The 113,204-nt window shown below is 72.2% G+C and carries 107 protein-coding genes, 2 tRNA genes and 1 riboswitch (2 of these 110 only partly in view); of the genes, 67 read left to right on the top strand and 42 right to left on the bottom strand.

All coding sequences use genetic code 11. The features are described 5' to 3' along the window. A protein-coding gene (locus L2K70_RS05225) for a DUF2142 domain-containing protein (RefSeq protein WP_236400020.1) crosses the window boundary here: on the bottom strand, positions 1-476 show its start. The gene continues 1,102 nt to the left of window position 1, outside the view; the window shows 476 of its 1,578 coding nt (coding positions 1-476); it begins with the start codon at positions 474-476; its stop codon lies beyond the left edge, outside the window. 47 nt (positions 477-523) lie between these two features. Beyond that, positions 524-1,606, bottom strand: coding sequence for a CDP-glucose 4,6-dehydratase (gene rfbG, locus L2K70_RS05230; RefSeq protein ID WP_236400022.1), 1,083 nt, complete (start codon positions 1,604-1,606; stop codon positions 524-526). Positions 1,607-1,708: 102 nt separating this feature from the next. Here rfbG and L2K70_RS05235 point away from each other — a divergent pair, with 102 nt between their 5' ends. Continuing rightward, positions 1,709-3,016 carry a lipopolysaccharide biosynthesis protein gene (locus L2K70_RS05235; RefSeq protein WP_236400025.1) on the top strand — a complete coding sequence of 436 codons (1,308 nt, stop codon included), beginning with the start codon at positions 1,709-1,711 and terminating at the stop codon, positions 3,014-3,016. A 72-nt stretch (positions 3,017-3,088) separates the two neighbouring features. On the opposite strand, the gene L2K70_RS05240 is transcribed toward L2K70_RS05235, so the two are convergent. The 6 genes from L2K70_RS05240 to L2K70_RS05265 are packed head-to-tail and all read right to left on the bottom strand — an operon-like array spanning position 3,089 to position 8,702. Next, a complete protein-coding gene (locus tag L2K70_RS05240) occupies positions 3,089-3,871 on the bottom strand; it encodes an NAD-dependent epimerase/dehydratase family protein (RefSeq protein WP_236400028.1) in 783 nt (260 codons plus the stop codon). Beyond that, positions 3,853-4,386: a dTDP-4-dehydrorhamnose 3,5-epimerase family protein gene (locus L2K70_RS05245; RefSeq protein WP_236400031.1), complete on the bottom strand. Its 534-nt coding sequence runs from the start codon at positions 4,384-4,386 to the stop codon at positions 3,853-3,855. Before L2K70_RS05245 ends, L2K70_RS05240 begins: the two co-directional genes overlap by 19 nt. Beyond that, positions 4,383-5,639 carry a class I SAM-dependent methyltransferase gene (locus L2K70_RS05250; protein WP_236400034.1) on the bottom strand — a complete coding sequence of 419 codons (1,257 nt, stop codon included), beginning with the start codon at positions 5,637-5,639 and terminating at the stop codon, positions 4,383-4,385. The genes L2K70_RS05245 and L2K70_RS05250 overlap by 4 nt, the downstream gene beginning before the upstream one ends. Beyond that, positions 5,636-6,403, bottom strand: coding sequence for a glucose-1-phosphate cytidylyltransferase (gene rfbF / locus L2K70_RS05255; protein WP_236400037.1), 768 nt, complete (start codon positions 6,401-6,403; stop codon positions 5,636-5,638). Before rfbF ends, L2K70_RS05250 begins: the two co-directional genes overlap by 4 nt. Beyond that, the gene (locus L2K70_RS05260; protein ID WP_236400040.1) at positions 6,400-7,347 is read right to left on the bottom strand and encodes a glycosyltransferase family 2 protein; all 948 of its coding nucleotides are present in this window, start codon (positions 7,345-7,347) and stop codon (positions 6,400-6,402) included. The genes rfbF and L2K70_RS05260 overlap by 4 nt, the downstream gene beginning before the upstream one ends. Before the next feature lie 35 nt (positions 7,348-7,382). Continuing rightward, positions 7,383-8,702, bottom strand: coding sequence for a hypothetical protein (locus L2K70_RS05265; protein WP_236400043.1), 1,320 nt, complete (start codon positions 8,700-8,702; stop codon positions 7,383-7,385). A gap of 177 nt (positions 8,703-8,879) precedes the next feature. Here L2K70_RS05265 and L2K70_RS05270 point away from each other — a divergent pair, with 177 nt between their 5' ends. Then, the gene (locus L2K70_RS05270) at positions 8,880-9,974 is read left to right on the top strand and encodes a glycosyltransferase family 4 protein (protein WP_236400046.1); all 1,095 of its coding nucleotides are present in this window, start codon (positions 8,880-8,882) and stop codon (positions 9,972-9,974) included. Positions 9,975-9,998: 24 nt separating this feature from the next. Here L2K70_RS05270 and L2K70_RS05275 read toward each other — a convergent pair whose 3' ends face one another. From L2K70_RS05275 to L2K70_RS05285, 3 genes are read right to left on the bottom strand one after another with little or no spacing between them, the layout of a single operon-like run. Further along, a complete protein-coding gene (locus L2K70_RS05275; protein WP_236400049.1) occupies positions 9,999-10,886 on the bottom strand; it encodes a glycosyltransferase family 2 protein in 888 nt (295 codons plus the stop codon). Beyond that, on the bottom strand, positions 10,879-11,277 hold the full coding sequence (locus L2K70_RS05280; RefSeq protein ID WP_236400051.1) for a DUF2304 domain-containing protein: 399 nt from the start codon (positions 11,275-11,277) through the stop codon (positions 10,879-10,881). The genes L2K70_RS05275 and L2K70_RS05280 overlap by 8 nt, the downstream gene beginning before the upstream one ends. Then, positions 11,274-11,951: a glycosyltransferase family 2 protein gene (locus tag L2K70_RS05285; protein ID WP_236400053.1), complete on the bottom strand. Its 678-nt coding sequence runs from the start codon at positions 11,949-11,951 to the stop codon at positions 11,274-11,276. The genes L2K70_RS05280 and L2K70_RS05285 overlap by 4 nt, the downstream gene beginning before the upstream one ends. Before the next feature lie 56 nt (positions 11,952-12,007). Between L2K70_RS05285 and L2K70_RS05290 the strand changes: the two genes are divergently transcribed. The 6 genes from L2K70_RS05290 (at position 12,008) to proB (ending at position 19,983) form a co-directional block, all read left to right on the top strand. Then, positions 12,008-12,742, top strand: a complete 735-nt coding sequence (locus L2K70_RS05290; protein WP_236400055.1) for a TIGR03936 family radical SAM-associated protein — start codon at positions 12,008-12,010, stop codon at positions 12,740-12,742. Positions 12,743-13,079: 337 nt separating this feature from the next. Further along, positions 13,080-16,388: an Rne/Rng family ribonuclease gene (locus L2K70_RS05295; protein ID WP_236400057.1), complete on the top strand. Its 3,309-nt coding sequence runs from the start codon at positions 13,080-13,082 to the stop codon at positions 16,386-16,388. A gap of 230 nt (positions 16,389-16,618) precedes the next feature. After that, positions 16,619-16,918, top strand: coding sequence for a 50S ribosomal protein L21 (gene rplU, locus L2K70_RS05300; RefSeq protein ID WP_236400058.1), 300 nt, complete (start codon positions 16,619-16,621; stop codon positions 16,916-16,918). Positions 16,919-16,957: 39 nt separating this feature from the next. Further along, positions 16,958-17,212, top strand: coding sequence for a 50S ribosomal protein L27 (rpmA, locus tag L2K70_RS05305; RefSeq protein ID WP_056602771.1), 255 nt, complete (start codon positions 16,958-16,960; stop codon positions 17,210-17,212). Positions 17,213-17,299: 87 nt separating this feature from the next. After that, on the top strand, positions 17,300-18,868 hold the full coding sequence (gene obgE, locus L2K70_RS05310; protein WP_236400060.1) for a GTPase ObgE: 1,569 nt from the start codon (positions 17,300-17,302) through the stop codon (positions 18,866-18,868). Continuing rightward, positions 18,865-19,983 (top strand): glutamate 5-kinase, encoded by a 1,119-nt coding sequence (gene proB / locus L2K70_RS05315; RefSeq protein WP_236400062.1) that lies wholly within the window; start codon positions 18,865-18,867, stop codon positions 19,981-19,983. Before obgE ends, proB begins: the two co-directional genes overlap by 4 nt. Positions 19,984-20,073: 90 nt before the next feature. Here the strand turns inward: proB and L2K70_RS21565 are convergent, their stop codons facing one another. Further along, positions 20,074-20,250 carry a MazG nucleotide pyrophosphohydrolase domain-containing protein gene (locus tag L2K70_RS21565; RefSeq protein WP_236400064.1) on the bottom strand — a complete coding sequence of 59 codons (177 nt, stop codon included), beginning with the start codon at positions 20,248-20,250 and terminating at the stop codon, positions 20,074-20,076. A 136-nt stretch (positions 20,251-20,386) separates the two neighbouring features. After that, a complete protein-coding gene (locus tag L2K70_RS05325) occupies positions 20,387-20,857 on the bottom strand; it encodes an HIT family protein (RefSeq protein ID WP_236400066.1) in 471 nt (156 codons plus the stop codon). A gap of 48 nt (positions 20,858-20,905) precedes the next feature. On the opposite strand from L2K70_RS05325, the gene L2K70_RS05330 reads away from it, so the two are divergent. Then, positions 20,906-21,562 (top strand): nucleotidyltransferase domain-containing protein, encoded by a 657-nt coding sequence (locus tag L2K70_RS05330; RefSeq protein WP_236400068.1) that lies wholly within the window; start codon positions 20,906-20,908, stop codon positions 21,560-21,562. A 1-nt stretch (position 21,563) separates the two neighbouring features. On the opposite strand, the gene L2K70_RS05335 is transcribed toward L2K70_RS05330, so the two are convergent. Next, positions 21,564-22,826, bottom strand: coding sequence for a hypothetical protein (locus L2K70_RS05335; protein WP_236400070.1), 1,263 nt, complete (start codon positions 22,824-22,826; stop codon positions 21,564-21,566). A gap of 73 nt (positions 22,827-22,899) precedes the next feature. Here L2K70_RS05335 and L2K70_RS05340 point away from each other — a divergent pair, with 73 nt between their 5' ends. Genes L2K70_RS05340 through L2K70_RS05350 form a run of 3 tightly spaced genes read left to right on the top strand, consistent with a single transcriptional unit; the run spans position 22,900 to position 26,193 of the window. After that, the gene (locus tag L2K70_RS05340) at positions 22,900-24,081 is read left to right on the top strand and encodes a cysteine desulfurase family protein (protein ID WP_236400072.1); all 1,182 of its coding nucleotides are present in this window, start codon (positions 22,900-22,902) and stop codon (positions 24,079-24,081) included. Between the two features lie 19 nt (positions 24,082-24,100). After that, complete coding sequence (gene mnmA, locus L2K70_RS05345) at positions 24,101-25,207, top strand: tRNA 2-thiouridine(34) synthase MnmA (protein WP_236400075.1); 1,107 nt, start codon at positions 24,101-24,103, stop codon at positions 25,205-25,207. Further along, the gene (locus tag L2K70_RS05350) at positions 25,204-26,193 is read left to right on the top strand and encodes a methionine synthase (RefSeq protein WP_236400078.1); all 990 of its coding nucleotides are present in this window, start codon (positions 25,204-25,206) and stop codon (positions 26,191-26,193) included. Before mnmA ends, L2K70_RS05350 begins: the two co-directional genes overlap by 4 nt. A gap of 24 nt (positions 26,194-26,217) precedes the next feature. Here L2K70_RS05350 and L2K70_RS05355 read toward each other — a convergent pair whose 3' ends face one another. The 3 genes from L2K70_RS05355 to L2K70_RS05365 form a co-directional block, all read right to left on the bottom strand. Further along, positions 26,218-26,850, bottom strand: coding sequence for an alpha/beta hydrolase (locus L2K70_RS05355; RefSeq protein ID WP_236400081.1), 633 nt, complete (start codon positions 26,848-26,850; stop codon positions 26,218-26,220). Between the two features lie 126 nt (positions 26,851-26,976). Beyond that, positions 26,977-28,584 (bottom strand): MFS transporter, encoded by a 1,608-nt coding sequence (locus tag L2K70_RS05360; RefSeq protein WP_236400084.1) that lies wholly within the window; start codon positions 28,582-28,584, stop codon positions 26,977-26,979. Between the two features lie 55 nt (positions 28,585-28,639). After that, a complete protein-coding gene (locus tag L2K70_RS05365) occupies positions 28,640-29,251 on the bottom strand; it encodes a TetR/AcrR family transcriptional regulator (protein WP_236400088.1) in 612 nt (203 codons plus the stop codon). Positions 29,252-29,440: 189 nt separating this feature from the next. On the opposite strand from L2K70_RS05365, the gene ligA reads away from it, so the two are divergent. Together ligA and L2K70_RS21000 are read left to right on the top strand one after the other, a co-directional pair. Further along, a complete protein-coding gene (gene ligA, locus L2K70_RS05370) occupies positions 29,441-31,573 on the top strand; it encodes an NAD-dependent DNA ligase LigA (protein ID WP_236400091.1) in 2,133 nt (710 codons plus the stop codon). A gap of 68 nt (positions 31,574-31,641) precedes the next feature. Next, positions 31,642-32,892 carry a calcium-binding protein gene (locus L2K70_RS21000; protein WP_268930175.1) on the top strand — a complete coding sequence of 417 codons (1,251 nt, stop codon included), beginning with the start codon at positions 31,642-31,644 and terminating at the stop codon, positions 32,890-32,892. Between the two features lie 31 nt (positions 32,893-32,923). Here the strand turns inward: L2K70_RS21000 and L2K70_RS05390 are convergent, their stop codons facing one another. Continuing rightward, positions 32,924-34,579, bottom strand: coding sequence for a peptidase M16 family protein (locus L2K70_RS05390; RefSeq protein ID WP_236400094.1), 1,656 nt, complete (start codon positions 34,577-34,579; stop codon positions 32,924-32,926). Positions 34,580-34,676: 97 nt separating this feature from the next. On the opposite strand from L2K70_RS05390, the gene L2K70_RS05395 reads away from it, so the two are divergent. The 10 genes from L2K70_RS05395 to L2K70_RS05440 all read left to right on the top strand — a co-directional run bounded on the left by L2K70_RS05395 (position 34,677) and on the right by L2K70_RS05440 (position 47,140). After that, positions 34,677-35,573, top strand: a complete 897-nt coding sequence (locus L2K70_RS05395) for a DMT family transporter (protein ID WP_236400097.1) — start codon at positions 34,677-34,679, stop codon at positions 35,571-35,573. 10 nt (positions 35,574-35,583) lie between these two features. Next, positions 35,584-35,883: an Asp-tRNA(Asn)/Glu-tRNA(Gln) amidotransferase subunit GatC gene (gatC, locus tag L2K70_RS05400; protein ID WP_236400099.1), complete on the top strand. Its 300-nt coding sequence runs from the start codon at positions 35,584-35,586 to the stop codon at positions 35,881-35,883. After that, entirely contained in the window at positions 35,883-37,412 is a 1,530-nt protein-coding gene (gatA, locus tag L2K70_RS05405; protein ID WP_303645851.1) for an Asp-tRNA(Asn)/Glu-tRNA(Gln) amidotransferase subunit GatA, read from the top strand. Before gatC ends, gatA begins: the two co-directional genes overlap by 1 nt. Continuing rightward, positions 37,409-38,917 carry an Asp-tRNA(Asn)/Glu-tRNA(Gln) amidotransferase subunit GatB gene (gene gatB / locus L2K70_RS05410; RefSeq protein ID WP_236400102.1) on the top strand — a complete coding sequence of 503 codons (1,509 nt, stop codon included), beginning with the start codon at positions 37,409-37,411 and terminating at the stop codon, positions 38,915-38,917. The genes gatA and gatB overlap by 4 nt, the downstream gene beginning before the upstream one ends. Positions 38,918-39,062: 145 nt before the next feature. Further along, positions 39,063-40,472, top strand: a complete 1,410-nt coding sequence (locus tag L2K70_RS05415; protein ID WP_236400104.1) for a prenyltransferase/squalene oxidase repeat-containing protein — start codon at positions 39,063-39,065, stop codon at positions 40,470-40,472. Positions 40,473-40,598: 126 nt separating this feature from the next. After that, a riboswitch (cobalamin riboswitch) is annotated at positions 40,599-40,716 on the top strand. A 76-nt stretch (positions 40,717-40,792) separates the two neighbouring features. Next, complete coding sequence (locus L2K70_RS05420) at positions 40,793-42,484, top strand: prenyltransferase/squalene oxidase repeat-containing protein (RefSeq protein WP_236400107.1); 1,692 nt, start codon at positions 40,793-40,795, stop codon at positions 42,482-42,484. 5 nt (positions 42,485-42,489) lie between these two features. Continuing rightward, positions 42,490-43,578: an MSCRAMM family adhesin SdrC gene (locus L2K70_RS05425; protein WP_236400110.1), complete on the top strand. Its 1,089-nt coding sequence runs from the start codon at positions 42,490-42,492 to the stop codon at positions 43,576-43,578. 6 nt (positions 43,579-43,584) lie between these two features. After that, positions 43,585-44,697, top strand: a complete 1,113-nt coding sequence (locus tag L2K70_RS05430) for an energy-coupling factor transporter transmembrane component T (RefSeq protein WP_236400113.1) — start codon at positions 43,585-43,587, stop codon at positions 44,695-44,697. Further along, positions 44,694-46,295, top strand: a complete 1,602-nt coding sequence (locus L2K70_RS05435) for an ABC transporter ATP-binding protein (protein WP_236400116.1) — start codon at positions 44,694-44,696, stop codon at positions 46,293-46,295. Before L2K70_RS05430 ends, L2K70_RS05435 begins: the two co-directional genes overlap by 4 nt. Further along, on the top strand, positions 46,292-47,140 hold the full coding sequence (locus tag L2K70_RS05440) for an ECF transporter S component (RefSeq protein WP_236400119.1): 849 nt from the start codon (positions 46,292-46,294) through the stop codon (positions 47,138-47,140). The genes L2K70_RS05435 and L2K70_RS05440 overlap by 4 nt, the downstream gene beginning before the upstream one ends. Here the strand turns inward: L2K70_RS05440 and L2K70_RS05445 are convergent. Genes L2K70_RS05445 through L2K70_RS05455 form a run of 3 tightly spaced genes read right to left on the bottom strand, consistent with a single transcriptional unit; the run spans position 47,121 to position 49,768 of the window. After that, positions 47,121-48,290, bottom strand: coding sequence for a PQQ-dependent sugar dehydrogenase (locus L2K70_RS05445; RefSeq protein ID WP_236400122.1), 1,170 nt, complete (start codon positions 48,288-48,290; stop codon positions 47,121-47,123). The two genes, L2K70_RS05440 and L2K70_RS05445, sit on opposite strands and share 20 nt — an antisense overlap. Next, positions 48,287-49,186, bottom strand: coding sequence for an EamA family transporter (locus L2K70_RS05450; protein ID WP_236400125.1), 900 nt, complete (start codon positions 49,184-49,186; stop codon positions 48,287-48,289). The genes L2K70_RS05445 and L2K70_RS05450 overlap by 4 nt, the downstream gene beginning before the upstream one ends. A 9-nt stretch (positions 49,187-49,195) precedes the next feature. After that, on the bottom strand, positions 49,196-49,768 hold the full coding sequence (locus tag L2K70_RS05455) for a PadR family transcriptional regulator (protein WP_236400128.1): 573 nt from the start codon (positions 49,766-49,768) through the stop codon (positions 49,196-49,198). A 57-nt stretch (positions 49,769-49,825) separates the two neighbouring features. Here L2K70_RS05455 and L2K70_RS05460 point away from each other — a divergent pair, with 57 nt between their 5' ends. From L2K70_RS05460 to L2K70_RS05505, 10 genes are all read left to right on the top strand, one after another. Further along, positions 49,826-50,845: an ATP-binding cassette domain-containing protein gene (locus L2K70_RS05460; protein ID WP_236400131.1), complete on the top strand. Its 1,020-nt coding sequence runs from the start codon at positions 49,826-49,828 to the stop codon at positions 50,843-50,845. Beyond that, positions 50,842-51,681, top strand: a complete 840-nt coding sequence (locus L2K70_RS05465) for an ABC transporter permease (protein ID WP_236400134.1) — start codon at positions 50,842-50,844, stop codon at positions 51,679-51,681. Before L2K70_RS05460 ends, L2K70_RS05465 begins: the two co-directional genes overlap by 4 nt. A gap of 40 nt (positions 51,682-51,721) precedes the next feature. Continuing rightward, the gene (locus L2K70_RS05470; RefSeq protein ID WP_236400136.1) at positions 51,722-52,825 is read left to right on the top strand and encodes a WD40/YVTN/BNR-like repeat-containing protein; all 1,104 of its coding nucleotides are present in this window, start codon (positions 51,722-51,724) and stop codon (positions 52,823-52,825) included. Positions 52,826-52,885: 60 nt separating this feature from the next. Then, on the top strand, positions 52,886-53,353 hold the full coding sequence (locus L2K70_RS05475) for an SRPBCC family protein (protein WP_236400139.1): 468 nt from the start codon (positions 52,886-52,888) through the stop codon (positions 53,351-53,353). 465 nt (positions 53,354-53,818) lie between these two features. After that, positions 53,819-54,589 carry a helix-turn-helix domain-containing protein gene (locus tag L2K70_RS05480; RefSeq protein WP_236400142.1) on the top strand — a complete coding sequence of 257 codons (771 nt, stop codon included), beginning with the start codon at positions 53,819-53,821 and terminating at the stop codon, positions 54,587-54,589. Positions 54,590-54,632: 43 nt separating this feature from the next. Next, a complete protein-coding gene (gene ilvD, locus L2K70_RS05485) occupies positions 54,633-56,324 on the top strand; it encodes a dihydroxy-acid dehydratase (protein ID WP_236400145.1) in 1,692 nt (563 codons plus the stop codon). Between the two features lie 43 nt (positions 56,325-56,367). Beyond that, positions 56,368-57,582, top strand: a complete 1,215-nt coding sequence (gene kynU, locus L2K70_RS05490) for a kynureninase (RefSeq protein WP_236400148.1) — start codon at positions 56,368-56,370, stop codon at positions 57,580-57,582. Beyond that, positions 57,579-58,343, top strand: coding sequence for a GNAT family N-acetyltransferase (locus L2K70_RS05495; protein WP_236400151.1), 765 nt, complete (start codon positions 57,579-57,581; stop codon positions 58,341-58,343). Before kynU ends, L2K70_RS05495 begins: the two co-directional genes overlap by 4 nt. A 2-nt stretch (positions 58,344-58,345) precedes the next feature. Continuing rightward, the gene (locus L2K70_RS05500; protein ID WP_236400154.1) at positions 58,346-58,762 is read left to right on the top strand and encodes a VOC family protein; all 417 of its coding nucleotides are present in this window, start codon (positions 58,346-58,348) and stop codon (positions 58,760-58,762) included. Further along, complete coding sequence (locus L2K70_RS05505) at positions 58,759-59,205, top strand: deoxycytidylate deaminase (RefSeq protein ID WP_236400157.1); 447 nt, start codon at positions 58,759-58,761, stop codon at positions 59,203-59,205. The genes L2K70_RS05500 and L2K70_RS05505 overlap by 4 nt, the downstream gene beginning before the upstream one ends. Here the strand turns inward: L2K70_RS05505 and L2K70_RS05510 are convergent. Continuing rightward, positions 59,202-59,642 carry a DUF6973 domain-containing protein gene (locus L2K70_RS05510; protein WP_236400160.1) on the bottom strand — a complete coding sequence of 147 codons (441 nt, stop codon included), beginning with the start codon at positions 59,640-59,642 and terminating at the stop codon, positions 59,202-59,204. The two genes, L2K70_RS05505 and L2K70_RS05510, sit on opposite strands and share 4 nt — an antisense overlap. 25 nt (positions 59,643-59,667) lie before the next feature. On the opposite strand from L2K70_RS05510, the gene L2K70_RS05515 reads away from it, so the two are divergent. From L2K70_RS05515 to L2K70_RS05555, 9 genes are all read left to right on the top strand, one after another. Next, on the top strand, positions 59,668-60,693 hold the full coding sequence (locus L2K70_RS05515) for a S66 family peptidase (RefSeq protein ID WP_236400163.1): 1,026 nt from the start codon (positions 59,668-59,670) through the stop codon (positions 60,691-60,693). A gap of 52 nt (positions 60,694-60,745) precedes the next feature. After that, positions 60,746-61,441 carry a 4a-hydroxytetrahydrobiopterin dehydratase gene (locus L2K70_RS05520; RefSeq protein WP_236400167.1) on the top strand — a complete coding sequence of 232 codons (696 nt, stop codon included), beginning with the start codon at positions 60,746-60,748 and terminating at the stop codon, positions 61,439-61,441. A 236-nt stretch (positions 61,442-61,677) separates the two neighbouring features. Then, positions 61,678-63,453: an acetolactate synthase large subunit gene (locus L2K70_RS05525; RefSeq protein ID WP_236400168.1), complete on the top strand. Its 1,776-nt coding sequence runs from the start codon at positions 61,678-61,680 to the stop codon at positions 63,451-63,453. Further along, entirely contained in the window at positions 63,450-64,025 is a 576-nt protein-coding gene (ilvN, locus tag L2K70_RS05530) for an acetolactate synthase small subunit (protein WP_236400170.1), read from the top strand. The genes L2K70_RS05525 and ilvN overlap by 4 nt, the downstream gene beginning before the upstream one ends. A gap of 70 nt (positions 64,026-64,095) precedes the next feature. Then, a complete protein-coding gene (gene ilvC / locus L2K70_RS05535) occupies positions 64,096-65,124 on the top strand; it encodes a ketol-acid reductoisomerase (protein WP_308195738.1) in 1,029 nt (342 codons plus the stop codon). A 37-nt stretch (positions 65,125-65,161) separates the two neighbouring features. Next, positions 65,162-65,953, top strand: a complete 792-nt coding sequence (locus L2K70_RS05540) for a class I SAM-dependent methyltransferase (RefSeq protein ID WP_236400171.1) — start codon at positions 65,162-65,164, stop codon at positions 65,951-65,953. A gap of 22 nt (positions 65,954-65,975) precedes the next feature. After that, positions 65,976-66,980 carry a heparan-alpha-glucosaminide N-acetyltransferase domain-containing protein gene (locus L2K70_RS05545; RefSeq protein WP_236400172.1) on the top strand — a complete coding sequence of 335 codons (1,005 nt, stop codon included), beginning with the start codon at positions 65,976-65,978 and terminating at the stop codon, positions 66,978-66,980. Then, positions 66,977-68,446: a purine-cytosine permease family protein gene (locus tag L2K70_RS05550; protein WP_236400173.1), complete on the top strand. Its 1,470-nt coding sequence runs from the start codon at positions 66,977-66,979 to the stop codon at positions 68,444-68,446. Before L2K70_RS05545 ends, L2K70_RS05550 begins: the two co-directional genes overlap by 4 nt. A 44-nt stretch (positions 68,447-68,490) precedes the next feature. Next, positions 68,491-69,198: a DsbA family oxidoreductase gene (locus tag L2K70_RS05555; RefSeq protein ID WP_236400176.1), complete on the top strand. Its 708-nt coding sequence runs from the start codon at positions 68,491-68,493 to the stop codon at positions 69,196-69,198. Between the two features lie 13 nt (positions 69,199-69,211). On the opposite strand, the gene L2K70_RS05560 is transcribed toward L2K70_RS05555, so the two are convergent. Continuing rightward, a complete protein-coding gene (locus L2K70_RS05560; protein WP_236400177.1) occupies positions 69,212-69,787 on the bottom strand; it encodes a YdeI/OmpD-associated family protein in 576 nt (191 codons plus the stop codon). 178 nt (positions 69,788-69,965) lie between these two features. Between L2K70_RS05560 and serA the strand changes: the two genes are divergently transcribed. Together serA and L2K70_RS05570 are read left to right on the top strand one after the other, a co-directional pair. Further along, positions 69,966-71,573 (top strand): phosphoglycerate dehydrogenase, encoded by a 1,608-nt coding sequence (gene serA / locus L2K70_RS05565; RefSeq protein ID WP_236400188.1) that lies wholly within the window; start codon positions 69,966-69,968, stop codon positions 71,571-71,573. A 203-nt stretch (positions 71,574-71,776) separates the two neighbouring features. After that, positions 71,777-74,287, top strand: a complete 2,511-nt coding sequence (locus L2K70_RS05570) for an immune inhibitor A domain-containing protein (RefSeq protein WP_236400189.1) — start codon at positions 71,777-71,779, stop codon at positions 74,285-74,287. Positions 74,288-74,315: 28 nt separating this feature from the next. Here L2K70_RS05570 and yczR read toward each other — a convergent pair whose 3' ends face one another. Then, entirely contained in the window at positions 74,316-75,782 is a 1,467-nt protein-coding gene (gene yczR, locus L2K70_RS05575) for a MocR-like transcription factor YczR (protein WP_236400191.1), read from the bottom strand. Between the two features lie 61 nt (positions 75,783-75,843). Here yczR and yczE point away from each other — a divergent pair, with 61 nt between their 5' ends. After that, on the top strand, positions 75,844-76,578 hold the full coding sequence (gene yczE / locus L2K70_RS05580) for a membrane protein YczE (RefSeq protein WP_236400193.1): 735 nt from the start codon (positions 75,844-75,846) through the stop codon (positions 76,576-76,578). Here yczE and L2K70_RS05585 read toward each other — a convergent pair. Genes L2K70_RS05585 through L2K70_RS05600 form a run of 4 tightly spaced genes read right to left on the bottom strand, consistent with a single transcriptional unit; the run spans position 76,551 to position 80,793 of the window. Continuing rightward, positions 76,551-78,026 (bottom strand): DUF6297 family protein, encoded by a 1,476-nt coding sequence (locus L2K70_RS05585; protein ID WP_236400196.1) that lies wholly within the window; start codon positions 78,024-78,026, stop codon positions 76,551-76,553. The genes yczE and L2K70_RS05585 overlap by 28 nt on opposite strands. Continuing rightward, positions 78,019-78,687: an ABC transporter ATP-binding protein gene (locus L2K70_RS05590; RefSeq protein WP_236400199.1), complete on the bottom strand. Its 669-nt coding sequence runs from the start codon at positions 78,685-78,687 to the stop codon at positions 78,019-78,021. The genes L2K70_RS05585 and L2K70_RS05590 overlap by 8 nt, the downstream gene beginning before the upstream one ends. Positions 78,688-78,692: 5 nt before the next feature. Then, the gene (locus tag L2K70_RS05595; protein WP_236400201.1) at positions 78,693-80,180 is read right to left on the bottom strand and encodes a gamma-glutamyltransferase; all 1,488 of its coding nucleotides are present in this window, start codon (positions 80,178-80,180) and stop codon (positions 78,693-78,695) included. Between the two features lie 46 nt (positions 80,181-80,226). Beyond that, positions 80,227-80,793, bottom strand: a complete 567-nt coding sequence (locus tag L2K70_RS05600; protein ID WP_236400203.1) for an O-methyltransferase — start codon at positions 80,791-80,793, stop codon at positions 80,227-80,229. A gap of 415 nt (positions 80,794-81,208) precedes the next feature. Between L2K70_RS05600 and L2K70_RS05605 the strand changes: the two genes are divergently transcribed. From L2K70_RS05605 to L2K70_RS05625, 5 genes are all read left to right on the top strand, one after another. Next, a complete protein-coding gene (locus tag L2K70_RS05605; RefSeq protein ID WP_236400205.1) occupies positions 81,209-81,349 on the top strand; it encodes a hypothetical protein in 141 nt (46 codons plus the stop codon). 10 nt (positions 81,350-81,359) lie between these two features. Beyond that, positions 81,360-82,430, top strand: a complete 1,071-nt coding sequence (locus tag L2K70_RS05610; RefSeq protein WP_236400206.1) for a 3-isopropylmalate dehydrogenase — start codon at positions 81,360-81,362, stop codon at positions 82,428-82,430. Positions 82,431-82,465: 35 nt separating this feature from the next. Next, complete coding sequence (locus L2K70_RS05615) at positions 82,466-83,551, top strand: branched-chain amino acid aminotransferase (protein ID WP_236400208.1); 1,086 nt, start codon at positions 82,466-82,468, stop codon at positions 83,549-83,551. An 86-nt stretch (positions 83,552-83,637) separates the two neighbouring features. Next, positions 83,638-85,533: a Na+/H+ antiporter NhaA gene (gene nhaA / locus L2K70_RS05620; protein WP_236400210.1), complete on the top strand. Its 1,896-nt coding sequence runs from the start codon at positions 83,638-83,640 to the stop codon at positions 85,531-85,533. A gap of 102 nt (positions 85,534-85,635) precedes the next feature. Beyond that, positions 85,636-86,352, top strand: coding sequence for a DUF2306 domain-containing protein (locus tag L2K70_RS05625; RefSeq protein ID WP_236400212.1), 717 nt, complete (start codon positions 85,636-85,638; stop codon positions 86,350-86,352). On the opposite strand, the gene L2K70_RS05630 is transcribed toward L2K70_RS05625, so the two are convergent. From L2K70_RS05630 to L2K70_RS05640, 3 genes are all read right to left on the bottom strand, one after another. Beyond that, the gene (locus tag L2K70_RS05630) at positions 86,272-87,066 is read right to left on the bottom strand and encodes a hypothetical protein (RefSeq protein WP_236400214.1); all 795 of its coding nucleotides are present in this window, start codon (positions 87,064-87,066) and stop codon (positions 86,272-86,274) included. The two genes, L2K70_RS05625 and L2K70_RS05630, sit on opposite strands and share 81 nt — an antisense overlap. Positions 87,067-87,112: 46 nt before the next feature. Further along, a complete protein-coding gene (locus L2K70_RS05635) occupies positions 87,113-88,426 on the bottom strand; it encodes an HNH endonuclease signature motif containing protein (protein ID WP_236400216.1) in 1,314 nt (437 codons plus the stop codon). 240 nt (positions 88,427-88,666) lie between these two features. Beyond that, the gene (locus L2K70_RS05640) at positions 88,667-89,020 is read right to left on the bottom strand and encodes a TraR/DksA family transcriptional regulator (protein WP_236400219.1); all 354 of its coding nucleotides are present in this window, start codon (positions 89,018-89,020) and stop codon (positions 88,667-88,669) included. A gap of 77 nt (positions 89,021-89,097) precedes the next feature. On the opposite strand from L2K70_RS05640, the gene L2K70_RS05645 reads away from it, so the two are divergent. The 3 genes from L2K70_RS05645 to L2K70_RS05655 all read left to right on the top strand — a co-directional run bounded on the left by L2K70_RS05645 (position 89,098) and on the right by L2K70_RS05655 (position 92,794). After that, positions 89,098-90,834, top strand: a complete 1,737-nt coding sequence (locus L2K70_RS05645; RefSeq protein WP_236400220.1) for a serine/threonine-protein kinase — start codon at positions 89,098-89,100, stop codon at positions 90,832-90,834. Between the two features lie 77 nt (positions 90,835-90,911). Beyond that, positions 90,912-91,550: a DUF5709 domain-containing protein gene (locus L2K70_RS05650; protein WP_236400222.1), complete on the top strand. Its 639-nt coding sequence runs from the start codon at positions 90,912-90,914 to the stop codon at positions 91,548-91,550. A gap of 134 nt (positions 91,551-91,684) precedes the next feature. Beyond that, complete coding sequence (locus tag L2K70_RS05655) at positions 91,685-92,794, top strand: neutral zinc metallopeptidase (RefSeq protein WP_236400223.1); 1,110 nt, start codon at positions 91,685-91,687, stop codon at positions 92,792-92,794. A gap of 40 nt (positions 92,795-92,834) precedes the next feature. On the opposite strand, the gene L2K70_RS05660 is transcribed toward L2K70_RS05655, so the two are convergent. Further along, positions 92,835-94,442 carry a RecQ family ATP-dependent DNA helicase gene (locus L2K70_RS05660; RefSeq protein WP_236400225.1) on the bottom strand — a complete coding sequence of 536 codons (1,608 nt, stop codon included), beginning with the start codon at positions 94,440-94,442 and terminating at the stop codon, positions 92,835-92,837. Positions 94,443-94,699: 257 nt separating this feature from the next. On the opposite strand from L2K70_RS05660, the gene cimA reads away from it, so the two are divergent. Both cimA and L2K70_RS05670 read left to right on the top strand, forming a co-directional pair. Further along, positions 94,700-96,280 carry a citramalate synthase gene (cimA, locus tag L2K70_RS05665; RefSeq protein WP_236400227.1) on the top strand — a complete coding sequence of 527 codons (1,581 nt, stop codon included), beginning with the start codon at positions 94,700-94,702 and terminating at the stop codon, positions 96,278-96,280. A gap of 21 nt (positions 96,281-96,301) precedes the next feature. Beyond that, complete coding sequence (locus L2K70_RS05670) at positions 96,302-96,664, top strand: hypothetical protein (protein WP_236400230.1); 363 nt, start codon at positions 96,302-96,304, stop codon at positions 96,662-96,664. Here the strand turns inward: L2K70_RS05670 and L2K70_RS05675 are convergent, their stop codons facing one another. Further along, complete coding sequence (locus L2K70_RS05675; RefSeq protein WP_236400232.1) at positions 96,665-97,255, bottom strand: TetR/AcrR family transcriptional regulator; 591 nt, start codon at positions 97,253-97,255, stop codon at positions 96,665-96,667. It abuts the gene before it with no gap. Positions 97,256-97,328: 73 nt separating this feature from the next. On the opposite strand from L2K70_RS05675, the gene L2K70_RS05680 reads away from it, so the two are divergent. Continuing rightward, positions 97,329-97,880 (top strand): NAD(P)H-dependent oxidoreductase, encoded by a 552-nt coding sequence (locus L2K70_RS05680; RefSeq protein ID WP_236400233.1) that lies wholly within the window; start codon positions 97,329-97,331, stop codon positions 97,878-97,880. A gap of 119 nt (positions 97,881-97,999) precedes the next feature. Continuing rightward, positions 98,000-99,394, top strand: a complete 1,395-nt coding sequence (locus L2K70_RS05685) for an amidase (RefSeq protein ID WP_236400234.1) — start codon at positions 98,000-98,002, stop codon at positions 99,392-99,394. Positions 99,395-99,528: 134 nt separating this feature from the next. Here the strand turns inward: L2K70_RS05685 and L2K70_RS05690 are convergent, their stop codons facing one another. The 3 genes from L2K70_RS05690 to L2K70_RS05700 are packed head-to-tail and all read right to left on the bottom strand — an operon-like array spanning position 99,529 to position 101,446. Then, on the bottom strand, positions 99,529-100,125 hold the full coding sequence (locus L2K70_RS05690; protein ID WP_236400236.1) for an energy-coupling factor transporter transmembrane component T family protein: 597 nt from the start codon (positions 100,123-100,125) through the stop codon (positions 99,529-99,531). Positions 100,126-100,133: 8 nt separating this feature from the next. After that, the gene (locus L2K70_RS05695; RefSeq protein ID WP_236400238.1) at positions 100,134-100,835 is read right to left on the bottom strand and encodes an energy-coupling factor ABC transporter ATP-binding protein; all 702 of its coding nucleotides are present in this window, start codon (positions 100,833-100,835) and stop codon (positions 100,134-100,136) included. Positions 100,836-100,837: 2 nt separating this feature from the next. Beyond that, a complete protein-coding gene (locus L2K70_RS05700; RefSeq protein WP_236400240.1) occupies positions 100,838-101,446 on the bottom strand; it encodes a biotin transporter BioY in 609 nt (202 codons plus the stop codon). Between the two features lie 92 nt (positions 101,447-101,538). Here L2K70_RS05700 and L2K70_RS05705 point away from each other — a divergent pair, with 92 nt between their 5' ends. Next, positions 101,539-102,105 carry a TetR family transcriptional regulator gene (locus tag L2K70_RS05705; protein ID WP_236400241.1) on the top strand — a complete coding sequence of 189 codons (567 nt, stop codon included), beginning with the start codon at positions 101,539-101,541 and terminating at the stop codon, positions 102,103-102,105. A gap of 72 nt (positions 102,106-102,177) precedes the next feature. Here L2K70_RS05705 and L2K70_RS05710 read toward each other — a convergent pair whose 3' ends face one another. Next, positions 102,178-102,786, bottom strand: coding sequence for a pentapeptide repeat-containing protein (locus tag L2K70_RS05710; RefSeq protein WP_236400243.1), 609 nt, complete (start codon positions 102,784-102,786; stop codon positions 102,178-102,180). Positions 102,787-102,839: 53 nt separating this feature from the next. On the opposite strand from L2K70_RS05710, the gene L2K70_RS05715 reads away from it, so the two are divergent. Then, entirely contained in the window at positions 102,840-103,481 is a 642-nt protein-coding gene (locus tag L2K70_RS05715) for a sulfotransferase family 2 domain-containing protein (protein WP_236400245.1), read from the top strand. Here L2K70_RS05715 and L2K70_RS05720 read toward each other — a convergent pair. After that, positions 103,469-104,389: a 3-methyladenine DNA glycosylase gene (locus tag L2K70_RS05720; RefSeq protein ID WP_236400247.1), complete on the bottom strand. Its 921-nt coding sequence runs from the start codon at positions 104,387-104,389 to the stop codon at positions 103,469-103,471. The two genes, L2K70_RS05715 and L2K70_RS05720, sit on opposite strands and share 13 nt — an antisense overlap. A gap of 46 nt (positions 104,390-104,435) precedes the next feature. On the opposite strand from L2K70_RS05720, the gene L2K70_RS05725 reads away from it, so the two are divergent. From L2K70_RS05725 to L2K70_RS05750, 6 genes are all read left to right on the top strand, one after another. After that, positions 104,436-105,800: a pyridoxal phosphate-dependent decarboxylase family protein gene (locus L2K70_RS05725; protein WP_236400249.1), complete on the top strand. Its 1,365-nt coding sequence runs from the start codon at positions 104,436-104,438 to the stop codon at positions 105,798-105,800. A gap of 9 nt (positions 105,801-105,809) precedes the next feature. Beyond that, entirely contained in the window at positions 105,810-106,637 is an 828-nt protein-coding gene (locus L2K70_RS05730) for a fumarylacetoacetate hydrolase family protein (RefSeq protein WP_236400250.1), read from the top strand. Positions 106,638-106,645: 8 nt separating this feature from the next. After that, entirely contained in the window at positions 106,646-108,112 is a 1,467-nt protein-coding gene (gene gltX / locus L2K70_RS05735) for a glutamate--tRNA ligase (RefSeq protein WP_236400253.1), read from the top strand. Between the two features lie 16 nt (positions 108,113-108,128). After that, positions 108,129-109,136 carry a CPBP family intramembrane glutamic endopeptidase gene (locus L2K70_RS05740; protein ID WP_236400254.1) on the top strand — a complete coding sequence of 336 codons (1,008 nt, stop codon included), beginning with the start codon at positions 108,129-108,131 and terminating at the stop codon, positions 109,134-109,136. A 71-nt stretch (positions 109,137-109,207) separates the two neighbouring features. Next, positions 109,208-109,279 (top strand) — tRNA-Gln (locus L2K70_RS05745). A gap of 97 nt (positions 109,280-109,376) precedes the next feature. Continuing rightward, positions 109,377-109,452, top strand: a tRNA-Glu gene (locus L2K70_RS05750). A gap of 57 nt (positions 109,453-109,509) precedes the next feature. On the opposite strand, the gene L2K70_RS05755 is transcribed toward L2K70_RS05750, so the two are convergent. The 4 genes from L2K70_RS05755 to L2K70_RS05770 are packed head-to-tail and all read right to left on the bottom strand — an operon-like array spanning position 109,510 to position 112,941. Further along, positions 109,510-109,905, bottom strand: a complete 396-nt coding sequence (locus tag L2K70_RS05755; RefSeq protein ID WP_236400257.1) for a universal stress protein — start codon at positions 109,903-109,905, stop codon at positions 109,510-109,512. After that, positions 109,902-111,455, bottom strand: a complete 1,554-nt coding sequence (locus L2K70_RS05760) for a tripartite tricarboxylate transporter permease (protein WP_236400259.1) — start codon at positions 111,453-111,455, stop codon at positions 109,902-109,904. The genes L2K70_RS05755 and L2K70_RS05760 overlap by 4 nt, the downstream gene beginning before the upstream one ends. Next, positions 111,455-111,985 carry a tripartite tricarboxylate transporter TctB family protein gene (locus L2K70_RS05765; protein ID WP_236400261.1) on the bottom strand — a complete coding sequence of 177 codons (531 nt, stop codon included), beginning with the start codon at positions 111,983-111,985 and terminating at the stop codon, positions 111,455-111,457. Before L2K70_RS05765 ends, L2K70_RS05760 begins: the two co-directional genes overlap by 1 nt. Further along, on the bottom strand, positions 111,982-112,941 hold the full coding sequence (locus L2K70_RS05770) for a Bug family tripartite tricarboxylate transporter substrate binding protein (RefSeq protein ID WP_236400263.1): 960 nt from the start codon (positions 112,939-112,941) through the stop codon (positions 111,982-111,984). Before L2K70_RS05770 ends, L2K70_RS05765 begins: the two co-directional genes overlap by 4 nt. A 171-nt stretch (positions 112,942-113,112) precedes the next feature. On the opposite strand from L2K70_RS05770, the gene L2K70_RS05775 reads away from it, so the two are divergent. Next, positions 113,113-113,204: the 5' end (the start) of a sensor histidine kinase gene (locus L2K70_RS05775; RefSeq protein WP_236400266.1), read on the top strand. It continues 1,561 nt past the right edge of the window; 92 of the gene's 1,653 nt are visible here — the first part of the coding sequence; it begins with the start codon at positions 113,113-113,115; its stop codon lies off the right edge, out of view.

Genomic DNA, 113,204 nt, shown 5'->3' on the forward strand with positions numbered 1-113,204 from the left:
AGACCGCCGTTGGCGATCCGCATGAGGACCACCGAGACCCGTACGTCGTCCAGGGTGAGGAAGGACAGGGTCTGGTAGAAGAGCGGCGGGTAGCTGCCTGTCCAGTTCCCGCGATCGGTCAGGGTGTCGGGGCCACGGTCCTTCAGGTCGTCCTGGCACCCGGCGCTCACCGCGGGGTCGCCGAAGTAGCAGATGGTGCCGCCGGAGGCGACGAGCGGGATGTACTTCTGGACCTCGTTCCCGTCCACGCTCTGGCAGTCGCGGGGCTTGTCGCCGCGGGCGCACCAGATGGAGGCCAGGTGGTAGTCGTCGTCCGGTGAGGCGCCGACCGGCGACGCGAGGCTCCAGGCCACCATCGTCACCAGGGCGGCGACGACGCCGGCGAGGGCGATGACCGCTCCGCCCTTCGCCCCGCTCGTACGGCGCGCCGCGGGGTCGGCACGCCGTGCTCGCTGCAGTCGAAGTCCCCCGCGCATGCGCGCGACCCTACTGCGCGGGGCGGGTTCGGGACGGATCGGCGCGGTCAGGGGGTCGGTGCCGACGATGACCGCACCTGCTCCACGTAGGCGGCGACCTGCTCGCGGACGAGGTCGGCGGGCCGCTCGCCGTCGGCGGCCCGGACGTACCACTGGAGCGACCGGTCGATGGCCTCCCGCCAGCCCCAGACGTTGCCCCAGCTGAGGACCTGCTGGGCCTGGCTCGCGTCGAGCGTCAGGTCGTGCGTCTCCTCCATCACCGGGTCGGGGTCGACCTCCCACGCCGGCTGCGAGCCGCCACTAAGCCCGGCCCACTGGCCGGCGGCGTGCTCGACCAGCGCCTGCACGGGGACGGCCTGCGCCGGGTCGGGGCCGAAGTTGAGGCTGCGCGGGACCTCGCGGCCCCCGGCCACGTCCTCGGCGTAGAGCAGGTAGCCCAGGAGCGGCTCGATGACGTGCTGCCACGGGCGTACGGCGAGCGGGCGGCGCAGCACCAGCGTCTCGTCCACCGTCCAGGCGCGCACGATGTCGGGGACGATGCGGTTGAGCGCGAAGTCGCCGCCGCCGATGACGTTGCCGGCACGCGCGGTCACCACGCGGTCCGAGAGGTGCGGCCACGACTGGGTGACGAGCTCGGCGCACGCCTTGCTCGCGGAGTAGGGGTCCTTGCCACCGAGGAAGTCGCCCTCCCTGAACGGCGTCGGCTGGCGCACGTCGTAGACCTTGTCGGTCGTCACCACGACCGCCGCCCGGAGGTCGGGCAGCCGGTCGACGAGCTCGAGCACGCGCACCGTGCCCATCACGTTGGTCTGGAAGGTGGTGGCCGGGTCGCGGTAGCCCTCGCTGACGAGGGACTGGGCGGCGAGGTGCAGCACCACCTCCGGCTCGAACGCGGCAGCGCCGTCGATCCACCCGGATCCCGCCACGTCGTCGCGGACGTCCTGGACGCCCTCGACCGCCAGCGCGTCCCACAGCGGCGTCTCATGGGCGTCGGCCGGCAGGGAGACGGCGTAGACCTCGGCACCCAGCTCGCGGAGCCAGCAGGTGAGCCACGCTCCCTTGAAGCCGGTGTGACCGGTGACGAGCACCCGGCGCCCGGACCACTGGGCGGGGTCGATCGTGCGGAGCATGGGGTCCCTTCGAGATCGTCGTGCGGGGTCGGCCAAGGGTACGCTGGCGCGCGCTCCTCGCTCCTCGCAGGTGCTGACCCTCGACGACAGGAGACCGCCCCAGTGTCGGACCAGCCGCCCGTCCCGGGACCGGTCCCGACCGGCACCCGGCGGACGACCCTCCTCACCGGCACCGTCGTGGTCGCCGTGGGGCTCGCGGTCACCGGCGTCGGGACGCTCGTGATGCTCGGTGTGGCCTCGCGCGCCATGCCCGGCGAGGAGTACGCCGACTTCGTGGTGTGGTGGACGGTCGCGACCCTGCTCGGCACCAGCTTCGGCGTCTTCGAGGTCTACCTCGCCCGGTTGCTCATCAGCGACTTCGCCCGCGGCCGCGCACCGGCCCGCTCGACCGGCGTGATGGTGGGGCGCGCAGCGATCATGGCCGGAGCCATCACGCTGGTGCTCGCGCTCTTGTCGCCCGTGATCGCGGACCGGCTGTTCAGCGGCGAGCTCGTGCTGGTGGGGCTGCTCGTGGTCTTCATGTCGTTGGTCGCCGCGCAGGCGCTGCAGCGTGGCGCCGCGACGGGGCGGCACAACATGGTCGCGATCGCCAGTCAGCTCTCGGTCGACGGCGTCATGCGCGGCGTGATCGTCGCGGTCCTCGCGCTGACGGACCACGACTCGGTGACGACGCTCGCCCTGGGGTGCTGCGCTTCGGTGGTGCTGAGCCTGCTCGCCGGCAGCTGGCGCATCGGGCCGTGGCTGGCCCGGCCGCGGCTCCACGCCGCCGCCGACGTGCCGCTCCGGCCGATCATCCTCCTGCTGGTGGGAACCGCCGGCCCGCTGCTCGCCAACAACGGCTCGGTCCCGTGGCTGAGGGCGACTGATGCCGTCAGCCCGCACGTCCTCGGGGCGTTCGCCGGGGCGGTGACCCTCAGCCGGATCCCGACGCAGTTCATCTCGGCGGTGATGAGCCCCCTGCTCGCGCACCTGTCCGAGAGCGTCGAGCACGGCGACGAGGCGGGCTTCCGCCGCGTGCTCGCGCGCACCGAGGTGCTGACCGCTGCCCTCGGGGTGGCGTACGTCGTCGCCTTCGCCGCGCTCGGTCAACTCGCGCTGCGCCTGATGCTCGGCCCGGACTTCTCCCTCGATGTCGCCAACCTGGCCGTCCTCGCCGCCGCCAGCAGCGGCATGTTCGTCGGCGTGGTCCAGCAGGCCGCGCTCGGCGCGCTCGGGCGGTGGCACCACATCGCGTGGGCTTGGGTGGCCGCCACCGTGACGTTCTGCTTGGTTCTCGTCGTTCCGGGCGACCCGCTCTGGCGGGCGACGTCAGCGCCGCTGGTGGGCGTGCTCACCGCCCTGCTGTCGATGTGGGCCTTCGGTCGCCGGCACTTCACCGCCGACGCAGGATCCCGTCCCGGAACTCCGTGACCAGGGTGTTGCCGCGATCGACCGTGTGTCCCTCGTCCTGCTCGCTGAGGTCTCTCGGGGAGGGTGTCAACATCAGCCTTGGGTGAAGAACCCCTCGGTTCGGGTGGGTGCCCAGCCGAGCGCGGCCAGGCGGGTGGTGTCTGCGGTGTGATCGGAGTGGGTCGGAGGCGGGTCCTGGTCGGCCTCGTCGGCCGACCAGGCGGCGCCGACGCGGGCGACGAGGTCGGAGACGGAGCGCAATGTTCCCGATCCGATCTGCACCTCGCCGGTCAACCCGCGCGACACGGCCGCGACGACCGCCCGCCCGACGTCGGAGGCGTGCACGAAGTCGTGGTGCTGGTGCGGGCTGCGCAGGTGGAGCGTCTCCCCCCGGTCGCGCGCCCCGGTGGCGAGGTCGACCAGGGCGGGGCGGCGGCGGGCCTCGTCGAAGACGTAGAAGGGGCGCAGCCACCCGATCGCCGACTCCTCCACGAGGGGGGCGAGCGCGGTCCGCAGGCGCGCCTTGGAGCGGGTGTAGGCGTCCTGGGCGTCCGTCGCGTCGTCGACGGCCGTCCCGGTCAGCCACACGGGGATGCCCGCCGCGCGCGCGGCCTCGACGAGCTCGAGCGTGGCGTCGGTCCAGCGCTCGTTGTCGTCCGAGGTGCGGTAGTCCGCGCTCCCACTGGCCGACCAGGCCAGGTGCACCACCCGCGCGGGCGTCGTACGACGCACGAGGTCGGCTGCGGCGCCCGGCGCGAGCAGGTCGACGTCGGCGTGCCGGACGGCCACCGGGGGCGGCGCGTCGCTGGGCCAGTGCTGCAGCACCCACGTGCCGATCAGCCCCGAACCGCCCGTGATCAGGGTGCCGGCGGCCACGCGTGCCCCTCACGGTCCTTCGCCGAGATCCGCGTCGGCGGCAGCGGCCACTCGATCGCGACCGTCGGGTCGTCCCACTGCAGCGTGCGGGCGTGCTCGGGGGAGTGGCCCGCGCTGATCAGGTAGGTGAGGCGGGTGTCGTCCTCGAGGGTCTGGTAGCCGTGGGCGATCCCGGCTGGCACGTGGAGCGCGACGTCGTCGTCCGCAGACAGCTCCACGGAGATCCATCGGCCGTAGGTCGGCTCCTCGGGGCGCAGGTCGACGAGGACGTCGAGGAGCGAGCCGTCGGTGACCCACAGCGTCTTGACCTCGGCCGCCGGGGCCACCTGGTAGTGCATGCCACGGATGGTGCCGGCGACCTCGTTGGCGGTCGACACCACCTCGGCGACGCGCGTGTCGAGGCCGTGCTCCTCCGCCTCGCGGGTGACCAGCACCTTGCGGAGGAAGCCTCGCTCGTCGTGGTGACGAGCGCCGCGGACCAGCGCGACCCCGCGCAGCCCGAGGTCCTCGATCACCCGATCGTCCTCATCTCGGGCACGGCGATCCAGCACTCGGCACCCGGGACGAGCTCGGCGACGAGCCGGCCGATCTCGGGTGCGATGTTCCACGGCAGGACGAGAACGTCGTCCGGTGCGACGCCGGCCAGCTCCGCAGGAGCCGCCACCGGGACGTGGCTGCCGGGCAGGAACTTGCCCTGCTTGGCCTCGCTGCCGTCGACGACGAGCACGAGGTCGTCGTGCTGCACGCCGGCGGCGTTCATGAGCGTGTTGCCCTTGGCGGCGGCGCCGTAGCCGGCGACCGTGCGTCCGGCGGCGTGGCGCTCGTCGAGCCAGGTCCGCAGGCCCTCGATCACCGCGTGGCTCCGGGCCGCGAAGTCCTCCCACAGCTCCGGGGTGAGCAGGCCGGCCGCGAGCTCCTGCTGGATCGTCTCGGCGACGCTCGGGTGCGCCTCGCGCGTGCCGGTGCGGGTCAGCCAGTAGCGGTTCGACCCGCCGTGGGTCGTGAGCCTCTCCACGCGGGTCAGCTCCAGCCCCGCGCCGGCGACGGCGGCCGCGACGGCGTGGGCGGAGAGGTAGCAGAAGTGCTCGTGGTAGATCGTGTCGAACTGCGTCTCGAGCATCTGGGTGACGAAGGACGGGTTCTCCACCGTGATGACCGTGTCGTCGTCGCAGAGGTGGCTGAGGCCGGCGATGAAGTCCTGCAGGTCAGGCACGTGCGCCATCACGTTGTTGGCCGCGATGAGGCGCGGGCGGCCGTAGGTCTCGGCGACCTGCTCGGCGACGGACAGGCCGAAGAAGTCGTTGACCGTCTCCACGCCGCGGCTGCGGGCGATCTCGGCGACCTTGCCCGCGGGCTCGATGCCGACGACCCGCATGCCGGCGTCACGCATCTGGGTCAGCAGGTAGCCGTCGTTGCTCGCGACCTCCATGACCAGGTCGCCCTCGGCGAGGCCGAGCTCCTCGGTCATGTGGCGGGTGTACTCGCCGGCGTGCGCCAGCCACGACGTGCTGACGGAGGAGAGGTAGGGGTACTCGGCGCCGAAGATGCGGTCGGGCAGGACGTACTCGCCGATCTGGCCCAGGCCGCAGGTCGGGCACACCCGCAGGTGCAGCGGGAACGTCGGGCTCGGCTCGTCGGTCGACAGCGACATCTCGTTGGAGAGCGGCTGCCGGCCGAGGTCGAGGACCGAGACCAGTCCCTCGGCGTTGCAGCCGCGGCAGGTGTGGACGCCCCGGGGCGTCAGCTCGTCGGTCGTCTGGTCGGTCATCGCGCGCTCACCCACGGTGCCTGCCCGGACTGCCAGATCCTGTTGAGCTCGTCGCGCTCGCGGACGGTGTCCATCGGCATCCAGAACCCCTCGTGCTGGTAGGCGCCGAGCCGGCCCTGATCGGCGAGCGTGGTGAGCGGTGCGGCCTCGAAGGACGTCGCGTCGCCCTCGATGAGGTCGAGCACCTCGGGCTCGACGACGAAGTAGCCGCCGTTGATCCAGTCGTGGGAGTCGCGAGGCTTCTCGCGGAAGTCCTCGACCAGGCCGTCGGCGAGGCCGAGCGAGCCGAAGCGCGGCGGCGGGTGGACGGCTGTCACCGTCGCCAGGGCGCCGACGGACTCGTGGTGGGCCACGACCGCGTCGATCGGCACGTCCGACAGGCCGTCGCCGTAGGTCAGCAGGAACCGCTCGTCGAGGATGTGCGAGAGCCGCTTGATCCGGCCGCCGGTCATGGAGTCGGCGCCGGTGTCGATGAGCGTGACCTTCCAGTCCACCTTGCTGCGCGACAGGTACTCGACCGAGCCGGTCGACAGGTCCACCGACATGTCGCAGGAGTGCATCAGCTGGTTGGCGAAGTACTCCTTGATCACGAAGCCCTTGTAGCCCAGGGCCACCACGAAGTCGGCGTACCCGTGGGCCGCGTAGTGCTGCATGATGTGCCACAGGATCGGGCGCTCCCCGATGCCGACCATCGGCTTGGGGATCGCGTGCGTCTCCTCAGCCAGTCGGGTCCCGCGGCCTCCGGCCAGGATCACCGTCTTCACGTCGTGCTCTTCCCCTCGTCGCCAGCGTTCGGACTCCGCCGAACCCTAACCAAGCGCTTCCGAGGCCATCGGACGAGGTCTCCCGCGACGAGGTAGAAGTCCCACACGATGTGCTTGATCCAGTACCGGTGCCAGAGCGCCCGCACCAGCTCGCGCCGGGCAGTGCGAGTCACCTGCCGGTCTACACCGTCCGCCGCGGCCTCGCGCCACAGGCTGCGCCACATGCGAGTCATGAGCCACCGTCGTCCCCCACTGCCAGGGATGAGTCCCTCTGCCGTGGCCTCGGCCGTCTTGACCGGATAGGTGCGGTACTCGACAAGGGGCTCGTCGAGCACGACGAAGGGGGCACGCAGGAGGAACCACCACTCGAGCAGGACGTCCGCGCCGTACTCCGGCTGGAACATGGGCGAGGTCAGCAGCACGTCGCGGCGGTAGAGGCAATAGGTCTCTGTCCAGCGTGGACGATTGAGGAACGAGCGGAGTCGAGTGCGCGCGTCGGCGGAGGCCAGCTCGGGGTCCCGCTGGACACCGAGGCGCGCACCGTCGGGGTCGAGGAACTGGATCGCCGTCAGGCAGGCCGCGGCGTCGGGATGGGTCTGGAGCGCGTGGAGGCACATCTCGACGAAGCGCGGCTCGAGCCTGTCGTCGGCCGCCAGCCAGGCGAAGTACGTGCCCGTCGCCTGCTCCACCGCCCGGTTGAAGTTCGCGACCGCACCGAGGTTGACCTCGCTGGTGCGTACGTGGTCAGCGCCGAGCGCGGAGGTGGCGATCTCCCGCGTGCGGTCCGTGGAGCAGTTGTCCATCACCAGGAACTCGTCGGGGGATCGGGTCTGCGCCGTCACCGACGCGATGGCCTCACCGACGTACTGCTCCCCGTTGTAGACGGGTATCGCCACCGAGACGGTCGCGTGGGAGAACTGGTCGGGCCCATCCGCTGTGCTCACCGGAGGAGCATAGGTGCCGCCGTCCCCGGCGCGGCTCAGGCGAAGGTGGCCAGCCGGTAGGCGGTGGCGGCCACGGCCAGCAGTGCGACGCCCCCGACGAGCGCGACGCCCGATCGCGAGCGGACCACGGACGCGGTCACGACGGCCATGGGTGCCACGAGGACGATCCCGTAGCGCGGTGGGAGCGGGAAGTAGGACCCCGACGACAGGTAGCCGACCGTCACGAGCACCAGTGCCCCGGCCAGCGCCGCGGCGGCCACGCTCCGCGCAAGGACGAGCTCGCGCGGGGGTGCGCCGGTGAAGAGCGCAGCCGCGAGCGTGCCGGCGAGCAGGAGCAGCGCGGCGACGGACGTCGAGAACCCCGTGAGGGGTGGCGAGCCCACGACCGCCCACGAGGAGGCGAGCGGCTGCAGGAGGCTGAGCGAGCTCTCGACCAGGCCGGTCCACGGGAAGGCGGGGGTCACGAACCTGGTGGCCATGTCCGGCAGGTCGTCGGCGGGGATCTGCGCGCGCGACGACACGAAGGCCATCCACGCGCCCGCGGCGAGCACGGCGGTCAGGCCCACCGCCGCCGCGGTGGCCAAGCGCACCCGCAGGTTGCGCGGCGGCTCGCCCGCACGGTCGTCGGTCGGGCGCAGCAGGAGGTAGAGGGCGACAGCGGCGACGCCGACCAGGTTGGTCATCTTGGCGAAGGAGACGACGAGGCCCACGACCGTCAGGAGGACGCCCCGCGCCGGTCCGGGCCGCTCCTCCCACCACGTGAGCGCGAGCAGGAGCGCCGCCCCCGCGGCCAGGCCGGACGCGTCGGGGGTGATGGTCGCACTCGGGAAGATCAGGGCCGGTGTCGCCACCAGCAGCAGCGACACGACCGTCATCGGCGCTGCGGGCACGCCGCGGCGGCGGCCCGCGACGAACGTCAGGACGAGGCCGAGCGCGAACCACAGGCCGCCCACCAGCCGGCCCGCAGTGACCAGGTCGTCGGCCGGCGTGACGGCCTCGACCACCTCTGCCGCCCCGCGCGTGACCGTGTAGTAGAAGGGGCTGTTCGCGGCCGCGGTGTTGTAGCCCTTCTCCTGGAAGGTGGTCGGGTCCAGCGTGCCGAACGGCCGGCACGGTCCGGGTCCGAAGCCGGGCGCGTCCACGCCCCGGCAGTCCTGCTCGTGCATGGCCTCCTGCCCGACGCGGTCGGCCGGGGCAGGGGGAGACGGCGCGCGGTAGAGGTAGTCGATGTGCTGCAGCTCGTCGATGGGGCTGAGCTTGGTGTAGCCGTGCACGTGCAGCGCGACGAAGACCATCGCCAGCCCCGCGAGCAGGGCGGCCGGGACCGCTGTGGCCCAGCGCGCTCGACGCAGCATCGGCAGCTCTCTTCCCTCGTGTGCCGCTGCGCGCACCTCCTCGGCAGCGCCGACAGTGTACGAGCGGGGGAGGCCGTGCCGGCCCTCGGGCGAGGGTCGGGATCGGGATCGGTGTCGGCTAGAGTCGCCGATCGCCCGTCCCGGCCCCACCCGGTCGAACCGTTGGGAAGGATCCTCGTGCCCCGTCCGCTCGTGCTGGTCGACATGCTCAGCTACACCGGCACCAAGGGCGGGATGGAGACCTACACGCGCGAGCTCTACCGCGAGATCCAGACGATGGACACGGGGTTCGACTTCGTCGCGCTGGCCAGCAAGGAGGGTGCGCGGCTCGACCTGTCGTGGTTCCCGGGCGAGGTGATCCGCTCGGGGATCAGCGGGGAGAACCGCTTCGTCTGGGCCGCCGGCGAGCTCGTCGCCTCGAGCCTGCACGCCCGGCGTCGGCGTGCCGACCTGGTCCACTGCCCGGCGACGCTGGGGCCGATGTGGACCTCGATGCCCACCGTCCTGACGGTCCACGACATGCTCTACTGGAGCCACCCGGAGTTCATGGTGACGCCGCTCTACACGCGGCCCGTGATGTGGATGGAGAAGCGCGCCTCGGCCAACGCGACGCGCATCATCACCGACAGCCAGGTCTCGGCCGACGAGATCCACAAGTACCTCGGCTTTCCGGTGGACCGCCTCCACGTCGTGCCGCTCGCCGCCCACGGGGCGTCGGACGTCCGGCGCGAGGGGATCGGCGAGAACCTCGTCCTCGCCAGCGGCCAGCGTCGTCCCTACAAGAACTGGGACGCGCTCGTGCGCGCCCTCCCGCTCGTCGAGGAGTCCGTCCGGCCGCGGCTGGTCATCACCGGCGCCGGCCCGGGCGAGGACCCTGTCGCGGACGTCGTACGGCGCACGGGGATGGGCGACTGGGTCGAGCTGAAGGGCTGGATCGGCAGCGAGGAGCTGCACGACCTGCGGACCCGGGCTCGCGCCATGGCCTACCCCACGCTGGCCGAGGGCTTCGGCCTGCCCGTGCTCGAGGCGATGTCGATCGGCCTGCCGGTGATGGCCTCCGACCTGCCCGTGCTGCGCGAGGTCGGGGGCGACGCCGCGCTGTGGTTCGACCCCCACGACGACACGTCGATCGCCGCGGCGATGACGACGCTGGCGACCCGGCCGGACGTCGCCCAGCGGCTCGCACGCGACGGCGTGGCGCAGGCGGCGAGGTTCAGCTGGCGCCGGGTCGCCGAGGACACGCTCGCCGTCTTCGAGCAGGTCCTGCGCTGAGGCTGCGGAGGCCTCGGAGGGGCGTCAGCGCCCGAACGCGTGCCGGCCGAGGGTGCGGACCGCACCCCACGCGCGTCCGGTGACGGCCTGCGGCAGCCGGCTGGCGGCGTACAGCCTCGAGGCCGCGTGCACCCGTGCGGCACGCGACGCGCGCGTCCAGCCGTGGGCGGCGCACCGCTCGGCGGCGATCTCGAAGTAGGTGCGCTCGCCCGCGAAGCGGCCGCCGTCGTCGACGGTCGCCGAGGACGCGCTCGCCGAGTGGCGGCGGTAGGCGAAGACGACGTCGGGCAGCACGAGCATCCGCGAGCCGCTCAGCGCCATGTCGACCATCAGCGCGAGGTCCTGGACGAGGGGCAGGCCGTCGAGGAAGTCGTGCCGGCGCACGGCCTCGGTGCGGAAGGCCAGCGACGGCCAGTAGGTCCAGTTGCCGCGCAGCAGCGACACCGCGAGCTCCTCGCCGCCCAGCACACGCGGTCCGTCGAGACGGGGCGCGAACAGGCGCCGCTTGACGCGGTCGACGAGCGGGTCGACCACGGTCGAGGTCTCGTCGACCACCTCGACGCCCGGCTGGACGATGTCGACGCCCTCGGGCGCGGTGGCGATGGCGGCGCGGACCGTGGCGAGGTACGACGGCCGCATCAGGTCGTCGCAGCCGAGGAACACCATCCACTCGTCGGTCGCGAGCTCGAGGCACCGGCGGTAGTTGTCGGTGATGCCGAGGTTGGTCTCGTTGACCAGGTAGGTCACGCGGTCGTCGTCGAGGGCGGCGAACCACGCGCCGACGCTGTCGTCGGGGTAGCAGTCGTCGACGACGGTCAGGCGCCAGTCGGGGTCCGTCTGGGCGCGCACGCTCTCGACCGCCTCGAACAGGAGCGACGGCTCGCCCCAGAAGGGGATGAAGATCTCAGGCATCGGCCTCGGGCGCCGGGGTGGTCTTCGCGGACTCCGCGACGCTCAGCCGCTCCATGCCGTAGCGCTCCTGCGCCTCGATGATCGCGATCCGCCGGGCGAGCTGGTGCAGCTGGTTGCGGGCCTCCTGGGCGTGGAGGTACTGGTTGACGACGTAGAAGGCGAACGTGACCGAGACCAGGTAGAGGACGAGGTCGGTGCCGCGGCCGACGCCGAGAGCCTGCGCGACCACGCCCACCAGGTTGGGGGCGAGCACCGCGACCACGAGGATCACCATCAGGACGGCGAACGCGATCTTCTTCCACGCGTTGACGCTGTGGGCGCTGCGACTGCGCAGCGCGACCACGAAGATCGCGGCGAAGGCCAGGATCAGGACGACCTGGATGAGGATCATCGGCTGACCTTCCGGAGCAGGGTGTCGACCGCGATGTTGACCGCGTTGACGGCGGGCTGGCCCTTGGCGACGGAGTAGTCGGAGTAGTCGATGGTCACCGCCACCTCGACGAACCGGTACTTGTTGCGGGCGATGAGCTCGATGATCTCGCTCGCGTGGGTCATGTCGGGCGCGGTGATGCGCAGCGTGTCCGCGACGTGGCGGTTGAAGACGCGCAGGCCGTTGTGGGCGTCGGTCAGCCGGATGCCGGACGTCATGTTGCTGAACCGGACGGCCGCCTTGAGCAGCAGCCGCTTGAAGCGGGTGGCGCCGATCGCCTCGCCGAGGAACCGCGAGCCGAGCACGATGTCGACGTCGGTGGTGTCGAGGACCCGCAGCATCCGCACGGCGTCCTCGACGCGGTGCTGGCCGTCGGCGTCGAAGGTGACGAAGCGGGTGACCCCGGGCAGCAGCCGGGCGAACTCGATCCCGGTCTGCAGGGCCGCGCCCTGACCCATGTTGATCGGGTGGTTCACCAGGTAGCCGCCGGCCTCGAGGATGCGGTCGGCGGAGGCGTCGGAGCTGCCGTCGTTGACGCAGACCACGTGGGGACAGGTCTCGAGGACACTCTCGATGACCGAGCCGATGACCGTCTCCTCGTTGTAGACAGGCACGACGAAGGCGACGTCTTCCACCTGCGGGAATATACCGCCCGAGGCGACCCGGACCTATCCGACCTAGGCTCTCGCCCGTGCGTGAACAACCCGAGCAGCAGGCTCCACCGGTGCAGCGACTGCGCGTGCGCTACGCCAAGCGCGGCCGGCTGCGCTTCACCAGCCACCGCGACTTCAGCCGCGCGTTCGAGCGTGCGGTGTTCCGGGCGCGGGTGCCGATGGCCTACTCGTCCGGCTTCAACCCGCACCCTCGCATCTCCTACGCCGGCGCGGCGCCGACCGGCTCGGCCAGCGAGGCGGAGTACCTCGAGCTCGCGCTGGCGGAGGTCGTCGTACCGGCCGACGTGCACGCGATGCTCGACGAGGCGCTCCCGCCGGGCCTCGACGTCCTGGAGGTCGTCGAGTCGCCGGGCGGCTCGCTGGCGGACCTGCTCGAGGGCAGCCGGTGGCGCATCGAGCTCGCCGTGGACCACGCGCAGGCGCTCGACGCGGTCGACCGCTTCCTCGCCGCCGAGGAGGCGCCGGTGGAGCGCATGACGAAGAAGGGCATGCGCGAGTTCGACGCTCGTGCCGCCGTCGTCTCGCTGGCGGTGCTCGCCGACGGGGCAGGTCAGGACACGCGTGAGGGCCGTACGACGCTCGACGTGGTGCTGCGCCACGGCACGCCGGCCGTCCGCCCCGACGACGTGCTGCGGGGCCTGACCACGGTCGCCGGGCTCGACACGGGCCAGGCGCCCCACATGACGCGGCTCTCCCAGGGCCCGCTGCTCGAGGGGGGCGAGGTCGGCGACCCGCTGGCGCCGCGCGCTTAGGGGCTGGCGGGGATCGGTGTGCGATACTCGCAGCGTTCGACACCCCGGCCACCTGTCGGGACCTGTCGAGCCGACGACGTTCTCGCCGGTCACGCCCTGCTCGTTGGGGCGGGGTCGGCACCCCGATCGGGTGGACGTCACCGGACCGCGACGCGGCCACAGGAGTCGGTGAGAGCGACTCCCCGGGTGGCCCGGCGACCGCGGCAGGTGACGGACGGCCGCCGGAGACGCACACACGCGGAGGGTGTCGCCGCCACTGAAGCTTTGCGTCCCCGAGATCGCCACCCGAGATCGGCGGACGCCGTATCGGCACCCTGACGGTGCCCGAGGAGCGACCATGCTCGACCAGGACGACCAGAACGAGCCCACGGAAGCGACCGCCGCACAAAGCCCCGCAGCTCCCGTCGTGACCCGCAGGACACGCAAGGCGCCCGCCAGGAAGGCGGCCGCCCCGGCCCAGGCGCCCGAGGCCACCGGTGCCACGGAGGCCGCTGACGCCCCCGACGCGTCGGCGGCGACCGACGGTCCCGCTCCGGCGAAGAAGGCTGCGCGCAAGGCGCCGGCCAGGAAGACGGCCGCCAAGCGTGCGGCTGCCCCCGAGCCCGCTGCCGAGCCGGCCGAGACCACCGAGGCCCCCGAGGCGCCCGCGACCGCGGAGTCGCCGGACGACCTCACGCCTCCCGCGAAGAAGGCCGCGCGAAAGACGGCAGCGAAGACCCCGGCGAAGAAGACGGCCGCCAAGCGGACCGCCAAGAAGGCCGTCGCGGCTCCCGTCGACGAGCCTGCCGAGACCCCCGAGGCGTCCGTCGCCGAGGACGGCGAGGCTCCCGTCGAGACCGGCCACGCCGTGCTGTTCCAAGCCCCGGCCCCGGTCGCGACCACCACCCGCCGTACGCGCAAGAAGGCCGAGCCCACCCCCGTCGAGGTCGACCCCGCCGCCGAGGACGAGGAGTCCGAGGAGGTCGAGGAGGTCGAGGAGACTCCTCCGGCGAAGAAGGCTGCCGCCAAGAAGTCCTCGCGCAAGAAGTCGGCCTCGAAGAAGGCCGCGGCGCCGGTCGAGGACGGCGCCGCCGACACCGAGGTCACTGCCGAGGCCACCCTCGAGATCACTGCCGAGGAAGCGGTCGACGACCAGCCGGCCTCCGAGACCGACGCCGGGTCGGGCGACGACGCCGACGCGTCGGACGAGACCGACGACGAGTCCGGCACCGGCGCCCGCCGCCGGCGCCGCCGAGGCGGTCGCCGCCGGCGCAAGGGTGGTGACGGCGCCGAGTCCACCGACTCCGCCGACGAGTCCTCGGGCGACGACGCCCACGACGCGGGCACCGACAAGGCAGCCTCCGGCGACGACTCGGGGTCCGGTGACGCGGGCGAGGGCAACGGCGAGGGCTCCTCGCGCCGCCGTCGGCGCCGCCGTCGCGCCGGCGACGAGGGCGGATCGGACGACGACGCCCCCAACACCGTCACCCGCGTCCGCAAGACCCGCTCCGCCGAGGACCAGATCACCGCCGTCTCCGGCTCCACCCGCCTCGAGGCGAAGAAGCAGCGTCGCCGGGAGGGCCGCGAGGCCGGTCGCCGCCGCGCGCCCATCGTGAGCGAGGCCGAGTTCCTCGCCCGCCGCGAGTCGGTCGAGCGGGTCATGGTGATCCGCCAGCGCAAGGACCTCACCCAGATCGCCGTCCTCGAGGACAAGGTGCTCGTGGAGCACTACGTCGCCCGCGAGTCGCAGACCTCGCTGATCGGCAACGTCTACCTCGGCCGCGTGCAGAACGTCCTGCCCTCGATGGAGGCCGCGTTCGTCGACATCGGCAAGGGGCGCAACGCGGTCCTCTACGCCGGTGAGGTCAACTGGACCGCGCTCGGCCACAAGGAGGGGCAGCCCCGCAAGATCGAGTCGGTCCTCTCGAGCGGCCAGATGGTGCTCGTCCAGGTCACCAAGGACCCGATCGGCCACAAGGGCGCCCGCCTCACCAGCCAGGTCAGCCTGGCCGGCCGGTTCCTCGTCTACGTGCCGGACGGCACGACGTCCGGCATCTCGCGCAAGCTGCCCGACACCGAGCGCAACCGCCTCAAGACCCTCCTCAAGGAGATCGTCCCCGACACCGCCGGCGTCATCGTGCGCACCGCGGCGGAGGGCGCCAGCGAGGAGGAGCTGACCCGCGACGTCGAGCGGCTCAAGGCGCGCTGGGAGGACATCGAGAAGAAGGCCGGCAACAAGGGCTCCGGCCCGCAGCTCCTCTACGGGGAGCCCGACCTGACCCTCAAGGTCGTCCGCGACCTGTTCACCGAGGACTTCGCCAAGCTCGTCATCGAGGGTGACGACGCCTGGGACACCGTCCACGCGTACGTCGACTCGGTGGCGCCCGACCTGTCGGAGCGGGTCGAGAGGTACCAGCGCAACGGCGCCGGCGACGTGTTCTCGACCTACCGCATCGACGAGCAGATCAAGAAGGGCCTCGACCGCAAGGTGTGGCTGCCGTCGGGCGGCTCCCTGATCATCGACCGCACCGAGGCGATGACGGTCGTCGACGTCAACACCGGCAAGTTCACCGGCTCCGGGGGCAACCTCGAGGAGACGGTCACCAAGAACAATCTCGAGGCGGCCGAGGAGATCGTGCGCCAGCTCCGGCTGCGCGACATCGGCGGCATCATCGTCGTCGACTTCATCGACATGGTGCTGGAGTCCAACCGGGACCTCGTCGTGCGTCGGCTCGTCGAGTGCCTGGGCCGTGACCGCACCCGCCACCAGGTCGCCGAGGTCACGTCCCTCGGACTGGTGCAGATGACCCGCAAGCGGATCGGCACGGGCCTGCTCGAGTCGTTCAGCGAGAACTGCGAGCACTGCCACGGCCGCGGCGTGGTCATCAAGGACGAGCCCGTCGACCCCGACGCCGCTCCCGCCGAGGGCGAGGGCCGTCGCAGCGGTCGTCGCCGAGGCCGTCGGGGGGCCGGCGAGGACACCGCCAACGGTGGCTCGAACGGTGGCTCGAACGGCTCCACGAACGGCAACGGAGGACACGCGCCGTCGCCGAAGGACGTCGCCGCGATGGCCCGCCACGAGAAGCCCGCGGACGACGAGCCGACGAGCGGCGAGCAGGCAACCGAATCGGTGGAGGAGACGGTTGCCGAGGCATCTCCGGCCGCCGACGAGCCGACGAGCGGTGAGCAGGCGACCGATCCCGCTGAGGATTCGGTTGCCGAGGCACCGCCGGTCGACGAGGCACCCGCCGAGGCACCCGCCGAGGCACCCGCCGAGGCACCCGCCGAGGCACCCGCCGAGGCACCCGCCGAGGCACCCGCCGAGGCACCCGTCGAGGCGCCCGCCGAGGCACCCGCCGAGGCACCCGCCGAGGCACCCGCCGAGGCACCCGTCGAGGCGCCCGCCGAGGCACCCGTCGAGGACGAGAAGCCGCGGGTGGTGACGCGTACGCGCCGCCGTGCGGCCAGCCGCCCCGCGGGCCCGCCGGCCCTGCCCGCGACGCCGACCACGGGTGTCGCCGGGACGCTCCCGGACTCGGGTGCCGTGGAACCGGGCACGGCAGGTGTCGAGCCCGGCGAGCAGGCCGCGGACGCCGCCGAGCCGGCGGCCGAGGCCCCCCACGTCGAGCACGTCCCGATCAAGAAGAAGGGCTCGCGCAAGCGCTGATCGCTCGGGCCGACGGTCGTCTCGCCGTCGTTTTGCGGCGCTGGTGTCCGATCCCGTAGTCTTGACCCTCGGTGTGCCAGTCACACCACCCTCTGCGCGCCCGCCCCGCGGCCGCCAGCGCCTTCCAAGGGCAGCCGATGTGATGGCGCCGTCCCACGGGCAAGGGCGTGCGCAGACCGAGAACCAGCAGATATCCACCTGAAGTCCTGTATCGAGGAGAGTGACTCGCCGTGTACGCAGTCGTGCGCAGTGGCAGCAAGCAGCAGAAGGTTGCCGTGGGCGACGTCATCGAGATCGACGCGATGGGCGCGGCCGGCGACACCCTCACCCTTCCCGTGGTGATGGTCGTCGATGGCGACAAGGTCACCGCGACGGGCCTCGACAAGGCCAGCGTGACCGTCGAGGTCACCGGTCGCACCAAGGGCCCGAAGATCATCATCCAGAAGTACAAGAACAAGACCGGCTACAAGAAGCGCCAGGGTCACCGCCAGAAGTACACCCAGGTCAAGGTCACCGACATCTCCCTCTGAGCTCCCGCTCGAGGTCGCTCTCTCCCGAAGGACTGAACAATGGCTCACAAGAAGGGTGCTGCGAGCACCAAGAACGGCCGTGACTCCAACGCCCAGCGCCTGGGCGTGAAGCGCTTCGGCGGCCAGGTCGTCGGCGCCGGCGAGATCATCGTGCGCCAGCGCGGCACGCACTTCCACCCGGGCACCGGCGTGGGCCGTGGCGGCGACGACACCCTCTTCGCCCTGCAGGCCGGCGCCGTCGAGTTCGGCACCCGCCGCGGTCGCAAGGTCGTCAACATCGTCCCCGGCGAGTGACGTCACCGCGACACTGAGCACTTCTGCGAGAGGGCGTCCCGGCCGGGGCGCCCTCTCGTGCTTTTCCCGACCACCGACAGGACCCCCATGGCCATCCCGAGCTTCATCGACCAGGTGACGCTGCACCTCGCAGCGGGACGGGGCGGCAACGGCGTGGCGTCGGTCAAGCGCGAGAAGTTCAAGCCGCTCGGCGGCCCCGACGGCGGCAACGGCGGCCAGGGCGGATCGATCATCCTCGAGGTCGACACGAGCGTGACGACCCTCGTCGACTACCACCACAGCCCCAAGCGCAAGGCCGACAACGGCGGCCAGGGCGCCGGTGACCACAAGAACGGCGGCAACGGCAAGGACCTGGTCCTCCCCGTCCCCGACGGCACGCTCGTGAAGGACGCCGACGGCACCGTGCTGGCCGACCTGGTCGGCCACGGCACGACGCTCGTCGTCGCCGCCGGTGGTCGCGGCGGGCTCGGCAACGCCGCCCTCGCCTCGTCGAAGCGCAAGGCCCCCGGTTTCGCCCTGCTCGGCGAGCCGGGCGACGAGCTCGTCGTACGCCTCGAGCTCAAGGTCGTCGCCGACATCGGACTGGTCGGGTTCCCGAGTGCCGGCAAGTCCTCGCTCATCGCCGCGATGTCGCGGGCGCGGCCCAAGATCGCCGACTACCCCTTCACCACCCTCGTCCCCAACCTCGGCGTCGTCACCGCAGGCGAGACGACGTTCGTGGTCGCCGACGTGCCCGGCCTGATCGAGGGAGCGGCGGAGGGCCGTGGCCTCGGGCACGACTTCCTGCGGCACATCGAGCGCTGCGCCGCGCTGGTGCACGTCATCGACACCGCCTCGATCGAGCCGGGCCGCAACCCGGTCGACGACCTCGACGTCATCGAGGGCGAGCTCGCCCGCTACGGCGGACTCGAGGACCGGCCGCGGCTGGTCGCGCTCAACAAGGTGGACGTTCCCGACGGCCAGGACATCGCCGACATGGTCGTCGAGGAGCTGCGCGGCCGCGGGCTGCGGGTGTTCCAGGTCAGCGCCGCGTCCGGAGCCGGTCTGCGCGAGCTGACCTTCGCGATGGCCGAGATCGTCGAGGCGTCCCGCGAGGACGCGCCCGAGGCCGAGCCGCAGCGCATCGTGCTCCGCCCGCGGGCCGTGGACGGCGGGGCCGACTTCGAGGTCGTCGCCACCGACGACGGGTGGCGCGTGCGCGGCACCAAGCCCGAGCGCTGGGTGCGCCAGACCGACTTCAGCAACGAGGAGGCCGTGGGCTTCCTCGCCGACCGGCTCAACCGGATGGGGGTCGAGGACAAGCTGATCGAGATGGGCGCACAGGAGGGCGACGCCGTCCTCATCGGGCCCGAGACCAACTCGGTCGTCTTCGACTTCAAGCCCAGCGTCCAGGCCGGTGCCGAGATGCTCGGGCGCCGCGGTGAGGACGAGCGCCTCCGCGAGACCCGTCCGGCCCGCGAGCGCCGCCGCGAGATCGCCGAGGGGATGGAGACCAAGGCCGAGGAGGAGGCTCGCGCCGACGTCGCCCGACGCCTCGACGAGGAGCGTCGGCAGGCGAAGAAGGGTCCCAACCGCAGCTCCGGCAGCTCGGGTGTCGGCCCGATGGCCTACGAGATCGGCACGAAGGACGACCCCGACTGGGACGGCGAGGAGTGAGCGACCGCGCGAGGCTCGTTGCCGACGCCCGGCGCATCGTCGTCAAGGTCGGCTCGTCGTCGCTGACGACCGCCGAGGGCGGCATCGACCCCGCGCGTGTACGACGCCTCGTCGAGGTCCTCGCGGCCGCCCGGGGAGCCAGCGCCGAGGTCGTGCTCGTCTCCTCCGGCGCGATCGCCGCCGGGCTGGCGCCGCTCGGGCTGACCACGCGCCCCCGCTCGCTCGCCGCCCAGCAGGCCGCCGCCTCGGTCGGCCAGGGGCTGCTCGCCCACCGATACCAGGAGGAGTTCGCCCGTCACGGGATCGTCACCGGTCAGGTGCTCCTCACCGTCGACGACGTGACCCGGCGCGCGCACTACCGCAACGCCCACCAGACCTTCGCCAAGCTGCTGGAGCTCGGCGTCGTGCCCATCGTCAACGAGAACGACACGGTCGCGACCTCCGAGATCCGCTTCGGCGACAACGACCGCCTCGCCGCGCTGGTCGCCCACCTCGTGCACGCCGACCTGCTCGTCCTGCTCTCCGACGTCGACGGCCTCTACGACGGCCCGCCCAGCCGTGAGGGGTCGACGCTGGTGCCCGTGGTCCGCTCCGAGGACGACCTCGTGGGCATCACCATCGGCACGACCGGCGCCTCGGGCGTCGGCACCGGCGGGATGACGACCAAGGTCGACGCGGCGCGGATCGCGACCGGCGCCGGCATCGACGTCGTACTGACCTCGGCGGACCAGGCAGCAGCCGCGCTCGCGGGTTCGGAGGTCGGCACCCTCTTCGCGGCGACCGGCAAGCGGCGACCGACCCGGTTGCTGTGGCTGGCGCACGCCACGTCGGGCCAGGGCACGCTGACCCTCGACGCCGGCGCCGTACGCGCCGTGGTCGAGCGCAGGGCGTCGCTGCTCGCAGCCGGGATCACGGGTGTAGGCGGCACGTTCGTGGCCGGCGACGCGGTCGACGTGCTGGACCCCGACGGCACCGTCGTCGCCCGAGGCCTGGTGAACTTCGACGCCGACGAGCTGCCCACCCTGCTCGGGCGCTCGACGAGCGAGCTGAAGGCCGCGCTCGGAGCGGCCTACGAGCGCGAGGTCATCCACCGCGACGACCTCGTCCTGCTCTAGGTGCCAGAACCCGCTGCGCGACGACGTGCACGGACCTCGAGATGAACTTCCACCCGCTCGAGTGGACATCCATCGAAGCGGTCAGGCGGGTCAACCCTCCTCGGACAGGACCTGCTCCAGCTCGTCCATCGTGGCGGTGAAGGCGCCCTGCAGGTCGACGCCGTAGGAGTCGGCCAGCGTCAGCACGCTCCAGAGGCAGTCGGCGAGCTCGTGGGCGAGCGCCTCGTCGAGGTCGTCACGGGGACGCACGCCCGCCTTGCCCTGCACCAGCCGAGGAAGCCGAGCATGATCTCCTCGGTCGTCCACGAGCGTCCGTAGCTCGTCGCCTCCACCTCGGCGTACCGCGCCCGGATCGCGCGGGCGCGTTCCTGCATCTGCTGGAAGTCCATGTGGCGATCCTGCCTCAGCCGAAGGTGCGCGGGAGGTCGAGCGCCGCGGCGAGCCGCTCGGCGTACGGCTCTCGCTCCGCCGGCGAGGCCCAGCGGTTCTCGGCATGGCGCTCGTAGAGGCGGTCGCCGTCGTGGCGGGGGAAGACGTGGACGTGGAGGTGCCAGACGTCCTGCCCACCGGCCGGCTCGTTGTGCTGCCGCGTCGACGTGCCCGCGCAGTCGTACGACGACCGCATGGCGACCGCGACCTGCTGAGTCAGGTCCCAGACGGCATGACCGGCGGCTGGAGGCAGGTCGTAGAGGTTCTCGTGGTGCGCGCGCGGGATCACCAGCACGGCGCCCTCGTTGGCTGGCCACCACCGCGGCGAGATGCGGGCGAACGCGAGGTCGGTCACCGCCACCACGTCGCCTGGCTGGTTGTGCTCGTCGTGCCTGCCACGCTGGAGACGGCAGAACGGGCAGTCGTAGTCGGCAGGCTCGTGCACGGCGCCACCCTGCCACCGAGTGACGCGGATCGGCGCTAGCGTCGGGCCATGACCGCCCGCGAGCCGCTGCACCGCACGCCCGAGGAGGTCGCGGAGGACGAGGAGTTCTTCCGCTGGTACGGCCCGTGGGCGCCGCTCGACCCGGCCGGGGTGGCCGATCTGATGAGCGGCTTCGACCGGCCCTGGTGGATCGTCGGCGGCTGGTCGATCGAGGCCTTCACCGGCGCGGCACGCGAGCACGAGGACGTCGACCTGACCCTGCTCGCCTGCGACCTCGACGCCTTCCGTGCCCACATCGGCGACCGCTGGAACCTGTGGAGCAACCACGGCGGGACGCTGCGGCCGTTCAACGACCGGTTCCCCGAGGTGCTCGACACCAGCAGCCAGGTGTGGATCCGGCGCAGCGCCGCCGACCCGTGGGTGGTCGACCTGCCGATCACACCGGATCGCGACGGGCTGTGGACCAGCAAGCGCGACCCCGACCACGTGGCGCCCATCGAGGACGTCACCTGGCTCGCGGAGTCGGGCATCCGCTACCTCCGGCCGGAGATCACGCTGCTCTACAAGGCGGCGCTGCACCGCCCGAAGGACGACCGCGACCTCGCGGTCACCTGGCCGCTGCTGGGCGGGGACGCCCGCGCCTGGCTGCGCGAGTCGGTGAGCCGGCTCTACCCGGACCACGCGTGGCTGGCGCGGATGGCCTGACTCAGGCCGCGCGAGCCCACGCCAGCGCCTGCCGGCTGAGCTCGCGCGTCGACGACCCGAGCTCCCGCCGCACGACGCCCTCGGTCGCCGCCCACATGCCGAAGTCCTCGGTCTGGAACGTGCGGACCAGGCTCCACAGGGCGTCCTCGCCGCGGGTGGTGGCGACGTAGTCGCAGACCAGGGCGGCGAGCTCGTAGTTCGCGGCGGCGTCACGTGAGTAGAACCGTCGGGTGGGCTCGAGCGTGCGGGGCTGCGCGCCACCGAGCGCGTACGCCGAGATCCGGCGGCGCTCGTCGACCGGGTACGTCGTCCGGGCCAGGTACTCGGCGATCCCCTCGACGAGCCAGGTGGGGGACCGGTCGTCCGAGGCTCCGAACGCGACGTGCACGATCTCGTGGCGGAAGACGAGGCTGCGCCCGAGGACGTCGCCCACCACGGTCGGGTTGACGGCGAAGCGGTAGGCCGCGACGGGGCCGCCCACCTTCGCGAGCACCGGGAAGGCCACGCCGGCGGTGTTCTCGACCGTCATCGCGCTCATCTCGTCGATCGCCGAGGTGTCGGCGATGCCGTACGCGACGAACCTGCCGTTCCACCGGGGCAGGCGCGCGCGGACCGCCTCGCTCGCCGCGGCGAGGTCGCTCATCACGTAGTCGGCGTGCTGCTCGGTGTCCTCGTCGAAGATCCCGAGGATGCCGCCCTCGCGCCGCACCTCGATGCGCACCAGGTCCCACGGTGCCGGCGTCCACCCCGTCCTCGCGTCGATCTGGGTGTTGCGGTCATCGGCCAGCAGGGCGTCGTCGCCGTCACGCGTGAAGGTCCACACCATCTGCTGCGTCACCGGTCGGCGGTCGAACCCGTCGAGCCGCATCGTGAAGTCGACGGGGAGCTGGAGGTCACCGGCACCGGAGACCTGGGTCATCACGCTCTCGTCGCCCAGCTCGTAGGACACGTCGGTCACCGGCAGCTGTGCCAGGTTGTCGAACCATCGCGCCTGGGTCGCGGAGAAGGTGAGCTCGTCGGGGTCGACCGTCGAGAGGAAGGCCTCGCGGTCACCGTCGACCAGGGCCTCCTCCCGCGCGTCGATCAGTGCCAGGGCGGCGTCGCGGAGCGACTCGTCCATACCTGCCGGCGGATCGGACCTCGACGGGAGGCCAGCAGCCCCTGACGCTGGCTGGGTGCCGTCGTCCGCGGACTGGCAGCCCGACAGCGGGAGCAGCAGGAGGCAGGCAAGCGCGGCTGACGCCGTCCCCCGCGAAGTGCGCATGGCGCGGATCATAAGCGCGACGCTGGTCGTCGGGAGTGGGTTCGCCACGGTCGCCCCGTACGCTTGGCAGGTCATGACCCAGCCGCTCGTCTACCTCGACCACGCCGCGACCACGCCCATGCTGCCGGTCGCCGTCGAGGCGATGACACGCCAGCTGTCCGGGGTGGGCAACGCGAGCTCGCTCCACGCCTCCGGTCGCGGTGCTCGCAGGGTCGTCGAGGAGTCCCGCGAGACCATCGCGGGGGCCATCGGCGCCCGCCCCGGGGACGTCGTGTTCACCTCCGGCGGCACCGAGTCCGACAACCTCGCGCTCAAGGGCATCTTCTGGGCACGCCGCGCCGAGGACCCGCGTCGTACGCGCATCCTGTCGACGTCCATCGAGCACCACGCGGTGCTCGACCCGCTGCACTGGCTGGGCACCTACGACCACGCCGACGTCGAGCTGCTGCAGGTGTCCGCCCAGGGAGTGCTCGACGTCGAGGCCCTGCGGGAGTCGGTGGCCCGGGACCCCGAGTCCGTCGGGCTGATCTCGGTGATGTGGGCCAACAACGAGGTCGGATCGCTCCAGCCGCTCGACGAGGTCGTCGCGATCGCACGCGAGCACCGGATCCCGGTGCACACGGACGCGGTCCAGGCGCTCGGCCAGGTGCCCGTCGACTTCGCCGACTCCGGTGTCGACGCGCTGACCTTCACCGGCCACAAGGTCGGCGGTCCCTACGGCGTGGGTGCGCTCGTCGTACGACGTGACCTGCCGGTCAGCGCGCTGGTGCACGGCGGCGGGCAGGAGCGCGACATCCGCAGCGGCACCCTCGACGTACCCGCGATCGCCGGCCTCGCCGCAGCGGTCGAGGCGTCGGTGAAGGCGCAGCACGAGCACGCGATCCGGGTCGCCGAGCTCCGCGACGACCTGGTGCGGCGCGTGATCGAGGTCGTCCCCGACGCCCACCTCCACGGTACCCCGTCCGGCCCCGGCCGGCTCCCCGGCAACGCGCACCTCGGGTTCCCCGGGTGCGAGGGCGACTCCCTCCTGATGCTCCTCGACGCCCGCGGCATCGAGTGCTCGACCGGGTCGGCGTGCTCCGCCGGCGTGCCGCAGCCGTCGCACGTCCTGCTGGCGATGGGCTGCGACGCGGACCAGGCGCGCCACTCGTTGCGCTTCTCGCTCGGCCACACCACCACGCCCTCCGACATCGACGCCCTCGTCGAGGCCATCGGTCCCGTCGTCGAGCGGGCGCGGGCGGCCCGTGCGCGGTGAGGGTGCTGGGGTCTCAGGCATGAAGGTCGTCGCCGCGATGTCCGGCGGGGTGGACTCCGCCGTCGCCGCCGCCCGTGCCGTGGAGGCCGGGCACGAGGTGACGGGTGTGCACCTCGCGCTCAGCCGCAACCCGGCGTCGTACCGCTCGGGGGCCCGGGGGTGCTGCACGATCGAGGACAGCAACGACGCGCGTCGTGCTGCGGACGTCATCGGCATCCCGTTCTACGTGTGGGACCTCTCGGAGCGCTTCCACGAGGACGTGGTCGAGGACTTCATGGACGAGTACGCCGCCGGGCGCACGCCCAACCCGTGCCTCAGGTGCAACGAGAAGATCAAGTTCGCCGCCGTCCTCGACCGCGCCCTCGCACTGGGCTTCGACGCGGTCGCCACCGGCCACTACGCCCAGCTGCGCACGGGTGCCGACGGGCTGATCGAGATGCACCGCGCCGAGGACCACGGCAAGGACCAGTCCTACGTGCTCGGCGTGCTCGACCAGACCCAGCTGCGGCACTCGCTCTTCCCGCTCGGTGACACCGACAAGCCGTCGGTGCGTCGCGAGGCTCAGGCGCGCGGCCTCCTGGTCGCCGACAAGCCCGACTCCCACGACATCTGCTTCGTCGCCGACGGGGACAACGCCGGCTGGCTGCGCGAGAAGCTCGGCGACCGAGCGCCCAACCACGGCGGCGACATCGTCGACGCCGCGACGGGGGAGCGGGTCGGCAGCCACACCGGCACCTACGCGTTCACGATCGGCCAGCGACGCGGCCTCCGGCTCGGGGTCCCGGCCGCCGACGGCAAGCCGCGATTCGTGCTCGACATCGAGCCGGTCACCGGGACCGTCACGGTCGGCCCGCGCGAGCGCCTCGCGGTCGACCACGTCGAGGGCATCCGGCCGCGCTGGTGCGGCACCGTCCCCGAGCGCGTGGACGGCACGGTGCAGCTGCGCGCCCACGGCCGGGAGCACCGGGCGACGGTCGTCGTCGACGGCGACGGCGACCGGGTCGCCATCGACCTCCACGACCCGGCCGAGGGCATCGCGCCGGGGCAGGCCGCGGTCATCTACGACGGCACGCGCGTCGTCGGCTCCGCCACCATCTCGGCCACGCGGCCCGTCGCCACCGCATGAGCACCGCCACCGGGATCGGCTCGCTGCCCGGCACCACCGACACCGCCTACGCGGAGGCCGTGCGCCTCGTGCTGGGCGAGCTCTCCGACCTGCCGCACGTGCCCGAGCTGCCCGGTCGCGGAGTCACCGCGGGCATGACCGGCCGCGCACTGGCCGTCGCAGACGGGCTCGCCGCCGACCTCCAGCCCGCCGGCTGGCGGCTGACGGACTCCAGCGGCATCGACCACCGGCGGGCCCGGTCGCTCCTCGCGCAGGACCTGGACACCGTGGAGGAGCTGGCCCGGGGCTACACGGGGACCTTCAAGACGCAGGTCACCGGTCCGTGGACGCTCGCCGCGACCGTCGAGAAGCCACGCGGCGACAAGGTGCTCAGCGACCACGGCGCCCGCCGAGAGCTCGCCCAGTCACTGGCCGAGGGTCTGCGAGTCCATCTGGCCGACCTCCGCCGGCGGATCGACGGCGTCGACCGCTGGGTCGTCCAGCTCGACGAGCCTGCGTTGGCCGCTGTGGTCGCGGGCCGCGTCCCCACCTCCAGCGGCTACGGCCGGCACCGCACGATCGACCTGCCCGAGGCGTCGGCCCACCTCGAGTGGGTCGTCGAGGCCGTGACCGACGCCGGTGCCGAGGCGTGGCTGCACTCCTGCGCGCCGCAGACGCCATGGTCGATGGTCGCCGGCACCGGGGTGGCCGGGCTGTCCGCCGACCTCGACATGCTCGGCCCCGCGGACCTCGACACGTTCGCCGAAGCGGTCGAGGCGGGTCGGACGACCGCGCTCGGCATCGTGCCGTCGACCGACCAGGCCACGGCGCCGTCGGACGCGCGGCTCGTCGAGCGCGTGCAGCGGTGGCTGGACATGCTCGGCCTCGACCCGGAGACCGCGGGCGAGCACCTCGTCGTCACCCCGACCTGCGGGCTGGCCGGCGCGACCCCGGCGTGGGCCGCCCGCGCCGTACGCCTCTCCGCGACGGTCGCCCGCAACCTCTGACCACCGCCCAGCGGAGCTGATCAGTCAGCGGGAAGCAACGTGCGCGTCGAGGACCTCGAGCACCGAGGCGGTCGCCACGTCGTGCCAGCGACCTGAACCGCTGAGCATGTAGTGGCCGAGGGCGCCCATGTCGCGCAGCTCGGCACTGTCGGCCACCGACCGGGCGCGCTCGACGTAGCGGCTGGTCTCGCGGAACGAGGTGATGCGGTCGCGCCGCCCGTGCGCGGCACGCAGCGTGCGCCCGGCCAGGGTGGCGACGGGGTCCTCGGCGGACCACCACGGGGCGAGCCCGACGACACCGACGACCGAGGGGTCGTCGGCTGCGTGGACGGCGACGCGCGCGCCCATCGAGTGGCCCAGGAGCACGACGGGCACGTCGCCGTGCACGGCTCGTACCCGGTCGAGCGCCCACCGCGCGTCGGCCACCGCGTCGGCACCGCCGTTCCAGCCGCGCCGGCGGTAGCGGACCAGCCACACGCCCGCCCCCACCTCGTGCGCGCGCGGCGCGACCTCGCGCGCCAGCCAGGACGCCCGGCGCCACGAGGCGCTGCGACCGTCGACCGACTGCCTCGAGCGCGGCTTCCCGCCGTGCAGGACCAGCACCATCGCCCGGGGGTGCTCCGGGGCGTCGTACGTCGACAGGGTCGGCTCGCTCACGTGACTCCTTCGGCGCGGGCGCCCGCCCGGATGGGACGTGGTGCGGGGGACAGGTGTGCGGGACAGGTGCGACGAGGGAGGACCTCCGTCGCCCGGAGATCCTCCCTCGTCAGGTGCTCTGGCGGATCAGTGCGCGACGACACCCTCCGGGCCGTCGGTCGCGAGCTCCTCGTGCGGGACGTTGAGGAAGACCCAGATCACGATGGACGCGGCCAGCATCAGGAACGCGCCGACGAGGAACGCCTGGGTGGAGCCCTCGGTGAAGATCTGGTGCTGGGCGATCAGCTGGATCTGCTCCATCTGCGCGGGCGTGGGCTGCGGGCCTCCGGCCTGGGCCGCCGCGGCGCCCGCCTCGGCGAACTCCTTGCCCCGGTCGGTGAAGGTCTGCGTGGCGACGGTGGCGAGCACCGCCAGGCCGAGCGCGCCGCCGACCTGCTGGGCGGTGTTGAGCACACCGGAACCGATGCCCGACTCCTGCGACCGGAGGTGGTGGACGGCGGTCAGCGTCACGGGGACGAAGGTCAGGCCCATGCCGAAGGACATCATGACGATGAAGGGCAGGATGTCGGTGACGTAGGTGCCCGTCACCTCCTGTGCCGGGAACGTCGTGTCGTAGGGCAGCGTGGAGAAGCCGAACAGCGCGCCGGCGGCGAACAGGGTGCCGACCCCGGAGATGAAGCGGGGGTCGATGCGGCTGACGAGGTTGGACGCCAGTCCCGCACCCACGACGATGCCCACCGTGAACGGGAGGAACGCGACGCCTGCCTTCAGCGGGCTGTAGCCCATGACGTTCTGGATGTACTGGCTGAGGAAGTAGAACATCGCGAACATCGCAGCCGGCGCGAGGAACATCGCCACGAAGCTCGACGCACGGGTGCGGTTGGTGAAGATGCGGAAGGGGAGGAGGGGGTGCTCGACCCGGCTCTCGATGACGCCGAACAGCACCAGGACGATGACACCAGCGACCAGGCTCGCGATGGTGAGGCCGTCACCCCAGCCCTCGGTGCCCGCGCGGGACAGGCCGTAGACCACGCCGAGGAGACCCAGGGTGCCGGTGACGGCACCGGGGAGGTCGAGCTGACCGGGGTGCGACTCGGACTCGTTGAGGAAGCGGGGCGCGAGGGCCGCCGAGACCAGGCCGATCGGCACGTTGATGAGGAACGTCAGGCGCCAGCCGTCGACGACCACGCCGAACACCTCGGGCGAGGTGCCGGTGAGCCAGCCTCCGAGGATCAGGCCCACGGCCGCCCCGGCGCCCGACATCGCGGCGTAGACGGCGAACGCCCGGTTGCGAGCCGGACCGGCCGGGAAGGTGGTGGTGATGAGGGCCAGCGCCGCGGGCGAGGCGAGCGCCGCACCGAGGCCCTGCAGGCCGCGGGCGCCGAGCAGCAGGGGCTCGTTGGTCGCGAGGCCACCGAGCAGCGAGGCGACGGCGAAGATCGCGAGACCCGCCATGAACACCTTGCGGCGGCCGTAGAGGTCGCCCAGGCGCCCGCCGAGCAGCAGCAGGCTTCCGAACGCCAGGGCGTAGCCGGTGACGACCCACTGGAGGTTGGCCTGGCTGATGTCCAGGTCCTTCTGGATGTAGGGGAGGGCGATGTTGGCGATCGTCGCGTCGAGCACGACCATCAGCTGGGCGATCGAGATGAGGACGAGGGCCCAGGTCAGGTTGAGCTCGCGCTGGGGCGGTGAGGCGGCCCCGGACTCCGGGGACGTGCTGGTGGTGTCGGTCATGGGTCTTCCTTCAGAGAGGGGCGGGACTGATGAGAGCAGGGGGGTACGACAGTGGTCAGGTGGTGGAGCGGGGGCAGGGGCCGTTGAGTGCGGCGGGCAGGACCACCTCGTCGAGCACGCGCCCGACGAGCTCGGGGGTCACGGTCTCGCCGAGCAGGAACACCCTGTGCAGCACGATCCCGGCGAGCGCGGGCGCGAGGATCGAGAGGTCCACGTCGGGGTGGAGCTCACCGCGCTCGCGAGCACGCTCGTAGATCGCGCGCGACGCCTCGACCTTGGGGCCGATGAAGTCGCGCCGGTAGACCTCGGCGAACTCGGGGTCGCGGCCCATCGCGGTGACGACCGCGGACAGGACGGACTGGGCCATCCGGTCGTCGAGCCCGCCGTTGCCGCCGCAGTACGCCGCGAGCAGGTCACCACGCAGGCTGCCGGTGTCCGGGAGGACCGTCTCGCCCTTGTGCGCCATGATCGCGGCGACCACGAGCTCCGGCTTGCCCTTCCAGCGGCGGTAGAGCGTCGCCTTCGACGCCTTGGCCCGGGTGGCGACGGCGTCCATGGTGAGAAGGTCGTAGCCGACCTCGTCGAGCACCTCGAGGGTGGCCTCGAGGATCTGCAGCTCGCGCTCGCCCTCGACGCGAGGGCGGGTGGCGGTCTCGGTGGGGGTCATGCGTCCTTCCCGGTCGTGGGCGGAGTGACGGTGGTCACGATGAAACGAAACGGTTTCGTTCCGTCAACTGCACCGTAGGCCGGTGTATTCCGATGGAACAAACGCGTTTCATCCGGTCCAGACCGGTGCCGCCGTACGTCGGGTCGAGGGTGGCTGCCGGGTGTCGGTGCCGACCGGCAGACTGTGCGCATGAGCACGCCCAGCGAGCCCGCCTCTGAACCCGCCGCTGCTGTCGCCTCCGCTCCGCCCGAGGCGCGCGAGCGACACCGTGAGCTGAGCGAGCAGGTGGACGACGCGCGCTGGCGCTACTACGTGCTCGACGACCCCACGCTCTCGGACGCCGACTTCGACGTCCGCCTGCGCGAGCTCGAGGCGCTCGAGGAGTCCTACGCCGAGCTGCGCACGCCCGACTCGCCGACGCAGAAGGTCGGCGGCGCGGTCTCTACCGAGTTCACCGCGGTCGACCACCTGCAGCGGATGGAGTCCCTCGACAACGCCTTCTCCTCCGAGGAGCTCGCCGCGTGGTACTCCCGGATCCTCCGCGAGGGGATCGAGGCACCTGAGCTGCTCTGCGAGCTGAAGGTCGACGGCCTCGCGATCAACCTGCTCTACGAGGACGGTCGCCTGGTCCGCGCACTGACCCGCGGCGACGGCCGCACGGGTGAGGACGTCACGCCCAACGTCAAGACGATCGCGTCCGTCCCGCACCGGCTCACCGGCACCGACGATCACCCCGTGCCCGCGCTGGTCGAGGTGCGCGGTGAGGTGTTCCTGCCCGTCGAGGCGTTCGAGAGGCTCAACGCGTCGATGGTCGACGCCGGCAAGCCGATGTTCGCCAATCCGCGCAACGCCGCCGCGGGGTCCCTGCGCCAGAAGGACCCCAAGGTCACCGCGACGCGTGACCTGGGCATGGTGTGCCACGGCATCGGTGCCCGCGAGGGCTTCGAGCCGGCGACCCAGAGCGGGGCGTACGACGCCCTGCGCGCGTGGGGCCTGCCGACGTCCGACGAGGTTCGCGTCGTGCCGTCGCTCGAGGCCGTGGAGGAGCGGATCGCCCACGTCGGCGAGCACCGCCACACGATCGTCGGCTACGAGATCGACGGCCTCGTCGTCAAGGTCGACGACGTCTCGCTGCAGCGCCGCCTCGGTTCCACGAGCCGCGCGCCCCGGTGGGCGATCGCGTTCAAGTACCCGCCAGAGGAGGTCAACACCCTTCTCAAGTCGATCGAGGTCAACGTCGGACGCACGGGCCGGGTGACCCCCTACGGCGTCATGGAGCCGACCAAGGTCGCCGGGTCGACCGTGGAGAACGCGACGCTCCACAACGCCCACGAGGTGAAGCGCAAGGACGTCCGGCCGGGCGACACGGTCATCCTGCGCAAGGCCGGCGACGTGATCCCGGAGATCCTCGGCCCCGTGCTCGCGCTGCGGCCGAAGGGGCTCAGGCCGTGGAGGATGCCCACGTCGTGCCCCGCGTGCGGGACCGCCCTCGCCCAGCAGAAGGAGGGCGACAAGGACCTCCGGTGCCCCAACCACGAGCGGTGCCCGGCGCAGGTGCGCGAGCGCGTCTTCCACGTCGCCGGGCGTGGCGCCTTCGACATCGAGGGCCTGGGCTACGAGGCCGCCGTCGCGCTGCTCGACGCGGGCGCGATCACCAACGAGGGCGACCTCTTCGACCTCGACGAGGCCAAGCTGCTCACCGCGCCGCTGTTCACGCGGGCCCCCAAGAAGGGCGAGGAAGGACCGCAGCTCAGCGCCAACGGCGTACGGCTGCTGGCCAACCTGCACGAGCGCAAGACCGCCGTGCCGCTCTGGCGGGTGCTGGTCGCGCTGTCGATCCGCCACGTCGGGCCGACGGCGGCGCGGGCGCTCGCGACGGAGCTCGCGTCGATGACGGCCGTGCGCGAGGCGTCCGAGGAGGAGCTGGCCGCGACGGAAGGAGTCGGCCCGACCATCGCCGCGTCGGTCCGCGAGTGGTTCGACGGCCCCGAGGCGGGGTGGCACAACGCCATCGTCGACGCCTGGGCGCAGGCAGGCGTCGTGATGGCGGACGAGCGCGACGAGTCGGTCGAGCGCACCCTCGAGGGCCTCACCGTCGTGGTCACCGGCGGCCTGCAGGGCTACACGCGCGACTCCGTCAAGGAGGCGATCATCAGTCGGGGCGGCAAGGCCTCGGGCTCGGTGTCGAAGAAGACCGACTACGTCGTCGTCGGTGAGAACGCCGGGACGAAGGCCGACAAGGCCGAGCAGCTCGGTGTCCGGATCCTCGACGAGGAGCAGTTCGTCGTGCTCTTCGAGAAGGGACCGGACGGCCTGGGGTGAGCGGCGCAGGTTTGGGATCTCCCGGCGGGGGCCACAAGCACCTGAACGACTAGTCCCTGGGAGTCAGCATGCGCCTCACCCGTTCTCTTGCCTCTGTGCTCATCGCGGCCGCCGGCCTCGCGGCGCCGCTCGCGATCGCCCCGACCGCCCAGGCCGCCGCCGTCACCTGCGGTGGCCTGAAGGCCACGATCGTCGGCAACGACAAGGCCAACTCGATCACCGGCACGCCCAAGCGCGACGTCATCGCCGCGCGCGGTGGCAACGACACGATCCGCGGGCTCGCCGGCAACGACGTGATCTGCGGCGGCGACGGCGCTGACCGCATCCTGGGCGGCGAGGGCGACGACCGGCTCTACGGGGAGAGCGACGGGCTCCGGCTCGATCCCTACGGCCGCACGATCAAGAAGGGCGACACCGTCTCCGGCGGGCTGGGCAACGACATCATCGACCTCGGCTACGACCCGCGCCCGGCGACGGCCGGGACGGTCGTCGAGCTCGACGGGGTGTCCTACCTCAACGCCCCGGCTCCCGTCGTGGTCGACTTCCAGACCGCCCGGGTGGTGCCGATCGCCGCGGAGGGCAGCGACACGGTCGCCGGCTTCGACGGCGGCATCCGCGTGGTCGGGAGCCTGTTCAACGACACCGTCAAGGGCACCAACAAGCGCGACGTGATCGCCGGTCGCGGCGGCGACGACACGATCTTCGGCCGTGGCGGCGACGACGTCCTGAGTGCCGACACCTCGGGCACGGTCGGCAACGACCGGCTCTACGGCGACGCGGGCGACGACCAGCTCCTGGGCGTCGTCGGGATCGACACGTTCGTCGGCGGCAGCGGCAGCGACGACCTGCGCACCACCTCCGAGAGTCACCAGGTCTGGCGCGGTGGCAGCGGCAGCGACACGATGACCTTCCCGATCCCGGCGGAGTCGGGTTTCGTCGCCAAGGGCTACGGCGGCCAGGACAAGCTGCGCATCGTCGCCAGCTCGAACCCCGCCCTCAAGCCCACGCTCCGCATCGACCAGCTGAAGAAGACGACCATCCGCGACCTCCAGCCGTTCACGCTGGAGGGCAGGATCACGGGCTTCAGCGACGTCGTCCTGCCGGCCCGCGCCCTGTCGATCTTCAAGGGCAGCAACGACTCGGAGATCATCACCGCCGACCCCGACTACCGGGTGCTCATCTACGGTCGCGGCGGCGCTGACGTCATGACCGGCTCCGACGAGCCCGACCGCCTCGACGGCGGCAAGGGCTTCGACATCGCCCGCGGGCGTGGCGGCAACGACACCTGCACGTCCGCGGAGAAGCGCTCGAGCTGCTGACCGGGCCGCTTGTCGAGCCCGGGCCGTCCCGTCAGGCCCCGTCCTTCCTGCGGCTGGTCCACAGTCCGACCAGGAGACCGACGACCGCCGGGGCGAGCCCCGGCGGGTAGTAGACGGCGAGCGCCACCATGACCGACACGACGACGGCCGCGACGAGCAACCAGAGCAGGAGGGCGAGCGCCCGAGCCGCCCGCGCCGACGTCGTACGCCTCAGGCCCCCGGACCAGCGCGCGACGAGGCCGTGTCGTGGCGGTGGCTCGGGCGCCGTTGTGCGCGGCTGGGGCAGGTGGAGCTCGCGGGGCACCAGCTGGTCGAGCCTGGCCACGTAGTCGGTCCCGCCCGACCACGCGGCCGGGACGATGCTGAAGGACCAGCCGTCGGCCAGCACCAGGCCGCGCGCGCCGTCCTCCCAGGTGAGGTAGCCGGCGAGGTCGTCGACGGGGTACTGCACGGCGGACCGGTCGTTGCCGACGACGAGCACCCTGTCGACGAGGTGCATGCGCGAGGCGTCGGCGGGCCAGTTGACGCTGCGGACGCCCTTGCGCAGGGCGGTCACCTGGGGCTGCTCGACCATGCTGAGGGCGGGGTGCTCGTGGGTGCCGGAAGGCGCTCCCACCATCAACGTGTCGTGGAACGTCGCCAGGCCGGGCACCAGGGTCTCCGGGCTCACCGCGTCCAGCTCGGCGAGCAGCTCGTCGAGCTGTTCGAGCGGACGCCCCCGGAGCGCCTGCGCGGCCGCGCGGTGCGAGAGGAACCCGACGTTGTAGGGGTCGGTGAAGCCCTGCCGCATCGCCGCGGTGATGTCCGCAAGCGACTGGGGCTCCGGACCGTCGGCCGCCAGGGTGTCGGCCAGCTCGAGGACCGTGCGGAGCAGGGTCTCGTGGGTCGCCGGGCTGACGTCGCTGCCGGCGAGCACGACCGCGCGGTCGGCGTCCACCGGCTCGTAGAGCGAGTACGGCGCGTACGCGGCACCGTCCTGGTCGCGGAGCCTGCGTCGGAGGGCGTCCTCGACGACTACGGGGACGAGCGCGCTGTACGGCGTCCGCTCGACGGTGCCGGACAGGACCAGGCCCGCCGGCTCGACGTACGCCGTCCGCGGCTGCTCCATCACCTGCGCCCCGCGCTCGGGCCACGTCGGGCCCTCCGGGAGTGCCAGCTCCAGCCCCTCGGGCGGCGGCCCGTCGAGGGCGAGGGTCCCGTTGCCGCTCGCGAAGGCACTGCGCGAGAGCTCGATGAGCGACGCCGCATCGGCGCGGCCCAGCGCGACGTCGTCGTAGGACACGAGCCCAGGCCCCTGGGCGCCGTAGCGCATGCCCATCGCCCGCTGCACCGGACCTCCGCGGGTGGCGGACTCGGCCGTCAGGACGCGACGTTCGCGCTCGAGCTCGTCGAGGTCGGGGTCCGCGAGGCGGCGCGTCACCTGGGCGAGCGCGGCCACGACCTGATCGGGAGGCCCGTGCATGCTGAACGTCGTGCTCAGCACGCCCACCGAACCGTTGACCGCGAGCGTGCCGCGGGGCAGCCCGTGCAGCGCGAGGTGCTCGAGGAGGTGGAGCCAGCCCGACGTGGTGAGACGCTCGTCGGCCATCCCGGCACGGAACATCAAGGTGGCGGCCAGCGTGGGCCGCCCCGAGTCCACCCAGAAGGTGCGGACCCCCTCCACGTCGGTCTCGTGGACCAGCGTCATCTCAAACCCCCGTCGTCGATGGTGACCGGAGACTAGTGGTCGACCGGCGACGCTGGGTCACCCCTGAGGTGCCGCGGGCGCCTGACATCCTGTGGGGGTGCGGACCCGGCTTCTCGTGACGGCGCTCCTGATCGTGGCCTGGGGCTCGACGTTCACCTCGATCAAGGTCGCCCTCGAGGGCTGCCCGCCGCTGGTCCTGGCGGCCACCCGGTGCCTTGTCGGTGGCGCGCTGCTCGCGCTGGTCGCCGCTGGGGCGGGACGACGCCTCAAGCTGCGCGGCAACCTCGGGCCGTACGCCGCCCTCACGCTGCTCAACGTGATCGGATTCTTCGGCCTGCAGGTGCTCGCCATCGACCACCTCGACTCCGGTTACGCCTCGCTCCTGCTCTACCTCCAGCCCGTCGTGACGGTCCTCCTCGCGCGCCCGCTCCTCGGGGACCCGCTCGGACCGGCGCGCGTGCTCGGCGCGCTCACGGCGTTCGCCGGCGTCGCGGTGGTCTCGCTCCGGCACGAGGGCGAGGTGTCGTCGTACGGCGTCGCGCTGGGCGTCGCGACCGCGGTGTGCTGGTCGCTCGGGACCATCACCGTCAAGCGAACCGCCTCGCGCATCGAGCCGCTCTGGGCCGTGGCGCTGCCGCTGGTCGCGGGTGGGGCGCTGCTCGCCGTCGCCGCCGCGGTCGTGGGGACGGACGGGATCGACCTCACGCCGCGCGTCGGTGTCGGGATCGCGTGGACGACACTCGTCGGCACGGCACTCGCGTGGCTGCTCTGGATGCACCTGGTGACGACCGGCGAGGTGGGCAGGGTCGCGGTCAGCATCTTCCTCGTCCCGGTGGTGGCCGTGGTGCTGGGCTGGGCGCTCCTCGACGAGGAGCTGGGGTGGCCGCTCGTCGCCGGTACGGCGCTGGTGTGCGCAGGCGTCTTCGCGGTCAACCGCTGGCCCGGCCGCCCACGCGACGTTCCCGCCGACGGCGGTGGGTCGGCGCTCTCCTAGGATTGACCGCATGCCCGAGATCACCCGCGAGGAGGTGGCCCACCTGGCCACCCTCGCCCGCATCGACCTCTCCGACGACGAGCTCGACCACCTCGCCCCCCAGCTGAGCGTGATCCTCGAGTCGGTCGCCTCGATCACCGGCGTGGCCGGTGACGACGTGCCGCCCACCTCGCACGCGATCCCGCTGACCAACGTCTTCCGCGAGGACGTCGTCGTCCCCGGCCTGACTGCCGAGGAGGCGCTCTCGGGCGCGCCCGCCGTGGAGGAGCAGCGCTTCTCCGTCCCGCGGATCCTGGGTGAGGAGGCCTGATGTCGCTCGTACGCCGCACCGCCGCCGCCCTCGCCGACGACCTCGCCGCGGGTGAGGTCACGTCCGTCGAGCTGACCGAGGCGCACCTCGACCGGATCGCCGAGGTCGACGGGGACGTCCACGCGTTCCTGCAGGTCGACCGCGACGGCGCCCTCGCGCAGGCCGCCGAGTCCGACGCCCGCCGCTCGCGCGGTGAGGCTCGTGGCCCGCTCGACGGCGTACCGATCGCGGTGAAGGACGTGCTCGCCACGCGCGGACTCGCCACCACCTGCGGGTCGAAGATCCTCGAGGGCTGGGTGCCGCCCTACGACGCCACCGTCGTCCAGCGGCTCCGGGTCGCCGGCCTGCCGATCCTCGGCAAGACCAACATGGACGAGTTCGCGATGGGCTCCTCCACCGAGCACTCGGCCTACGGGCCGACCCACAACCCGTGGGACCTCGACCGCATCCCGGGCGGCTCGGGTGGCGGCTCGGCCGCGTCCGTCGCGGCCTACGAGGCCCCGCTTGCCATCGGCACCGACACGGGCGGGTCGATCCGCCAGCCCGGCGCCGTCACCGGCACCGTCGGCGTGAAGCCGACCTACGGCGGGGTGTCCCGCTACGGCCTCGTCGCGCTCGCCAACAGCCTCGACCAGGCCGGCCCCGTGAGCCGCACGGTCCTCGACGCCGCGATGCTCCACGACGTCATCGGCGGCCACGACCTGCGCGACTCGACCTCCATCAAGCAGGACTGGCCGTCCTTCACCGAGGCCGCCACGCAGGGCGCGTCGGGAGACCTCGCCGGCCTGAAGGTCGGGGTGATCACCGAGATGCAGGGCGACGGCTGGCAGCCGGGTGTGATGGCCCGCTTCACCGAGTCGGTCGAGCTGATGGTCAAGGCCGGCGCCGAGGTCGTCGAGGTCTCCTGCCCCTCCTTCGTGCACGCGCTCGCGGCCTACTACCTGATCCTGCCGGCGGAGGCGTCGAGCAACCTCGCGAAGTTCGACGCGATGCGCTACGGCCTCCGTGTCACGCCCGACGGCGACCCGTCGGCCGAGGAGGTCATGCGCGCCACCCGCGACGCCGGCTTCGGCGACGAGGTCAAGCGCCGCATCATCCTCGGCACCTACGCGCTGTCCAGCGGCTACTACGACGCCTACTACGGCCAGGCGCAGAAGATCCGCACCCTCATCAGCCGCGACTTCGACGCTGCCTTCGAGCGCGTCGACGTGCTGGTCTCGCCGACGGCGCCCACGACGGCGTTCCGGCTGGGGGAGAAGCTCGACGACCCGATCGCGATGTACCTCAACGACCTCGCCACCATCCCGGCCAACCTCGCCGGCGTACCGGGGATCTCCGTCCCCAACGGCCTCGACGACGAGGACTCGCTGCCCACCGGCCTCCAGGTGCTCGCCCCCGCGCTCGCCGACGACCGCGTCTACCGGGTCGGTGCCGCGCTGGAGAGGCTCCTCTCCGACGAGTGGGGCGGCCCCCTGCTCGACCGGGCGCCCACCCTGGGCTCCGCCACGACGACCGAGGACCAGGCATGACCTCCCCGACCAACGACACTGCCCTGATGCCGTACGACGACGTGCTGGCCGCCTTCGACCCCGCGCTGGGGCTCGAGGTCCACGTCGAGCTCAACACCGCCTCGAAGATGTTCTGCGGTTGCCCGGCCACCTTCGGCGGCGAGCCCAACGCCGGCACCTGCCCGACCTGCCTCGGCCTGCCCGGCGCGATGCCGGTGGTCAACGGCAAGGCCGTGGAGTCCGCGATCCGGATCGGGCTGGCGCTCAACTGCGAGATCGCCGAGTGGTGCCGCTTCGCGCGGAAGAACTACTTCTACCCGGACATGCCGAAGAACTTCCAGACCTCGCAGTACGACGAGCCGATCGCGTTCGACGGCTGGATGGACGTCGACGTGGACGGCGAGACCTTCCGGGTCGAGATCGAGCGTGCCCACATGGAGGAGGACACCGGGAAGTCGCTGCACGTCGGCGGCGCGACCGGCCGCATCCACGGTGCCGACCACTCGCTCGTCGACTACAACCGCGCGGGGATCCCGCTGATCGAGATCGTCACCCGCCCGATCCTCGGCGCGGGCGAGAAGGCTCCCGAGGTCGCGAAGGCCTATGTCTCCCAGCTCCGCGAGCTGATCGTCGCGCTCGGGGTCTCCGAGGCCCGGATGGACCAGGGCAACCTGCGCGCCGACGTCAATCTCTCGCTGTCGCCGAAGGGCAGCGGAACGCTCGGCACGCGCACGGAGACCAAGAACGTCAACTCGTTCCGGTCCGTCGAGCGTGCGGTGCGCTACGAGATGCAGCGGCACGCGGCCGTCCTCAGCGGTGGCGGCTCCATCCTCCAGGAGACGCGTCACTGGCACGAGGACACCGGGATCACCACGAGCGGTCGCGAGAAGTCCGACGCGGAGGACTACCGCTACTTCCCCGAGCCGGACCTGGTGCCGGTCGCCCCGAGCCGCGAGTGGGTCGAGGAGCTGCGGGGCACCCTGCCGGAGAACCCGACCGCCCGCCGTGCGCGCCTGCAGGAGGAGTGGGGGTTCAGCGACCTCGACATGCGCGACACCATCGGCGCCGGCGCGCTCGGCCTGGTGGAGGAGACCATCGCCGCCGGGGCGACGCCCCAGGCCGCCCGCAAGTGGTGGCTGGGCGAGCTCGCCCGGCGCAGCAACGAGGACGGCGTCGACCTGGTCGACCTGCCGATCACCCCAGCCGACGTGGCTCGCGTGCAGGCGCTGGTCGACGAGAAGACCGTCAACGACAAGCTCGCCCGCCAGGTCATCGAGGGCGTGCTCGCCGGCGAGGGCTCCCCCGACGAGGTCGTCGCGAGCCGCGGCCTGGCCGTGGTCTCCGACGACGGTGCACTGGGCGCGGCGGTCGACAAGGCGATCGCGGAGAACCCCGACGTGGCCGAGAAGATCCGCGACGGCAAGCACGCCGCAGCGGGTGCCCTCATCGGCGCGGTGATGAAGGAGATGCGCGGACAGGCGGACGCCGCCCGGGTGCGTGAGCTGGTCCTGGAGAAGCTCGCCTGACAGGCACACCCTTACGAGCGGTCTAGACAACTTGTTACCGTGGTCGCGCGTCACATTGGTCACATCACCAACGAAACGCTCGTGCCACGAGGGGGCTGGCGGCTGCATGCCGTCGTGGGGCTCCCGCGCGAGCGGGAAGGAAGTCATGCACCATCGCATTCGACCCATCCGCACCGCAGCCGTAGCGCTGTCGACGGTCGCCCTGGGCGCGGGAGTGATTGCCGCTCCGCCCGCCACGGCTGATCCCTCGTCAGCCCTGAGGAGCGCCAAGGCCGCCGTCAACACCGACAGCACGCCGTCGACGATCGCCGCCGAGTGGATGGCCGGTGAGCTCACCAACGGCCTCGTCGTCGGGGACTTCGGCCCCGACTTCGGCCTCACCATCGACACCGGCATGGCGCTCGCGACCGTCGCCAACCAGGGCGCGACCGTCACCGCCATCAGCAACGCGCTCGAGCCGCGCATCGCCGAGTACGTCGGCGACGGCACCAAGGAGTCCTACGCCGGAGCGCTCGCGAAGGCGGCGACGTTCGCCCGCACCGCCAAGAAGAACCCGGTCAGCTACGGCGGGGTCAACCTCGTCGCGCGCCTCGAGGAGCGCACCGCCGACGTCCCGGCCGACCCGACCAAGGAGCCGCAGGCCGCCGCGATCGCCGGTCGCATCTCCGACAAGTCGGAGTTCGGCGACTTCGCCAACGTCGTCGGTCAGTCCTACGCCGTCCGCGCCCTCGCGCTGGCGCGCTCCGCGGAGGCGGGTGCCGCCCGAGACTTCCTGCTCAAGCAGCAGTGCGCCTCGGGCTACTTCCGGCTCGACCTCGACACGGCGAACGTCCCCAGCCAGTCCTGCACCGAGGGCGTCGCCGGGAGCGAGGCGGACACCGACGCCACCGCGCTCGCGATGATCAACCTCATCGAGTCCGGCGACCGCAGCGCCACCGTCACCACCGCGCTCGACAAGGCCAGCGCCTGGCTGGCGAGCAAGCAGCGCAGGAGCGGGGCCTTCCGCAGCTCGGGTCCCGGCGCCTCGATCAACTCGAACACGACCGCCCTCGGCGGCTACGCGCTCGGCCTGATGCGCAACCGCGACGCCGCGCTGAAGGCAGCGCTGTGGGTCCGCAAGAACCAGCCCGTGGACAAGTACAAGTGCCGCACGGCGCTGACCAAGGACACCGGTGCCGTCGCGTTCCGCAAGGACCGCATCAAGCCCGCCTCGACGACCGGCATCCCGGCGAGCGCGCGCGACGAGTGGCGTCGTTCCACCGCCCAGGCGATCCTCGGCCTCCAGTTCGCCCCGGCGAGCAAGGACGCCCTCAAGATCGTCTCGGTGCGCAAGCAGGCCCGCGCCGGTGAGCGGGTGCAGTTCCGCGTCTTCGGCCTCGCGCCCAGCGAGAGCGCCTGCCTGCAGGTCAAGGGCGACTTCGTCCGGGTCAAGGGCAAGAAGACCGGCGACAAGATCGTGCGCAAGCTGCAGCTGCCCGCGGGCAACCAGCGTCGCGTGGCGCTCGTGAAGACCTCGGACGACGAGGCCCGTACGTCGCTGAAGGTCCGCAACTGACGCGACCCGCACCACCAGCTGAACCACCGCGTCGGCCCGGCATTCCTCCCATCTCAGGGATGCCGGGCCGACGTGCGCTCCGGGCATTGGCGGGGCTAGGCTGCGCTGGCCGCACCCGACCGGGTCGGCACCACACACGCCCGAGGTGGGGAAAGTCGGTCCGAAACCGACGCTGACCCGCAACCGTGGGCACGGGAGCGATCCCGTGCAAGCCGGAACACCTGCCTCGACGCGTCTTGAACACCATCGCTGTCGAGGAATGCAGCGAGGCTGACCGGTGCATGCCGACCTTGCCTCGCTGTCGCAGCGAGGAAGGAACCATGAAGCTCATCTCAGGGCTGGCAGCCGTCGCGCTCGCCGCCTCCACCCTCGCCCAGGCCGTGCCCGCCACCGCCGCCACATCCGCCCAGGCCGCTGATGCGGCGGGTGACTGGATCGCAGCCGAAGTCCCCGTGGCGCTCGCCGGAGGCGCTTTCACCTACAACCCCGGGCAGCTCATCGACGCAGGCCTTGCGCTGTCCGCGACGGGCCACCAGGCCGAGGCCGAGGACGTCAGCGAAGCGCTCGACCCGTTCCTCGTCACCACCGAGAAGGACCAGTACGGCTACGTCAAGGCCGACGAGTACGAATTCGTGGCGCCGTACACCAAGCTCGGCACCGGCCGGTACGCGAACCCGACGGCGAAGGCGACCGCCTTCACCCTTCGCGCTGGCCTCGATCCGGCGACGCAGTACAGCGACGTCGACCTCGAGGCGCAGCTCGAGGACCTGACCAACGACACCACCGGTCGGATCGAGGACGACAGCACCTACGGCAACTACGCCAACAACATCGGTCAGGGCTTCGCCGTGGAGGCGCTGGCCAACCTGGAGTCGACGGAGACCGCCAAGGCGACCGACGCCCTGCTCGCCCAGCAGTGCCCTGCGGGCTTCTTCCCCCTCGACGTGGACGAGCCGTGCGCGACCTCGCCGAGCCAGCCCGACGTCACCGCGCTCGTGGTGATCTCGCTGGTCGAGTCCGGTCTCACGACCCCCGCGGTGACCGAGGCGATCGCGGACGCCGCCGACTGGCTGGAGTCCTTGCAGCTGGCTGACGGCTCCTTCCCCGGTGACGGCGGTGCCGCGGGTGCCAACACCAACGGCACCGGACTGGGTGGCTGGGCGCTCGGTGAGGCAGGTCGTTCGACGGCCGCCGCCGAGGCCGGCGCGTGGACCCGTGCGCTGCAGGTCTCCGACGCCGGCGCGTGCGCCACGCAGGCACCCACCGGCGCCATCGCCTACAACGCGGAGGACTTCGCGGCGGGCCGGGCCAACGGGCTTGGCACTGCGCGCAACACGTGGCGCATCGCCTCCTACCAGGCTGCTCCCGCCCTCGCGTGGGCGCCGGCCGCCTCGGGGCCGCTCGCCATCTCGACGCCTGCCACCGCCGCAGGCTCGTCGACGGTCACCGCGACGGTCACGGGTCTCGCCGCAGGCGAGTACGGCTGCATCACGTTCGGGTCGACCGCTCGCTCAGTCAAGGGCACCGGCGCGCCGGTGACGGAGACCTTCACCCTTCCGGCGGGCCCCGGTTCGTCCACGTTCACGGTGACGACCCTGACCGACACGAAGTCGTCCACGACCACCGTTCCGGCGCCCACCGCGCCGACGGCGAACCCGACCCCGACCCCTGTGCCCGTGGTGGTGCCGACGGGAAGCCTCAAGGCGTCGAAGGTCGAGCTGGTGCGCAAGAACAAGGTCCGGCTCGGCGTGAAGTGCGTGGGGACCGAGACCTGCGAGGGCCGGCTCGTCGTACGGTCGAAGAAGGCCGTCGGCACCGGCGCCGACGCGAAGCGGATCGTCGTGGCTCGGGCGGCGTACTCCGTCGAGGCCGGGACGAAGGACACCCTCGTGCTGAAGGTCCGTCGCGCGGCTCGGCCGGCACTGCAGAAGGGCCGCCTGCGGGTCGTTGCGACCCAGTCGGCCAACGGTGCGGACACGGTCCGTACGGCCTTCTGGCTGAAGAAGGCGTGACCTCGATGTCTCGGGACATCCGTCGGTGGACGGCCCGCTTCGCGATCCTGGTCTGCGGACTGGTCGCGAGCGGGCTGTCCGTCGCTGCCCCGGCGGCGCTGCTCCCCGCTGCCCAGGCTGCGACGTGCACCACGTCGGGCGGGGTCAGCGTCGTCGTCGACTACCGCGAGCGCGGAGGGGCGACCTTCACCGCCTGCGCCCCTGACGGCGGCGGAAAGACTGCGAGCGCGATCTTCGCCTCGGTCGGCGTCCAACTGACCTACGCCACCCGGCAGCCGGGCTTCGTCTGCCGGGTCAACGGCGTACCGACGAGCGACCCGTGCGTCAACGCGTCGCCCGCGAACGCGTACTGGGGCCTCTTCTGGGCCGACGGCACGAAGTCATCGTGGACGTACTCGTCGTACGGCGTCGGCGGGCTGACGGTCCCCGCCGGTGGCTCCGTCGGCTGGTCCTGGCAGCAGGACCGGTCCGCGAGCGGCAGCGTGCCCCCGGGCATCGCCCCTCCGGTGGCGTCGGCCGCCAGTGCCACCCCGACCTCGGCGCCGACAACGGCGCCGTCGTCGCCCTCCGCCACGCCATCGAGCGGCGGCGGTTCGCAGTCCTCGAGCCCGACGTCGTCGCCCTCCCCGGGAGCGGGCGGCTCGGGCGGCGGCTCGACCGGCGGCACCGGGTCGGGTGGCGGCTCCAACGGCGGGTCCGGCTCGACCGGCGGCTCGGGCTCGTCCCCGTCGTCGTCGCCCTCGAGCACGCCAGGCGCGCCCACCGAGTCCCCGCTGTCCTCTGAGTCTCCTGGAGACTCACGGGCCAAGGCGGGGTCCGAGAAGGACTCCGGCAAGCGCTCGGGCAAGGGCTCTGACAAGGCCTCCGAGAAGGACTCGGACGATGAGTCCGTCGGAGACTCAGGTGCCGGCGACGGCCCCACCGACGATGAGTCTCCGGGAGACTCGACGACCAGCACGGCTGCGGAGGCGGGGGAGCCGAGCGCGGACCAGCCGGCCCGCATCCCGGCCGCTGTCACCTGGAGCGTCGTCGGCCTGCTCGCGATCGCGATCGCGGGGAGTGCCGTCGTGGCGCGTCGCAGACGGGGGGTCTGACGCGCCTTGACCGGACCGGCCGCGCCCGTGTGGGGACTGCCGCGTGACCTGCACCCGATCGCCTGGTGGACCTGGGCGATCGGGCTGGCCGCGGCGGCCTCCTTCACGACCAACCCGCTGCTGCTGCTGCTCGTCATGGGCTCGGCCACGGTGGTGGTGATGGCGCGCCGGTCCGGTCACCCCTTCGGCCGGTCGTTCCGGCTCTACGCCCTGCTCGCCCTCGTCACCGTGGTCATGCGTGTCGTCTTCCGGCTGGTCTTCGGTGGCCAGGAGGTCGGCCACGTCCTGCTCGACCTGCCCGAGGTCCCGCTCCCGGACTGGGCGGCCGGCGTGCGCCTCCTCGGCCCGGTCACCAGCGAGGCCCTCCTCGCCGGGCTGTACGACGGACTCCGGCTCGCCGCGATCATCCTGTGCGTCGGCGCCGCGAACTCGCTCGCCAACCCCAAGCGCCTGCTCGCGTCGGTGCCGCCCGCGCTCTACGAGATCGGGACCGCGCTCGTCGTGGCGGTGACGATCTTCCCCCAGCTCGCCGACAGCGCGCGTCGCGTCCGTGCGGCGCAGGCGCTCCGCGGAGGGGCGACCTCCGGCGTGGGCCGGCTCCGACGCTTCCTCGTCCCCGTCCTCGAGGACGCCCTCGAGCGCTCGCTGGCCCTCGCCGCCGGGATGGACACCCGCGGCTACGGTCGCTCCGGCGGGGCGTCGCGCGGCGAGCGATCGACGACCGGCGCGCTGCTGCTGCTCGCGCTCACCGGCATCTGCGTGGGGACGTACGCCTGGCTCGACCCCACGGCGCCCCGCGTCCTCGCGCTGCCGATGCTCGCCGCCGGTGCCGTCGTGGCCGTGCTCGGCCTCATCAGCGCCGGGCGCCGGGTGCACCGCACCCGGTACCGCCCCGACCCCTGGCGGACGCCCGAGCTGGTCACCGTCGGCATCGGCCTCGCCGTCGCGGTCCTGGGCTGGTACGTCGGCCACGCACAGGTCGCGGTCGCCTACCCGGGCGTCGACACGATGCCCTACCTCTCGCCGCTCGCGCTGGTCGTCGGGGTCCTCGGCACCGTCCCCGCGGCCGCGACGCCGGTGCCTTCCTCCGCGCTCACCGGACGGGAGGTGCCGGCATGAGAGGCGTCATCGAGCTCCGGGACATCGGTTTCCGCTACGACGAGCAGGAGGTCCTGCGCGCCGTCGACCTCACCCTCGACGAGGGTGAGCTGGTCCTGGTCTCGGGGCGCACGGGAGTCGGGAAGTCCACCCTGCTCGGCGTGGTCACCGGCCTGGTCCCGCGCTTCAGCGGCGGTGTCCTGAGCGGCGACGTGCTCCTCGACGGCGCCAGCATCGTCGAGCAGCCGCCGCGCGAGCGGGCGCACCTCGTCGGCTACGTCGGCCAGGACCCGCTCGCCGGGTTCGTCGCGGACACGGTCGAGGAGGAGCTCGCCTACGGCATGGAGCAGCTCGGTACCGCGCCCGAGACGATGCGGCGCCGCGTCGAGGAGACGCTCGACCTGCTCGGCATCGCCGACCTGCGCGCCCGCGACCTCCGGACCCTCTCCGGCGGCCAGCAGCAGCGGGTGGCGATCGGCTCCGTGCTGACCACCCACCCGCGCGTCCTCGTCCTGGACGAGCCGACCTCGGCGCTCGACCCGACCGCGGCCGAGGACGTCCTCGCGACCATCACCCGGCTGGTCCACGACCTCGGCCTGACCGTGCTGCTCGCCGAGCACCGGCTCGAGCGGGTCGTCCCGTTCGCCGACCGGATCGCGTTGGTCACCGGTGACGGAACGGTCCGCGTCGACGAGCCACGCTCGGTCCTGGCGGACTCGCCGGTCGCACCGCCGCTCGTCGACCTCGGCCGCCTGGCCCGGTGGGACCCGCTCCCGCTCACCGTGCGCGACGCACGGCGCGAGGCCCGCTCGCTCCCGGACCTCGCCCCGCCCGAGCCTGCGCCCGCGCGCGAGTCCCGGCCGGTGCTGGTGGCGCGGGGCGTCACGGTCGTCCACGGCGCCCTCGTCGCCGTGCGCGAGGTCGACCTGACGCTGTCGGCCGGTCACGTGACCGTGCTGATGGGCCGCAACGGCTCGGGCAAGTCGAGCCTCATCTGGGCGCTCCAGGGCACGGGCAGGCGCCGGTCCGGGAGCATCGACGTCGACGGCGACGACCCTGGGGAGCTGGCGCCCGCCGAACGTCGTACGCACGTCGGGCTGGTGCCGCAGACGGCCGCCGACCTGCTCTACCTCGAGTCCGTCGCGGAGGAGTGCGCCGCGGCCGATGAGGGTGCCGAGGCGCCGTCCGGCACCTGCCGCGGGCTGCTCGACCGGCTCGCCCCCGGCATCGACACCGACCTCCATCCGCGCGACCTGTCCGAGGGCCAGCGGCTGGCCCTCGCCCTCGCGATCGTGCTCACCGCCCGACCGCCGGTCCTGCTGCTCGACGAGCCCACGCGCGGTCTGGACTACGCCGGCAAGGCCGAGCTCGCCCGCATCGTCGCCGACCTCGCCGCGGACGGCCGGGCCGTGCTGCTCGCGACGCACGACGTCGAGTTCGCCGCCCACGTCGCCGACGACGTCGTGGTGCTCGCCGAGGGCGAGGTCGTCTCCAGCGGCCCGCCCCGGCGCGTGCTCGCGGAGTCGCCGTCCTTCGCGCCGCAGGTCACCAAGGTGCTCGGGCCACCGTGGCTGGTCGTCGAGGAAGTGGCCGCGGCCCTCGAGGAGGTACGGCGATGACGTCGACGCGGACCGTCGCGATGCCCATCGGCCCGCGCACCGCGGCGGTGCTCGTCCTGGCGTCACTCGCAGGACTGATGATGCTGTGCTGGCCGCTGCTGCTCGCCGCCGAGCCCGGTCAGCGGGTGGAGCCGCCCTTCGTCTTCCTCGGCCTGCTGTCGCTCGTGATCGTCGTGGTCCTCGCCGAGATGGGGGAGGGCGGCATGGACGCGCGCGTGCTCGCCGTGCTGGGTGTGCTGTCGGCGATCAACGCCGTGCTGCGCGGCTTCGGGGCGGGGACCGCGGGGATCGAGATGGTCTTCTTCCTGCTGGTCCTGGGCGGCCGGGTGTTCGGGGCGGGATTCGGGTTCGCCCTCGGCGTGACGTCGATGTTCGCCTCGGCGGTGCTCACCGCCGGGGTCGGTCCGTGGCTGCCGTTCCAGATGATCTGCGCCGCCTGGGTGGGGATGTTCGCCGGGCTGCTCCCGCGACGCGTCACCGGCCGCGGCGAGATCGTCATGCTCGTCGTCTACGCGGTCGTGGCCTCGTACCTCTACGGGATGCTGATGAACCTCAGCTACTGGCCCTTCACGCTCGGCATCGTCGTGCCCGACCACCAGGGCTCGCTGGCGTACGTCGCCGGGGCGCCCGTCCTCGAGAACGCCCACCGCTTCCTCGTCTACACGCTGCTGACGTCGACCGGCGGGTGGGACACCGGCCGGGCGATCACGACTGCGGTGGCGGTCGTCGTGCTCGGCCCGGCGATCCTCACGACGCTGCGCCGGGCGGCCCGACGCGCGGTCGTCACGCCCGGCACCCGCGCTGCCGCAGGTACGACGGGCGAGGTCAGGGCTGGATCACGATGATCCGGTCATCGGCCTCGGTCGGCTGACCGCGGCCGTCCCTGTTGGACGTCGTCAGCCACAGCTGGTCGTCCGGCGAGGCGACGACGGTCCGCAGCCGGCCGTAGTCCTCGGTGAAGAACGCCATCGGCCGGGACGCCTTCCCGCTGTCCGACACCCTGATCCGCCACAGCCGCTGACCTCGGAGGCCCGCCATCCAGAGGTGGCCGTCGGCGTACGCCAACCCGCTCGGCGAGGCCTGCTCGACCGGCCACACCAGCTGGGGGTCGATGAAGTCCGGCCCGCCGCCGGTGCCCTCGACCTCGGGCCAGCCGTAGTTGCCGCCCTTCTCGACGAGGTTGAGCTCGTCCCACGTCGAGTCGCCGAACTCCGAGGCCCAGAGCCGGCCCTGGTCGTCCCAGGCGAGGCCCTGGACGTTCCGGTGGCCGAGCGACCAGACGGGTGAGCCCGGGTCGGGGTTGCCGGGGGCGGGCCGGCCGTCGGTGGTGATCCGCAGGATCTTGCCGGCGAGGCTGTCGGGGTCCTGGGCGAGCCCGGGGTCGCCGGTCTCGCCCGTGGTGACGTACAGGAAGCCGTCGGGACCGAACGCGATCCGGCCTCCGTCGTGGATGAGGCCGGCCGGGATCCCGTCCAGGACGACGGTCGGCTCGCCCAGCTCGCCGTCCTCGAGCACGGCGCTCATGACCCGGTTGTCCGAGCCGGTCGTCACGTAGAAGAACAGGGTGCTGTCGGTGTCGAAGTCCGGGGACACCGCGACCCCGAGCAGGCCGGCCTCGCCCTGCGGGACCGCTGCGGTGATCGCGCCGAGCCGGCTCAGCGTGCCGTCGGGCGTGACCTCCAGGACCCGTCCGGTCTCTCGCTCGGTCACCACGGCGTCGCCGTCGGGCAGGAAGTCCACGCCCCACGGGACCTCGAGCAGGTCGACCAGCGTGCCGACGGCCCTCGGTCCCTCCGCGCCACCTCCCTGGTCCTCGCCCGTCGACCCTGAGTCGCTGGGAGACTCGCTCGGCGTGGGCTCGCTGGGCTGGTCGGTCGGCTGCGTCACCTGGGGGATCGGCGCGGGCGTGCCGCCGTCGCCGGAACACGCCGTGGTGACGCCGAGGACGAGGGCGAGGGCGGGCAGCACCGTCGAGGACCGGGCCAGTCGGGTCATGGAGCCAGTGTGCCGGGTTGGTGTGCGTGCTCTCCGGGCCTCTCCCCGGGCGTCGCTCCCGACCGGGTCGCACCGATCGAGGCCGCCACCACGCAGGCGATCGCCAGCCACTGCAGCACCGACAGGTGCTCGCTGAGCACCACGATCGCCGCGAGCGCCGCCGCCGCGGGCTCCAGGCTCATCAGGATCCCGAACACGGCCGGACGGAGGCTGCGCAGCGCGACGAGCTCGCAGCTGTAGGGGATGACCGAGCTCAGCAGGCCGACCAGGGCGCCGATGAGCAGCACCCGCCCGTCCCAGAGCCCGGAGCCGGCGCTCAGCAGCGCGGGCAGGGTCATGCCGATCGCGGCGACGATGCTCGCCACCGCAAGTCCGTCGAACCCGGCCCACCGTCGCCCGGTGCTCGCGCTGAGCAGGATGTACGCCGCCCACGCGGTGCCGGCGAGCAGCGCGCACGCCACCCCGACGGGGTCCAGGTCGGCCGGGTGGAACCCCAGCAGCACGACGCCCACGCCGGCGAGCAGGACCCACACCAGGTCGCGCGCGTGTCGCGAGCCCAGGACCGCGAGGGTGAGCGGTCCGATGAACTCGATCGTCACCGCGATGCCGAGCGGGATCCGCGAGAACGCCTGGTAGATCCCCCAGTTCATCGTGGCCAGGCTGGCACCGAAGCCCAGCACGACCAGCCAGTCCTGCCGGGTCCGCCCCGACAGCCGCGGCCGCGCCACTGCCGCCAGGACCAGCGAGCTGGTGACCAGGCGCAGCCACACCATGGCGGTCGGCGAGATCTCGCCGAACAGGCCCTTGGCGATGGCGGCGCCGACCTGCACCGAGAGGATGCCGACGAGGACCAGGCCGACGGGCCCGAGCAGGGAGCGGCTCGGGCGGGTGGTCACCCCCGAAGCCTAGGGAGTGGCCTCGCCCTCGCTGTCGTCGAGGCTCGCGAGCGCCTGGCGGGTGTGCCGTTCCTCGGCGGCGAAGTAGTCCAGCCCCCAGTCGGCGACCAGCGCCGGGAACCGGAACGGCTCGCCGGGGCTGTCGGCGCCCCGCAGCGCCGCGCGGACGTCACCGAGGTCGGCGCGCGCCCGGTCGAGCTCGGCGAGGTAGTCGTGGAGCATCTCCCGGGTCCGCGCCGGCTCGCTCGCGTGCCCGACGAGGAGCCGCAGCAGCACCGGGTGCTTGAGGACGGGGAAGCCGGCCGGCGTCTCCGCCATCCACGTGCGCAACGCGTGCTGCCCCGCGTCCGTGATGGCGTACGACGTCACCTCGCGCTCACCGTCCGCCCGCGCGTCGGCGCGCACGAGGCCGTGGTCGGCGAGGCGGCGCAGCTCGGTGTAGATCTGGCTCATCGCGGGGGAGACCCAGTAGAAGCGCAGCGTGATGTCGGCGCGCTGCTTGATCTCGTAGCCGGTCAGCTCGTCGCCGAACGTGAGCAGGCCGAGGATCGCGTAGGACGTCACCGGAAGGTCTTGACTCATCTCTCCGTCAGGGTAGTGTTCCTAATCGGAATAGTCACGGAGGGGACGGTCAACGGGGTGGGACACGATCACGCGATCGAGGCAGAGGGACTGGTCAAGGAGTTCGGGGACACGCTGGCGGTCGACGACGTCAGCTTCGCCGTGCCGCGGGGGACGGTGCTCGGGCTCCTCGGCCCCAACGGCGCCGGCAAGACCACGACGGTGCGGATGATGACGACGCTGACGCGGCCCACGCGTGGCACGGCGCGCGTCGCGGGGTACGACGTCCTCACCGATCCCGCCGCCGTCCGTCGGTCGATGGGGCTCACCGGGCAGTCGGCCACGGTCGACGAGCTGCTGACCGGGCGGGAGAACCTCTGGCTGATCGGGAGCCTCTACGGGCTGGACAGGAAGACCACCGAGCGGGTCGGCGGTGAGCTGCTCGAGCGGTTCTCGCTGACCGGCGCCGCGGACCGGGTCGTCAAGACGTACTCCGGCGGCATGCGCCGGCGCCTCGACCTCGCGGTCAGCCTGGTCGCCACGCCGCCGGTCCTCTTCCTCGACGAGCCGACCACCGGCCTCGACCCGCGCAGCCGCGTCGAGCTGTGGGACGTGCTCCGCGACCTCGTCGAGGACGGGACGACCCTGCTGCTCACCACGCAGTACCTCGAGGAGGCCGACCAGCTCGCCGACGACATCGTCGTCATCGACCGCGGGACGGTCATCGCCCAGGGGACGCCGCTGGAGCTCAAGGACGCCTCCGGCAAGGCGTCGCTCGTCGTCACGGTCTCACGCGCCGACGACCTGGCGGCTGCCGTGGAGCGCGTGCGCGGCGCCGGGCTGGAGGCCCACGTCGAGGAGGCCGCGCGCCGGATCACGGCTCCGGCCGAGGGGCTGGGCGACGTGACCCGCATCGCGGCCGTCTTCGACGGCAGCGGGATCGAGATCGACGACCTCGGGCTCCAGCGACCGAGCCTGGACGACGTGTTCCTCAACCTGACCGGCCACCGGGCCGAGGAGGTCCCGGACGCCGGCGAGGACGTCGGTGACAGCACCGTGGGGGACGACGCCCACGAGGACCAGGAGGTGCGGGCATGAGCCACACGGAGCACGGCACCCTCGAGCGGCCCGAGATCCGCCACACGTCGCTGTGGCACCAGTCGGTCACGATCTTCCGGCGCAACCTGATCCACATCAAGCGGATGCCGGAGATGCTGCTCGACGTCACCATCCAGCCGGTGATGTTCGTGCTGCTCTTCGCGTTCGTGTTCGGCGGAGCGATCTCGGTGGCCGCCCCGGCCGGCTACCGCGAGTGGCTGCTCGGCGGGATCATGGGTCAGACGATCGCGTTCGCGGCCTTCATCGTCGCGGTCGGGCTCACCGCCGACATCGACAAGGGCATCATCGACCGGTTCCGGTCGCTGCCGATCAACCCCGCGGCGATCCTCGTCGGTCGCAGCATGTCGAGCATCACCCACTCCTTCATCGGCATCATCGTGATGTCGCTGACCGGGCTCGTCGTCGGCTGGCGGATCCGCGGGTCCGTGCTGGAGGCGCTGGCGGCGTACGGCCTGCTGCTGCTGTGGGGTTTCGCGATGATCTGGGTCGGCATCCTCGTCGGGTCGGCCATGCGGTCGGTCGAGGCGGTCAACGGGGTCATGTTCACCACGATCTTCCCGCTGACGTTCCTGTCCAACGCCTTCGCTCCGTCCGAGCGCATGGGCACGGTGCTGCGTGCGATCGCCGAGTGGAACCCCATCTCCGCGCTCGTCCAGGCGGTCCGCGAGCTCTGGGGCAACACCGGCCCGGCACCCGCCGACTCGCACCTGCCCATGCACCACCCGGTGCTCTTCACGATCCTCTGGACGGTCGGGATCACCGCGGTGGTCGCGCCGCTGGCGCTCCGGACCTTCCGCAACCGCACGATGCGGTGACCGGCACGACCAGTTCGTACGACCCAGATCGGAGCTCCGCATGTCGCGCACGTTGTTGATGGTCGGCACCCGCAAGGGCCTCTGGATGGGCACGTCCGACGAGGCGCGTGCGTCCTGGGAGTGGACCGGGCCGCACTTCCCGATGGAGGAGGTCTACTCCGTCATGATCGACACCCGCGGCTCGTCCCCGCGGCTGCTGGCCGGCGCCTCGTCGAGCTGGCTCGGCCCCCAGGTCTGGCGGTCCGACGACCTGGGCTCGTCGTGGGACGAGACGCCCAACGGCGCGGCCCGCTTCCCCGAGGACACGGGCGCGACCCTCGCCCGGGTGTGGCAGCTCCAGCCCGGGGTCTCCGACGACGGTGGGGACGCTGTCGTGTGGGCCGGCACCGAGCCGGGCGCGGTCTTCCGCTCCGACGACCGCGGTGAGACCTTCTCGCTCGTCCGCGGGCTGTGGGACCACCCGCACCGCGAGGAGTGGAACGCGGGTTTCGGCGGGCAGGCCTTCCACACGATCGTGCCACACCCGCAGGACCCGTCGCGTGTGCTCGTCGCGCTCTCCACGGGAGGGGTCTACGTCACCTCCGACGGCGGTTCGACGTGGGAGCCGTCCAACACCGGCGTGAAGGCCGAGTTCTTCCCCGGCGAGCGCAACTACCCCGAGTTCGGCCAGTGCGTGCACAAGGTGGCCCGCGACGCGGTCGACCCCGACCGGCTCTACCTCCAGAACCACGGCGGGGTCTACCGCTCCGACGACGGCGGCGCGACGTGGAACGACATCGCGCCCGGTCTGCCGACCGAGTTCGGCTTCGCGATGGTCGCCCACCCGCATCGCGGGGACACGGCGTACAGCTTCCCGATCACGGGTGCCGAGGCCCGCTGGCCCGTCGACGGCAGGGCGCGGGTCTACCGCACCACCGACGCGGGTGCGTCCTGGGAGCCCCTCGGCGAGGGCGCCCTGCCCGACGGCTACTTCACCGCGGTGATGCGCGACGCGATGTGCACCGACGACCACGAGGAGGTCGGCCTCTACTTCGGCGGGCGCAACGGCGGTGTGTGGGCATCCCCCGACGAGGGCGCGTCGTGGCAGGAGATCCACAAGGACCTGCCCGACGTCCTCGTGGTCCGCGCTGCCCGACTCGACTGAACCTCGTCCCCGCGAGCCGATCTCGGTCCGCCCGGCCCGGCTCGGGTCTAACCTCGGCGCATGGCCGAGTTCACGCTGGCGCGCAGCACCCGCATCCAGGCGCCGGTCGCCCGCATCCACTCCCTGCTCGACGACTTCCACCAGTGGCAGCGCTGGTCGCCGTGGGAGGGCGTCGACCCCGACCTGAAGCGGGAGTACTCCGGCCCGCCCGCCGGCGTCGGGTCGACGTACCACTGGTCGGGCAACGCCAAGGCCGGCGAGGGCGAGATGCGGATGACCGAGTCGAGCACCTCCCGCGTCGCGGTCGACCTCGACTTCCTGAAGCCCTTCAAGGCCTCCAACGTGATCACCTTCGACCTCGCCCCGGCCGGCGACGGGACCGACGTGACCTGGACGATGACGGGCACGCGGAGTGCACTCATGGGAGTGCTGGGCAAGCTGTTCTTCGACAAGGCGATCGGCGGCGACTTCGAACGCGGCCTGGCCGCACTCAAGCGCGAGGCCGAGGCGAAGCCCCCGGCTTCCTGACGCGTCTCCCGCCGCTGGCTCAGCCCCCGGCGCCGCGCGACCGTTCTGAGTGGCGACCCCGTCCATCCTGACCCCCGGGGCCACCCGGTCGACGAGCGCCGTACCCGCGCTTGCCCGTGAGTCTCCCAGCGACTCATGGGCGCTCGGTCGTAGGGCCGGCGCTCACGCTGGCCCGTGAGTCGCTGGGAGACTCACCATCTTCTCGAGTCGCGGTCCTCACCCGCCCGCCGGCACTGGCTCGTAAGTCCCTCAGGGACTCACGGCCGAGCGGCGGGGAGAGGACGTGCCGATCGGGGGATTTCTGCCTTCTGGCGGGCCACCGAGTGTCCACAGGCCGCGACTCCGCCGCGGGAGGATCGCGGGCTGTGGACAGGCACGCGACCGGTGTCGGCTCGTTCCCCTGTGCTGGTCGTACGACGCGCTCCGGACGAGGGCGTGCACGATCTACGGGTGAGGGGTGGCGGCGTGGACGACACATCAGGAGCAGGGATGGAGGAGATCGCCGAGGGTGCGGTCAGCGAGGACGTCGACCGTCTCGACGACCGGCTCGGCGACGGGCTCGACGATGGGCTCGATGACCGGACGAGTGATGGCGCGATGAGCGACGAGGAGGCGGAGCAGCTCTCGGCCGAGCGTGCGGCATGGGACTGCATGGCGAACTGGACGCAGGCCGAGCGGGACGTGTGGGCGATGGGGCCGTTCGACGGCGGCATCCCGGGGATGGTGCGGCGGGTGCGGAGGATCCTCGACGTGTCACAGCGAGGGCTGGCGGCGCTCCTGCACGTCTCGCAGTCGGTCGTGGCGCAGTGGGAGACGGGGCGGACGAGTCCGCGGATGAGCGTGATGGAGCGGCTGCTGCGCATGGCACGACTGCGGATGCGGTTCGAGGAGAGGGAGACCGGCGAGCAGGTGGAGCCGATGCGGGCGGACGGTGCCCGCAAGCACGGAGGGAGCCGCTACCCGGCGCACACCGACCTCAAGGCGCTCGACTGGTGGGTGCCGCGTCGGCTGCGGACGATGACGTCGATCGAGGCGCTCCGCTGGCGGGACCACTCCAGGCGGGTGGGTGACCCGGGCATTCACTACCGGTCCTCGGCCTACTGGCGACGGATCGAGCGCATCATCCACGGGACACCGGACGACCACCCGGCGGTGCACCAGCTCGTGGCGGAGGTCAGGTCCCTCGACGAGGAGCGGGAGGACCGCAGACGGGCGAGGTACGGCCCTGCCGCCTGAGACACGACCGTTCCGGTCGTGGTGCGCGCACTAGCCTGACGCCATGAGCCACGCACCAGACGGACCCGACATCAAGCCCCGGAGCCGTGCCGTCACCGACGGACTCGAGGCCACCGCCGCGCGAGGGATGCTCCGGGCGGTCGGCATGGGCGACGACGACTGGGCCAAGCCGCAGATCGGCGTCGCGTCGAGCTGGAACGAGATCACGCCCTGCAACCTCAGCCTCGACCGCCTGGCCAAGGCGGTGAAGAGCGGCGTCCACGCGGCCGGCGGGTACCCCCTCGAGTTCGGCACGATCTCGGTGTCGGACGGGATCTCGATGGGGCACGAGGGCATGCACTTCTCCCTCGTCAGCCGCGAGGTCATCGCCGACTCGGTCGAGACCGTGATGATGGCCGAGCGGCTCGACGGCTCGGTCCTGCTCGCCGGGTGCGACAAGTCGCTGCCCGGGATGCTGATGGCGGCGGCGCGGCTCGACCTGGCCAGCGTGTTCCTCTACGCGGGCACGATCATGCCCGGTCAGGTCGACGGCAAGGACGTCACGATCATCGACGCCTTCGAGGCGGTGGGCGCCTGCCTGGCCGGCAAGATCACGCGCGAGAAGGTCGACGAGATCGAGCGCGCGATCTGCCCGGGGGAGGGCGCCTGCGGTGGGGCGTACACCGCCAACACGATGGCCAGCGTCGCCGAGGCGCTGGGGATGTCGCTGCCGGGCAGCTCGTCGCCGCCGGCCGTGGACCGCCGCCGCGACGGGTTCGCCCACAAGTCCGGTGAGGCCGTGGTCAACATGCTGCGCGAGGGCATCACCGCCCGCCAGATCATGACCAAGCCGGCCTTCGAGAACGCGATCACGATGGCGATGGCGCTCGGAGGTTCGACCAATGCGGTCCTGCACCTGCTGGCGATCGCCCGCGAGGCCGAGGTCGACCTGACCCTCGACGACTTCACCCGCATCGGTCGCAACGTCCCGCACCTGGCCGACATGAAGCCGTTCGGCCGGTTCGTCTGGACCGACTTCGACCGCGTCGGCGGCATCCCCGTGCTGCTGCGCGCGTTGCTGGACGCCGGGCACCTGCACGGCGACGTCCTCACCTGCACCGGCAAGACGATGGCGGAGAACCTCGCCGACCTCGACCCCAAGCCGCTCGACGGGGAGATCCTGCGCCAGCTGGACCGGCCGATCCACAAGACCGGCGGCCTCACCATCCTCAAGGGCTCGCTCGCCCCCGAGGGGGCGGTCGTCAAGAGCGCCGGCTTCGACGACTCGACCTTCACCGGCACGGCGCGCGTCTTCGACGGCGAGCGCAAGGCGCTCGACGCGCTCGCCGAGGGTGCGATCCAGGCCGGCGACGTCGTGGTGATCCGCTACGAGGGTCCGAAGGGCGGCCCGGGCATGCGCGAGATGCTGGCCATCACCGGGGCGATCAAGGGCGCCGGCCTCGGCAAGGACGTCCTCCTCATCACCGACGGCCGCTTCTCCGGCGGCACGACCGGCCTCTGCGTCGGGCACATCGCGCCCGAGGCCAGCGACGGCGGGCCGATCGCCTTCCTCCGGGACGGCGACCGGATCACCCTCGACGTCTCGAACATGACCCTCGACGTCCACGTCGACGACGCCGAGCTCGCGCAGCGTGCCGAGGGCTGGGAGCCGCTCCCGCCGAAGTACACCCGCGGCGTGCTCGGCAAGTACCGCAAGGTCGTCCAGTCCGCCGCGCACGGAGCGGTCTGCTACTGATCCGACCGCGCGGTGGGCGACGGCCGCTCGATAGGTTGCCGGGGTGAGCACCTCCCGTACGTCGGCCGAGCTCGACGCCGCCGACCCCCTGGCCGCCCTGCGTGAGCGCTTCGTCGGCGCCGAGACCGACCTCGTCTACTTCGACGGCAACTCGCTCGGGCGGCCCGTGGCCGCGGTCGCGGGCCGCCTGACCGAGTTCGTCCAGCAGGAGTGGGGCGGCCGGCTGATCCGCGGGTGGGACGAGCGCTGGATGGACCTGCCCACCACCCTCGGCGACGACCTCGGCCGCATCGCGCTCGGAGCGGCCGCGGGCCAGACCGCGATCGGTGACTCGACGACCGTCTGGCTCTACAAGCTCATGCGCGCGGCCGTCGACCACGCCGTGCGCACCGACCCGGGCCGCACCGAGATCGTCATCGACACCGACAACTTCCCGACCGACCGGTACGTCGCCGAGGGCATCGCGGCCGAGCGGGGCCTGACCCTGCGGTGGATCGAGGTCGACACCTCGGCGGGCGTCACGGCCGACCAGCTGCGCGAGGCCGTCAGCGAGCGCACCGCGCTGGTCGTCGTCAACCACGTCGCCTACCGCTCGGCCTGGTTGGCCGACGCCCCGGCGCTCACCCGGATCGTGCACGACGCCGGCGCGCTCGTGCTCTGGGACCTCTGCCACTCCGCCGGGGTGGTCCCGACCGCCCTCGACGAGTGGGACGTCGACCTCGCCGTCGGATGCACCTACAAGTACCTCAACGGAGGCCCCGGCTCGCCGGCCTTCGGCTACGTCAACGCCCGCCTCCAGGGCGAGCTGACCCAGCCGATCCAGGGCTGGATGGGCCACGCCGACCCGTTCCTCATGGGTCCCGGCTACACACCCGCGACCGGCATCCGCAGGTTCATCTCCGGCACCCCGCCGATCCTCGGGATGGTCGCGATGCAGAGCATGCTCGAGCTGATCGAGGAGGCCGGAGTCGAGGCGATCCGCGAGAAGTCCGTCGCGCTGACGTCGTACGCCGCCGAGCTGGCCGACGCGACGCTCCCCGAGGTGACCCTCGCGTCCCCGCGCGACCCCGCGCAGCGCGGCGGCCACGTCACGCTGCACCACGACCGGATGCGCGAGGTCACCGCGGCGCTGTGGCAGCGCGACGTCATCCCGGACTACCGCGACCCCGGCGGGCTGCGCATCGGCCTCTCGCCGCTGTCGACGTCGTTCGACGAGGTCGAGCGCGGCATGGCCGCGGTTGCGGAGGCGCTGCGATGACCGGTCCGGTCGGACTCCAGCTGTCCGCCACGCGCACCAGGTCGACCAACGACCACGGCCAGCGCATCGGCCGACCCGTCGACTGGTCGGGCGCAGTCCGGCCGGACGAGGAGCGGGTGCTCGAGGGCGTCGGCGTACGACTCGAGCCCATCGGTCCCCAGCACGTCGACGACCTGGTCGCCGCGGTGTGCCGCACGGACGACGACCCGATCTGGACCTACCTGTTCTGGGAGCGGCCCCGGGACCGCGACGAGATGGCCGCTATCGTCGACCGCGGGGGCGCCGACCCCGGCCAGGTGATGTACGCGATCGTGCCGGTGGAGACGGGCCGCGCGGCGGGCTTCTGCTCGTTGATGCGCATCGACCCCGAGATGGGCTCGATCGAGGTCGGCGGCATCGCCTTCGGTCGCCAGCTCCAGCGCAGCCGCGCGGCCACCGAGGCGATGGCGCTGCTGATGCGGCACGTCTTCGACGACCTCGGCTACCGCCGCTACGAGTGGAAGTGCGACAGCCTCAACGCCCCGTCGCGTCGCGCCGCGATCCGGCTGGGCTTCATCTGGGAGGGCCGGTTCCGCAACGCGGTCGTCTACAAGGGCCGCAACCGCGACACCGACTGGTTCTCGATCACCGACCTCGAGTGGCCACGCGTCCGCGCGGCGCTCGACGAGTGGCTCGACGACCGGAACTTCGACGAGATGGGTCGCCAGCGCGTGCGCCTGGCCGCCCGCCCTCCCGAGAAGGCAGCACCTGAGAAGGAGTGAGCATGGACCAGCGCGTCAGCTTCATCACCCTCGTCGTCACCGACCTCGAGGCCACCCGGACGTTCTACGTCGACGGACTGGGCTGGGAGCCCGAGATCCACGTCGCGGGGGAGGTGCTGATGTTCCGCGTCGCGGACAAGGTCGTGCTCAGCCTCTGGGCCGAGGCGTTCTTCGTGGAGGAGGTCGGCCACCAGCCGGCCCGCGGCGGCGTACCCCCGATCACCCTCGCCCACAACGTCGCCACCAAGCGCGGGGTCGACACGGTCCTCGAGCAGGCGGCCGTCGCCGGCGCCCGCGAGGTCGGCGACGCCATGGAGCGCGCGTGGGGCGGCTACACCGGCTACTTCGCCGACCCCGACGGCTTCCGCTGGGAAGTGGCCTACAACCCCGGCGAGATCGGGCAGTCTGTGCTCCCGTGAGCACGGACGCGTCGACGGTCCCCGGTTGGGACGACTACTTCCTCGGCATCGCGACCGCCGTCGCCGCCCGCGCGAAGTGCACGCGCCGCCGCGTCGGCGCCGTCCTGACGATCGACCATCGGATCATCGCGACCGGCTACAACGGGGCGGCACCCGGCGAGGACGACTGTCTGATGGGAGCCTGCCCGCGCGGCCGGTTGTCGTACGACGACGTGCCGGGGCTCGGCGACTACGACCGGCCCGGCACCGCCGGGTTCTGCATCGCGATCCACGCCGAGGTCAACGCCCTGCTGTTCGCGACCCGCGACACCAAGGGCGCGACGGCCTACATCACCGACCCGCCCTGTCCCGGCTGCCGCAAGGCGCTCGCCGCCGCCGGTGTCGTGCGGGCGGTGTGGCCCGACGGCGAGCACGACCGCGACGGCCTCACCGCCTGGACCTAGTGCGGCTTGACCCAGATCAGCTCGTCGGACTCCCACTTCTCCAACGCGACCGGCACGAGCGCCGTCATCGCGGCCGACACGGACCCCGCCGTGAGGTCGTCGGCGTGCTCGGCGCCCCAGGCCCGGCCCGCGGCGTTGTTGTGCTCGTCGACCGCGGAGTCGCGACGGTTCGGCGAGCCTGACTCCTGTGCCGCGGCGATGGTCCGCGCCGCGTCGACGCCGAACCGGGCGGTGAGCGTGGCCTGCCACATGAAGTGCCGCACGGCGTTGGTGCGGCCGGGGACCGCGCGCCCGTGCGCGGCCGCCGACTGCAGAGCCGCCTGCGAGATCCGCAGCACCTCGAGCGCCTCGGACGGCCCCAGGCCGGCCTTCAGCGCGGCGGCGTACAGCCGGGGCACACCCGTCGCCGCGTGGATGGCCGTGCCGAGGAATCCCATGGACACACCCTGACAGACTCCGACCATGACGCCGATGATCGACGGGATCCGCTTCCCCCGACCGCTCCGCCCGGGTGACCGCATCGGTGTCACCTCTCCGTCCGCCGGTGTCGCGGGCGCGGCGTCGGAGCGGATCGGGTTCTGCGTCGAGTGGCTGCGCGGGCGTGGGTACGACGTCGTGGTGGGGGAGTGCATGGACGGCGCCGGCCTCACCTCGGCGCCGGCGGAGCAGCGCGCCGCGGAGCTGACCCGGATGCTCGCCGACCCCGACATCCACTGCGTCGTCCCGCCGTGGGGCGGTGAGACCGCGATCGACCTGGTCGACCTCCTCGACTACGACGCCCTCGCCGCGGCGGAGCCGACGTGGCTCGTCGGCTTCTCCGACCTGTCGACCGTCCTGCTCCCGATCACCACCCGCCTCGGCTGGGCGACCATCCACGGCGACAACCTCGCCGACACGCCGTACGCCGTCCCCGACGGGCTGCTCCACTGGCTCGACCTCGCGAGCGGGCCGGGACCGTTCGTGCAGCGCGACTCGGGCGTCGTCACCGACTGGTGGCGCTTCGAGGAGGACCCGCGTGCGACGGAGTGGAAGCACGTCGGCACGAACCGCTGGGAGGTCGAAGGAGGCGGCAGCCTGGACGTCTCCGGACGCCTCGTGGGCGGGTGCGTCGAGACGGTCGGCCACCTCGCCGGGACGCCGTACGGCGACGTGCGCGGGTGGGCCGACGCTCTGGACGAGGCCACTGTGGTCTACCTCGAGGCCTGCGAGGACGACGCCGTCGACATCTGCCGGCACCTCCACGCGATGCGCCTGGCCGGGTGGTTCGACCGCGCGGCGGCGGTGCTCGTGGGACGCACGAACGCTCCCGACCACCCCGACCTCACGCAGCGCGGCGCGGTCCTCGACGCGCTCGGCCGGCTCGACCTGCCGATCGTGTGGGACCTGGAGATCGGGCACGTCCCGCCCCACCTGCCCCTCGTCAATGGCGCCCTCGCCCGCGTCGTCGTCGACGGTGACACCCGGGAGATCACCCAGACGTTGTCCTGACCACCGCGATCGGAGGGTGGCCGCTGTCGGTGGGTCGTGGCAGGGTCGCAGGATGAGCGAATCGACCGTCGACCCGAAGGCACGACTCAGCCACGACGAGATCCTCGAGGCCGGGATCGACGACTGGCGCAAGGTCCTCAACTCGCTGCGGGCCCGCTTCCGGACCGGCGACTTCGCGACCGGCGTCGCGCTGGTCGACCGGATCGGTGCGGCCGCCGACGAGGCCGACCACCACCCCGACGTCTCGCTGACCTACCCCGAGGTGATCGTCACGCTCCGCAGCCACGACGTGGGCGGCATCACGAGCCGCGACATCGACCTCGCACGGCGGATCAGCGGGTTCGCTGCCGAGCTGGGAGCCAGGGCCGACGCGTCCGGCCTGACACAGCTCGAGCCGGGCGTGGACACCGCCGACGGCTCGCGGCTGGCGCCGTTCTACGCAGCACTCCTCGGGGGCACGGTCGAGAACGGCGAGCCGGTGGACCCGAGCGGACAGGTCCCGACGCTGTGGTTCCAGGAGCCGCCCGGTCCCGACGACGAGCAGGGAGCCGAGCTGCCCGCCCCGGAGGTCGAGCAGCGCTGGCACTTCGACGTCTGGGTGCCGCACGACGAGGGGGAGAGGCGCCTCCAGGCGGTGCTCGACGCCGGCGGCACGCTGGTCAGCGACGCCGAGGCTCCAGCCTTCTGGGTGGTCGCCGACGCCGACGGCAACCGGTCGTGCATCTGCACGCCCCTGACCCGCGGCTGAGCGGCCACATCCCGAGACTCGCGTTCCACATCGTGGGACGACTGGCACACTGGCTTGACGCCGGCACGGCCCGGCGACGACGGTTGTCGCATGCGCACCAACATTCTTGTACGCACGCGACGCGTGAGCTGAGGTCCCCGGACCCGCGCACACGCGTCATCCCCTCGTCGCCCACCGGGCCGGGGGGTTTTTTGTTGGTCAGGCACAGGCACGACCCCCAACCAGGAAGTGGATCCATGAGCGAGCAGGGCGGACACGGCAGCACTTCGGTCACCGGAGCGCAGAGCCTCGTGACGTCACTCGAGGCCGCCGGCGTCACCGACATCTTCGGCATCCCGGGCGGGGCCATCCTCCCGGCCTACGACCCGCTGATGGACTCCACCCGGATCCGCCACATCCTCGTGCGCCACGAGCAGGGGGCCGGGCACGCGGCCCAGGGCTACGCCGCCGCGACCGGGAAGGTCGGCGTCTGCATGGCCACGTCCGGGCCGGGTGCGACCAACCTCGTGACCCCGCTGGCCGACGCTCACATGGACTCCGTCCCGATGGTGGCCGTCACCGGTCAGGTGGGCGCCGCGATGATCGGCACGGACGCCTTCCAGGAGGCCGACATCCGTGGCATCACGATGCCGATCACCAAGCACAACTTCCTCGTCACCGACCCCGCCGACATCCCGCGCACCGTGGCCGAGGCCTTCCACATCGCCTCGACCGGCCGCCCGGGTCCGGTCCTCGTCGACGTGGCCAAGTCGGCGCTCCAGGCGATGACCACCTTCAGCTGGCCCGACGAGCTGCACCTGCCCGGCTACCGGCCGGTGACCACGCCCCACGCGAAGCAGATCAAGGAAGCGGTGCGGCTGATCCGGCAGGCCCGCCGACCGGTCCTCTACGTCGGCGGCGGCGTGATCCGCGCCCGCGCCTCGCGGGAGCTCGCCCAGCTGGCTGCGCTGACCGGCATCCCGGTCGTCACCACCCTCATGGCCCGCGGCGCGTTCCCCGACAGCAACCCGCAGCACCTCGGGATGCCCGGCATGCACGGCACCGTCGCCGCCGTGGCCGGACTGCAGAAGAGCGATCTCATCATCAGCCTGGGCGCCCGCTTCGACGACCGCGTCACCGGCAACCTCGACTCGTTCGCCCCCCACGCCCTGGTCATCCACGCGGACATCGACCCGGCCGAGATCGGCAAGAACCGTCACGCGGACGTGCCGATCGTGGGCGACTGCAAGGAGGTCATCGCCCAGCTCGTCGCGCTGCTCACGGCCGAGGGCGCCGACGGCGACTACGAGGCGTGGGTCGCCTTCCTCGCCGGCCTGAAGAAGAGCTACCCGCTGGGCTACGACACCCCCACCGACGGCTCGCTCGCCCCGCAGTACGTCATCGAGCGGCTCGGCGCGATCGCCGGCCCCGAGGCCGTCTACGCCTCGGGTGTCGGTCAGCACCAGATGTGGGCGGCCCACTACGTCGGCTACGAGAACCCCAACACCTGGATCAACTCCGGCGGCCTCGGCACCATGGGGTACGCCGTCCCGGCCGCGATGGGCGCCAAGGTCGGCATGCCCGACACCACCGTGTGGGCGATCGACGGTGACGGCTGCTTCCAGATGACCAACCAGGAGCTCGCCACCTGCGCGATCAACGACATCCCGATCAAGGTCGCGATCATCAACAACGAGTCGCTCGGCATGGTCCGGCAGTGGCAGACGCTGTTCTACAACGAGCGCTACTCCAACACCGACCTGCACTCCAAGCGCATCCCCGACTTCGTCAAGCTCGCCGACGCCTACGGCTGCGTGGGCCTGGCGTGCGAGTCGCCCGACGAGGTCGACGCCACGATCGAGAAGGCGATGGCCATCGACGACCAGCCCGTGGTGGTGGACTTCCGGGTGCACCGCGACGCGATGGTGTGGCCGATGGTCGCGGCCGGCACCAGCAACGACGAGATCAAGTACGCGCGCGACCTCGCGCCGAAGTTCGACGAGGTCGAGGACGACTGGGAGGTCCGGGCATGAGCACCCCATCCGCCAAGCACACCCTGTCCGTGCTGGTCGAGAACAAGCCCGGTGTGCTCGCGCGCATCGCCGGCCTCTTCTCGCGCCGCGGGTTCAACATCGACAGCCTCGCGGTGGGTCCGACCGAGCACCCCGAGGTCTCGCGGATGACCATCGTGGTCAACGTCGAGGAGTCACCGCTCGAGCAGGTGACCAAGCAGCTCAACAAGCTCGTGGAGGTCATCAAGATCGTCGAGCTCGACGGGCCGGGCTCGGTCAACCGCGAGCTGCTGCTCGTCAAGGTGCGCGCCGACGCCGCGACCCGCGGCGCGGTGCTCGACGCCGTCCAGCTCTTCCGTGCCAAGGTCGTCGACGTGTCGCCCGAGGCCGTCACGGTCCAGGCCGTCGGCAACGCCGACAAGCTGGCCGACCTGCTGCGGGTCCTCGAGCCCTTCGGCATCCGCGAGCTCGTCCAGTCGGGCATGGTCGCGATCGGTCGCGGCTCGCGCTCGATCAGCGAGCGCCCGCAGCGCCCGGTCGCCGTACCGGCCCCTGCTTCCGCCATCAAGCCCATCGCCTCAGCCGCTGGTTGAGGAGGTCGCGCAGCGACCGTCACGAAACCCCACCTACCCCGCAGCACCAACCCATGAAGGAGAGCCCCCAGTGGCTGAGATGTTCTACGACGACGACGCCGACCTGAGCCTGATCCAGGGCAAGAACGTCGCGGTGATCGGCTACGGCAGCCAGGGCCACGCCCACGCGCTGTCCCTGCGCGACTCCGGCGTCGACGTCCGGATCGGCCTGCAGCCGGGCTCGAAGAGCCGGGACAAGGCCGAGGCCGAGGGCCTGCGGGTCCTCACCCCGCGTGAGGCCGCGGAGGAGTCCGACCTGATCGTGATCCTCGCCCCCGACCAGCACCAGCGAAAGCTCTACGCCGAGGAGATCGAGCCCGCGCTCACGCCCGGCGACACCCTGGTGTTCGGCCACGGCTTCAACATCCGCTTCGGCTACATCACCCCGCCCGCCGGCGTTGACGTCTTCATGGTGGCCCCCAAGGGCCCCGGCCACCTCGTGCGTCGCGAGTACGTCGACGGGCGCGGCGTGCCGGTGCTCGTGGCGGTGGAGAAGGACGAGTCCGGCAAGGCCTGGGACCTCGCGCTGTCCTACGCGAAGGCGATCGGCGGCCTGCGCGCCGGCGGCATCAAGACCACCTTCACCGAGGAGACCGAGACCGACCTGTTCGGCGAGCAGGCCGTGCTGTGCGGTGGCGCATCCCAGCTCGTGCAGTACGGCTTCGAGGTCCTCACCGAGGCCGGCTACCAGCCCGAGGTCGCCTACTTCGAGTGCCTCCACGAGCTCAAGCTCATCGTGGACCTGATGTACGAAGGCGGCATCGCCAAGCAGCGCTGGTCGGTCTCCGACACGGCCGAGTTCGGCGACTACGTGTCCGGCCCCCGCGTGATCACGCCGGAGGTGAAGAAGAACATGGAGGACGTGCTCGCCGACATCAAGAACGGCGCGTTCGCCGAGCGCTTCATCACCGACATGGACAACGGCTCGCCCGAGTTCACCGCGTTCCGCCAGAAGGCCGAGTCGCACCCGATCGAGCAGACCGGCCGCGAGCTCCGCAAGCTGATGGCCTGGGTGAAGTCGCACGACACCGACTACACCGAAGGCTCGTCGGCGCGCTGACGCCGGTCCAGCCCCACCGCGAGAGGACGGCCCCGGCGTGACGACGTACACCCACGGACACGCCGAGGCCGTCCTGCGCTCGCACCGCTGGCGCACCGCGGAGAACTGGGCCGCCCACCTCCTGCCGCACCTCCGCGACGACCAGCGCCTGCTCGACGTCGGCTCCGGGCCCGGCACGATCACGGCCGACCTGGCCCGGATCGTGCGCGAGGTGGTCGCGGTCGAGATCAACGACGCCGCGGCCGACCTCACGCGGGCCGAGCTCCTGCGGCAGGGCGTCACCAACGCCACGGTCGTCGTCGGTGACGTGCACGCGCTCGACCTCACGGACGACGAGTTCGACGTCGTCCACGCCCACCAGGTGCTCCAGCACGTCTCCGACCCCATCGGCGCGCTGCGCGAGATGCTGCGCGTCACCCGACCCGGCGGCCTGGTCGCGGCCCGCGACAGCGACTACGGGCACTTCTCCTGGTACCCGCCGACCGCGGGCCTCGACCGCTGGCTCGAGCTGTACGACGGCGCGGCGCGGGCCAACGGGGGAGAGCCGCACGCCGGTCGGATGCTGCTGGCCTGGGCGCACGCCGCCGGGGCCACGGACGTCGTCGCGAGCTCGGCGACCTGGTGCTTCGCCACACCCGAGGACCGGACGTGGTGGGGCAACCTGTGGGCCGACCGGCTCACCTCGACCGCCCTCGCGCGCCAGCTCGTGGACAGCGGTCGCGCGACGCCCGACGAGCTCGACGACGTCGCGGCCTCCTGGCGTGGATGGGCCGACGACCCGGACGGGTGGTTCTCGGTCCTCCACGGCGAGGTGCTGATCCGCGCCTGACCGGCCGGGGCAGGATGTGCTCGTGACGCACCGCCGGCCCGACGTCGACCTGGTGCGCTTCGTGGCCCTCGTGTCGATGTACGTCGCGCACGTGACGCCGATCCAGGGACCGGCTCACGTGTTCGAGCTGAGCGAGTACCTCACGATGCCGCTGTTCGCGCTGCTGGTCGGCGTCGGTGCCGAGCTCGGCGCCCACCGCCGGGGCGCCCGTCACTGGTACGCCGTCGTCGTGCGCGCCCTCGCCCTGGTCGCGCTCGGACTCGCCCTCGAGCGGGCGGGAGCGCAGGTCGTCGTCGTGCTCGCCCACCTCGGTGTGGTGCTGGTGCTGGCGGCACTCCTCGCGCGACTGCCCACCGTGGTGGTCGGCGCGGTCGCCCTGGTCGCGGTGGTGGTCGGTCCGTGGGCCGTCCGGCACACGCGGGTCGGCGGCCTCCTCGATCCGGGCCTGCTGGGCGACGCGACGCGTTTCGCCGTGGGTGGCCCCTACCGCCTGCTCCCGATGCTCGCCTACGCGGCGATCGGGATCGTGCTCGCCCGTCTCCTGGTCCGCGGCCCCGGCCGGGACGCGGTCCTCGCTCCCACGGCCGTCGGTGCCGGGCTCCTCCTCTCGGGCGCCGCGATGCTCGCCGCGGAGCAGAAGGGGATCGTCGACCTCGTGCCCTACTCCGGCACGCTGCAGGAGACCACCCTCGACGCGCTCGTGGCGACAGGCGTCGCGCTCGTCGGCCTCGCCGCCGCCCGCGCCCTCGCCCGCGGTGCGACGGGTCGCCTCGTCAGCTGGCCGGCGGCGGTCGGTGCGATGACGCTGACCCTCTACGCGCTCCAGGTCCTCTGGCTTGCGTACGACGTCCGGGTGCTCCACCCGGGCGCCGCGGACGACTCGTGGCGCAACCTCGCCGTCCTGCTGGTCGGGTCGCTGGCGGTGACCGCGGCCTGGCACGCGGTCGTGCGCCGCGGGCCGTGGCGGCGTGGTCCGCTGGAGGGGCTCCTCGACCTGGCCTCGCGCGGGCCTACGATGCGGTCATGAGCACAACTTCGGAGAGGTCCGGGCTCGAACGAACCCGACGGCTCGGCGTCGAGACGACCGGCATCGAGATCATCGAGGAGTCCGAGCGCACCGCCCGGCCGCAGGACCTGTTCTGGCCGTGGTTCGCGGCCAACGTGTCGGTCTTCGGCCTGAGCTACGCCTCGTTCGTCCTCTACTTCGGCATCTCGTTCTGGCAGGGCGTGCTGGTCTCGGTGATCGGCATCGTCGTGTCCTTCGCCCTCTGCGGGGTCATCGCCATCGCCGGCAAGCGCGGCTCCGCGCCCACGATGATCCTGAGCCGCGCGGCCTTCGGGGTGAACGGGCAGAAGGTGCCCGGCGTCATCTCGTGGCTCGTCTCGATCGGGTGGGAGACGTTCCTCGCCATCCTCGCGGTGCTCGCGACCTCGACGATCTTCACCCGTCTCGGCTGGGGCGGCGGCACCGGTACGAAGGTGGTCGCGGCCGTCGTGGTGGCGGCCCTCATCGTGTCGGCCAGCGTCGCCGGCTACCACATCATCATGCGGCTGCAGTCCGTGCTGACCTGGATCACCGGGATCGTGACGATCCTCTACATGGCCCTCACGGTCGACGACATCGACTGGTCCGCGGTGCAGGACATCCCGGCCGGCTCGACGCAGGCGGTGATCGGGGCACTCGTGATGGTGATGACCGGCTTCGGGCTCGGCTGGATCAACATCGCCGCCGACTGGTCCCGCTACCAGAGGCGCAGCGCCTCCGGCCCGTCGATCGTCGCGTGGAACACCTTCGGTGGCGCGCTCGCCCCCGTCGTGCTCGTGCTGTTCGGCCTGGCTCTCGCCGGCTCGTCGACCGAGATCCTCGACGGGGTGGCGGGTGACCCGATCGGCACCCTGGCCACGCTGCTGCCGACCTGGGCCCTCGTGCCCTTCCTGCTGGCCGCCATCCTCTCGCTGGTCAGTGGTGCGGTGCTCGGCATCTACTCCTCAGGGCTCACCCTCCTCTCGCTCGGCGTACGTCTGAAGCGGCCGCAGGCGGCCGCCGTCGACGGCGTCCTGCTGACCCTCGGCACCTTCTACGTCGTCTTCGTCGCGGAGGACTTCGCGGGGCCCTTCCAGAGCTTCCTCATCACGCTCGGCGTCCCGCTCGCCGCGTGGGCCGGCCTGATGATCGCCGACCTCGCGCTGCGCAGGCGCGACTACGACGAGGAGGCGCTGTTCGACCCGGCCGGTCGCTACGGCTCCGTCGACTGGACGGCGATCGGCACCATGGTGGTCGCCTCGGTCGTCGGCTGGGGGCTCGTGATCAACACGTTCTCCGACGCGGCGTCGTGGAACAACTGGCAGGGCTACCTCCTCGGCCCCCTCGGCCTCGGCGGCCGGGACGGGGCGTGGGCGTTCGCCAACCTCGGCGTCCTCTTCGCCCTGGTCATCGGGCTGGTCGGCGGCTACGTGCTGCGTCGCTCCACGGTGCAGCGCCAGGAGTCCTGACCGCCCGCGGGAACACGCAGGTCAGGACCGGTGTTGGGCCGGTCGTGAAGATCGAGATCTGGTCCGACGTCGTCTGCCCCTGGTGCTACATCGGCAAGCGCCGCATCGAGAACGCGCTGGCCGAGCTCGGCCACGCCGACGAGGTGGAGGTGCACTGGCGCTCCTACGAGCTCGACCCGGGGGCGCCCGTCGAGCCGACCCAGCCGACCTCGGTCATGCTGGCCCGCAAGTACGGCCAGTCGCCCGCAGGCGTTCAGCAGATGCAGGACCGCGTCGAGGCCGTCGCGGCCGAGGAGGGGCTGGTCTACCGGCTCTCCGAGACGCTGCACCTCAACACCGTCGACGCGCACCGGGTCATCCACCTCGCCCACGCCGAGGGCGGCAACGAGCTGCAGGGCCGGGTGAAGGAGGCGCTGCTCGAGGCGTACTTCACCCAGGCGCGCAACCTCGCCGACCACGCGGTCCTGCGCGAGGTCGCCGTCGCCGCGGGCCTCGACGGCACGCGGGTGGACGAGGTGCTCGCGTCGCGCGAGTTCGAGGCCGACGTCCGGGCCGACGTCGAGCAGGCCCAGGCCTACGGGGCGACCGGCGTGCCGTTCTTCGTGATCGACCAGAAGTACGGCGTCTCCGGGGCGCAGCCCACGGAGGTCTTCACGCAGGTGCTCGAGCGCGCGTGGTCGGAGTCGCACCCGACCCTGCAGACGGTCGGCGCCGACGGTGAGGTCTGCGGACCGGACGGCTGCGCCATCTGACGCACGCCCGGTCTCACGAGACCGCCTTGACCCCCTGTGCGGCCTTCGCGGCCGACGTCTCCACGCGGGTGGCGCGGGTCTCGGGCCGCTTGGCCAGCACGATCCACGTCAGGATCATCTTCCGCGCCGAGGGTGACCACGCGTCCCAGTGCTCGCGCGAGCCCGGGTGACGCTCGAACGCGGCAGCGAGGTCGGTCGGCACGACGAGGTCCTCGACGTCGTCCATCAGCGTCCACATACCCGTCTCCTTGGCCTTCTCGACCGCGGCGGCACCGGCCGGCTCCATCAGCCCGGCCTCCTCGAGCCGGGCGATCCGGCCCTTGTTGATCCGGGTCCACATGCTGCCGGCGCGCCGGGGCGCGAACCACTGCATCGACCGCAGGTCGTCGACCGGCCTGACCGTCGAGTCGACCCACCCGAACCGCAGTCCCTCGATGACGGCCTCCTCGTAGGAGAACGGCCGGTCGGCCGCCTTGCGCGGCGACACCAGCCACACGCCGGTCGGCTGCTCGTGGTGCTCGCGCAACCAGTCGCGCCACTCCTCGACCGTCGCGGGCTCCAGCCGCTCGGCCTCGTCCATCGCTCCCATGGCCGCCAGTGTGGAGGAGGCGAGTGCGCTCGCGGTAGTGACGGCCGCAGGGCTGCGCACTCGACCCCGGGGCCGCACGGTGGGACGGGTTCGGAGGCCCGCGGTGGCGCGGGTAGTGTGGGCGGAGCACAGCGTCGTGCAGTCCCGGACCACCCTCCAGATTCCTGAGGACCCCGCTGTGAACGCACCCGCTGCCACGCCCGCCAAGCCCGTCGTCCTGATCGCCGAGGAGCTGAGCCCGGCGACGATCGAGGCGCTCGGCCCCGACTTCGAGATCCGCCACTGCGACGGCGCCGACCGCGCCGCGCTGCTGCCGGCGATCGCCGACGTGGACGCGATCCTGGTCCGTTCGGCCACCAAGGTGGACGCCGAGGCGCTCGCCGCCGCTCGCCGCCTCAAGGTCGTCGCCCGTGCCGGTGTCGGCCTCGACAACGTCGACGTGAAGGCCGCGACCCAGGCCGGCGTGATGGTCGTCAACGCGCCGACCTCCAACATCGTCAGCGCCGCCGAGCTCGCCGTCGCGCTCATGCTGGCCGCCGCCCGCCACGTCAGCCCCGCCCACGCGGCGCTGCGCAACGGCGAGTGGAAGCGCTCCAAGTACACCGGGATCGAGCTCTACGAGAAGACCGTCGGCATCGTCGGCCTCGGCCGGATCGGCGTCCTGGTCGCCCAGCGGCTCAGCGCGTTCGGCATGAAGGTCATCGCCTACGACCCCTACGTGCAGGCCGGCCGCGCTGCGCAGATGGGCGTGCGCCTCGTCGACCTCGACACGCTGCTCGCCGAGTCCGACTTCATGAGCGTCCACCTGCCCAAGACGCCCGAGACCGTGGGCCTGATCGGTGCCGACCAGCTCGCCGCCGCCAAGGAGAGCCTGGTCCTGGTCAACGCCGCCCGCGGCGGCATCGTCGACGAGGCCGCCCTGTTCGACGCCCTCAAGACCGGTCAGATCGCGGCGGCGGGCCTCGACGTGTTCGCGACCGAGCCGTGCACCGACAGCCCGCTGTTCGAGCTCGACAACGTCGTCGCGACGCCCCACCTGGGTGCCTCGACCGACGAGGCGCAGGAGAAGGCCGGGATCGCCGTCGCGCGCTCGGTCCGCCTCGCGCTCAGCGGCGAGCTCGTGCCCGACGCGGTCAACGTGCAGGGCGGGGTCATCGCCGAGGACGTACGGCCCGGCATCCCGCTCACCGAGAAGCTCGGCCGCGTCTTCACCGCGCTCGCCGGCGAGGTCGCCCAGCAGCTCGACGTCGAGGTGCGCGGCGAGATCACGGAGTACGACGTCAAGGTGCTCGAGCTGGCCGCGCTCAAGGGCGTCTTCGCCGACGTCGTCGAGGAGCAGGTCTCCTACGTCAACGCCCCGCTGCTGGCTGCCGAGCGTGGCACCGAGGTGCGCCTGGTCACCGAGCCCGAGAGCCCCGACCACCGCAACCTGATCACGCTGCGCGGCACCCTGGCCGACGGCACCCAGGTGTCGGTCAGCGGCACGCTGGTCGGCCTCGCGCAGAAGGAGCGGCTCGTCGAGGTCAACGGCTTCGACGTCGACCTGGAGCCCACCACGCACCTGGCCTTCCTCACCTACGAGGACCGCCCCGGCATGGTCGGCACGGTCGGCGGGATCCTCGGCGACGCCGAGGTCAACATCGCCGGCATGCAGGTCTCGCGCCACGACAAGGGCGGCTCGGCCCTGGTCGCGCTGAGCGTCGACTCGGCGATCCCCGCCGAGACGCTGGCGCAGATCGAGGAGGCCATCCAGGCCGTGTCGGTCCGCGCGGTGGACCTGTCCTGACCCTCCACCCCGGGAGCGGTATGCAGGTCACGGTTCGGTAACGACCCTGCAAAAAACCTGCAGGCCGTCTTCCCTGTGGCCCGGATCACCACGGAGGATCCTCGACGGACCGCCGCATCGGGCGGCGGTCGTCAGATCAGGGATGTCTCGGGCGACGATCTCGACCTGGGCTTTCCCTGCCTGCACATGGAGGGATTCCCCCGTTGAGACACCTCTCACGCCACAACAAGAGGGCAGCGGCCATCGTCGCATCGGCCGGCCTGGTGGCCGCCGGACTGCTCGTCAGCTCGCCCACGAGCGCCAACCCCGGTGTCAGCGCCCCCGAGGAGGCGCCGTCGGCCGACCGCCCGCAGGGCGGCCACGAGCCGAAGCACCCGCTGGCCATCAAGGCCAAGCGCGACGCGCAGAAGCAGGCCGCGCTGCAGCGCCTGGCCGAGGGCAAGGCGCCCTTCAAGGCCAGCTCGAAGGGCGCGAACCAGGAGGTGCCGCTCGCCAACGAGGGCACTGACAAGATCTTCGTGGTGCTGGCCGAGTTCGGCGACAAGCGCTTCGAGACCGCCACCGACAAGCGCTTCGTGGACCCGCCCAACAACGGGTTCAACCTGCCGGCGCCCCAGCCGCAGCGGTTCGACGGCCCCCTGCACAACCAGATCCCGGAGCCCGACCGCACGGTCGACAACTCCACCATCTGGCAGGAGGACTTCGACCGCGAGCACTACGAGGACATGTACTTCAACCGGATGAAGGAGTACTACGAGACCCAGTCGTCGGGTCGCTACTCCATCGACGGTGACGTCACCGAGTGGGTCAAGGTCCCCTACAACCAGGCGCTCTACGGCCGTGGCTTCTGCGGCACGCCGCCCGGCGCCGCCGTGACCACCTGCGCCTCCACGAAGGCGCTCGTGCGCGACGCGATGGCCGTCTGGGTCGACAACCAGCTCAAGGCCGGCCAGACGATGGCCCAGATCACCGACTACCTGAAGACCTTCGACATCCAGGACCGCTACGACGTCGACGGCGACGGCAACTACGACGAGCCCGACGGCTTCATCGACCACTTCCAGATCGTCCACGCGGGCGGCGACGAGGCGGCCGGCGACCCGATCTACGGCTCGGACGCCATCTGGAGCCACCGCTGGTACGCCAACCTGCAGGGCAGCGGCCCCGGCGGTCTGACCGGTGTCAACATCGGCTCCAACGCCGGCGCGTACGGTCTCGGCGCCAACGCCGCGAACCCGGTCCCGAACAACCCGACCGGCGTGTGGGTCGGTGACTACACGATCCAGCCCGAGAACGGCGGCCTGGGCGTGTTCGCCCACGAGTTCGGCCACGACCTCGGCCTGCCGGACCTCTACGACACCTCGGGCAACACCGGCGGTGCGGAGAACAACACCGCCTTCTGGACCCTCATGTCCTCCGGCGCCAACATCGGCGACGGCGGTGACACCATCGGCGACGCCCCGACCGACATGGGCGCCTGGGAGCTCTTCCAGCTCGGGTGGCTCAACAAGCAGGGCGACCAGGGTCCCTTCTACCAGGTCGTCGACCCGGGCAAGAAGGCCACGGTCCGCCTCGGCAAGAACGTGCCGGCCACCAGCCAGGCCAAGCAGGCGATCATCGCCACGCTCCCTGACAAGGAGGTCAAGCAGGAGCTCGGCGCCCCGGCGTCCGACGGCGGGACGAAGTACTTCTGGTCCGACCAGGGTGACGACCTCAACAACTCGATGACCAAGACCGGCGTCAGCGGGACCAACCTGACCGCCAAGGTCAGGTACGACATCGAGGAGGACTGGGACTACGCGTTCCTCGAGGCCTCCACCGACGGCGGTACGACATGGACGCCTGTGGCCACGAACCTGTCCGACACCTCTGGTGACCAGAGCGGGTTCAACACGAGCAAGACGGGCATCACCGGCACCAAGGCCGACTGGACGGGCCTGACGGCCACGCTGCCGGCGGGCACCACGGCGGTGCGGTTCCGCTACCAGACCGACGGCGCCTTCACCCTCAGCGGCTTCCAGGTCGACAACATCGCGATCGACGGCACCGTGATCGGCACCGCGGAGAACGACAACGAGGGCTGGACCCTCAACGGCTTCCGCACCACGACCGGCACCGAGGTGGAGAAGTACTTCAACGCCTACATCGCCGAGAACCGCCAGTACGACGGCTACGACGCGTCGCTCGCGACGGCGTACAACTTCTCGTACCCGTTCACCAGGCCGGACTGGGTGGAGCACTACCCCTACCAGAACGGCATGCTCGTCAACTACTGGGACTCCTCCCAGGCCGACAACAACGTGGGGGACCACCCGGGCTCGGGCCTCGTGCTCCCGGTGGACGCCAACCCGGAGCTCAGCCACTGGCCGGACAACACCCTCATGCGGCCGCGGATCCTGTCCTACGACTCGACGTTCTCCCTCGAGCGGACCGACGCGATCACGCTGCACCGCGAGGTGGACACCAACGGTGACGGCAAGATCACCGGGGCGGAGCTGCAGACCGGCACCATCGCGAGCAAGCCGGCCAACCCGGTCTTCGACGACACCAGGACCTACTGGTACGGCTCGGACGCGCACGGCACGACGGGCAAGCACCCGGGTCGCTACCAGCCCGGCTGGTACAGCGTGGACGTGCCCAAGACCGGCACGATGATCCGGGTCACCGCCAACACCGGTGACGCACTGATCGTCAAGGTGGGCCCGACGAAGTAGCAGGCACGACCGGTCGCCCGGTGACGAGCTAGGCGACCATCACCCGGCCGGCGGCGCCCTGCGTCGCCGGCCGCGGTGCGTCCGGGGACGTGCGCCGGCCCGACACGTGCTCCCACGCGGCGGAGAGGCGTCGTACGGCCTCGGTGAGGTCGTCGGGCGACGCGGTCCACGGGATGCGGACGAAGCGGTCGAGGCCGCCCTCGACGGCGAACACCGGGCCGGGGGCGACCACCACGCCGCGGCGCTCGGCCTCCACGGTCGTCGCGGTGGCGAGCGCCTCGGGCAGCTCGCACCACAGGGCGAGCCCGCCGTCGGGGACACGGAAGCGCCACTCCGGCAGGTGCTCGCGCACCGCGGCGACCAGGGCGTCACGGCCGGCGACCAGCCGCTCGCGGTGGGCCGGCAGGACCTCCTCGGAGCGGTCCATCAGGTCGGCGAGCACGAGCTGCTCGAGGACAGGCGCCCCGAGGTCGAGGCCGATGCGGGCCTGGAGCAGCCGGTCCACCTGGTCGAGGGGGGCGCGCACCCAGCCCAGGCGCAGGCCGCCCCAGTAGGACTTGCTGGCGCTGCCGATCGTGATCGCGTCGCGGGCGTACGCCGCCAGCGGGCGGGGCATCGCCTCCGCCAGACCGGGGCGCAGGGCGAGCGCCTGGTGGGCCTCGTCGGCGACGACGGTCGTGCGCGTGCGGGCCAGCGCGGCCGCCAGCTCCTCGCGCTGCTCGTCGGACATCAGGTGCCCGGTGGGGTTCTGGAAGTCGGGGATCAGGTAGGCCAGCCGCGGCGACGTCTGCCGCAGGGTCGCGGCGAGGGCGTCGAGGTCCCAGCCGTCGGGGTCGACGGTCGCGGGCACGAGCCGCGCGCCCGCGTGCCGGAGGGCCTGGGCGGCGTTGGGGTAGGTCGGCGACTCGACCACCACGCGCTCACCGGCGGCGGTGAAGGCCTGGGCCACCACCGACGCTGCGGCAAGCGCGCCGGCGGTCACCATCACCTGCTCCGGGGCCGTCGGGAGCCCGCGCGCCTCGTAGGTGGCGGCGATCCGGGCCTGCAGTGCAGGCACGCCGAGGGGGAAGTAGCCGGGACCGCTGAGGTAGGCCGGGAGCTCGTCGGTCGCGCGCTGGTAGGCCTCCACGAGGCCGGGCGGCGCGGAGTGGGCGGCGCACATCAGGTCGATGACGTCCTCGCGGCCGTTGCTCGGCATCAGCGCGCGGTCGTGGGCGCGGCGCTGCCCTCCCGGGACGGTGGTGAACGTGCCCGACCCGCGGCGCGCCTCGGCGTACCCGGACTCGCGCAGCACCTCGTAGGCGCGCGTCACCGTGGTCCGGGAGACGTCGAGCGCCGTGGTGAGCTCGCGCTCGCTCGGCAGCCGTACGCCGAGCCCGATCCTGCCGTCGCCGATGACCACGCGCAGGCTCTCGGCGAGGCCGAGGTAGGCGGGGGAGCGGGGGAAGTCACCCACGAGAGTGGCCACGCGGGCGGCGCTGACGAGACGGCTCATGCAGGCCACTGTTCCACGATTGGCTATGTCCGACAATGCCAATCTCTATCAGGATGGTGTCATGTCCGGCACGACTCCCTCCCCGGCGACGACCGTCGCCACCGCACCCCGATCCGTCCTCACCGACCTCGGCCCTGTCGCCCAGCTCCGGGCCGGCCGCCTCGCGCGCCGCCTGCCGCAGCTCTACGTCGGGCTCTTCCTCTACGGCGTCTCCCTGGCCCTGATGGTGCGCGGCGCGCTGGGCCTGGCGCCGTGGGACGTGCTGCACTCCGGCTTCATCCGCCACGTGCCGATGACGCTCGGCCAGGCCGTCGTGCTGTTCAGCTTCGTGGTGCTGGTCCTGTGGATCCCGCTGCGGGAGATGCCGGGCCTCGGCACGATCAGCAACGCCCTGGTCGTCGGCTTCTCGGCCGACCTGACGCTCGCCGTGCTCGCCCGGCCCGACGCGATCGCCGCCCGGATCGCGCTGATGATCGGCGGCGTCGTGCTCTGCGGCCTGGCCAGCGCCCTCTACATCGGCGCCCAGCTCGGCCGCGGCCCGCGCGACGGACTGATGACCGGACTGGCACGTCGCACCGGGTGGTCGCTGCGCCTGGTGCGCACCGGCCTCGAGGTCGCCGTCGTGGTGATCGGCCTGCTCCTCGGCGGGACGCTCGGTCTCGGCACCGTCGTCTACGCGCTGGCGATCGGCCCGCTCACCCAGCTGATGCTGCCGTGGTTCACCGTCGACGTGATGGCGCCGGTCCTGCCGTCGGCAGGGTCGTCGGCTCAGGCGGCGGAGTCCGAGACCAGGTAGCTGATGACCCCGATGCTGATGACGCTCGACAGCATCATCCCGCCGGTGCCGAACATCAGCGGGAGCGCGGTGAACGCCCACACGTCGAAGCCGCGGGCCAGGCTGCCGAAGACGCCGGTCGGGACGCCGCCGGCCGGGGTGCTGACCATCGGCGCGGCGTAGTTCGGCGGCTTGCCGGTCACCCAGCGGGTCGTCGACGCGACCGCGGAGAGTGCGCACGCGATGGCGAGGTTGGCCGCCTCGGTCGACGGGTGACCGGGCAGCAGCGTCGGGATCGTCGCCAGCGAGAAGAGCAGCAGCGCCGTGCCGGGCACGACGAGGTGGGCGAGGAGCAGGGTCTGCCGTCTCAGCGGCATCATCCGCGCCAGGCTCTGGGTGCGTACGACGACCCGCAGTCCCGAGCACGTCGCCGGGCCGGCCAGCAGGCCGAGGAGCGTCGTGACCAGCACGACCGCCCGGCCCGCGCCGGCGTCGGCGGCGGCGTAGGGCACGAGCACGAACGCGGCGAGCACGACGAACGGCTGAGGGGCGCGCAGTGCCCGGAGGAGGTCGCGGTGCACGAGCGCCGGCCAGCCGAGGGGCCCGCCGGTGCGCGGTCGGACGTGTGCTCCTCGTCCCCAGCGGCGGGCGAGCAGGACGTCGTACATCAGGCCGAGGTCGACCGACGACAGCGCCCCGGAGAGGCTGGGGGACAGGTGCGCGGTGTAGCCGAGGACCCGGCGCGGGACGATCGCCAGCGCCGAGCGTGCCCGCCAGGACAGCGCCGCGGCAACCATCGCGACGGTCGCGGCGACGGCGGCGCCGACCCCGAGGGACACCTCGGGGACCGCTCCTGCGCCGTGAGTCGCTGAGAGACTCAGGAGCAACCAGAGGACGGCGGCGACCAGCCATGTCAGGCCGCGGGCGACCCGGCTCTCGTGCACCTGGGACAGGGCGGCGACCGCCACGAAGGCGAGGGCGGTGCCGCCGCCGGCGACCACGAACACGACGCCCTCGGCGACCGAGAAGCCACCGAGCACGGCCGGGGCGACCAGCGCCAGCACCGCGATGGCGACCGAGACCGCCGCCGTGCGCCACCACCCGGGCCGCAGCAGCGCGCCGCGGTCGACCGGGGTGCTGAGCAGCCAGGCGTTGGCGGCGGGCGGGCTGAAGACGGGCCCGAGCAGGCGGGCGAGGCCGAGCGCGAGGAGCGCGACCCCGAGGGCCACCAGCCATGGGAGGGCCGAGCGCACCTGGGTGCACGCTCCCGCGCACGAGTCGTCAGCGAGGCGGCGCAGGGTGAGCACGACGTTGCCGCCCATCGCGCCGACCATGACCACGCAGAAGAGCGCGACGTAGCCGTCGGAGAGCACCTCGCCCCACCTGAGCTCGGCGCGCCCGCGTCGCCAGTCGCGGATCTCGGCCCGCACCTCGCGCGCGGTGGGGACCTCGTCCGCGAGCTCAGTCATGGCCAAGGTCGGCGCCGGGGTCGGCGTCGGCGTCGGCCCCGAGCCGTACGACGCGGTCGCAGACGCGCTCGACCAGGGACGGGTCGTGGCTCACCAGGAGCACCGCGCACCCGGCGGCCTTCTCGGCCAGCAGCCTGCGACCGAGCCAGTCGACACCGTCGACGTCGAGCCGCGCCTCGGGCTCGTCGAGCACGAGCAGGCGGCGCGGCCGCACGAAGGCGCTGGCGAGGGCCAGCCTCCGCCGCTGGCCGGACGAGAGCGTCGAGGGCAGCTGACCCGACACCTCCATCAGGCCGACCTCGTCGATGACGACGTCGACGACCTCCTCGGCGTCGGGCTGCGCGTGGGCGCGCGCCACGAGGTCGAGGTGCTCGACCACCGACAGGTCGGGGAAGAAGTCGATGTCGTCCATCACGACCGCGAGGTCGCGCCGGATCTCGGGCAGCTTCTCGTCCAGGACCCGTCCGGCCAGCCAGGCCTCGCCGTCGTCCGCCTCGTCGGCCCCGACGATGCACCGCAGCAGGGTGGACTTGCCGCTGCCGTTGGGCCCGACGACACCGACGGCCTCACCGGCGGCGACGTCGAGGTCGATCCCGGACAGGACGGTCCGGTCGCCGAAGCGGCGGGTGATGCCACGGACCGTGAGGAGCGCGTCGGCCATGCGCGTCAGTCAAGCAGGGTCGGGTCCACGACCGCGCTGACACCCTCCCGGCGGGGGTCGGCGACAGCGTCGAGCGCGCCGTCGGCGGTGGTGAGCGCGGCGCCGACGCCGCCGAAGTACATGGTCGGCTCGTCCTCCACCCGCACGTCCTCGTCCGGCAGCCCGGCCCGGTGGACGTGCACGCGCGGGTGGGCGACGGCGTCCGCGAGGTCGAGGCCACCGCTCACGAAGCCGGCCAGCGCGCACACGAGCGCCGTGGTGATCCGGTCGGCGCCCGGCGAACCGATGGCCAGCGTCGACCCGTCGTCGCTGCGCCCGACCGTCGGTGCCATGTTGGACAGCAGCCGGCCGCCGGGCGCGACGGGGCGTCCCACCGGGTTGAGCTCCTGCTCGCCGAGGCAGTTGTTGAGCCAGATCCCCGTCCCCGCGGCGATCATCCCGGCGCCGTAGCCCGAGGACACGGTGATCGAGCACGCCGCGCCCTCGGCGTCGGTGACCGACACCTGGGCCGTCGACCCCGACTCGAGGACCGCCCGGTGGTCCGCGTCGACGCGGTCGAGCCAGGCGCGGGAGGCCGCGGCGAGGTCGTCGGCGGCCTCCAGCACCTCGCGACGGTGGCCGAGCACTGCTCGTTGCACACGCACCAGGTGCTCGACGTCGTCGGGCGTCCACGGCCCGCGCGGCCGGTCGTCGAGCAGTCGCAGCATCGACGCCACGACGACGCCGCCGACCGACGGCGGTGGAGTGGTGCTCAGGGTCCAGGCACCGATCCGCGTGGAGATCGGGACACGGACGACGGGCTCGTACGCCTCCAGGTCGGCCAAGCCGAGCAGGCCGCCGCGCGCCTGCAGGTCGGACGCGAGCAGCTCGGCGAGGTCGCCCTCGTGCATCGCCCGCGGACCGGCCTCGGCGATGTGCTCCAGCGTCGAGGCGAGGTCCGGCACGACCACCCGTTCCTCGGTCAGCCGGCCGCCGGCGTCGTGGAGGGCGGCGTGGCTGCGCTCGTCCCAGCCGAACACGCTCTCGTGGACGTAGCGCAGGTAGTACCGCGACGCGGAGCCGAGCGCGAACCCGCCGCGGGCGACGTCCAGCGCGGGTGCGACGAGCTCGCGCCACGGCAGCCGGCCGTCGCGCGCATGTGCCTCCCCGAAGGCGGCCAGCGAGCCGTGCGTGGCGACGGACCCGGGGCCGATCGTGATCGTCACCCCACCGCCGTACTCGGTGTCGACGTCCCACGTCCGGGGCGCGGGTTCGTCGTCGGGACGCCCGCGCCCCGGGCGGTCCATCCACCCGTCGACGGTGTACGCCGCACCTGCCGCCGGCTGCACCGTGACGAAGCCCCCCGAGCTCAGGGACACCAGCCCCACCTCGTTGACCATCGCGACCAGCGCCGCCGCGATGGCGGCGTCGACCGCGGTGCCGCCGGCGCGCGCCACCTCGGCCGCCGCGTCGGCGGCGGGTCGGCTGGGCGCGGCGACGGCGAGCCTGGTCACGTGCCCGACCCTCCCACGACAGCCCGGTCGAGGTGGGGGGAGGAGGTCAGCGGCGCGTGGCGATGACGGCGGAGGCGTCGGCGGCGACCATCACCTCGACCGCGGTGAAGCGCTCGTCGGTGAGCCACTGCTCGCGCAACGTGTCGACGCGGCCGTAGGAGATCGGTGGCCACGACTCGCAGGGCGCGAAGTCGTCCAGCACCACGATCCCGCCCGGCTCGACCAGGTCGACCACCTGGTCGACGCCGACCTCGGAGGGCGTGCCGGAGTCCAGGAACAGCAGCGAGAACGGACCGCGGTCGTGCAGCACGCTCCAGTCCGCGGAGAGGACCTCGACCTTGGCGTCGTCGTCGAAGATCTTCGCCGCGGCTCCGGCCAGGGACTCGTCGAGCTCGGCGGTCAGGATCCGCGCTCCGTTGCGCACGCCGCTGCGCAGCCACGCGGTGCCCACGCCGCACCCGGTGCCGAACTCGGCCATCGTCCCGCCCCGGGTCGCGGCGAGGGTCGCCAGCAGGCGGCCGGTCTCGTTGCGGCAGAAGGACACGTAGCCGGCGGAGCGGCACACGTCGAACGCGCGCTGGACGACACCGGGCAGATCGGGAGGGGCAGACATGAGACCGCCGAGTGTGCCACCTGTCGCGGCTCGTCCCAGTCCGCGGCCCGCGATCTCACCATCTGACACGTTGTCGGAAGACGGATGCGGCCGTCCGCTGGGCGGTCGTACAGTCGGCTCACCATGCGGAGCGTGCTCGTACTCATCGTTCGCCGCGGCGAGGCCTGAAGAAGGCCACCTCGTCGCGGTGTTCGGCGTTGACGAGGTTCCGCCACCGGCCTTCTGAACCAGACCTTCCAGTCGAGTTCGAAGCCGCCGCCTCTGCGGCGGGTCCGTGATCGCACGCGTGACCCGTACGCCTCACCGGCCGGCAGCCGGGCCCCGGGCGATCCCCGCACTCCCGCTCCGTCACCCGCCGCGGTGTCGGTGGCTTCGAGCTCTCACCCGTTCGACACAGGCACAGGAGTGAGATCCGATGTACGACTTCTACCCCGACTCGTGGGGCCCCTCGGCGCACGACCCGGAGAACCCGCGCAGCGCCGAGAACACCGCGATGGCGCTGCAGACCGCGCTTGACCTGCGAGACAACGGCGGCCTGCGGCCGGACGACAACTAACGTCCTCCGCATGCCCGAGACCCCGCAGTCCGCTCCCGTCACCCTCGCCGTCATCCCCGGCGACGGCATCGGTCCGGAGGTGACCGCCGAGGCCCTCAAGGTCCTCGAGGTGGCCTCTCCCGTGACGTTCGAGTCGACGCGCTACGACCTCGGCGCCGAGCGCTACCTCGCGACCGGCGAGGTGCTGCCCGACTCGGTGCTCGCGGAGATCCGCGAGCACGACGCGATCCTGCTGGGTGCGGTGGGTGGCAAGCCCAACGACCCGAACCTGCCCCCGGGCATCCTCGAGCGCGGGCTGCTCCTGCGGCTCCGCTTCGAGCTGGACCACTACGTGAACCTGCGTCCCTCGCGGCTGTTCCCCGGCTCCGTCTCACCCCTGGCGGAGCACGTGCTGGAGCGCGGCGACATCGACTTCGTGGTGGTCCGCGAGGGCACCGAAGGCCCCTACACGGGCAACGGCGGTGCCCTCCGGGTCGGCACCCCGGCCGAGATCGCCACCGAGGTCTCGGTCAACACGGCGTACGGCGTCGAGCGGGTGATCCGCGACGCCTACGCCCGTGCCGAGAAGCGCCCGCGCAAGAAGCTGACCCTGGTCCACAAGACCAACGTGCTGACCAACGCCGGGTCGCTCTGGTGGCGCCTCTTCGAGCAGGTGGGCGCCGAGCACCCCGACGTCACCACCGACTACATCCACATCGACGCCGCCATGATCTTCATGGCGACCGACCCCGCCCGCTTCGACGTGATCGTCACCGACAACCTCTTCGGCGACATCGTCACCGACCTCGCCGCCGCCATCACCGGCGGCATCGGGCTGGCCGCCTCCGGCAACGTGAACCCCGACCGGACCGCGCCGTCGATGTTCGAGCCCGTCCACGGCTCCGCCCCCGACATCGCCGGCCAGGAGAAGGCCGACCCGACCGCAGCGATCCTCTCCGGCGCGCTCCTCCTCGACCACCTCGGCCACGCCGACGCCGCCGCCGCGATCGAGGCCGCCGTCCTGGCGGACCTCGCCGAGCGCGCGCCCGGCACGAGCCGTCGTACGTCCGAGGTCGGGGACGCGATCGCCGCCCGCCTCTGAGCGCCCCTGCCGGGGCTCTGGAATAGGTTGACCCCATGCACATCAGCACCACCGCCAACCCCACGCCCGTCGACGACGCCCGCCTCGCCGAGATCCTCGCCAACCCGGGGTTCGGCCAGCACTTCACCGACCACATGCTCACGGTCGAGTGGACCCCCGAGCACGGGTGGCACGACGCGCGCATCGAGCCCTACGGCCCGCTGACGCTCGACCCCGCGACGGCGGTGCTGCACTACGCGCAGGAGACCTTCGAGGGGATGAAGGCCTACCGCCACGACGACGGCTCGATCTGGACCTTCCGGCCCGAGCAGAACGCTGCGCGCATGGTGCGCTCGTCCCAGCGCCTCGCGTTCCCCGAGCTCTCGGTGGACGACTTCGTGGCGTGCGTTGACGCTCTCGTGCAGGCCGACCAGCGCTGGGTCCCGGACAACGCGAGCTCCGGTGGTGGGGAGAAGTCGCTCTACCTGCGGCCGTTCATGTTCGCCTCGGAGACCTTCCTCGGGGTGCGTCCGGCCCAGCACGTCACCTTCATGGTCATCGCGTCCCCGGCCGGGGCGTACTTCAAGGGCGGCATCAAGCCGGTCAACCTCTGGCTCTCGGAGACCTTCACCCGCGCGGGCCGCGGCGGCATGGGGGCGGCCAAGACCGGCGGCAACTACGCCGCGTCGCTCGCCGCGCAGCGCGAGGCCATCGAGCAGGGTTGCGACCAGGTGGTGTTCCTCGACGACCAGGAGTTCCGCTACATCGAGGAGCTCGGCGGGATGAACCTGTTCTTCGTCCACCGCGACGGCCGGATCGTCACCCCGGAGACCGGCACGATCCTCGAAGGCATCACCCGCGCCTCGATCATCGAGCTCGCCGGCAAGCTCGGCCACGCCGTCGAGGAGCGGAAGTTCTCGATCGACGAGTGGCGCGACGGCGTCGCGTCGGGCGAGATCACCGAGGTCTTCGCCTGCGGCACCGCCGCGGTCGTCACCCCGGTCGGCGAGCTGCGCTCGCCGTCGGCGACCACCCCGGCGCCCGCCAGCACCGAGCTCACCATGCAGATCCGCGACGCCCTCGTCGGCATGCAGTTCGGCCGCTCCGAGGACACCTTCGGCTGGATGCACCGCGTCTGCTGAATCGCGCGCGGGCGAGATGAAGCCGACGCGGCCCTCCGGAGGCTGCTGACCCGAACTCTCCTCCCGGACCTCGATAGCCTCATGGCGTGAGCACGACCGGGGACGAAGGCCAGCACGACGACCCGGGGCAGTCGACCTGCGCCCGATCGGTGGCCTACGAGGCACAGAGCCCGCGGTCGCTGCGCGACTTCATCCGTACGGAGTCGGGCTCGGCGGGGATGCTCGTCGTGGCGTCCCTCGTCGCGCTGGTCTGGGCGAACTCCCCGTGGTCGCAGTCCTACGTCGACCTCTGGCACACCGACCTGTCGATCCGGCTCGGCACGGGCGGGCTGTCGATGGACCTGCACCACTGGATCAACGACGGCCTGATGGTCGTCTTCTTCTTCGTGATCGGGCTCGAGGTCCGCAAGGAGTTCGCGATCGGCGAGCTCACCGACCGCAGCCGGGCCGTCATCCCGCTCGTCGCCGGCCTCGCCGGGATGCTCGTGCCGGCGGCGATCTTCCTCGCCCTGAACTCCTCGGGCGAGGAGGCGGCCGGGTGGGGTGCCGTGATCGGCACCGACACCGCCTTCCTGCTCGGCGTGATGGCGCTCGTCGGGCCGGCCGTCTCGACGCAGCTGCGGATCTTCCTGCTGACCCTCACGGTGATCGACGACATCGTCGCGGTGAGCGTCATCGGCATCGTCTACTCCGACGACCTGTCGCTCGGGGCGCTCGCGGTCGCCGCCGTCTGCCTCGTCGTGCTCGTGGTGCTGGACCGGGTCGGCGTGTGGCAGGCCGCGCCCTACGTCCTGGTCGTCCTCGTGCTCTGGGTCGCGACGCTCGAGTCGGGGGTGCACGCCTCGATCGCCGGCATGCTGAGCGGCCTGCTCGTGCCCGCGCTCGACCCCAGGCGCTCCGACGTCGAGGAGGCAGCCCGCCGGTTCCGCGCCTTCCGGCAGTCGCCGATGCCGGGTGTGCAGCGGGCCGCCCGCCGCTCGCTGACCCGCGCCATCTCGGTCAACGAGCGGCTCCAGGAGGCGCTGCACGGACCGACCAGCCACGTCGTCGTACCCGTCTTCGCCCTGGCCAACGCCGGCGTCGACCTGCGCGACGGCGTCCTGGGCGACGCCCTCGCCTCGAGGCTGATGTGGGGCATCGTGCTCGGCCTGGTCGTCGGCAAGGCGGTCGGCATCTTCGCCGGCTCGTTCGCCAGCGTCCGCCTCGGCTGGGGCCGCCTCCCGCAGGGGGTGGGTCTCGGCCACACCCTCGCCGGCGGCGCGCTGTCCGGCATCGGGTTCACGGTGTCGCTCCTGATCATCAGCCTGGCCTTCGACTCCACGCGCCTCCAGGACCAGGCGCGCGTCGGCGTGCTCCTCGCGGCCGTGCTCGCGAGCCTCGCGGGCTGGGCGGCCTTCCGCTTCTCCGCGCGGGTGCTGGGCCAGGACGACGCCGCCCTGCCCCGCATCCTCAGCCGTCCGGTCGACCCGGCACGCGACCACGTCGCCGGACCGGTCGATGCGCCGCTGACGCTGGTGGAGTACCTCGACTACGAGTGCCCGTTCTGCGCGCGCGTCAGCGGCGTCGGCGACGAGCTGCGCGCCCACTTCGGCGACCGCCTGCGCTACGTCACCCGGCACCTGCCGCTGCCCGTCCACCCGCACGCCGAGCTCGCCGCGCTCGCGGTGGAGGCGGCCGCCCGGCAGGGTCGGTTCTGGGAGATGCACTCCGTGCTCTTCGAGAACCAGGACGAGCTCGAGCTCGAGGACCTCGTCGGCTACGCGGCCGAGATCGACCTCGACGTCGAGCAGTTCATGCGCGACCTCGACGACGACGAGATCGCCCGGCACGTCGAGCACGACGTCGCGTCCGCCGAGGCGAGTGGTGTCCGCGGCACGCCCACCTTCTTCGTCGGCGACACCCGCCACGTCGGTCCGTACGACGCGCGCAGCCTGATCGCGGCCCTCGAGGCGACGCCCGAGGCGAGGTCCGTCCGCGGCTGAGGGACCGGCGTTCCAACGACCAGCCGTCTCCACCGAACGGCCGACCCAGGTCCGGCCCGCGGGCCGATGCCCGCGCACGAGGCGCGCACTGATGCTCGTCCCATGACGACGCTCGCTCCACGACCGGCCGCCCCGCCGCGCATCCACCGCGACTGGTGGGTCCCCGCCTCGCTCATCGCGCTGACCGCCGTGCCGGCGATCGCCGGGGCCGCCCGGCTGGTCGACCTGTCCACCGGACCGACGGCGGAGAACGCGCGGTTCTCCGATCTGCCACTGCCGATCGTCGTCCACATCGTCGGCGCGACGACGTACTGCATCCTGGGCGCCTTCCAGCTCCAGCCGTCGCTCCGGCGACGCCGCCCGGCTTGGCACAGGTGGAGCGGCCGCGTCCTCGTGCCCGCCGGCATCGCCGCCGGCCTCAGCGGGATCTGGATGTCGGTCTTCTCGGACCTGCCCGCGCACGACAATGCCACGCTGATGTGGCTCCGCCTGGTCTTCGGATCCCTGATGGTCGCGGGGCTCGTGCTTGGCCTGCTCGCGATCCGCCGCCGCGACGTCGTCACCCACCAGCGGTGGATGGCGAGGTCGTACGCCGTCGCGCAGGGCGCCGGGACGCAGGCGCTGTTCCTGCTGCCCTACGTCGTGCTTGTCGGCCAGCCGTCCGGCAACCCGAAGGCGCTCGTCATGGGTTTGGCCTGGGTGGTGAACCTCACCGTGGCGGAGTGGCTCGTGCGCCGGTCAGTCGCCGGCAGGATGCCGGTCGCGAAAGGCGCGAAGTCGGACGAGGAGATCGGTTCCGGCGGCCTTCGACACCGGTGAGGTGGGGAGGCTCGACAACGGGATGAGCTTCGTTCCGTCGACGAAGTGCACCCCTTCGATGACGTGGGTCTCAGGCATGCTGCGCCGCGCAGGCCCCCACATGACGATGCAAGGGGTTACATGGACGGACGTGCTGGAGGCTCGCCGCCGACCAGACCTGTCGACGGGCAGCACCGTGCGTGCGACCGCCTCCGTGCGCACACGTGCGCGAGCCGCCGACGCCGCCATGTCGACGACTCCCGCCCGCGTGACGTCGGTGCGGAACTTGGAGTCCAGAACCACCACACCCCCGGACCGTGTGACGACTACATGATCGAGATCGCCGCTCTGGAGTGGAATGCTGTCGACCCACCCCCAGACGAGACTGCGCTTCTTCGCGCGCTGGAGCTCCGACCGGGTGTTGTCCTCGCCCCACGCACCGCGCAGCTGATGCACGGCTCGAGGCTCGTGAGCCAGCACAGCGCTGTTGAGGAGGTGAAGCACGGTTGCCACGAGCGCGGCGTGCAGGACACCAACCGCGTACCAGCCGGGTCGACTGGGGTACACGACGACCAAGCAGGTCGCGACGAGCCCAGACGCCAGAAAGACCACGCACGCGACGAGGACGACCTTCCTGTTGCTCCTCACCCATCGCACGCGTAACTGGCGCAGCTCGCGACTCGGATACGACGTGACCCTGCCCATGATCCCCCAATCGGTGACGACCGATCCCACCACGACAAAGAGGCGCGCGAGGGAAAACAGAAGTCCGTGGGCCGGCCTACGTCCGTCGCCTGAACCTCACGTCACCGTTGCTGAGCCGCTCGACGATGAAGGCGAGGTCGTGGGCGCGGTGGTGATGGTGGGGGCAGAGGAGCACGCCGTCGTCGACGTCGGTGTGTCCGCCGTCGGTCCAAGCGACCCAGTGGTGGGCCTCCGCCCAGGTGCCGGGGATGTCGCAGCCCTCGGCGCGGCACGTGCGATCGCGCAGGAGCATTGCTCGGCGCTGAGGTGCGGTGAACAGGCGACGGGCGCGGCCGAGGTCCAGGACCTCGGAGGCGCCCCCGAGGACCGCCGGCATGATGCGCGCGCTGCACGCGAGACGTCGGGCCTGCGCGGCAGTGATCGTCTCACCGGCGCACGGATCGGTGTGGGGGTTGCTCGGCAGCGTGCCGGCGCCCAGCAGGTCGGCTGATGCGAGGTCCGCGAGCAGTGACTCAAACGGAATGGTCACGATCACCGCGGTCGCATCGCCGCCGTTGACCGGCAGCCTCGTCGGGTCGAGGGTCTCGAGCAGCTGGCAGAAGGCCTCGCCGAGTCGCCGGGGGAAGGGGAGTCGGGCGACCGGGTCGTCGGCGGTGGGGCCGGACGCGGCGGTATCGGCGGTGGCTCCAGGCACACCCAACGGAGCAGCGTCACGGCGTGGGTTGGCATAGGCCGCGGGGTAGGTGGCCAGGCGGGTGGCGACGGCATCAGGGAGGCGCGCCGAGAGCCGGGTCGTGCCGTCACCGACCCGACGCAGCATCAGACGCGTGCGCCGGCGCCCTTCGTCCTCCAGCGCGGCGAGTCGCCTGCCCTCCGCCTCGTCCAGCAGGTCAGGGGCGACCACGGCCAGGATGTGGCGCCCGACGCGGGCGAGCGGCTTGGGTGCGAAGCGCTCCGCGTGCTCGATCAGTGCCGCCTCGGCACGAGCTAGCACGTGGCGCGGGACCTCGTCGGGCAGTGCTTCGAGCGAGCGGACGATGACCTTGGCCTGCGCCGTCGACACGCGGCCCTCGCGCATGGCTGCGCCGAGCTCGCCCCAGCGACGGTCGATCGCGACTCCGAGCGTGAGGTCGGAACGCGCGTCCTCGAACCGACCTCGCGTTGCGTCCGCCACCCAGTCGGCGACGTCCCGCGCGCCGGTCTCCGCGGCGACGTCGCCGGCGTCGGCCATGATTCGCAAGCGCAGCTCCGCCAGGCGCGCCTCCAGGCGGACGAGCTCGCGCAGCGCTTGTGCCTTGTCCCCGGTGGCCATGAAGGCCGGATTGGTGTCGCCGACGCCCTTCAGGGCTTCGTCGATGAGGCACGACGCGACGAGGATCGGGTGGGTCACGGCGCCTCCTCCTCTCGACGACGGATCCCGCGGGGTCGCGCGGTGATCAACGGTCGTCGCTCCTGGAGGCCCGGCGCACCGGACTATTACTTACCCTCGCAACTCGCTCACCTCGAGGCCGGGAAGGCGCATCGGTGCCACTTGTCCGACGGCCCGGGATCTAGGAGCGTGGGTTCGATCATATCGCCCCCGTGACGCGAAAGCGAACATATGTTCGGTAAAGGTCATGTTGAGGTTCCATCAAGGCACGCGGCCGGCACACCGGATGCAGAGCCGCGCCGCCGGCAGCGCCTCGAGCCTGGCCGCACCGATCGGCGCACCGCAGCGCTCGCAGACGCCGTACGTCCCTGCGTCGACCCGGGCGAGCGCGGCGTCGAGCTCGGCCAGGTGGCCGCGCACCTGCTTGATGAGTGCGCCGATCTGCGAGCGCTCGAAGGCGATGGTCGCGCCCTCGGGGTCGTGCTCGTCGTCGGCGTTGGTGTCGAGCGAGGCGGCGACGATCGACTCGTGGTCGCCGGTCAGGCTGGCAAGCCGCGCGAGCGAGACCTCACGCTCCTCGGCCAGTCGTCGTCGTGCTGCGCCTGACTCGTCCACCACCCACACGCTAGCCGGGGAGCCCGACAGCGCGCCGGATGACAGGGATCGCCGTTCACCGCCCGTATCCTCATGAGGTGACGACGTCCCCACAGGCGCCGCCGCCCGGGCTGACCGTCGGCGGCTACGCGCTGCGCGCCCGGCTCGGCGAAGGTGGCATGGGCGTGGTGCACCTCGGCCAGAAGCCCGGGGAGCGGCCCGTCGCGATCAAGGTCCTGCGCCCGCACGTCGTCGGCGACGACGAGGCGCGGCGCCGGCTGGCGCGCGAGGTCAGCTCGCTGAGCCGCGTCCGCAGCCGGCGGATCGCCGAGATCGTCGACGCGGACCCGTGGGGCGAGATCCCCTACGTCGCCACCCGCTACGTCCCCGGCCTCTCGCTGCACGACCACGTGCAGGAGGAGGGGCCGCTCGAGGGTGACGACCTGCTGTGGTTCGCCGACTGCCTCGCCGAGGCGCTCGAGGCCGTCCACGACGTCGGCGTCCTGCACCGCGACATCAAGCCGTCCAACGTCATCATGGAGGGCCGCACGCCGATCCTCATCGACTTCGGCCTCGCCCGCGTCGCCGACGACTCGCGCATCACGATGAACGGCTGGCTGCTCGGCACCCCGGGCTACCTCGCGCCCGAGATCCTGTACGGCGACGACGCCACCGCCGCGTCCGACGTGCACGCCTGGGCCGCCACCGTGGCGTACGCCGGCACCGGCCGCGCGCCGTTCGGCCGCGGGCCGTCGGTGGCGATCATGGACCGCGTCCGCCGCGGCGAGCACGACCTGAGCGGCCTCGACCCGCTGGTCCTCGAGCTCGTCGAGGAGGCGCTCGCGCCCGACGCCGAGGACCGGCCCTCGCTCGACGAGGTGCGTGACTGGCTGGAGGACCTGGCCGGTGACGAGCCGGCCGAGCCGCGCCAGACCTCGGTGCCGCACCCGGTGACGCTGCCCTACGTCGCCGGCGTGCGCCAGGACCTCGAGGCGCCGACCGCGGTGGGCACCGGCGTCGTACCTCCCGCCGGGGCTGCCGAGCCGGTGCACTGGTCGTCGGACTGGGGCGCGGACCGCTACTCCGAGGACCGGTACTCCGAGGACCGGTGGGACGACCCGCGCAACGACCTCTACGGCGACCGGCACGCACAGGGCTGGGGCGAGGCCGGGACGGTCCCGCACCGCCGGACGCGGGTGCTCCCGGACGGTTCGGTGGAGTACGTCGGCGACTACGGCACCCCGCGCGAGCACGTGCCGGCGGGGGAGCGGCTGCGTCGCGGGCTGAGCCTGCTGGCGCTCGGCGGCGTGGTGGCCGGCGGCATCGCCTGTGCGCCCTACCTCGCGCTCGCGGTCCTGTTCCTCGCCACCTGGCTGCTGCGCAGCGGCTCGCTCGCGGCGTCGTCCGCGGGCAGCAGGCGGGACCGGCGCGGCGCGAAGTGGTACGACGGCATCCAGCTGCTGCTCGCCGCCCCGTGGCACGTCGTCGCCGGGCTCGGCGGTGCGATCCTGCTCATGCTCTGGAGCGTCGGCATCGCGGCGGCGGTCGCCCTGCTCTGCTTCGCCGCCTCGCTCCCGGTGCTGACCTCGCTCGCCGTGATCGGAGGCTTCTTCGCCGTCGGCACGTGGTGGGGCCCGGGGTCGGAGCGCGTGCGTTCGCCGATCCACCGCGTGGTCGACCCGCTCGCCCGCCGTGGTGTGCCGTGGCTGATCGTCACGCTCCTCGTCGCCGCGCTCGGGTCGGGCCTGGGCGCCGCGGCCTCGGAGTCCGGCACCCGCTGGGCGCCGTACGACGACGCGCCGTTCGCTGGCGTGCGCGTGCCGGGCTGGCTCTGAGCCGGGACGCGCGTCACACGTTCGAGTGACCGCGAACGGGGTACGGGGCTCGCTCCGACGTACGTGAGGAGCAACGCATGACCGAGCAGCCCGACCCGGCCGACATCGAGACCGAGATCGGCACCGACCCCGCCGTGGACATCACCGGGGACAGCACCGACAACGAGAGCTACCACGGCTACAGCGTCGACGACGAGACGCAGCCGCAGAGCACCGGTGACAGCCTGGTGGACGACCGCGGCCTGCCGGAACCGCTCGACGAGGGCTACTCGCCGCCGGAGAAGTGGTCGGCGGCGCAGGGCTTCGGCAACACGCCGCTCGAGGAGAGCATGGGTGAGTCGCTCGATCAGCGCGTGGCGCAGGAGGTGCCGGAGCCGGACCCCTACGAGCGCGCCGACGAGGAGGCCGAGCGCGGCGACCTCGCACCGTTGGTCGCCGAGGACTCCAGCGACGGCGAGGCCGTGCAGGCCGAGGTCGAGGGTGACGACGGCGACCGGGCGGGCCGCCTGGTGGCCGAGGACGAGGGCGTGCGCACCGACACCGAGAAGGACCTGGTCGCCCAGGACGTGGGCATCGACGGCGCCGCCGCCGGTGCCGAGGAGGCCGCGGTCCACGTCGTCGACGACCCGGAGGTCGACTCGGAGGCCGACGCGCTGGCCGACGCCGCCCTGCTCGACGGCGAGGTCGTCGACGAGGAGCCCGACGGCACGGAGTGAGTCGTGGGCCGGTCCGGCCGCTCGGCCGGACCGGTTCGCCCTCGGGCTTGGCACCCCCGCGATCCCGACCTACGTTGGGACGAGTCCGCTCGGGGGCAGAGTGTCCTCCGAGCCATCTCTCGGAGGTCGATCCCTTGCACAGAGTCATCCGCTGGACCGCGGCGTTCGGTGCCGCAGTCCTCGTCCCGCTCGTCCCCGCCGCTGCCGCCACCGCGGCACCCGGGGCGACCCACGCCCGTACGTCGGCGGCCGACCGCCTCGTCGAGAACCCCGCTGCCGAGGCGTTCCGCGAGGCCGTCGAGCCGAGCGAGTGCGACACCACGCTCTTCGACGGCTTCTTCGACCAGGAGATCGGCGCGCTCGCGCAGGACCCCGAGGTCTTCCAGTTCGTCGTCGACCACCAGGACACGTTGTTCAACGTCCCGACCTACGACGCCCTCTTCTTCGGCACGGCCGGCGACCCGACCTACGCGCTCGAGACCCACGCCACGCAGATCTCGCACACCTTCCGCGACCTGCGCCGGTTCTGGGACATCGACTCCAGCGACATCCAGCTCCTGGAGATGAACGGCGAGTCGCTGCTCAGCGCGGACCGCATCGCGCGGACGCTCACGACGATGGTGGCCACCGACCAGATCGCCCCGCTGACCCCGGAGCAGGTCCAGCAGGAGGCGACGACCGTCGCGTCGTTCGTGCAGGCGCACGGCGACCTCTACGACAACCCGCTGTGGACCGCCAACGCCTTCGCGTTCAGCGGTGAGGGCGATCCCGACCCGGCGATCGCCGCCCTGCCCGACAAGCTGATCATGGGCAAGGGCATCGTCGAGGCCTACGACTCCTTCGGGCTCGGCGACGTCGGCCCGCGCGTGATCATGGCCCACGAGTTCGCGCACCACGTGCAGTACGAGCTCGACGCCTTCGACGACGGTCCGGCCGACCCGTCGGCGGCCACGCGTCGTACCGAGCTGATGGCCGACGCGATGGCGTCGTACTTCGGCACGCACAAGAAGGGGCTCTCGCTGAACCGCAAGCGGGTCACCGACGCGCTGCTGAGCTTTTACACGGTGGGCGACTGCTCGTTCGACAGCCCCGGCCACCACGGCACGCCGCTGCAGCGCCAGCGCGCCGCCGACTGGGGTGCCGACCTCGCCGCCGCCGCGCGTCCGCGCAGCTACGTGCTGCCGGCCGCCGAGGTGATCGCGCAGTTCGAGAAGGCGCTGCCGGGCATCATCTCGGGCAGCTGAACCCGCGCAGGCCCTGCCACCGGTGGTGGCAGGGCCTGCGTCATGCCTGGGCTGCTGTCAGCAGGCCGTGCTCCTCTACGAGCTCGAGCGACAGCGTCTTGTAGCCCGCGTCCTCGAACAGCACGGTGATCCGGTCGTCCTCGACGTCGGTGACGGTCCCGAGGCCGAACTCCTCGTGCTCGACCGCGTCCTGGACGGCGTACAGCGCCCGGGGGTCGCGGACCTCCTCGGGCGCGAGCCCCGCCACGCAGTTGTCGCAGATGCCGCAGCGGTCGCGCACCTCCGCGCCGAAGTAGCCCAGCATGAACGCGCTGCGGCAGCGGTCGGTCTCGGCGTAGGCCCGCATCATCTCGACGCGGGACTCCTGCAGGTTGCGCTGCCCCTCGGCGCGGGCGACGACCGCGTCGACCACCCGGGACACCGGGGCGTCGTCGGGGAGCTCCTCGGCCTCGCGCGCGAGCCGCACGAGGTTCACGAGCCGCCCGGCCTTGCGGTGACCGAAGTCGAGGTGGTCGGCCACCTCCCGTGGGTCGTCGCTCCCGGCTGCATCCATCGCGGCGACCACGGCGCGTACGTCGCCGCGCCTGGGCACGGGCGTGGCGAAGAACTTGCCGAGGGAGAGGTCCTCGGCGCGGTAGGCCAGGACGGCGGTGGCCGTCGCACGGTCCCGACCGGCGCGGCCGACCTCCTGGTAGTAGGTGTCCGGTGACTCGGGAACGTCGGCGTGCACGACGAAGCGGATGTCGGGCTTGTCGATCCCCATCCCGAACGCCGACGTGGCCGCCACCAGTGGGATGTCGCCGGCCATGAACTGCTCGTGCACCTGCGTACGACGTCGCTGCGACAGGCCGGCGTGGTAGGCCGAGGCCGGGTGCCCGCGCTCGGTCAGCGCCGCGGCGTACTCCTCGGCGCCCGCGCGGGTCCGGCAGTAGACGACGCCGCTGCCGGTGTCGCCCGACATCTCGTCGACGAGCTCGAGTACCCGCTCGCGCTGCTCGTCGGCGCCGGCGAAGCGCTCGACGCGCAGCGCGATGTTGTCGCGGTCGAATCCGGTGAGCACGGTCCGGTGGTCGTGCAGGGCCAGGCGCTCGGCGATGTCCTGCTGCGTCGGCAGGGCCGCGGTCGCGGTCATCGCCACCACGCGCGGCTTGCCGACCTGCGCGATGAGCTCGCCGAGCCGCAGGTAGTCGGGACGGAAGTCGTGGCCCCACGACGAGACGCAGTGCGCCTCGTCGACCGCGACCAGGACCGGCTCGATGCTCGCGACCTCCGCCAGGACGTCGGTGTTCGCGAGCTGCTCGGGGGAGAGAAGCAGGAAGCGGAGGTCGCCGGTGCGGGCCGCCTCGAGCACGCGCTCGCGCTCGGCCGCGGACTCGGCCGAGCTGAGCCGGGCCGCGCTGATGCCGACGCCCTCGAGCGAGGCGACCTGGTCCTGCTGCAGCGCGAGCAACGGCGACACGACGACCGTGCACCCGTCGAGCAGCAGCCCGGCGAGCTGGTAGACGAGCGACTTCCCCGAGCCCGTCGGCGCGACCAGCAGCACGTCCCGGCCCTCGAGCAGCGTGGTGACGGCCTCCTCCTGCCCGGCCAGCAGCTCCCGGTGGCCGAACCACTTCTCCGCCGCCTCCCGCACGCGGTCGTCAGCCACGTCCCACCTCCGCATCCGCCGGTCGCCGTCTGCGTCCGCGGGACGCGGGGTACCCGTCCGCGGTCGGCAGCATGCGGGACGATGACGCCCGGATGACGAGACACTCGTCTCACGCGAGGCCGATCGGTGGCACCATCGACCTCGTGAGCAGCACCGCGATCATCATTGCCTAGCGCGACGGGACTCCCCGCCGCGCCGACCTCCTGCACCCCAGGAGGTTTTTTCATTTCCCGGACGCACCGCACGAGAGAAGACCGATGGACCTGCACGGCTCGTTCCACGTCTACGACACGACCCTGCGCGACGGCGCCCAGCAGGAGGGGCTCAACCTCTCGGTCGCCGACAAGCTGAGCATCGCCCGGCAGCTCGACGGTCTCGGTGTGGGCTACATCGAGGGCGGCTGGCCGGGCTCGAACCCCAAGGACACCGAGTTCTTCCGCCGCGCGAGCCAGGAGCTGGAGCTCACCCACGCCAAGCTCGCGGCGTTCGGCGCCACCCGCCGGGCGGGCGTACGGGCCGCGGACGACCCGCTCGTCGCCGCGTTGCGCGACTCCGGGGCTGGTGTCGTCACGCTCGTCGCGAAGTCGCACGACCGCCACGTCGAGCTCGCGCTCCGCACCACGCTGGAGGAGAACCTCGCGATGGTGCGCGACACCGTCACCCACCTGCGCGAGGAGGGGCAGACGGTGTTCCTCGACGCGGAGCACTTCTTCGACGGCTACCGCGCCAACCGGGCGTACGCGCTGGAGGTGCTGCGGACCGCCGCCGAGGCGGGCGCCGAGGTGGTCGCACTCTGCGACACCAACGGCGGCATGTTGCCCGACTGGGTCTCCGACGTCGTGCTCGACGTCATCGAGTCGACCGGCGCCAGGGTCGGCATCCACGCCCACAACGACAGCGGGTGCGCCGTGGCCAACTCGCTCGCCGCGGTCGCCGCGGGCGCGAGCCACGTGCAGGGCTGCATCAACGGCTACGGCGAGCGCACCGGCAACGCCGACCTCGTCACCGTCGTCGCCAACCTCGAGCTCAAGCTGGACCGCACCGTCCTGCCGCAGGGGCTGCTCAGGGAGGCGACGCGCATCGCCCACGCCGTCGCCGAGGTCACCAACGTGCCCCCGGCCTCGCGCCAGCCCTACGTCGGCACGTCGGCCTTCGCGCACAAGGCCGGGCTGCACGCGAGCGCGATCAAGGTCGACCCCGACCTCTACCAGCACCTCGACCCGATGGTCGTCGGCAACGACATGCGCCTGCTCGTCTCCGACATGGCCGGGCGCGCCTCGATCGAGCTCAAGGGCAAGGAGCTCGGCTACGACCTGTCGGAGGACCGCGACCTGGTCACCCGCGTCACCGACCGCGTCAAGGAGATGGAGCAGCGCGGCTACACCTTCGAGGCCGCCGACGCGTCCTTCGAGCTGCTGCTCGCCGAGGAGGTTGAGGGTGCTCGTCCGTCGTACGTCGACGTCGAGTCGTGGCGCGTCATCACCGAGACCCGCACCGACGGCGAGGCCGTCTCGGAGGCGACGGTGAAGCTGAAGGCGGAGGGCGTGCGGTACGTCGTCACGGGCGAGGGCAACGGCCCGGTCAACGCCCTCGACGCGGCCCTGCGCGAGGCGATCGGCCAGGCGTTCCCCGAGGTCGCGAAGTTCGAGCTCATCGACTACAAGGTGCGCATCCTCGACCAGGGTCACGGCACCGACGCGATCACCCGGGTGCTCATCGAGACCAGCGACGGTGCGTCGAGCTGGGTCACGGTCGGTGTCGGCGCCAACGTCATCGAGGCGTCCTGGGGCGCGCTCGTGGACGGGCTGACCTTCGGCCTCCGGCGCCACCACCGTTAGCCGTGCCCTAGGTTTCCTCGGGTGAGCCAGCCCGCGTCGTACGACGACCTCCCGCCGCAGACGTCGACGGTCGAGCGCGTCGTCACGGTGCTGCTGATGCTCGGCCTGGCGGTCCTCCTGCTGATCGCGTCCTTCCTGGGCCTGTTCTTCGCCATGGCCTCCGACGGCTGCGTCGGCGACGTCCGGTGCAACGGCGCCCAGATCGGTGCCGGCATCGTCGTCGCGTCCGGGTCGCCGTGGGTGGTCTACGTCGTCGCGCTCGTCGTCGTGGTCGTGCGTTGGGTGCGCCGCAAGCGCACGTGGTGGGTGCCGCTCGCGGCGCTCGTGGTCGGTGCGCTGCTCTGGGTGGTCGGAGGCCTCATCGCGGCGTCTGCCGTCGGCTGATCAGCAGCCCACGACGCGGCGGACGAGGTCGTCCCAGCCGGCCTCGATGCGCTCCAAGGAGATGTTGTCGCGCTGCTGCTGCTCGATCACCACGATGTCGAGGGGCGCGAGGACGGCGATCGACAGTAGGACGAGGTCGCCGGTGACGCGGAGCTCGCTCAACAGGTGTCGTACGTGCATCACGGCGAACGACGCCGCGGCCCGCGACCGCGCCGAGCTGTCGCCGGTCGCGGCCTTGATGAGTGCGCCGTGCGTGACGTTGGTGCGGAGCCGCGAGTGGCCGAACGCGAGCAGCCGCTCCAGCGGGGGAGCACCCGGCCCCAGCGGCGGCGGACCGGAGATCACGTCGGCCTGCCAGGCCGCCTCCGACTCGTTGAGCACCGCGGCCATCAGGCCCTCGCGGCTCTCGAAGCGACGGAACAGCGTCCCCTTGCCGACGCCGGCCACCGACGCGACCGTGTCCATGGTCACGCAGTCGACCCCCCGGGTCCGGACGAGCTCCAGCGCCGCTGCGAGGATCGCCTGCCGGTTGCGCGCGGCGTCGGACCGCTCCGGGGCGGGCTCGTCCGCCATCGGCAGCAGGTTCGTCACGCGCTCAGGGTAGGGCTCGGAAAAAGTTCTGGCACCCGGGAATGAAAGCGGACCACGGTCCGTTTCGACCGTCATGACCACTGACAAGCAGACCCGCGTCGCAGTCCTCCTCGGCTCCACCCGCAGCGGCAGCCTCAACCGCCGCATCGCCGAGCACCTCCGTGACCACGCCCCCGCCGGCGTGACCGTGGACGTGGTCGAGGGCCTCGACGCCGTGCCGTTCTACAACGAGGAGATCGACGGCGACACCGCCCCCGCCGCCGCAACCGCTCTTCGGGAGTCGGTCGCCTCGGCCGACCGCGTCCTCGCCGTCACCCCCGAGTACAACGGCACCATGCCCGCGGTGCTCAACAACGCCATCGACTGGCTGTCGCGCCCCTACGGCCAGGGCGCCATCGTCGGCAAGCCCTTCGCGGCCATCGGCGCCACCCCGACGCCGTACGGCGGCAAGTGGTCGCACGAGCACGCGCGCCACTCCGCGACCATCGCCGGCGCCCTCGTCGTCGAGGGCATCGTCGTCGACGAGCCCGCGGTCGACGGTGACCCGCTGGCCAACGAGGAGGCCGTCCAGCGCCTCCTCGGCGCGCTCGACGCCCTCGTCGCGCACGAGCCCGTCGCCGCCTGACCTCGTCGGTCTCGTGACGGTCGCTGGCGCGACCTCCTCGACCAGCGGGTAGTCCGCTGGTCGAGGAAGGACGAAGTCCTGTCACGAGACCAAGGTCGGACGGTGGGTAGGTTCGCGGCATGGAGCTGCACGTCCTGACCGCGCTCGAGCAGGGCGACGCCGTACGCCGCGGTGACGTCACGCCGCTCGACCTGGTCGAGCACTACGCGGCTCGCGCTGACGAGGTCGGCGCGTTCATCACCACCACGCACGACCTCGCGCGCGAGCACGCGCGTCGCTTGACGCAGTCGGGACGCCCCACGGACGCAGGTCCGCTCTGGGGCGTCCCGACCGGCATCAAGGACCTCCACCCGACGGCGGGGGTCCGCACGACCTTCGGCTCGGCGGCGTACGACGACTTCGTCCCCGACGCGTCCGACGACCTCGTCCTCACCGTCGAGGCGGCCGGGATGCCGAGCCTGGGCAAGACGAGCACGCCGGAGTTCGGGTCGCCCTGCTACACCGAGCCGGACGTCGCTCCGCCGGCGGTGACGCCGTGGGACCGCACCCGCACCGCGGGCGGCTCGTCCGGTGGGGCGGCCGCAGCGGTCGCGGCCGGCCTGCTCCCGGTGGCGCCCGGGTCCGACGGCGGCGGGTCCATCCGGATCCCCGCCTCGTGCTGCGGCCTCGTCGGCCTCAAGCCCTCGCGCGGTCGGGTCAGCGGCGCTCCCCGCTACGGCGACCCGGTCGGTCTCGCGACCCCGGGCACCCTCGCTCGTACGGTCCGCGACGCCGCCGCCCTCCTCGACGTGCTGGAGGGTCGGCGCGTCGGTGACCCGTTCTGGGCGCCACCGCCCACCACGTCGTTCCTCGACGCCTGCGACCGCGAGCCCGGACGGCTTCGCATCGCCCGCTTCGTCGCGCCGGTCATCGCCGAGGTCGACGTCGACCCGTCCAGCGTCTCGGCGTGGGAGGACGCGTCGCGTCTGTTGGAGTCCCTCGGGCACGACGTCGAGGACGTCGCGGTACCCATCCCGCCCGACGCGGTCGCCGACTTCGAGACCTGCTGGGCCGTGCTCACCGCATTGTCTCCGGCGCCGCCCGGCCGCGAGGACCGCCTCCGCCCGCTGACCCGCTGGCTGAGCGACCGCGGCCACGCCGTCAGCGGACCCGAGCTCGGCCTCGCCATCGCTCGCCTGCGCCAGCACGCGGCCGGCGCGCTCGCCGCGCTGGCGCCGTACGACGCCGTCCTCACGCCGACCCTCGCGATGCCGCCGGTCGAGGTCGGCGCGCTGCGCGACGACGCCGACCCGGCTGCCGACTTCGCTGCGCAGAAGGCCTTCACGCCGTGGACCAGCGCCTGGAACGTCACCGGCATGCCGGCCATCTCGCTCCCGCTGCACTGGACCGACGACGGCCTCCCGGTCGGCGTGATGCTGGCCGCTCGACCGGCCGAGGAGGAGCTGCTCGTGGCCCTGGCCGTCCAGGTCGAGACTGCGCAGTCCTGGGTGGACAGGCGTCCGCCGGGCTGGTGAGGGGTCGGCACGGGTGGGCTCGATAGGCGCCGGGCGCCGATCTTCGGTGCCGAGTCCTACGGTTGTCAGCCTGGATCTCGGCTGACAACCGTTGCGGTCACCGGATGTCCGGTGACTCCAGAGCGGGGCCGGGGTCAGTCGCCGATCCCGCGCGCGTGGAGGGCGTCGCCGGACTCGTGGGCGCGGGCGACGACGCGGATCACGAAGGGGGAGAGGTACGCCCGCGGGTTGCGGTCGAGGCCGCGCGCCCGGGCCGCGTCGCGCGTCTCCCGCGCGATCGCGATCGTCCCGGGCAGCGCGCCGATCGTCAGCGCGACGGTGAGTGCCACGCGCTCCGGGTCGATGCCGACGAACCGCAGCGGCCGGGCCCACCGCGACAGGGCGTCGACCATCTCGTTGACCGAGGTGGTGGCGGTCAGCGACAGCGCCGCCAGGCCGAGGCTGAGCAGGTCGAGGAAGGTCTCGGCCGCCTTCCCCGCGCCGTACCACCACCACTGGAACGCGCCCGCCACCAGCGCGACCACTAGCACCCCGCGAGCTGCACGCCAGACCGAGCGCACCGGCACGCGGGCGAGCGCCGCGAGCAGCAGCGTGACGGCGAGGAAGGCGGGCGCAGTCCGCACGTCGCGGACCACGACGATCGCCAGGCTCAGCACCGCCAGCCCGAGCACCTTCGCGCCGACCGGCAGCCGGTGGAGCACGGTGTCACCGGGCTGGTGGAGGCCAGCCATCAGGTCGCTCATCGCGAGTCGACCAGGCGGGTGTAGTGGTCGACCGACGAGGCCGGGTCGCCGTCGGCGACGACCCGGGCGTCGTCGACCACGACGACCCGGTCGCAGCGGGCGGCGAGGTCGAGGTCGTGCGTGACCAGGACGAGCTGCTGGGTGAGCCCGAGCAGGGCGTCACCGATCCGACGGGTGTTGGCCCGGTCGAGCAGCGTCGTCGGCTCGTCGGCGACGACGACCCGCGGCTCGGTCGCCAGCACGCCGGCGAGAGCGAGGAGCTGGCGCTGGCCGCCGGAGAGCGAGTGGACCGAGTCGTGGGCGTGCTCCTCGAGACCGTTGGCTGCCAGCACGGCGAGCGCCCGCTCGCGTCGCGCGGACGCACCCGACACGGTGCGCCGCAGTGACAGCTCGACGTCCTCGACGCACGTCGGCATGACCAGCTGGGCGGCGGGGTCGGTGAAGCAGAACCCGACCAGCCGGCGGACGGCCGCGCCGTCGCGCACCACGTCCTTGCCGTCGACGGTGACGCGACCCGACGAGGGCCGCACCAAGCCGTTGAGCAGCCGGGCGAGCGTGGACTTGCCGGAGCCGTTGGCGCCGATCACCGCGACCCGCTGCTCGGTGAGGGTCAGCGTGGTGGGCGCGAGGATCTCGCGCTCGCCACGGCCGGGGAGGGGGACCCGTACGGCGGCGGCATCGAGGTGGATCGAGGTCAACGTCAGCGGCGCTGCAGCAGCTGCGGGAACGCCCGGTGCACCTCGGCGGCGATCATCGCGACGAGCGACGTCTTCACCAGGTCGCCCACCCAGAACGGCATGTCCCAGGTCGCGGCCTCGCGCCAGGAGACGTCGGCGTAGAGCTTCATCCCGGCGATGCCCATCGTGTGGATGACCAGCACCGATGCGGCGAGGGAGCAGAAGAAGACGACGATCGCGCGGGTGCGCCGCTCGCGGGCGACGTACTGCACCAGGAAGCCGCCGACGAGCGCGGCGATGGGGAAGGACAGCAGGTAGCCGCCGCTGATGCCGGTGAAGACGCCGATGCCCGAGGAGTGCTCGGCGAAGACCGGGAGGCCGACGGCGCCGAGCGCGAGGTAGAGCGTGACGGCGGAGAAGCCGCGCACCGGTCCGAGGACGCAACCGGCCAGCATGACGGTCAGGGTCTGCAGCGTGATCGGGACGCCTGCGCTGCCGATCGGGATCGCGCCCACGTAGGCGCTCGCGCTGATCAGGGCGGCGAAGGCGGCGACGAGCGCGATGTCGCGCGTCGGGGACGACGAGCCCCGGACGTCCTCGTGGGTGTCCGCGGGCTGGGTCGTGGCGGTCATCCTGGATCCTTGCGTGCCGGGGAACTGAACGGTGTTCAGGTTAGGGTGGCGGTGAGTACGACGTCAACGCATCAGCAGGCCGAGGAGGGTGTGTGGCCCATCACCGCAGCGACGTGCTGGCCCACGCGGTCGCCCTCCTCGACACCCACGGCCTGGCCGCCCTGACCATGCGCCGGCTGGGGGCGGAGCTCGAGGTGCAGCCGAGCGCGATCTACCACCACTTCGCCAGCAAGCAGGCGCTGCTCGCGGCGGTGGCCGACGAGATCCTCGCCCGCGGTGCGCGGCCGCGGAGCGCAGAGGCGTGGCCCGACCGGCTGCGGGAGGTCTGCTCCGAGCTGCGCCTGGCGATGCTCGCCGTCACCGACGGCGCTGATGTCGTCGCGACCGTGTGGGCCTTCGGGCTCGGCGCCGCGGCACCGGTGGCGGACCTCGAGAAGATCCTCACCGACGCCGACGTCCCCCACGCGCTGGTGCCGGTCGCGTCGCGGGCGCTCGTGCACTACGTCTTCGGCCACGCCTTCGAGGAGCAGACCGCCCGCCAGGCGGTCAGCCTCGGCGCCGTCGAGCGCTCGCTCGAGTCGCTGCCCGACTTCGACCTCGGGCTCGACCTCGTCATCGACGGCCTGCGCGCCCGCCTGTCCACCCAACCCGGTATCTAGGGACGATGTGGTAGGCGATCCGGGCCTCGGACCTACCAGAACGTCCCTAGATGCCCGGGGCGGGGGAGCAGGTCAGGCGGTGGGGTCGACGTCCGCGCCGTGCAGCTCGGCGAGCAGGACCGCGCCGGCGAGGTCCAGGCGAGTCCTCTTGACGATCGCGGCCGACAGGTCGACCCCGTCGAGGCTCGCGCCGCGCAGGTCGGCGCGGTCGAGGACGGTGTCGCGCAGGACCGCGCGGTCGAGGCGGGCGCCGGCCAGCACGGCGAGGGTGAGGTCCGACATCGACAGGTCCGCCTCGCGCAGGTCGACGCCGCTGAGGTCGAGGCGCGAGAGGTTGGCGCCGCGGATCGTGACGCCGAGCCACGAGCCGCCGGTGACGGTCAGCGGGCGCAGGGTGCACTCGGTGAAGACCGTGCCCACCAGCTTGCAGCCGTCGAGCGTCGCGTCGAAGAACGACGTGCGCCGGAAGTCGCACCCGACGAACGCCGTCGCCTGGTGGACCGATGCGTTGAACCGGCCGCCGTGGAAGGTGCAGCGCTCGAAGGTGGCGCCGGAGGTGGTGGCCTCGGTGAGGTCGACGTCGGTGAAGGTGCAGTCCGTGAAACGGGCCGCGCCGAGCTCGTCGCCGTACCAGTCGTCGCCGCGGTAGTGGTGGCCTTCGGCTGTCAGGGGCTCGGTCACGGCAGCCACCGTATCGACGGCTCCGAGCGGGGAGGGGCCGATAGGGTCGTGCCGTGATCGCGTCCCACCAGCACCGCTTCATCTTCCTCAAGACCCGCAAGACCGCGGGCACGAGCGTCGAGATCGCGCTGTCGAAGGTGTGCGGGCCGGACGACATCATCACCGAGATCAGCCCCGAGGACGAGAAGCTCCGCGTGGCCGCCGGCGGTCGGCCCCCGCAGAACTTCGAGTCGCCGCCGCTGGAGCGCAAGGCGTACAACCACATGGGCGCCAAGGCGGTCCGCGACCTCGTGGGCCAGCAGACCTTTGACGAGTACTTCACCTTCGCGATCGAGCGGAACCCCTGGGACGCGGTCGTCTCGCTCTACTTCTGGAAGTACAAGGACCGCGACGAGCTGCCCGACTTCGAGGACTACGTCCAGGAGATCTGGATCGAGCAGCTCGCCAACAACCGCCGGCTCTACCGGATCCGCGGCCAGATGGTGCTCGACCGGGTGCTGCGCTACGAGTCGCTCGACGCGGAGCTCGACGAGGTGTGGGACCAGCTCGCCCTCCCCGGGCGACCCGACCTGCCGCGCGCCAAGGGCAACGCGCGACCTGCCGGGCACTACCGGGAGCTCTACTCGCCGGCCTCGAAGCAGCGGGTCGCCGACGTCTTCGCCGACACGATCGAGGCCTTCGGCTACGAGTTCTGAGCCGGCTCGGGCACGACACCGAGCAGCCGATCGCACTCCGCGACCAGCCGCGCCCGCAGGGGTGCGCCGCGCTCGGCAAACCCGCGCTGCGCCTCGACGTAGGCCGCCTTGCCCTCCGCCGTCTCGATCCGGACGGGCTCGAAGCCGAGGTCCGCGAGGTCGTACGGCGCCGCCCGCATGTCGAGCACGCGGATGTCGCGCGCGAGCTCGAAGCAGTCGGCGACCAGGTCGCTCGAGATCATCGGCGTCAACCGGAAGGCGTGCTTGTAGAGGTCCATCCCGGCGTGGAGACAGCCGGGCTGCTCGAAAGCGGGACGGTCGTCGCGGCCGGGCTGGAGGGTGTTGAGCGGCTGGGCGGTCGGGGTGAAGAAGCGGAACGCGTCGAAGTGCGAGCAGCCGATCCGGTGGGACTCGACGACCGCGTCGGTGCCGGCGGCGCCGAGCCGGAGCGGCCAGTCGTGGCGCGTGCCGTGCTGGTCGGCGCGGTGCACCATCGCCCACTCGTGCAGGCCGAAGCAGCCGAACTGCGGCGTCCGCCCGGCGGTGGCGCTCAGCAGGTTGTGGAGCTGCCCGAGGAGCGCTCGTTGCGAGGCGACGTACGCCTCCGCGACGGCGACCACCGCATCCGATGGTCGAGGAGGGCGCCCCGCGCTCGTCACGAGACCCCGGACAGGGGAGTAGCCCTTGAGGCCGGCGTGGTCCTCGGCATCCTCCAGCGCGATCCCGAAGCCCGGGTGCCAGCGGCGCAGCTGGGCGGGACGGTGGGAGTAGTAGGTGAAGAGGAAGTCGTGCACCGGGTGCTTGACCTGCTCCGCGCGACGGGCGAGATGCGGCTCGACGAACGCGTCGACGCGCGCCGCGTGGGCAGCGGCCCGCGCGCGCCAGTCTGGACCGGTCAGCACCTGCACCGACGAGAGGCTAGTCCGCGGCGCGCGTGAGCAGCACACTGACGAGATGATCGACCGCAGCGCCGGCCTCGACCGTGCCCACGCCCTGGCCCGCGAGTGGCTGGACTCGCTCGCCGAACGGCCCGTCCCACCGCGCCTCGACAGCGACGGCGTCGCGGCGCGCCTGGTGCGCGAGCTGCCCGACGGACCCACCGACACCGCAGCGGTCGTCGACGAGCTCGCCGCGGCCTGCGACCCCGGCCTGACCGCGATGCCGGGAGGCCGCTTCTTCGGCTTCGTCATCGGCGGGACCCATCCCGCCGCCCTCGCCGTCGACTGGCTGGTCAGCGCGTGGGACCAGAACACCGGACTGCGCGTGGTCACGCCCGCCCACTCGGCGGTCGAGGACCTCACCGAGGCCTGGCTGCTCGACCTGCTCGGCCTGCCCGCGGCGAGCGCCGTCGGCTTCGTCACCGGCGGAACGATGGCGAACTTCACCTGCCTGGCCGCCGCCCGCGACGAGGTCCTCCGCCGCGCCGGCTGGGACGTCGCGAACCAGGGACTGCTGGGCTCGCCCGGCGTACGGGTCCTGGTGGGCGCGGAGCGGCACGACACCATCGACCTCGCACTCCGGTACCTCGGTCTGGGCGCACCCGAGGCCGTGGCGGCCGACGAGCAGGGGCGCATCGAGGCGGCGGCCCTGGCGGCTGCGCTCGAAGCGGGAGACGGGCGGCCGACGATCGTCTGCCTCCAGGCGGGCAACGTGCACTCGGGCGCCTTCGACCCCTTCGAGGAGACCATTGCGGCGGCGCACGACGCCGGGGCGTGGGTGCACATCGACGGCGCGTTCGGCCTGTTCGCGGCGGCCTCGCCCGGGCGGCGGCACCTGACCGCGGGCTACGAGGCCGCCGACTCCTGGGCGACCGACGCCCACAAGACCCTCAATGTCCCCTACGACTGCGGCCTCGCGATCGTGCGCGACCGCGCGGCGCTGCGGGCCGCGATGGGCATGCACGGCGACTACCTGATCTTCGACGCGGCGGGCGAGCCGATGGACAAGGTGCCGGAGATCAGCCGCCGGGGACGGGCGTTCCCGGTCTGGGCGGTGCTGCGCGCCCTCGGCCGCGACGGGGTCGCCGCGCTCGTCGACGGCTACTGCGCGCACGCGCGGGCCTTCGCCGACGGCATCGCGGCGATCGACGGAGCCGAGGTGCTCAACGACGTGGTGTTCACTCAGGTGTGCGCCGCCTTCGGGGACGACGACGCCACGCGTGCGGTGGTCGACGCGATGCTCGCGGACGGTACGGCGTGGACCACGGGCTCGCGGTGGCGCGGTCGCGCCGTCCTGCGGGTGAGCGTCACCAACTGGTCGACGACCACCGCCGACGTCGAGGCTGCTCTCGATGCGCTGGGGCGTGCGGCTGCTCGATAGGCTCGGTGCATGCGCATCTGCAGGTTCAGCACGGGCGAGGAGCCGCGGTTCGGCGTCGTCACGGGGGACGTCGACCAGTTCGGCCAGCCCGCCGAGGACTCCGTCGTCGTGCCCCTTGCCGGCGACCCGCTCTACGTCGGGATCAAGCTCCTCGACGAGGAGCACCGGCTCAACGACGTACGACTCCTCGCGCCGGTCATCCCGCGCAGCAAGGTGGTCGGGATCGGGCGCAACTACGCCGCCCACGCCGCCGAGCTGGGGCACGACCTGCCCGACGAGCCGCTGATGTTCCTCAAGCCCAACACCACCGTCGTCGGCCCGGGCGACCCGATCTACTACCCGCCGCAGACGAGCAACCTGCACTACGAGGGCGAGCTCGCCGTCGTGATCGGGCGGATCTGTCGTGACGTCCCCGCGGAGCAGGCCACCGACGTGATCTTCGGCTACACGATCGCGAACGACGTGACCGCGCGCGACCTGCAGAAGTCCGACGTGCAGTTCACCCGCGCCAAGGGCTTCGACTCGTTCTGCCCGGTGGGTCCGTGGATCGAGACCGACCTCGACCCGCATGACTTCAACGACGGCCGCGCCGTGCAGACCTACCTCAACGGCGACGTCGTCCAGGACGGGTCCACCGCCGACATGATCTTCGACGTGCCGACCCTCGTCGCACACGTCTCGTCGGTCATGACGCTGCTCCCCGGCGACCTGATCCTCACCGGCACTCCCGAGGGTGTCGGCCCCATGCAGGTCGGCGACGAGGTGGAGATCTCGATCGCCGGCATCGGCGCCCTGGCCAACCCCGTCGCCCTCCGATCCCCGAACCCCGGAAGCTGAGCCCCCACATGTCGTCGCCCGTCCGCGTCCGTTTCTGCCCCTCGCCCACCGGTTCGCCGCACGTCGGCCTGGTCCGCACGGCCCTGTTCAACTGGGCCTTCGCGCGCCACCACGGCGGGCAGATCGTCTTCCGCATGGAGGACACCGACCGCGAGCGCAGCACCCAGGAGTCCTACGACGCCATCGTCGAGCTGTGGCGCTGGCTGGGACTGGACTGGGACGAGGGCATCGAGGTCGGCGGCCCGCACGGTCCCTACCTCCAGAGCGAGCGCGGCGACATCTACCGCGACGTGCTGGCCAGGCTCCGCGAGTCGTCGTACTCCTACGACTGCTTCTGCACGAACGACGAGGTGGCCGCCCGGCGCCAGGCGTCCGGCTCCAAGATGCAGGGGTACGACGGCTTCTGCCGCGAGCTGTCCGACGAGCAGCGTGCGGCCTTCGAGGCCGAGGGCCGCTCGCCGATCGTGCGCTTCCGGATGCCCGACGGCTCGATCACGTGGACCGACGCGGTCCGCGGCGACATCACCTTCGAGTCCGAGAACGTGCCGGACTTCGCGCTGTCGCGCGCCAACGGCGACCCGCTCTACACGCTCGTGAACCCCGTCGACGACGCGCTCATGGAGATCACCCACGTCCTGCGCGGCGAGGACCTGCTGTCCAGCACCCCGCGCCAGCTCGCGCTCCTCGACGCGCTCGTCGAGCTGGGCGTGGCCAAGCAGGTGCCGGTCTACGGCCACCTGCCCTACGTCATGGGCCAAGGCAACAAGAAGCTCTCCAAGCGCGACCCCGAGGCGCACGCGCTCGCCTACCGCGAGCAGGGGTTCCTGCCCGAGGGCCTGCTCAACTACCTTGCGCTGCTCGGCTGGGCGATCGCCGCCGACCGCGACATCTTCTCGATGCAGGAGATGGTCGACGCGTTCGACATCAAGGACGTCAACCCCAACCCGGCGCGCTTCGACCTCAAGAAGGCCGAGGCCATCAACGCCTCCCACATGCGGCTGCTGTCCGTCGAGGACATCACCCACCGCGCGCTGCCGTTCCTCAAGCAGGCCGGGGTCGTCAGCGACCCGGTGAGCGACGCCGACGCCCAGCTGCTCGAGCTCGCGATGCCCCTCGTTGCGGAGCGGATCAACAAGCTCACCGAGGCAGCACCCATGCTCGGCTTCCTCTTCGTCGACGAGGCCGCGTTCGAGCGCGACCCCGACGACGTCGCCAAGCTGCTCGACGACACCGGTCGCGGCGTCGTCCAGGCGTCGTACGACGCCCTCTCCGGGCTGCCCGAGTGGTCCACCTCGGCCATCGAGGAGGCGCTGCGGGTGGCGTTGATCGAGGGCATGGAGCTCAAGCCGCGCGTCGCCTTCGGCCCCGTGCGGGTGGCGATCACCGGCAAGCGCATCAGCCCGCCGCTGTTCGAGTCGATGGAGCTGCTGGGTCGCGAGCGGAGCCTGGGCCGGTTGCAGTCGGCGCTCACCTGAGCGACGGACGACCATCGTGACCACCCCGCTCGAGCCCGACTTCCAGCCGGCCTACCACGAGCTGCACCGCGTGGGCCGTCCCGGCTGGTGGCGCTCGCTGCTCGGCTCGATCGTGCTGATCGTGCTCGTCTTCGGCCTCGTTCCCGCCGTCCTGGGGCTGGCCGCGCTCGTCGCCCTGCTCGTCGGCGGCTCCAGCGCGGAGGACGCCTCGTCGGCGCTCGACGTGACCAGCAACGTGACGCCGTTCGGGCTCGGGCTGCTCAACGTCCTGCTGGGCTCGGCGATCCTGTCGAGTTGGCTGGTGCTCTGGCTCTTCCACCGGCTCAAGCCGCGCTGGTTGTCGTCGGTCGCGCCTCGGCTGCGGTGGCGGTTCCTGCTGGCGTGCCTGCCGCTGGCCGTCGTCGCCCTGGTCGCCAGCCTCGGTGCGGCGATCCTGCTCCCGACGGCGGGGGCGGCGGGGGAGCCGGTCGGATCGGTCAACGACTTCACCAGCACGACGCGCGACTTCCTCCTCGTGATCGCGCTGCTGACCCCGTTCCAGGCCGCCGGTGAGGAGTACGTCTTCCGCGGCTACCTCACCCAGGCCTTCGGCTCGCTGCTGCCCTGGCGCCGGGTGTCGCTGGTGCTCGCGGTCCTCGCCCCGGCGGTCCTGTTCGCACTCGCCCACGGACTGGGGCAGAGCTGGCCGGTCTTCTTCGACCGGTTCGCCTTCGGTGTCGTCGCCGGGATCCTGGTGATCCGGACCGGGGGGCTCGAGGCGGCGATCGCCATGCACGTGCTCAACAACTTCTTCGCCTACGGCCTCGCCCTCGCCTTCGGCGACATGACCGAGTCGCTCAACGCCAGCGGCCCCGCGAGCCCGTGGATGATCGTCTCCACCCTGACCCAGTCCTTGGTCTACCTCGGGCTCGCGAGCTGGGTCGCGACGGCGATGGGCGTCTCCCGGCAGGGCCCGCCGGTCGGTGCCGTACGGCGCCCGCCCGCCGGCGACCCCGTTTTGGCCGCCCCACCACCGCGCGTGTAACGTTCGGGGTCGGTTCCGCAAGGAACCGCGTGGTGGTCAGCCGATCGTGAGCGGTCGGACTGATACCCCCATGGGGTATGGTGTAATTGGCAACACGGCTGATTCTGGTTCAGTTGTTCTAGGTTCGAGTCCTAGTACCCCAGCGAGTCCGGCCCTCCGGGGCTGGATTTGGTCGGCCCTCCATCGTTCGATAGAGTTCCGTCCGCTGCTTCCGAGCGGCACAGCAACACCGACATGCAAGCCCCCGTCGTCTAGCGGCCTAGGACGTCGCCCTCTCACGGCGGTAACGCCGGTTCAAATCCGGTCGGGGGTACCAACGCATGACGAAGGGCCCGGTCCACCAGGACCGGGCCCTTCGACATTTGTGCGTCGGCTAGGCCGTGGGCTTCACCGCCAGCACGGCGCACTCGGCGCCGAGCAGGATGCGCTGCGCGACGCTGCCCATCAGCAGCTTGCCGACGGGCGTGCGCCGCCGCAGCCCGATCACGACGAGGTCGGCCGCCACGTCGGCGGCGACGGCGAGCACCTGGTCGCCGACGTCGGCGCCCATCGAGCGGCGTACGTCGACCTCGATGCCGGCCCCGCCCAGCTCGGTCGCCAGCGCGGCGAGCTGCTCGTCGTCGGCGTACCTCTCGTCGACGAGCGCGTCGCCGCGGGTGGCGTTGACCACCACGACCCGGCCCTCGCGGAGCCGCGCCTCCTCGAGCGCGCGCCGCAGCGCCGCCTCGCCGAACTCGTCGGGCGTCCAGCCCACCACGATGGTCGTCATCGGACCGTCTCCTCTTCCCTGGTCGTGTCACCGGCGAGCCCCTCGTCGACGGCCACGGCGGCCGGGGCGGGGCGGATCGTGCGCAGGACGAGCGGCGCGATGATCGCGACGGCGACGACCGCGTAGATCACCACCGCCAGCGGTTCGCTCCACAGCGCGTCGACCTCCCCGCCGGAGATGGCCATCGCCTCCCGCAGCTTGAGCTCCATGAGCGGGCCGAGGATGACCCCGAGGATCAACGGCAGCACCGGCAGCGCGAAGCGCCGCATCATCAGGCCCAGCAGGCCGAGCAGCAGCAGGAGGAACAGGTCGAACGGCTGCAGGTTGGTGGCGTAGGAGCCGAGCGCGGCGAAGAACAGGATCCCCGCGTAGAGCTGCGGCCGTGGGATGCGCAGCAGCTTGGCCCAGACGGGCGCGAGCGGCAGGTTGAGCACCAGCAGCAGCGCGTTGCCGATCAGGAGGCTGGCCAGCAGGGCCCACACGAGGTCGGGCTGGTCGGTCATCAGGCTGGGGCCGGGCTCGATGCCGTAGCCCTGGAACGCGGCCAGCATGACGGCCGAGGTCGCGGTCACCGGCAGGCCGAGGGCGAGCAGCGGCACGAAGGTGCCGGCGGCGGAGGCGTTGTTGGCCGCCTCCGGTCCGGCGACGCCCTCGATGGCGCCCCGGCCGAACTCGTCCTTGCCGTGACGAGCAGCGATCCGCTTCTCGGTGATGTAGGACAGGAAGGTCGGGATCTCCGCGCCGCCGGCCGGCACCGCGCCGAACGGGAAGCCGTACGCAGTCCCGCGCAGCCACGGGCCCCAGGACCGCCGGAAGTCCGCGCGGCTCATCCAGGGGCGGCCGACGGGGATCACGTGCGCCGGGCTGCGGCGCAGGTGCGCGGCGACCCACAGGGCCTCGCCGAGGGCGAAGATGCCGACCGCCACCACGACGACGTCGATGCGGTCGGCCAGCAGCGGCTGGTCGAAGCTGAGACGGGGCTGACCGGTGTTGAGGTCCAGGCCGACAAGGCCGATGGTGAGGCCGATGAAGAGGGCGATGAAGCCCCGCAGCGGCGAACCGCCCAGCACGCTGGTCACCGAGACCATCGCCAGGACCATGAGCGCGAAGTAGGACGGTGCGCCGATCTCGACGGCCACGGACGCGAGCGCCGGGGCGAAGAACACCACCAGCAGCGTGCCGATCGTGCCGGCGATGAAGGAGCCGATCGCCGCCGTGGCCAGCGCCTGCGCCGCCTTGCCGGCCCGGGCCATCAGGTTGCCCTCGAGCGCCGTCATCACGGACGCGGACTCACCGGGTGTGTTGAGCAGGATGGCCGTCGTGGAGCCGCCGTACATGCCGCCGTAGTAGATCCCGGCGAACATGATGAAGGCGGCGACCGGGTCGAGGCCGTAGGTCACGGGCAGCAGCAGCGCGACCGCCATCGCCGGTCCGATGCCCGGCAGGACGCCGACGAACGTGCCGAGCAGCACGCCGATGGCGCAGTACATGAGGTTCTCCGGGGTCAGGACCGCCCCGAAGCCGCCCATCAGCAGGCCGAGGTTGTCCATCAGAGCACCCCGTCCAGGATCCCGGCAGGGAGGATGACGCCCAGGCCCTCGTGGAAGAAGTACCAGCTCGCCACCGCCATCACCGCGCCGACGAGGACGTCGCGCACGAGGGTGCGGCTGCCGAGCGACCAGGCGCAACCGACGAACAGCAGCGCGCCGCTCACCGCCCACCCCAGGAAGGAGATGGTCAGGACGGTGAAGAGCAGGACGCCGGCCAGCTTGAGGACCGTGAGCCAGTCCGCCGGGTGGCGGAGGTCGACGTCCTCCCCGCCCTCGGCCTCGGGCACGCTGCCGCGCAGCGTCGCGACCGCGAGGAGCAGCCCCAGCACCACGGTGACCGTGCCGATCACGTAGGGGAACAGGCGCGGGCCGACGGGGTCGCCGAAGCCGACCCGCAGCGTCGTGGCGTCGTAGAAGGTGTAGGCGCCGACCACGACCAGAAGCGCGGCGAGGCCGAGCTGGGGGAGGTCGCGGTCGGTGGCCGGCGACGGAGGGGTCGCCGTCCCGGGGTTGTCCATTGATGTGCTCACAGCAGGTCCAGCTCCTCGAGGGTGGTGGCGACGCGCTGGTCCTGCTCCTGCAGGAACGCGGTGAAGTCGTCGCCGGTCTTGAACTCGTCGATCCAGCCGTTGTCCTCGAGGGCCTGTTGCCACTCGGGGGTCTCGTGCATCTCCTCGAGCATCGCGATGAGCTCGGCGCGACGCTGGTCGCTGATGCCGGGGGGCGCAAGGACTCCGCGCCAGTTGGTGAAGACCAGGTCGATGCCCGACTCCGTGAGGGTCGGGGCGTCGCTGATGTTGTCGCCCGCCAACCGCTCCTCACCCGAGACGGCCAGCAGGCGGAGCTCGCCGTCCTTCAGCTGCCCGGTGAACTCCCCGACGCCGGAGAAGCCGACGTCGATCTTGCTGCCGAGCAGCGCGGTGGTCAGCGGGCCGCCGCCGTCGTACGGCACGTAGCGCACGTCGCGGGCGTCGATGCCGACGGCCGACGCGAGCTGCATCGGGAACAGGTGGTCCGGGCCGCCGGGGGAGGAACCGCCGCCGACCACGATCGAGCCCGGATCGGCCTTCCACGCCTTCACCAGGTCGTCGATCGTCTCGAAGGGCGAGTCCGGCGGCACCAGCACGCCCTCCTGGTCCTCGATCAGCTGTGCCAGCGGGGTGGCGTCGTCGAGCTTGTAGGGGGCGCCGAAGGAGTAGAGCGAGCCGACGACCCCGAGGCCGGCGGTCATCATCGTGCGCTCGTCGCCCTCGGCGTTCATCAGACGCGTCATCGCCACCGAGCCGCCGGCGCCGATCACGTTGGTGACCTCGACGTTGCCGCCGGTGATGTCGTCGTTCTCCATCACTGCGACCGCGGCCCGGCCGGTCTGGTCGTAGCCGCCGCCGGGGCTGTTGGGGATGAGCATCGTCATGTCGTCGCTCTGGGCACCGCGGGTCACCCCGCAGCCGGTGGCGAGCAGCACCGCGGTGCTGAGCGCTGCCACGGTCGCGACCGTGCGAGCGGCCCTGCGCCTCGTCCCGTGGCGGGTGAGGGGACGCATCATGGGTCTCCTTCTGTGGTGGTCGGTCGTGCGCGGCGGGGTCCCGCTCCCGACGATGGTGGAGACTGCGTGTGGTGCTCGTCACGCTTGCGCAAGCAATGGAGGTTCTGGAACTTGTGGTCACGCCTGAGGCTGCGTCCGGCGACCCTCGCCGGGCAGTTCCTCGCGCTCCAGCTGACGGTCCTGTTCGTGGTCGTCGCCGCCGC

This window comes from Nocardioides potassii, from assembly GCF_021648885.1.
Lineage (GTDB): Bacteria > Actinomycetota > Actinomycetes > Propionibacteriales > Nocardioidaceae > Nocardioides > Nocardioides potassii.

Excerpts from the sequence above, each read along its gene's own strand:
- L2K70_RS05265 (WP_236400043.1), bottom strand. The coding sequence starts at position 8,702 with ATGCTGCGTCGAGCGCGCTGGGCCACAGCGGTCCCGGCCGCCCTGCTC.
- L2K70_RS05525 (WP_236400168.1), top strand. The coding sequence starts at position 61,678 with ATGAGCGAGCAGGGCGGACACGGCAGCACTTCGGTCACCGGAGCGCAG.
- L2K70_RS05280 (WP_236400051.1), bottom strand. The coding sequence starts at position 11,277 with ATGATCCTCATCCAGGTCGTCCTGATCCTGGCCTTCGCCGCGATCTTC.
- L2K70_RS05590 (WP_236400199.1), bottom strand. The coding sequence starts at position 78,687 with ATGGCCGACGCGCTCCTCACGGTCCGTGGCATCACCCGCCGCTTCGGC.
- L2K70_RS05465 (WP_236400134.1), top strand. The coding sequence starts at position 50,842 with ATGAGCCACACGGAGCACGGCACCCTCGAGCGGCCCGAGATCCGCCAC.
- L2K70_RS05625 (WP_236400212.1), top strand. The coding sequence starts at position 85,636 with ATGACGACGCTCGCTCCACGACCGGCCGCCCCGCCGCGCATCCACCGC.
- L2K70_RS05700 (WP_236400240.1), bottom strand. The coding sequence starts at position 101,446 with ATGACCGCCACGACCCAGCCCGCGGACACCCACGAGGACGTCCGGGGC.
- rpmA (WP_056602771.1), top strand. The coding sequence starts at position 16,958 with ATGGCTCACAAGAAGGGTGCTGCGAGCACCAAGAACGGCCGTGACTCC.
- L2K70_RS21000 (WP_268930175.1), top strand. The coding sequence starts at position 31,642 with ATGCGCCTCACCCGTTCTCTTGCCTCTGTGCTCATCGCGGCCGCCGGC.
- obgE (WP_236400060.1), top strand. The coding sequence starts at position 17,300 with ATGGCCATCCCGAGCTTCATCGACCAGGTGACGCTGCACCTCGCAGCG.
- L2K70_RS05275 (WP_236400049.1), bottom strand. The coding sequence starts at position 10,886 with ATGCCTGAGATCTTCATCCCCTTCTGGGGCGAGCCGTCGCTCCTGTTC.
- L2K70_RS05475 (WP_236400139.1), top strand. The coding sequence starts at position 52,886 with ATGGCCGAGTTCACGCTGGCGCGCAGCACCCGCATCCAGGCGCCGGTC.
- gatB (WP_236400102.1), top strand. The coding sequence starts at position 37,409 with ATGACCTCCCCGACCAACGACACTGCCCTGATGCCGTACGACGACGTG.
- L2K70_RS05585 (WP_236400196.1), bottom strand. The coding sequence starts at position 78,026 with ATGACTGAGCTCGCGGACGAGGTCCCCACCGCGCGCGAGGTGCGGGCC.
- L2K70_RS05330 (WP_236400068.1), top strand. The coding sequence starts at position 20,906 with ATGACCGCCCGCGAGCCGCTGCACCGCACGCCCGAGGAGGTCGCGGAG.
- L2K70_RS05515 (WP_236400163.1), top strand. The coding sequence starts at position 59,668 with ATGACGCCGATGATCGACGGGATCCGCTTCCCCCGACCGCTCCGCCCG.
- L2K70_RS05360 (WP_236400084.1), bottom strand. The coding sequence starts at position 28,584 with ATGACCGACACCACCAGCACGTCCCCGGAGTCCGGGGCCGCCTCACCG.
- L2K70_RS05435 (WP_236400116.1), top strand. The coding sequence starts at position 44,694 with ATGAGAGGCGTCATCGAGCTCCGGGACATCGGTTTCCGCTACGACGAG.
- L2K70_RS05500 (WP_236400154.1), top strand. The coding sequence starts at position 58,346 with ATGGACCAGCGCGTCAGCTTCATCACCCTCGTCGTCACCGACCTCGAG.
- L2K70_RS05690 (WP_236400236.1), bottom strand. The coding sequence starts at position 100,125 with ATGGCTGGCCTCCACCAGCCCGGTGACACCGTGCTCCACCGGCTGCCG.
- L2K70_RS05605 (WP_236400205.1), top strand. The coding sequence starts at position 81,209 with ATGTACGACTTCTACCCCGACTCGTGGGGCCCCTCGGCGCACGACCCG.
- L2K70_RS05340 (WP_236400072.1), top strand. The coding sequence starts at position 22,900 with ATGACCCAGCCGCTCGTCTACCTCGACCACGCCGCGACCACGCCCATG.
- L2K70_RS05725 (WP_236400249.1), top strand. The coding sequence starts at position 104,436 with ATGATCGACCGCAGCGCCGGCCTCGACCGTGCCCACGCCCTGGCCCGC.
- L2K70_RS05685 (WP_236400234.1), top strand. The coding sequence starts at position 98,000 with ATGGAGCTGCACGTCCTGACCGCGCTCGAGCAGGGCGACGCCGTACGC.
- L2K70_RS05680 (WP_236400233.1), top strand. The coding sequence starts at position 97,329 with ATGACCACTGACAAGCAGACCCGCGTCGCAGTCCTCCTCGGCTCCACC.
- ilvD (WP_236400145.1), top strand. The coding sequence starts at position 54,633 with ATGAGCCACGCACCAGACGGACCCGACATCAAGCCCCGGAGCCGTGCC.
- L2K70_RS05445 (WP_236400122.1), bottom strand. The coding sequence starts at position 48,290 with ATGACCCGACTGGCCCGGTCCTCGACGGTGCTGCCCGCCCTCGCCCTC.
- L2K70_RS05335 (WP_236400070.1), bottom strand. The coding sequence starts at position 22,826 with ATGCGCACTTCGCGGGGGACGGCGTCAGCCGCGCTTGCCTGCCTCCTG.
- L2K70_RS05425 (WP_236400110.1), top strand. The coding sequence starts at position 42,490 with ATGTCTCGGGACATCCGTCGGTGGACGGCCCGCTTCGCGATCCTGGTC.
- L2K70_RS05520 (WP_236400167.1), top strand. The coding sequence starts at position 60,746 with ATGAGCGAATCGACCGTCGACCCGAAGGCACGACTCAGCCACGACGAG.
- L2K70_RS05550 (WP_236400173.1), top strand. The coding sequence starts at position 66,977 with ATGAGCACAACTTCGGAGAGGTCCGGGCTCGAACGAACCCGACGGCTC.
- L2K70_RS05600 (WP_236400203.1), bottom strand. The coding sequence starts at position 80,793 with ATGTCTGCCCCTCCCGATCTGCCCGGTGTCGTCCAGCGCGCGTTCGAC.
- L2K70_RS05755 (WP_236400257.1), bottom strand. The coding sequence starts at position 109,905 with ATGACGACCATCGTGGTGGGCTGGACGCCCGACGAGTTCGGCGAGGCG.
- L2K70_RS05365 (WP_236400088.1), bottom strand. The coding sequence starts at position 29,251 with ATGACCCCCACCGAGACCGCCACCCGCCCTCGCGTCGAGGGCGAGCGC.
- L2K70_RS05760 (WP_236400259.1), bottom strand. The coding sequence starts at position 111,455 with ATGGACAACCTCGGCCTGCTGATGGGCGGCTTCGGGGCGGTCCTGACC.
- L2K70_RS05495 (WP_236400151.1), top strand. The coding sequence starts at position 57,579 with ATGACCGGTCCGGTCGGACTCCAGCTGTCCGCCACGCGCACCAGGTCG.
- L2K70_RS05615 (WP_236400208.1), top strand. The coding sequence starts at position 82,466 with ATGCACATCAGCACCACCGCCAACCCCACGCCCGTCGACGACGCCCGC.
- mnmA (WP_236400075.1), top strand. The coding sequence starts at position 24,101 with ATGAAGGTCGTCGCCGCGATGTCCGGCGGGGTGGACTCCGCCGTCGCC.
- L2K70_RS05730 (WP_236400250.1), top strand. The coding sequence starts at position 105,810 with ATGCGCATCTGCAGGTTCAGCACGGGCGAGGAGCCGCGGTTCGGCGTC.
- ilvN (WP_236400170.1), top strand. The coding sequence starts at position 63,450 with ATGAGCACCCCATCCGCCAAGCACACCCTGTCCGTGCTGGTCGAGAAC.
- L2K70_RS05510 (WP_236400160.1), bottom strand. The coding sequence starts at position 59,642 with ATGGGATTCCTCGGCACGGCCATCCACGCGGCGACGGGTGTGCCCCGG.
- gatA (WP_303645851.1), top strand. The coding sequence starts at position 35,883 with ATGTCGCTCGTACGCCGCACCGCCGCCGCCCTCGCCGACGACCTCGCC.
- L2K70_RS05440 (WP_236400119.1), top strand. The coding sequence starts at position 46,292 with ATGACGTCGACGCGGACCGTCGCGATGCCCATCGGCCCGCGCACCGCG.
- L2K70_RS05350 (WP_236400078.1), top strand. The coding sequence starts at position 25,204 with ATGAGCACCGCCACCGGGATCGGCTCGCTGCCCGGCACCACCGACACC.
- L2K70_RS05650 (WP_236400222.1), top strand. The coding sequence starts at position 90,912 with ATGACCGAGCAGCCCGACCCGGCCGACATCGAGACCGAGATCGGCACC.
- L2K70_RS05560 (WP_236400177.1), bottom strand. The coding sequence starts at position 69,787 with ATGGGAGCGATGGACGAGGCCGAGCGGCTGGAGCCCGCGACGGTCGAG.
- yczR (WP_236400191.1), bottom strand. The coding sequence starts at position 75,782 with ATGAGCCGTCTCGTCAGCGCCGCCCGCGTGGCCACTCTCGTGGGTGAC.
- L2K70_RS05470 (WP_236400136.1), top strand. The coding sequence starts at position 51,722 with ATGTCGCGCACGTTGTTGATGGTCGGCACCCGCAAGGGCCTCTGGATG.
- ligA (WP_236400091.1), top strand. The coding sequence starts at position 29,441 with ATGAGCACGCCCAGCGAGCCCGCCTCTGAACCCGCCGCTGCTGTCGCC.
- rfbG (WP_236400022.1), bottom strand. The coding sequence starts at position 1,606 with ATGCTCCGCACGATCGACCCCGCCCAGTGGTCCGGGCGCCGGGTGCTC.
- L2K70_RS05455 (WP_236400128.1), bottom strand. The coding sequence starts at position 49,768 with ATGAGTCAAGACCTTCCGGTGACGTCCTACGCGATCCTCGGCCTGCTC.
- L2K70_RS05420 (WP_236400107.1), top strand. The coding sequence starts at position 40,793 with ATGAAGCTCATCTCAGGGCTGGCAGCCGTCGCGCTCGCCGCCTCCACC.
- L2K70_RS05415 (WP_236400104.1), top strand. The coding sequence starts at position 39,063 with ATGCACCATCGCATTCGACCCATCCGCACCGCAGCCGTAGCGCTGTCG.
- L2K70_RS05390 (WP_236400094.1), bottom strand. The coding sequence starts at position 34,579 with ATGACGCTGGTCCACGAGACCGACGTGGAGGGGGTCCGCACCTTCTGG.
- cimA (WP_236400227.1), top strand. The coding sequence starts at position 94,700 with ATGGACCTGCACGGCTCGTTCCACGTCTACGACACGACCCTGCGCGAC.
- gltX (WP_236400253.1), top strand. The coding sequence starts at position 106,646 with ATGTCGTCGCCCGTCCGCGTCCGTTTCTGCCCCTCGCCCACCGGTTCG.
- L2K70_RS05250 (WP_236400034.1), bottom strand. The coding sequence starts at position 5,639 with ATGACCGACCAGACGACCGACGAGCTGACGCCCCGGGGCGTCCACACC.
- L2K70_RS05295 (WP_236400057.1), top strand. The coding sequence starts at position 13,080 with ATGCTCGACCAGGACGACCAGAACGAGCCCACGGAAGCGACCGCCGCA.
- L2K70_RS05610 (WP_236400206.1), top strand. The coding sequence starts at position 81,360 with ATGCCCGAGACCCCGCAGTCCGCTCCCGTCACCCTCGCCGTCATCCCC.
- yczE (WP_236400193.1), top strand. The coding sequence starts at position 75,844 with ATGTCCGGCACGACTCCCTCCCCGGCGACGACCGTCGCCACCGCACCC.
- gatC (WP_236400099.1), top strand. The coding sequence starts at position 35,584 with ATGCCCGAGATCACCCGCGAGGAGGTGGCCCACCTGGCCACCCTCGCC.